This window comes from Pelagimonas sp. KU-00592-HH (assembly GCF_040369695.1).
In the GTDB taxonomy this organism is placed as follows: Bacteria; Pseudomonadota; Alphaproteobacteria; order Rhodobacterales; family Rhodobacteraceae; genus Shimia.
In genome coordinates this window covers 111,491-223,572 of sequence record NZ_BAABWM010000001.1, presented here as the reverse complement: position 1 = coordinate 223,572, position 112,082 = coordinate 111,491, and the positions used below count along the sequence as shown (strand labels likewise).

Genomic DNA, 112,082 nt, shown 5'->3' with positions numbered 1-112,082 from the left:
GGCAGTGTCGCCCTCCAGTTCCAGCGAAAAGGGCAGGTCGAGCGGCTGCGAGGCACCTTTTAGGGTCAGGGTGCCTGAGGCGACATAGCCGTTTTCCGCAGGCAGAAGATCGGCCTTGAAGGTGGCGGTCGGAAAGCCGGTGGCATCAAGGAAATCGCCGCCCAATGCCTGATCGGTGACCGAGCCCAGCGTGAGAGAGGTGATGGCGATGGTGGCTTCGACCTCACCGTGTTTGCCGTTGGTCGCGGTTTCATCGAAGGCGATGGCGGCGGTCCAGTCGGCAAAGCTGCCGGTGACGTCCGAGCCGAACTGAACAACCGAGATCGACACCTGGCCTTCCTGAACCACCCATTCAGAAGGGGCGGCGGCGAGTGCCGGGGCGTTTGACGCGCGATCGTGGCCTGCGCCGGTCGACAGGATGCCGGCTGCGCCACCGATGATCAGGGCAAGGGCCCAGGTGGTGACAGCGGCGATCTGCGGCAGGCGCGAGTGGGCTTCTGGGTCCGGAGTCGGGGCCGAATTGCGGCCGGGCAACATGCGTTGCAGGGTCTGGTCGCGGTCGATGACAAAGTGCTTCAGCGCACCGCCGACGTGGGCGAGGATCGACAGGACCAGAACGATGATGAAGATGAAGTGCAGGCCGGAGAAGAGTTCGGACAGGGCTTCGTTCTTGGGTACGAAAGGCAGGTTCTGACCGAAGGGCCAGAAGATCGGGGCAAAGCCGGTGGTGGCGGAATGGTGAATCCAGCCGGTCAGTGGCACCATCAGCATGGAGCCATAAAGCAGCCAGTGGGCGGTATGGGCGCCGAAGGCTTCGAGCCTGTTTTCGCTGTTGAGCAGGCCGGGGCGCGTCTGGGTCATGGCCCAGATGATCCGCAAGAGGGCCGTGAAGAACGCGGCGACGCCGACGGTTTTGTGCAGCGAAAACAGGAGCGCCTTGAAGGCAAGCTGTTCGCTGTCTGCGAAGGGCGCTTTTTCCGCGAAGAAGCCAAGAGGAATGGCTGTCAGGATGAGGAGGGCGGTCAGCCAGTGGAAGGTCTTGGCGACGCTGCCATATTGGCTGTGCGTGTTGGAGGCGGGCATGGGGAGCTCCTGTTGCGTGTCTTGTTCCTAGATAAATGTGGAGACGCGCTGCGGAAAGCTCTCTTGCCGCACATAAGTGGTGCAGGAATGCGCAAGGGCGTTGCGCCTGCGCGCGGCAAACGGTATTCCGGCTGAAACCACTAGATTTTGGGGGACTTCATGAGCCGAGCATTTGTATTTCCGGGACAGGGTGCACAGACCATTGGCATGGGCAAGGCGCTGGCGGATGCCTACCCGTCGGCCAAGGCCGTTTTCGACGAGGTCGACGAGGCCCTTGGGGAAAAGCTGAGCGCGCTGATCTGGGAAGGTGAGCAGGATCAGTTGACCCTGACGCAGAATGCCCAGCCCGCGCTGATGGCGACCTCGCTGGCGGCCATGGCGGCGCTGAAGTCGGAAGGCGTGCCGATCGAGGCCGCGTCTTATGTCGCGGGTCACAGCCTTGGTGAGTATTCCGCGCTGGCGGCGGCAGGTGCCCTGAGTATTGCCGACACGGCGCGCCTGCTGCGGACGCGTGGCGAGGCGATGCAGGCAGCGGTTCCGGTAGGTGTTGGCGCTATGGCGGCGCTGCTGGGGTTGGATTTCGAGACGGCACGCGAAGTGGCCTCGGAAGCGGCACAGGGCGAAATCTGCCAGGCGGCCAATGACAACGATCCGGGGCAGGTTGTGGTGTCAGGCCACAAGGGCGCGGTTGAACGTGCGGTGGAACTGGCCAAGGAGAAGGGGGCGAAACGTGCGGTTCTGCTGCCGGTGAGCGCACCTTTCCACTGTGCCCTGATGAAGCCGGCTGCCGAGGCAATGGCCGAAGCCCTGAGCCATGTTGACCTCGAGATGCCTGCGGTTCCGGTGGTGGCAAACGTGATTGCCGAGCCGGTAAAGGACGCCGCCACCATCCGTTCGCTGCTGGTCGATCAGGTGACCGGCTCAGTGCGCTGGCGCGAATCGGTTTCGTGGATGAGCCAGAACGGTGTCACCGAGGCCTGGGAAATCGGTGCCGGCAAGGCGCTGTCGGGCATGATCCGCCGTATCGACCGTGCGATTGCCTGCAAGGCGGTTGGCACTCCGGACGACGTAAAGGCCGCCGCAGCCAGCCTGGCGCAGGGCTGAGACAGAACAACTTCCGTCCTGTTCGGCGTCTTGGCGGGTGGGAGGATTGAGATGAATAAGGAACATTCAAATGTTTGATTTGACTGGAAAATGCGCACTGGTAACCGGTGCGTCGGGCGGTATTGGTGGCGAGATCGCCAAGGCCCTGCACGCGGCGGGCGCAACCGTGGGCCTGTCTGGCACCCGTGTTGAGCCGTTGGAGGCGCTGGCGGCGGAATTGGGCGAGCGCGCGCATGTGCTGCCGTGCAACCTGAGCGATGCCGAGGCCGTGGATGCCCTGCCGAAACAGGCCATCGAGGCCATGGGCAGCGTCGATATCCTGGTGAACAACGCCGGGATCACCCGCGATCAGATTTTCATGCGCATGTCGGATGACGAGTGGCAATCGGTTCTGGATGTGAACTTGACCTCGACCATGCGTCTGTGCCGTGGCGTGATGCGCCCGATGATGAAATCGCGCTGGGGCCGTATCATTAATATCTCGTCGATTGTTGGCGCAACCGGCAACCCCGGACAGGCGAACTATGCGGCCTCGAAGGCCGGTATGGTTGGTCTGAGCAAGTCGATTGCCTATGAAGTGGCCAGCCGTGGCATCACCGTGAACGCGGTTGCGCCGGGGTTCATTGCCACCGCGATGACCGACAAGCTTAACGATGACCAGAAGGGCAAGATCAACGCCCAGATCCCGGCTGCGCGTATGGGTTCGCCCGAAGAGATCGCGGCGGCGGTTCTGTATCTGGCCAGCAATGAAGCCGGTTATGTCACCGGTTCGACCTTGCATGTGAACGGTGGCATGGCCATGCTGTAAGCGGATTGCCCCCGATCAGGATGGTCGGGGGTTGTTCCGTTGGCAGGAGATGCCATATTGCGAAAGCGTTTGCCTTGGCATGAGGATGTGCTATAGGCGGCGCAGATTTATCGAGGGTGTGCTTGGGTTCACCCGTGAATTGCCGGTTCGCCGGTGAACAAGAGCCGCCCTTCGGGGCACAAACCAAACCCGCCATCGGGGCGGGCGATCACAGGGCCTCGGGCCCATGACGAATGAGGAATTGACATGAGCGACGTCGCAGACCGCGTGAAAAAGATCGTTGTAGAGCACCTGGGTGTTGAAGAAGACAAAGTTGTTGAGAACGCTTCGTTCATCGACGACCTGGGCGCAGACAGCCTTGACACCGTGGAACTCGTGATGGCTTTCGAAGAAGAGTTCGGCATCGAGATCCCGGACGACGCAGCCGAAACCATCCAGACCTTCGGCGACGCAGTGAAGTTCATCACTGAAGCTTCCTAAGTTCTGACGCCTTTCGAGGCGTAGAAGAGCCCCTGCCGAAAGGCGGGGGCTTTTTCGTTTTTGGGGCAGTTTTGCCCGCGTTGCCGGATTCGACTTCGATTTTGCCGATTTGGGAATATCACCCTGCGGTGTTAGGCTTTCATCCTGAGAGGGGCCGATGTGGAGAGGGCCATACATTTTCCGGGAGGAAACCATGATCGTATATCCAACAATCGAATTGAAAGGCGGCAAGTGCGTCTCGCTGTATCGCGGGCGTCCGGAGGAGCCGACAATCTGGCACGTGGATCCGGTGAAAACGGCGCAGTCCTTCGTGGAGAGCGGTGCCGAGTGGCTGCATGTGACCGACATGGACGCGTTGTTCGGGGACGGCAATAACGACGAGCTGATCGAAGACATCATCCGCACAGCCGGAGCATCTGTGCAGGTTGGCGGCGGTGTGCGGTCGCGTGAGCGGATCGAGAGCTGGATCGACAAGGGCGCGGGCCGCGTTGTGATCGGTACGCTGGCGGTGCAGGATTCGAACCTCGTGAAGGAGATGGCGAACCGCTATCCGGACCAGATTGTCGTGGCGATTGACGTCTTCGAAGGCAAGCTGATGACCGATGGCTGGCGCAACTCTGGCGCGCTTGAGCCGCAGGATGTGGTGAAGGCCTATGACGACGTTCCGCTGGCCGGTGTTCTGGTGACGGATATTGACGCTGATATTGGCGATCAGGACGGCCAGCTTGGTGTCATTTCGGGCATTTCCGCGGCGACGCGCCATCCGGTGATCGCCCGTGGCACCGTGCATGCGTCGGATGATGTGTCGCGTCTGAAATACGTGTCCAATATCTCGGGGACGCTGATCAGCAAGTCTTTGTTCACCAAGGATGTTGATCTTGGCGAGGCACTGGCGCTGGCCCAGCCCGAACCGGAAGCGCGAGCGGCGTTCCAGTAAGCAAAAGATGTGACCCAAGGTCACCTATGGCGCTGGCCCAAGCCGGGTTGGCGCTATTTCTTTGGGCGGAAGGCAACCGATTGACTTCGTGAGGCTTGCCCCCATGTGCAAAGGCGCGGTAAGAGCGTGCAAGCAATTGAGGAAAGGGCAACATCATGCGTCGTGTCGTCGTTACTGGTCTGGGTTTGGTTACACCGCTTGCAAGCGGGGTCGAGGAAACCTGGTCGCGTATTCTTGACGGTCAGTCCGGGGCAGGGCCCATCACCCGTTTCAATACGGAACGCGTGACGACCAAATATGCCTGCGAAGTGCCTTATGGCGACGGAACTGACGGCACCTTCAACCCTGATGACTGGATGGCGCCGAAAGAGCGCCGCAAGGTGGATGACTTTATCCTCTACGGTCTGGCCGCTGCCCAGCAGGCGGTGGAAGACTCGGGCTGGAAGCCGGAAGAGACCGAGGCGCGTGAACGCACCGGTGTGATGATCGGGTCGGGTATCGGCGGTTTGCAGTCGATCGAACAGACCACGCTTTTGATGGCCGAAAAAGGCCCGCGCCGGGTATCGCCGTTCTTTATTCCGGGTGCCCTGATCAACCTGATTTCCGGTCAGGTCGGCATTCAATACGGCTTCAAAGGCCCGAACCACGCGGTTGTGACCGCCTGTTCGACCGGTGCGCACGCGATTGGTGATGCAGCCCGTCTGATCATGTTCGGCGATGCGGATGTGATGGTTGCCGGTGGTGCAGAAGCGGCGATCTGTGAAATCGGCATCGCGGGCTTCAACGCCTGTAAGGCGCTGTCGACCTCGCGCACGGAAGACCCGACCATTGCCAGCCGTCCCTATGACGCGGACCGCGACGGTTTCGTGATGGGCGAAGGGGCCGGTGTCGTGGTTCTGGAAGAATACGAGCACGCGGTTGCCCGTGGTGCGAAAATCTATGCCGAGGTTCTGGGCTATGGCCTGTCGGGTGACGCCTATCACATCACTGCGCCGTCGGAAGATGGTGAAGGCGGTGAACGTTCGATGCGCGCAGCGCTGAAGAACGCAGGTCTTGAGCCGAAGGACATTGATTACATCAACGCGCACGGCACCTCGACGATGGCCGACGTGATCGAACTGGGCGCGGTTGAGCGCATGATGGGCGAGGCAGCGGGCAAGGTGACCATGTCTTCGACCAAGTCGATGACCGGCCACCTGCTGGGTGCGGCTGGCGCGATCGAAGCGATCTTCTCGATCCTCGCGATCCGCGACCAGGTTGCGCCGCCGACCATCAACCTTGATACGCCGGCGGTTGAGACGCCTGTTGACCTTGCTCCGAACAAGAAGGTCGAGCGCGAGATCAACGTGGCGCTGTCGAACTCGTTCGGTTTCGGCGGCACCAACGCATCGGTGATTTTCGGAAAGGTCGACTAAATGTGGCGACACATCGCGTCGAACGCGATAACGCTGCTGATCGTGGCAGTGTTCCTTTTGGGCGGCGTCGTGATCTGGGGGAAATCCCAGTATGAAGGCGCTGGCCCGCTGGGCGAGCCGATCTGTCTGCGTGTTGCGCCCGGATCGACCATGAGCTGGGTGTCGCGTGATCTCGAGACACGCGGCGCGGTCAGCAATGGCGCGATTTTCCGGATTGGTGCGGATTACACCGAGAAAGCCGACAAGCTGAAAGCGGGATCCTTCCTTGTACCTGCCGGTGCGTCGATGGAAGAGATCGCCGATATCGTCACCCGTGGCGGGGCAAGCACTTGTGGCACCGAGGTGGTGTATCGCATAGGTGTGACCCGTCAGGCGGTGCAGGTGCGCGAGCTTGATCCTCAGACCGGCAAGTTCGTGGAAGTTGCGGCGTTCAACCCTGTTGAGGGCGAGACACCGGATGCCTTTACCAAGGTGCGTGCGCAGGCGGATACCCGGTATCGCATTGCCATTGCCGAAGGCGTGACCAGCTGGCAGATCGTGGATGGCCTGAAGCGAGTGGATCTTTTGAACGGCGAGGTCGATGTGCCTGCCGAAGGATCGCTGGCGCCCGATAGCTATGAAGTGCGTGTAGGTGACAGCCGAGCCTCGGTGATCGAGCGGATGCAGGACGCACAGGACGTGCTTGTGGCCGCCGCCTGGGAGGCGCGTTCGCCGGATACACCGCTGAAATCACCGGAAGAAATGCTGGTTCTGGCCTCGATCATCGAGAAGGAAACCGGTGTGCCGGAAGAACGTCGTCAGGTGGCGAGCGTGTTTACCAACCGTCTCAAGCGGGGCATGAAGCTGCAAACCGACCCGACGGTGATCTATGGCATCACGCGTGGCGAAGGGGTGCTGGGCCGTGGCCTGCGCCAGAGCGAATTGCGCCGCGAGACACCGTGGAACACCTATGTGATCGAGGGCCTGCCGCCGACACCGATTGCCAACCCGGGCCGTGCGAGCCTTGAGGCGGCGGTTGATCCGGACGAGACCAATTTTATCTTCTTTGTTGCGGATGGGACCGGTGGTCACGCTTTTGCGCGGACGCTGGAAGAGCACAACCGCAACGTGGCCAAGTGGCGCCAGATCGAGGCGGAACGGGCCAACCAGTAAGGTTATCTAAATTTCAGTTGAGGGCGTCCGGATGGGCGCCCTTTTGCTTTGGTGTGCCCTCTGCCTGCGTGCGCTGCGTTAACCGGAAATCGGTGGCCTCTGCCTAGCGTGCCTTTGGCGGGACGGGGGTGTTGTCTCGCGGTCGGGGGAACGTGGGCAGTGTGAGGCAGCAGGCAACTTATGACGACATCGATACCGCCAACCGGAGGCCACGCGCTTGAGGGCGAGGTGACCCATGTCAGGGCGCTTTTGGCGGGGTTGGCTCGCACGATCCGGGGGCTTCAGCAACGCTTGCAGACGGGAGAGGCGCAGACCCTGGCCGAGGCGGGGGCGGCGATGGCCGAGCTGCGCGCGATGGTCCGTATTGCCATAGAGACGGAGAAACGGTTTGAAAAATGCCAGCAGCAAGAGACGGGACGCGGCGATGCACGACGGCTCGAACTTGAAACCGCAAGGGATACGATCGGGCGCCGTCTTGATCGCCTCAGAGCCGCACGAGATGCGGGAGAGGTTTCTGAATGACCTGAGCGAGGGAGAGCTGCTGGCTCTGCCCTACCTGTTCGAGTTCTGGGCGTTTGATCACCAGTTGCCACCCGAAGGGGACTGGACGACCTGGGTGATCCTGGGCGGTCGCGGGGCGGGCAAGACACGCGCCGGAGCGGAATGGGTCAGGGCACAGGTCGAGGGCAACGGGCCGGAAGATGCGGGGCCAGCCAGACGTGTGGCGCTGGTGGGCGAGACGGTGGATCAGGTGCGCGAGGTGATGGTTTTTGGGGATAGCGGCATCCTTGCCTGTTCCCCGCCTGACAGGATGCCGGTTTGGGAGGCAGGGCGCAGACGGCTTGTCTGGCCTAATGGCGCAGTGGCGCAGGTGTTTTCCGCGCATGATCCCGAGAGCCTGCGCGGGCCGCAGTTTGATGCGGCCTGGGTGGACGAGCTGGCGAAATGGAAAAAGGCCCAGGAGACGTGGGACATGTTGCAGTTCGGATTGCGTCTTGGGGCGCATCCGCGGGTCTGTGTGACCACGACGCCGCGCAATGTCGAGGTTCTGAAGGCGTTGTTGTCGCGCGAGGGAACCGTTGTCACACGGGCTGCGACCGAGGCCAACCGGGCGTTCCTTGCCGAGAGTTTTCTGGCGGAAGTGCGGGCGCGCTATGCAGGTACACGGCTGGGGCGGCAGGAGTTGGACGGGGTGCTTCTTGACGAGGAAGACGGCGCCTTGTGGTCGCTGGACATGCTGGACGGGTTGCGTGTGGAAGGCGTGCCGGACCTGGACCGCATCGTTGTCGCCGTTGATCCGCCCGTGACCGGGCATTCGGGGTCAGATGAATGTGGGATCATCGTGGCTGGTGTCGTGACGCGCGGGGATGTCGGGCATTGGCAGGCCTATGTGCTGGACGATGCCACGGTCAGTGCGGCGAGCCCTGCGGCCTGGGCGCAGGTGGCGGTTGCGGCGATGGAGAGCTGGCAGGCGGACAAGCTGGTGGCGGAGGTCAATCAGGGTGGTGACCTGGTGGCCGAGGTGGTGCGCCAGATCGATCCGATGGTGCCGTTCAAGGCGGTGCGGGCATCGCGCGGGAAGGTGGCGCGGGCCGAGCCTGTGGCGGCGCTTTATGAACAGGGGCGGGTGCATCATGTGGGTGCGCATTCGGCGCTTGAGGATCAGATGCGCCGCATGACGCAGGCCGGCTATCAGGGGCAGGGCAGCCCCGACCGTGTGGATGCGCTTGTCTGGGCCTTGCACGAGCTGATGGTGGAACCCGCGGCCAAGTGGCGGGCGCCCCGTATGCGCGGTCTCTGAGCACCGTACGGTGGCGAGGGCGCGAATTAACGAATTTCCCGCAGAGTGTGTCTTGTCCGGAGCGAAGAACACAGACCGGTCCAGAGCAGGAGCAACATAAAGATGCTATTCGATTTTTTTCGACACCATGAGGCAGAGGCTGCGCCGGAGCAGAAGGCAAGTGCGACCGGCCGTGTGGTGAGCTGGCACAGCGCAGGTCGTGTGGCCTGGAGCCCGCGTGACACTGTTTCCCTGACCCGGACCGGGTTTTCGGGCAATCCGGTGGGGTATCGCTGTGTAAAGTTGATTGCCGAAAGCGCGGCGGCCCTGCCTTTGGTCTTGCAGGACGGGGTGCACCGCTACGAAACGCACCCGTTGGTGTCCCTGTTGAAGGCGCCGAATCCGGCGCAGGGGCGGGCCGAGCTGTTCGAGGCGCTGTTTGGCCAGATGCTGTTGTCCGGTAATGGCTATGTCGAGGCCGTGGGCGGTGAAAGCGGCGTGCCGCTGGAACTGCACGTGCTGCGCTCGGACCGGATGAACGTGGTGCCGGGTGGGGATGGCTGGCCGGTGGCATATGAATACAGCGTCGGCAATCGCAAACACCGGTTTGACATGACCGCCGGTCAGCCGATCTGTCATTTGCGAAATTTCCATCCGCAGGATGACCATTACGGGTTTTCGCCGCTGCAGGCGGCGGCGATGGCGGTGGACGTCCACAATGCGGCGTCGCGGTGGTCAAAGGCGCTTTTGGACAATGCCGCGCGGCCTTCGGGGGCGATCGTCTACAAAGGTGCGGATGGTGCCGGCGGCCTGAGCGCGGATCAGTATGACCGTCTGGTCGGAGAGATGGAAACCCACCATCAGGGCGCGCGCAATGCCGGACGGCCGATGTTGCTGGAAGGTGGGCTGGACTGGAAGCCGATGGGATTTTCGCCGTCGGACATGGAGTTCCAGAAGACGAAAGAGGCCGCCGCGCGCGAGATTGCCCTCGCCTTTGGGGTGCCACCGATGCTGTTGGGTATCCAGGGGGACGCGACCTATTCCAATTATCAGGAGGCGAACCGCGCCTTTTATCGGCTGACGGTGCTGCCGCTGGCGACGCGGGTCGCACAAAGCGTCGGGGCGTGGCTGACCAAATTCTCAGGCGAGGATCTGACCTTGAAGCCCGACCTTGACCAGGTGCCCGCATTGGCCGCCGAGCGGGATGCGCAGTGGGCGCGGGTGCAGGCGGCGGATTTCCTGACACAGGCCGAAAAGCGCCGCCTGCTGGGCCTGCCGGTCGAGGCGGATGGGGCTGCGGATGAGTGATGGCAAGCGGTTTGGGTTCGAGGCTTTTGACTGTGCGCCGGCTTTGCGGCTGGAAGCGCACGAGCGGGTGGCCAAGTTGCAGTTCGACAGTCTGAACCGGCGTTTGGACAAGATCGAGGCGTTGATCGAGCGGCTGGAGAAACGGCTTTGGTTAACGGTTTACGGGGTGGTCGGGGTGATCCTGGCGCAGGCGCTTCAATCGCTTCTGACAGTCACCCCCTAGGGATACGAGAGGACGGAACATGCAGGTGGATACGGGGCTGGAGCATAAGTTCGCGCGCTTTGGGGCGGCGATTTCGATGCAGGACGACAACGTGATTGAAGGCTATGCCAGCCTGTTCGGCAAGGCCGATCAGGGCGGCGATGTAGTGGCGAAAGGGGCCTATGCGACCTCGCTCAAGACGCTGCTGGCCGAGGGGCGGGCGGTAAAGATGCTCTGGCAGCACGATCCGGCGCAGCCGATCGGCGTCTGGGAAGAGGTGCGCGAGGATGACAGGGGGTTGTGGGTCAAGGGGCGGCTTCTGCCGGATGTCGCCAAGGCCCGCGAGGCGGCCGCGCTGATCGGTGCGGGGGCGATTGACGGGCTGTCGATCGGCTATCGTACGCTGCGGGCAACAAAGAACACCAAGGGCGAACGGCTCTTGCAGGAACTGGAGCTTTGGGAGGTCTCTCTGGTGACCTTTCCGATGCTGCCCAGTGCGCGTGTGTCGGCCAAGGGGGAGAGCCCCGAGGCGCAGACACTGCGGGAGATGGCGGCGGCCTTCGAGGGCGCCCGCCGGGAGCTGAGGCGCGAGTCGCGTCCGGCGTAACTCAAGGTTCGAGGAAAAATGGATGGGTAAGACCGAGACGAAGGCTCGGGCCGGAGAAGGCGTGTCTCTGGCAGCCGAGGTGAAGTCCTCCGTGCAGGGTTTCATGTGCGATTTCAGTGACTTCAAAGATGATATTCACGCGCGACTTAAGAAACAGGAAGAGCAATTGACCATGCTTGATCGCAAATCTCAGACTATCGCACGGCCCGCGCTGGCGGCCGCAACCGATTTTGACGCACCGCATCAAAAGGCGTTCACCGCCTATCTGCGTTCGGGCGAGGACGACGCGCTGCGCGGCCTTGACCTTGAGGGCAAGTCGATGTCGACGGCTGTCAACAGTGACGGCGGATACCTGGTGGACCCGCAGACGGCGGACACCATCCGTTCGGTGCTGAACACCACGGCCTCGATCCGTTCGATTGCCAATGTGGTGAACGTCGAGGCCACGTCCTATGACGTGCTGATCGACACTTCGGATGCCGGCGCGGGCTGGGCGGATGAGACCACGAGCACCACCGAAACCGGCACGCCGAACATCGAGCGCATCACGATTGGCCTGCACGAGTTGTCGGCGCTTCCCAAGGCCTCGCAGCGTCTGCTGGATGACAGCGCCTTTGACATCGAAGGCTGGCTGGCTGGGCGTATCGCGGACAAGTTCGCCCGTGCCGAGGCCGCGGCCTTTGTGAACGGTGACGGCATCGACAAACCGACGGGTTTCATGTCGCACCCGATTGTGGCCGATGACAGCTGGAGCTGGGGCAACCTTGGCTATGTCGCGACGGGCATCGATGGCCAGTTCGCCGACGGTGATGCGCTGATCGACGTGATCTATGCGCTGGGGGCGGACTATCGCGCCAATGCGAGCTTTGTGATGAACTCCAAGACCGCCGGTGCGGTGCGCAAGCTGAAGGACAACGATGGTCGTTTCCTCTGGGCTGACAGCCTTGCTGCGGGCGAACCTGCACGTCTGCTGGGCTATCCGGTGATGATCGCCGAAGACATGCCGGACATCGCGGCAGGTGCCAATGCGATCGCCTTTGGTGATTTTGCGGCCGGCTACACGATTGCGGAACGTCCGGACCTGCGCGTCCTGCGTGATCCGTTCAGCGCCAAGCCGCATGTGCTGTTCTATGCGACCAAGCGCATTGGCGGCGACGTGAGCGATTTCGCGGCGATCAAGTTCGTGAAGTTCTCGTCAACTTGATGAGCGAGAGGCAGGGCGGTTCGGCCGCCTTGCCCGGGCGTGCGCCGCGTTTAGGCGTTGTCAGGCAGTCCCCTCGGCCGGATCGGTGCGAGTGGTGCGCGCCCGAATTGTCCGAGGGAAGTAAGTTTCCGGAGTTTTTCCATGATGTTAGTCGAAGAGACATCGGTGCCCCTGGCGGTGCTCCCGGTTGCACAGTTCAAGGCCCATCTGAGATTGGGCAGCGGGTTTTCCGAGGACAGCCTTCAGGACGGTGTTCTGGAAAGCTTCCTTCGGGCGGCCATGGCGGCTGTCGAGGCGCGGACCGGAAAGGTATTGATCGCGCGGTCGTTCCTGTGGACGCTGCAAGACTGGCGCAACGAACAAGGGCAGGGCTTGCCCGTGGCCCCGGTCAGCGCCGTGACTTCGGTGTCGCTCGTTGATGCGGCCGGCGATGATGCGGTTGTGGCGCCAAGCGCCTATCGCCTTATTGCTGACGGCCTGGCGCCCGAACTGCGCCCGGTGGGGGGATGCCTGCCATCGGTGCCGCACAACGGGCAGGTCGAAATCAGATTTGACGCCGGTTTTGGCGCGGCATGGGAGGATATTCCCGCTGATCTGCGGCAGGCAGTCTTCCTGCTGGCGGCGCACTACTATGAGTACCGCGATGAAACCGCGCTGTGTAGCGGCTGTATGCCCTTTGGCGTGAGCAGCCTGATCGAGCGGTACCGTCCGGTGCGTCTGGGGGGCACGCGATGAGCCGGGTGCATCTTTCCCGCCAGCTGACGCTGGAGGCGGTCGAACGGGTGGCCGATGGGGCCGGTGGCTATAACGAGACCTGGCAGACGCTGGGTTTGGTTTGGGCCGAGGTGACGGCACGCAGCGGTCGCGAGCGCGATGGTGGTGACGTCACGCTTTCCTCTACGCGCTATCGGATCATCCTGCGCGCGGCCCCCTTGGGACTTTCGTCGCGTCCGAAACCGGGGATGCGGTTTCGCGAAGGAAGCCGAGTTTTCACGGTCCTTGCTGTGGCCGAGCATGATGCGGCCGGCCGCTATCTGAGGTGTGAAACGGCAGAAGAGGTGGTGGTATGAGCTATGGTGTTTCTGTCGCGCTTCAATCGGCAATCTATGATTTTTTACAGTCGGATACGCTGCTTTCCTCACTTCTTGGTGGAGCGGTGTATGACGCACTTCCTGCGGGTGATTTGCCGGCGACCTATCTTGTCCTTGGTGCGGAAACCGCTTTGGATCGGTCTGATGGATCGGGTGCGGGCGCAGAGCATCGCCTGACCATTTCGGTGGTCTCGCAGGCGGCGGGTTTTGCCGAGGCCAAGGCCGTGGCGGCCGCGGTTTGCGATGCGCTGCAGGGGGCGGACCTCACGCTTTCGCGGGGACGGCTGGTGTTCCTGAATTTCCAACGCGCGGTGGCGAAACGGGTTGGTAGCGACAACCAGCGCAGGATCGACCTGCGGTTTCATGCGCGTGTCGAAGACGATTAACAACATATCGGAGTGACGAATATGGGTGCCCAGAATGGCAAGGATCTTCTGATCAAAGTGGACCTGACCGGAGATGGTCAGTTCGAGACAATCGCGGGGCTGCGGGCGACGCGGGTGAGTTTCAATGCCGAAAGCGTTGATGTCACCAGCCTCGAGAGCCAGGGAGGATGGCGTGAACTGCTGTCAGGCGCAGGGGTGAAATCGGCGGCGATTTCCGGTTCGGGCGTGTTCAAGGACGCCAATACAGACGAACGCGCGCGCCAGATTTTCTTTGACGGTGAAACCCCCGGTTTCCAGGTCATAATTCCCGATTTCGGCGTTGTCGAAGGGCCGTTCCAGATGACGGCGATCGAATACGCAGGCAGCCACAACGGCGAGGCGACCTACGAGATGTCGATGGCCTCTGCCGGGGCGCTGACCTTCGTGGCGTTGTGAGCATGGTGAACCCCTGGGCCGGCGAGGTGGCGCTGGAGATCGACGGCCAGCGGCATGTTCTCAAGCTGACGCTTGGGGCGCTGGCCGAGCTGGAGGCGGGTCTCGAGAGTGAAACCCTGATCGGCCTCGTGGAACGCTTTGAGAGAGGCCGGTTCCAGACGCGGGATGTTCTGGCGCTGATCGTGGCCGGATTGCGTGGTGGCGGTTGGCAGGGGACGGCACGGGATCTGTTGCAGGCCGAAATCGCTGGCGGGCCGATGCAGGCTGCGAAGGTGGCGGCCGATCTTTTGGCGCGGGCATTTGCAGTACCGGAAGGTTCGGATGGCGGGGCTTGATTGGCCGGGGCTGTTGCGGGTCGGCCTGCAGGGCTTGGGCCTGCGCCCTGCCGAGTTCTGGGTGCTTACGCCGGCAGAGTTGAATCTGATGCTTGGCACACGGGGCGCGGCGCAGACGATGGATCGTGCCGGGCTGGATGCCCTGCTTGCCGCTTATCCTGACAGGAGGGAAGGACAGGACAATGACTGAGAGCGATGGATTGGATGACTTCGCCGACCAGGTTGACGCGCTTGAGGCCAATTTGGCCCAGGTCACATCGGTTGCCGCGAGTTTCGATACGGAGTTGCGCACGATACGCCGTTCCCTGTCGGCGACTGGACAGGACGTGAAGACGCTGGAGCGTGGTCTGAGCCGTGGATTGCGCAAGGCCTTTGAGGGGCTGGTGTTTGATGGCGACAGCCTTTCGGAGACCTTGGACCGGATGGCGCGGACCATGATGAACACCGCCTATAACGCGGCGCTGCGCCCCGTGACGGACCATTTCGGCGGCATGATCGCAAACGGCATTGGCGGCCTTGTGCAGAACGTTCTGCCATTCGAACAGGGCGGCAGCTTTGTGCAGGGGCGCGTGATGCCCTTTGCCAAAGGCGGTGTCGTGACGGGCGCGACCACTTTTCCGATGCGGGGCGGTATCGGGTTGATGGGCGAGGCCGGACCGGAGGCCGTGATGCCGCTGGCGCGTGGTCCCGACGGGCGGCTTGGGGTGCAGGCGGCGGGAAGCGGGCGTGCCGTCAACGTTGTGATGAACATCCAGTCGCCGGATGCCGAGAGCTTCCGCCGCTCGTCGGGGCAAATCGCTGCTCAGATGGGGCGTGTTCTGGGGCGCGGGCAGCGCAACCTTTGATCGGAGGAATGTGACATGGGATTTCATGAGGTGCGGTTTCCGGCCAGCCTGAGTTTCGGGTCTGTTGGGGGGCCGGAGCGGCGCACGGATGTGGTGACGCTGGCCAATGGTTTCGAAGAACGCAACACGCCCTGGGCACATTCACGCCGCCGCTATGATGCGGGTGTGGGGATGCGCAGCCTGGATGATGTTGAGCAGCTGATCGCCTTTTTCGAAGCACGACGCGGGCAGCTTTACGGATTTCGCTGGAAAGACTGGTCGGATTTCAAATCCTGCCCTGCCTCGGGCGAGGTGGGATACCGGGATCAGACCATTGCCGTTGCGGATGGCGAGAGGGCCAGTTTCGCCCTTCAGAAAACCTATGTGTCGGGCGAGGGGCGCTATGACCGCCCGATCTGCAAGCCGGTCGCCGGTACGGTGCGCATGGGTATCGAGGGGGACGAGATGTTCGAGGGCGTGCACTATGAAGTGGATGTCGCCACGGGGGTCGTGACCTTCGACAAGATCCCCGACGAGGGGCGCGAGATCACCGCAGGGTTCGAATTTGATGTGCCGGTGCGGTTTGACACGGATCGCATCCAGACAAGCGTGGCGAGTTTCCAGGCGGGCGATGTGCCCAATGTGCCGGTTGTCGAGGTGCGGGTCTGATGGCGCTTCAGGAGGCATTGCAGGCGCATCTGCAAACGGGGTTGACCACGGTGTCTCGCTGTTGGGGTATTCGTCGGTCGGATGGTCTGCGATACGGGTTCACCGAGCATGATCGCGACCTCGCGTTCGAAGGGTTTGTTTTCAAGGCAGAGACCGGCTTGACGGCGCTGGCGATTGAACAGGCGACCGGGTTGTCGATCGACAACTCCGAGGCACTTGGCGCGCTGAGCGATGCGGGGATCACCGAGACCGATATCGAGGCCGGCCGTCTGGACGGGGCCGATGTGACCTGTTGGCTGGTGAACTGGGGGGACGTGACCGAGCGCAGCCTCGTGTTTCGTGGGCAGATCGGCGCTTTGACCCGTGCGGGCGGTGCCTTTCGCGCCGAGTTGCGGGGCCTGAGCGAGATGCTGAACCGTCCCATCGGGCGCGTTTACCAGAAACCTTGTACGGCTGTGTTGGGGGATGCCGCCTGTGGCTTTGATCTGGACGGGGCGGGTTATCATACGCTGCTGACCGTTGAAGAGGTGCAGGAGGGCCGTGTGTTTCGCTGGGCAAGCCTTGCGGGGTTTGAGGACGGTTGGTTCACCCGTGGGGCGCTTTCCTTGCATTCGGGAGAGGCCGCTGGTTTGCGGGGGATGATCAAACGGGATGCGTTTGAGGCGGATGGCAGGCGCGTTGTGGAACTGTGGGAGCCGATCCGGGCCAGTATCAACGCTGGGGACGAGGTGCGGTTGGATGCGGGCTGTGACAAGCGGTTTGAGACCTGTCGTCTGAAGTTCGCCAATCAGCTCAACTTTCGGGGGTTTCCCGACATTCCGGGCGAGGATTGGCAGATGAGCTATCCTAAGCAGAGCGGCGTCAACACCGGCGGGAGCCTGCGGGGATGACGGCGGTTGTGTCCCTGGCGCGGGAGTGGATTGGTACGCCCTATCGGCATCAGTGCGCCGTGAAGGGCGCGGGCTGCGACTGCCTTGGGCTGGTGCTTGGGGTTTGGCAGTCGCTGAACGGTTGCCTGCCCGAACCTGTGCCTGCCTACACGATGGACTGGTCCGAGCCGCAGGGCGATGAGGTTCTGTGGCAGGCTGCGGCGCGGTGGTTGGTTGCCAAACCGCTTGAGGATGAGGCCCCGGGCGATGTTCTGTTGTTTCGGATGCGGGCGGGCAGCGTTGCCAAGCATCTGGGGATTGCGGGGCGAACCGGCGCGAGGGCGAGTTTCATTCACGCCTATGCCGGACGGGTCGTGGCCGAAAGTGCGCTGAGCACACCGTGGCGCCGCCGGATTGTGGCGCGGTTTTCATTTCCATTGGAGGGTGTGTGATGGCGACACTTGTTCTTTCGGCTGCCGGTGCGGCGATTGGGGGCTCGATCGGGGGCAGTGTTGCGGGTCTGTCGGCGGTTGCGATTGGCCGTCTGGCAGGTGCGACGCTGGGCCGTGCCATTGACCAGCGCATTCTTGGCGATGGCACGCAGGCCGTCGAGACAGGCAAGATCGAACGGTTTCGCCTTAATCAGGCGTCCGAGGGGCGGCCCGTTTCGCAAGTCTATGGGCGGATGCGGATTGGCGGACAGGTGATCTGGGCAACGCGCTTTGCCGAAAGCGTTGCGGTCAGCGGGGGCGGCAAGGGCGCAGCGCCCCAGCCGGAGGTGCGCGACTATAGCTATACCGTTTCGCTTGCCATCGCGCTGTGTGAGGGCGAGATCAGCCATGTGGCGCGGGTCTGGGCGGATGGTGTCGAAGTCGCGGCCAGCGATCTGAACATGCGCGTCTACAAGGGGACGCAGACGCAACTGCCCGATCCGTTGATCGAGGTGGTTGAGGGAGAGGGGCTTGTGCCTGCCTATCGCGGCACGGCCTATGTGGTCATGGAAGACATGCCGCTTGCGCCCTTCGGGAACCGTGTGCCGCAGTTTTCTTTTGAAGTGTGCAGGCCCACCCCCAAGGAACAAAGCGCGGCGCAGGGCGATATTGCCCATGCGGTCGAGGCCGTCGCTCTGATGCCGGGCACCGGAGAGTATGCGCTGGCCACAACCCCTGTGTTCGTAAGTGGCGCGCCGGGCCAGTCGCAGAATGCCAACGTAAATTCCCCGTCGGGCCAGACGGATTTTGTGACATCCGTTGACGCGCTGGACAACGAATTGCCCAACTGCGGTGCGGTGTCGCTGATCGTGAGCTGGTTCGGGGATGACCTGCGCTGTGGTGACTGCGAGATCCGGCCCAAGGTCGAGCGCAAGGAAGCCGATGGCAGCAATATGCCATGGCAGGTGTGCGGTGAGACGCGGGCCGCGGCCGAGGAGATTGCCCGGATTGAGGACCGTCCGATCTATGGGGGGACGCCTGCGGATGCCGCGGTGATCGAAGCGATCCAGCACCTGAACGAGGCGGGTAAGGGCGTGATGTTCTATCCCTTCCTGTTGATGGAGCAGTTGGCGGGCAATGGCTTGGCCGATCCGTGGAGCGACAATGCCGATCAGCCGGTGCTGCCCTGGCGTGGGCGGATCACGACGTCGAAGGCGGCGAGTCAGGCGGGATCGCCGGATGGCACGTCGGCGGCAGAGGCAGAGGTGGCGGCCTTTTTCGGGAGTGCGGCGGCTTCGGATTTCATGGTAGGCGAGGGAACTGTGTCCTACAGCGGGCCACAGGAATGGCGCTACCGTCGGTTCATCCTGCATTGCGCCGCCCTTTGTGCTGCGGCTGGTGGGGTCGAGAGCTTTTGTATCGGGTCGGAAATGCGAGGGCTGACACAGATACGCGGGGCAGGGAACCAGTTTGTCGCCGTGCAGGCCTTGCGGGCGCTGGTGAGCGAGGTTCGCGCGCTTCTTGGACCAGAGGTGAAGCTGACCTATGCGGCCGACTGGAGCGAATACTTCGGCTACCACCCACAGGATGGATCGGGGGATGTGTTTTTCCACCTCGATCCGCTTTGGGCCGATCCCGAGATCGCCTTTGTGGGCATCGACAACTATATGCCGCTTTCGGACTGGCGTGAGAACGAAGACCACGCCGATGCGGATTGGGGATCGGTTTATAATCCCGACTACCTCAAGGCCAATATCGAAGGGGGCGAGGGGTACGAGTGGTTCTACCATTCGAGTGAGGCGCGCGCGGCGCAGATCCGCACGCCGATCACCGATGGCGCGCATGATGAGCCTTGGGTGTTCCGCTACAAGGACATTGCCAACTGGTGGGGGCAGGATCACCACGAGCGCATTGGCGGTGTGCGTCAGGAAGACCCGACGGACTGGGTGCCGCAATCCAAGCCCATTGTCTTTACCGAAATGGGCTGTGCAGCTGTAGACAAAGGCACGAACCAGCCCAACAAGTTTCTTGATCCCAAGTCGTCGGAAAGCAGCCTGCCGCGATATTCGGACGGACGCCGTGACGATCACATCCAGGCACAGTACCTGCGGGCGATGACCTCCTATTGGGGGGATAGTGAAAACAACCCGGTCTCGGAGATTTATGGCGCGCGGATGGTTGATGTGAGCCGCGCCCATGTCTGGGCCTGGGATGCGCGCCCGTTTCCGTTCTTTCCCAATAGCCGCGATCTCTGGAGTGACGGCGCAAGCTATGCGCGGGGCCACTGGATCAACGGGCGTAGCGCGACGCGGCCGCTGGCCTCGGTGGTGGCCGAGATTTGCCTGCGTTCGGACATGCCGCATTTCGATGTCTCGCAGCTGCACGGTGTCGTGCAGGGATACGTGGTGGGCGAGGTCAGCGATGCGCGGTCCGCTCTCCAGCCCCTGATGATGCAACACGGGTTTGATGCCGTGGAACGGGACGGGGTGATAGAGTTCATCATGCGCGCTGGGCAAGAGGTGCATGTGTTGGACACCGATCGCTTTGCCGTATCCGAGGATATAGACGGGACCGTTGACCGGCAGAGGGATGCCGAAGCCGAGACCACGGGGCGTGTTCGGGTTCAGTTTGTCGAAGCCGATGGCGACTTTGCCGCCCTTGCCGAGGAAGCGGTTCTTCCCGAAGACGCGACACACGGGATAACGGGGGCTGAGCTGCCGATCAGCATGGGACGCGCCGAAGGGCGCCAGATTGCAGAGCGTTGGTTGAGCGAGGCACGTGTGGCGCGTGAGCGGGCACGCTTTGCCCTGCCGCCGTCCGCTATGGATATTGGCGCGGGCGACGTGGTGAACCTGACGGGCGACGGTGGCCCGTTCCGTATCGAGCGTATCGAGCAGGGGCACTACCAGATCGCCGAGGCCGTGCAGATCGAAGCCTCGATCTACAAGCCAACCGGCTATGAGGATCAGGCGGCCAGCACCAGGCCCTTTGCCGCGCCGGTACCGGTTCTGCCGCTCTTCATGGACCTGCCGCTGCTGACTGGTGACGAAACGCCCCACGCGCCGCATCTGGCAGTCACGGCAACGCCCTGGCCGGAGAGTGTCGCCGTCTATGGCTCGGACAGGGATGCCAACTATGCGCTGACCCAACTCGCCACCAATCGCGCCACGATTGGTGTCACGGAAAGCGCCCTCTGGCGCGCGCCGACGGGGCTTTGGGACGAGGGGCCGGTGCTTCAAGTCAAAATCCTGTCCGGTGCCTTTGAAGGCGTCGATCAGGCTGCGCTGTTGGCAGGCGGCAATGCCGCGGTGATCGGGGATGGCACGCCGGGCAACTGGGAGGTGTTCCAGTTCCGCGATGCCGAACTTGTGGCGCAGGACACATGGTGGCTGCGGGGGCGGCTGCGGGGGCAGCTTGGGACGGACGCCTTCATGCCGGAGGTCTGGCCACAGGGCTCTTGGGTTGTGCTTCTGAACACGGCGGTCGAACAGCTTGACCTCGCGCCCTCGACGCGCGGGCGTCAGCGGCATTATCGCATTGGTCCGGCGCAGCGGGGGTATGATGATCCGTCCTATCTGCACCAGACACATGCCTTTGCGGGCGCTGGGCTGCGCCCCTACAGCCCGTGCCACCTGAGTGCGACAGAGCAAAGCTCGGGCGATCTTGCGGTGACCTGGGTGCGCCGGACGCGGTTTGATGGCGATGATTGGGAGGTGCCGGAGGTGCCTTTGAACGAGGAGCGGGAGGCCTATGCCCTTCGTGTTCTCAAAGACGGGGCCGTGGTGCGCGAAGAGGAGATCTCGCAACAGGCTTGGGATTACACGATGGCAGATCAGTCTGCGGACGGTATTGCGCCCCCCTATGAGATCCAGGTGGCGCAGGTTTCGGGGCGATTTGGACCGGGGCCATTTGCTTCGCTGACCATTTCCGCCTGAGATGCGGCGGGTCATGCACGGGGATGTGGTGGCGGTGGCGCGGGTTCTGCTTGCGCTGCCTAACGACAGCCGCAGGACCCGTTGTGAAAGCATGATCCGCCAGTCGCACGCGGCGCATCACTATTTCAAACGCTTCGGATACAGCCATCCGCGATGGGGGGACGGGTCTCTCATGTCGATCGCGCACAGATTTCCCATGCGGCCAGAGCCAAGCTTTTCCGACAGCGAATACTGCCGGTGCGTCAAGCAGGTTCTTGGCTGTCTGCTGGAGTGGCGCCTTAGCCGGAGGCGCAGCTGATACAGCGCAGCACGGCCGGATCGAACTCCAGACGCTTGCGGGCGATCTCTTCGCCGCAATCCTCGCAATATCCGAACTCGCCCTCGTCGATCCGCCGCAAGGCCGCGTGTAGCGCCAGCTCGGTCGCATCCCTGCGAACCTGGTTGGCCTTGGCCATCGCCTGGGATTGCAGGGCATCCATACGGCTCAGGCGGCCCACGGCCTGCTGGTCCAGCATGACGGTGGATTGCCCGTCCTGTCCCCTTTGGTTTTCACGTTCCAAAGCCGCAAGCCTGTCGTGGATCAGCGTTCGAAACCGGCTCAACTCTTTGTCATTCATGCGTGTGATGCCTTGGTTCAGGGTTTTGAATTTGCTGCGCGTAGACTATGTAGTGTAGTCTAAAGCCAACAAAGGATGGATTGCCATGGCTGAGACACGCGCGAAAATCACTGCGGTTGACCCGGTTTGGGCCCGTATCACTGCGGAAGCGGAAGAGGCGGTTCGCGACGAACCCCTGATGGGCGGCCTGGTCCATGCCTGTGTGCTGCACCACAAATCCATCGAGCGGGCGCTGAGCTATCGCTTTGCCGCCAAGCTGTCGTCGAACGAGATGTCGATGGTGGTTCTGCGTGAAATCGCTGACGAGGCATTTTCCGAAGACAAGGGGCTGATCGAAGCGGCCCGCGCCGACCTGATGGCGATTTTCGACCGTGATCCGGCCTGCCACCGCCTGTTGCAACCGATCCTCTACTTCAAGGGGTTCCAGGCGGTTCAGGCCTATCGCATCGGCAACTGGCTCTGGCGCGAAGGGCGCAAGGATCTGGCCTATTTCATCCAGATGCGCACCTCCGAGATTTTCGGCATCGACATTCACCCGGGCGCCCGTATCGGCAAGGGCATCATGATCGACCATGCGCATTCCATCGTGATCGGTGAAACCGCCGTGGTGGGCGACAACGTGTCGATGCTGCACTCGGTAACGCTCGGCGGGACCGGCAAGGAAGAAGAGGATCGCCATCCGAAAATCGGTGATGGGGTTCTGATCGGGGCTGGCGCGAAAGTGCTGGGCAACATCAAGGTTGGCCATTGCAGCCGCATCGCCGCCGGTTCGGTTGTCCTGCAGGAAGTCCCGCCCTGTTCGACCGTGGCTGGCGTTCCCGCCAAGATCGTCGGTGAAGCAGGGTGCGCCCAGCCGGCGGTCGAAATGGATCAGATCCTGCACAACGGTGCCAAGGGCTGAAGCATTGTTGATTTGTTGAGGGTGTAACCCTATATTTGACCCAGGAAAGGAGGTGCCGGATGGTTGAACTTATCAAGACTCACAAGGTCAATGCGATCTTCGCTCTGGCACCTGTCATGGGGGCCATCTTAGCTGTTGCCTTGGTGATCCTGTAACCTTTCCTTCGTCCATGCGAAATCTGTCTCCACGCCCTCCAAGATCTATGGCGGCGCCAACAGTCAAGCCAAGGTAGATATATCCCAACACCGCTTCGAAACCTGCCAGCAGGCGCAGGTCCGGGTGTGGTTGAAAATCGCCATATCCCAGGGTCGTGAAAGTCACGACCGAAAAATAGAGCCCCGAGAGAAAGCGGCTGTCCAAATTCGCCGTCGCGACGCTGCCGCTCGCGATGTCAAACTGCACGGCCTGCGTTCCAAGACAGATCGGTGAGGTGCACATGATGCCCGCCGCGCTGTGCAGCAGGGCGAAAAACAGGATCATCAACGCGCCGTTGGTAAAGATCGTGCCCCAGGCAAAGCGGTTGGACACATTCCTGCTAAAATGGGCAAGAAACACCGAGACCGCGCTTGCGCCCAGCAAAAGCGAAACGATCAGCGCGGCAAGTGGTTGCTCGGAAATCGGCTGGCCCCCGAAAAACGCTACGATTGTTCCGACAACAACGCCTGCTGTCGGAACAATGCAGAACAAAACCGTTTCACGGGTCATTCGGGCTTATACCAGCATGGTCATCGGGTTCTCGAGGTTGTCGACGATGGCCTTGAGGAACTCTGCCCCCAGCGCGCCGTCGATCACACGGTGATCCACGGACATGGTGACCGACATCACGGTTGCCACCGTCACTTCGCCATCAGCACCGACCACGGGTTTCTTCACACCTGTGCCCACGGCCAGGATCCCCGCATGCGGCGGGTTCACGATGGCGTCGAAATTGTCGATGCCGAACATGCCGAGGTTGGAGATCGCGAAACTGCCGCCCTGGTATTCATGCGGGGCCAGCTTGCGGTCCCGTGCGCGGCTGGCAAGGTCCTTCATCTCGGTCGATAGCGCCGAAAGGGTCTTGCTCTCCGCATCCTGAAGGACCGGGGTGAACAACCCGCCTTCGATGGCCACCGCAACCGCCACGTCCGAGGCTTTCATCTTCAGCACGCGATCACCGGCCCAGACGGCATTGGCATCGGGCACCTGTTGCAGGGCAAGGGCGCAGGCCTTGATGATGAAGTCGTTGACCGACAGTTTCACACCCCGGCCTTCCAACTGCTTGTTAAGCTCCGAGCGGAACTTCAGCAGCGCATCGAGCTTGATATCGCGGCGCAGATAGAAATGCGGGATGGTCTGTTTGGCTTCCGACAGGCGCGCGGCGATTGTCTTGCGCATCCCGTCGAGCGCGACTTCCTCGTAGGTACGGCCTTCGTACATGCGCGCAACCGTTGCAGCATCTGCACTTTGCGGCATCGGCACGGGGGCTGCTGCCGGAGCGGCAGGGGCCGGAGTCGTTTCCACCGCCGCAGGGGCAGTGGCAGCACCGGGCTGGGCGCTTTCCACGTCGGCCTTGACGATCCGGCCACGCGGACCCGAGCCCTGAATGGCCGCGAGGTTCAATCCCTTGTCGGCCGCGATCCGTCGTGCGAGGGGCGAGGCGAAGATGCGGCTGCCATCCGCTGCGGCGGGGGCAGGGGCGGCAGGGGCCGACGCCTGTGGCGCGGGTGCAGCGGCCGCCTGTGCGGGTGCCGCAGAAGCGGCAGGCGCGGCAGCGACGCTCACGTCATCCGCGCTTTCGCCTTCCTCTAGCAACACGGCAATGGCGGTGTTGACCTTGACGCCCTCGGTGCCCTCGGCCACGAGGATCGGGCCCATGATGCCCTCGTCCACGGCCTCGAACTCCATCGTCGCCTTGTCGGTTTCGATCTCGGCGATGATATCGCCGGATTGCACTTCGTCGCCTTCCTTGACCAGCCATTTGGCCAGCGTGCCTTCCTCCATCGTGGGGGACAGGGCAGGCATGAGGATTTCTGTTGGCATCTCTGATCCTCCTTACCGATAGGTCACTTCTTTGACCGCCGCGATCACCTCGTCGGTGGTCACAAGGGCCATCTTCTCGAGATTGGCCGCATAGGGCATCGGAACGTCCTTGCCGGTGCAGTTGATCACGGGGGCATCCAGATAGTCAAAGGCGCGCTGCATGATCGTGGCCGACAGGTGGTTGCCGATCGACCCGACGGGCCAGCCTTCTTCGACAGTGACACAGCGGTTGGTCTTCATCACCGAATTCAGCACCGTGTCATAGTCGATCGGGCGCAGGGTGCGCAGGTCGATGACTTCGGCGCTGATGCCGTCTTCGGCCAGCTTGTCCGCCGCTTCCAGCGCGTATTGCATCCCGATGCCGAAGCTGACGATGGTTACGTCCGTTCCCTCGCGCCAGATCTTGGCCTTGCCGAAGGGGATGGTGAAATCATCCATCACCGGCACGTCAAAAGACCGCCCGTAAAGGATTTCGTTCTCAAGGAAGATCACCGGGTTCGGGTCGCGGATGGCGGATTTCAGCAGGCCTTTGGCATCCGCCGCCGAATAGGGCATCACCACCTTGAGGCCAGGGATCTGCGCATACCATGCGGCATAGTCCTGACTGTGCTGAGCGCCAACCCGCGCAGCGGCACCGTTCGGGCCACGGAACACCATCGGCGCACCCATCTGACCGCCCGACATATAGAGGGTCTTAGCTGCGGAATTGATAATCTGATCAACGGCTTGCATGGCAAAGTTGAATGTCATGAATTCGACAATCGGTTTCAATCCGCCGAAGGCCGCGCCCACCGCGATGCCAGCAAAACCGTGCTCGGTGATCGGGGTGTCGATCACCCGCTTGGAGCCGAATTCGTCCAAAAGCCCCTGGGATACCTTGTAGGCCCCCTGGTACTCGGCAACCTCTTCGCCCATCAGGTAGACGTCTTCGTCCGAGCGCATCTCTTCGGCCATCGCATCGCGCAGGGCCTCGCGGACGGTCTGTTGCTTGAGCTTGGTGCCCTCGGGCCAGTCCGGGGTCTGTTCCACCGGTGCCACCTCGGGCGCGGCCGCAACCTGCGCCGCCGGGGCGGGCGCTGCTGCCGGGGCCGCCGCCGCGGCAGGTGCGGCGCCTGCTTCTTCGCCGTCTTCAAGCAAGGTGGCAATGGCCGTGTTGACCTTCACGTTCTCGGTGCCTTCCGGTACGAGGATGTGGCCAATCACACCGTCGTCCACCGCCTCGAATTCCATCGTGGCCTTGTCGGTTTCGATCTCGGCGATGATGTCACCGGATTGCACGGTGTCGCCTTCTTTCACCAGCCATTTCGCCAGCGTGCCTTCTTCCATCGTGGGCGACAGGGCGGGCATCAGGATTTCAGTAGCCATCTTTCAACTCTCCTCTGTCAGCTTACGCGTAGATATCCGTCCACAGCTCTTCGGCTGCGGGCAGGGGGCTTTCCTTGGCGAAATCGGCGCTCGCGTTGACCACGGCCTTGATTTCTTTGTCGATCGCCTTGAGGTCGTCTTCGGTCGCGTGTTTGCCGTCGATCAGAAGTTGGCGCACGTGGTCGATCGCGTCGCGTTCCTCGCGCATCTTTTGCACCTCTTCGCGGGTCCGGTACTTGGCCGGATCCGACATCGAGTGGCCACGGTAGCGGTAGGTCTTCACTTCGAGGATATAGGGGCCTTTGCCCTTGCGGCAGTGGGCCACGGCGCGTTCGCCGGCCTCTTTCACGGCCAGAACGTCCATGCCGTCAACCGCTTCGCCGGGGATGCCAAAGCTCTGGCCTCGGTTGTGGATGTCCGGCGTCGAGGTCGACCGCTGCTGTGCAGTGCCCATGGCGTACTGGTTGTTTTCAATGACAAAAATTACCGGGAGATCCCAGAGTGCGGCCATGTTGAAGGTCTCGTAAACCTGCCCCTGGTTGGCGGCGCCATCACCGAAATAGGTAAAGGTGACACGGCCGTTGCCCTTGTACTTGTCGGCAAAGGCCAGACCCGCGCCCAGAGGCACCTGTGCCCCCACGATGCCATGGCCGCCGTAGAAATGCTTCTCCTTCGAGAACATGTGCATCGAGCCGCCCTTGCCTTTGGAGTAACCGCCGGCACGTCCGGTCAGTTCGGCCATAACGCCATTCGGATCCATGCCGCAGGCCAGCATGTGGCCGTGGTCGCGGTACGAGGTGATGCGCTTGTCGCCTTCCTCCGCGGCGGCCTCCAGCCCAACCACAACCGCTTCCTGGCCGATATAAAGGTGGCAGAAGCCGCCGATCAGCCCCATGCCATACAGCTGTCCCGCCTTCTCTTCAAAGCGGCGGATCAGCAGCATTTCACGGTAATATTCCTTGAGTTCGTCGCCCGAGACATTCGTCTTCTTGGCCGGTTTTCTCGCAGCCATCTTGTCCTCCCAGCAGGCAAAAATAGTTTAACGTTAAACAAAATGATAGCCCAACAACCTGCGCGTTGGTAGAGGAAATATTCACAAAGTTGAGGAAGTGCCGCGTCTTAGCGGATCACGATTTCATCCGTGCGGATCAGGCCAAGAACATCGCGGGCCTGCTGATCCAGCAGATCAAGGTCGAGATAGTCGTCGGAGAGGCGTTGTGTCAGGTTTTCCATGCGCATGACTTCAGCCTGCAACTGGGCCAGTTCTGCATCCAGTTTGGCCTTTTCCGCTTCGACCTCGACCCGGCGGAACAGGCCATAGTCGCCCTGAACGGCAGCGAAAGTGAAAATCGACGACAGCACCATCGCCACTCCGAAAAACAGGAGCGCACCAAACGCGGGACGTGATTTTTGTGCTGTCATTTCTGCCTCTTACGCACCCTTTTTCGGGCGTCTGCACGCACTATGCCACAAGGCAGACTCCCTGTGAATCCCCAAAAATCACGGATGTCACCAAATCATGACGCAACGGCTTTCTGGCAACAGGTGCAACCACAAGGGTAGCGTCGGGATCGGAGGAGCACATCATGACACAGTCACAGGCAAGCCGCCATTTAGGCACACACGAGGTGATGAACCAGCCCGACGTCCGGGGAGGGCGTGATCTCTGGTCTGAAGACCTGCCGCTTCGCGAAGCAGCCGAAGCCGCGGGCGCCCGGTTGGATCACCTGGCGCAGGCAGGAAAAACCTATGGCGACGAAAACCTGCGTCAGGCGGCCGAGGATGCCCAGCGTGATCTGCCGCGTCTCAAGCTGTTTGACAGGGGCGGGCGGCGTCTGGACGAGGTGACATTCAATCCCGGCTACCACAAGGTTATGGAAACGGGGCTTGGTGCGGGATATGCCGCGACCGCATGGGATGGGAAACCCGGCGGTCACGCCACCCACGCGGCCCTTGTCTATTACCAGATGCAGGTCGAACCCGGTGCTGGGTGCCCGATGACCATGACCTATGCCGCCGTTCCGGCCCTGCGCAACGATGCGCAACTTTCCGAGATATGGGCACCCAAGCTGACGTCCGGCGTCTATGACCCGTCGATCCGGCCCATAGATCAAAAGGCGGGCGCGACCCTTGGCATGGCGATGACCGAAAAACAGGGTGGTTCCGATGTCCGCGCCAACAGCACGATTGCCACCCGCGATGGCGACCACTATCGCCTGCGCGGGCACAAGTGGTTCTGTTCGGCCCCGATGTGCGACGGTTTCCTGACCCTTGCGCAGGCAGAGGGCGGGCTGACCTGTTTCCTTGTGCCGCGCTGGCTCGAGGGCGAGCGCAATTCGATCCGACTGCAGCGGCTCAAGAACAAGCTGGGCAATCAGGCCAACGCCAGTTCCGAAATCGAATATCACGACACGCTGGCCTATCGTCTTGGCGACGAAGGGGCAGGGGTGCGTACCATCATCGAGATGGTCCACCACACGCGGCTTGATACCGCGATTGCGCCGGCCGCACTGATGCGGGCCGCCCTCTCCGAGGCGCACCACTGGGTGTCTCACCGCTCTGCCTTTCAGCGTCGCCTGATCGACCAGCCGTTGATGCGCTCGGTTTTGGCCGATCTCGCCCTTGATTGGGAAGGTGCGCTGTCGGTGTCTATGTTCCTCGCCCAGGCCTTTGACCGCGATGATGATGAGGCCCGCGCCCTGGCCCGGATCGGGGTCGCGCTGGCGAAGTACCTGTCAAACAAGCGGTGTATTTCCGTCGTGGCCGAGGCGATGGAGGTACTTGGCGGGATGGGCTACGTCGAGGACACGCCAATGCCGATGCTTTACAAGGAGGCACCGCTCAACTCGATCTGGGAGGGGTCGGGGAATGTGATCTGTCTCGACATCATGCGCACCCTGGCCCGTGAACCGCGTGCGGCAGAGGCCCTGAATGCCGTGCTCGATGGTGCGCGCGGGACGGATGCCCGCTATGACTCGGCCCTTCAGCAACACCGTGACCGCTGGCCGGCCCTGCCTGCCGAATACGAGGCCCGCTGGTTTGCCGAGAACCTGGCCTCGTTGCTGACGGCAGCGGCGCTGATGCGCACCGCGCCCAATGCGGTTGTCGATGGGTTCATCACCAGCCGCGTTGCCCAGCAGCGTGGCAGCGTGGCAGGTTCCGTGAGCGGGTTGGACACCGATGGTATTCTCTCGCGGCTGGCTTGACCCGAAGGCCCCGCCGGGCGCCCCCGGCGAGACCTTCAAAATTCAGTCGTCGAACCAGTCAAAGCTGCGCTTCTTGCGTTTGCGCGGCTTGATGGACAGGTGCTTGTCCCGCTTGCGCCGCCTGAAGCTGCCGCCGTCCGGCCCGTCATCATCCTCTCCAAGGGCTTCGACCAACTCGTCGATCTTGGAACTCTGCATGAGCCGCGAGGCGTTCAGGAAATTCAGAAACCCCATCACGCGGCTCCTTCCTGGTAGGCAGTGGCGCCTTTGCGGGCGAGCGAATGGCCAGCGAGAGGCTTGAGCGATGACATCAGACCTTCGTAGCGGGCCACCTGATCACGCAGGACAAGACGGCGCGCCTTGAGCCAGCGCAGCTTGCCATAGTCCGGTGCGGGGCGGTGCTGTTCCTCGAGGATCTGCCGGTCGAGTTTCCGGTGACGCGTCCTCAGCGCCGAAACATGTGCCGCCAAGGACTCAACGCGCTGTACGATTTTGCTGGTCATGCCAAGCCTCCCATCTGGTTTGCGAAAACGCAGGAGTTCCCTGCTGGTGATGAGATGGGCATTGCAATCATAGAAAGAATGCTAAGTTCCCACTTAGTAACTTAGGTTTTTCCTATATTAGGTGGCTGCCAATGCAAGATCCTCTGCCGACGCTAAAACAACTGCGTTATTTCGCCGTGCTGGCCCAGTGCGGCCAGTACCGACGCGCAGCCGAACAACTGGACCTCAGCCAGCCCTCGCTAAGCCAGCAGATCACCGCGCTCGAATCCACTCTGGAGGTCGCCCTCGTCGAACGCGGCCGACGTGGCGTTGTGCTGACACCTGCGGGGCGCGAGGTTCTGGGGCATTGCCAGGGCATTCTCGACGGTGTCGAGCAATTGATGGGGCTCTCCCGGTCCCTGCAAGAGGGCGTGTCCGGCACCCTGCGGCTTGCGGCGACCTCGACCATCGGCCCCTATGTCCTGCCGCAACTCCTGCGCCATCTGCATGCGGTACACCCTGATCTGAAACTGCTGGCGCGGGATGGCGCACCTGCAGAGCTGCTGGAAGAACTAAAGACCGGGCGACACGATCTTGTGCTGGCGCAACTGCCGGTGCGTTCCGACGATCTGGTCTCGGTGCCGCTTTACCGTGAACCCCTGTTGCTGGCCGTGGCGCGGGATCATCCGTTGGCGGGCAAGGCCCTAATCGAAAAGCAGGACCTTGAAGGCCTGGATATGCTGTCACTTGGAGCGACATATGCGCTGAAGACACAGATCGCCCGCCTGAGCGCCGACGCCGGGGCCAACCTGCGCGATGACTATGAAGGCACCAGCCTGGACGCCCTGCGCCAGATGGTTGCGATGAACATGGGGGTAACGTTGCTTCCGTCGCTCTATGTGCGGTCGGAGGTGCATGAGACAGACGGCGATGTGGTGGTGGTGCCGATGAAAGGCGGGCTGTTTCGAACGGTTGGCCTGTTGTGGCGCAAAACCTCGGGCAAACCCGCCCTCATGAGACGGTTCCGCGATGCCGCGGAAACCGTCGTGTCAGATGTGTTCAAAGACCGCGTAACGGCCCTGAGACCTTAGCCCGCAACAGATGCGTTGTAGATGCTGTCAATGGTGCCGGCGATGGTGCTGTTGAACGCTTCGTCCGACTGCTGTGCCGACAGACCTTCGGTCAGGGCACGCGAGAACGACGCGATGACACCGGTGTTGTTCGACAGGCGCTCGTTGGCTTCGTCACGGCTGTAACCGCCCGACAGGGCCACGACACGCATCACGCGCGGGTGGTCCACCAGCGGTTTGTAGTGGTTCGCGGTTTCTGGCAGGGTCAGCTTGAGCATGATCTGCTGGTCTTCCGGCAGGGCGTCCAGCTGTTTGGTGATCTCTGCCAGCAGGATGTCTTCTGCTTCTGCCTTGTCTGCAATCGAGATGGTCACTTCCGGCTCGATGATCGGCACAAGGCCGTGGCCAAGGATCTGTTTGCCAACTTCGAACTGCTGCGCGACGATGGCGGCGATGCCTTCGGCGTTTGCGGCGCTGATGACCGAGCGCATCTTTGTGCCGAAGATACCCGCCTTGACCGCACGTTCGCAAAGCGCGTCGAGTTCGGGCATCGGTTTCATCAGCTGAACGCCGTTTTCTTCGTCAGCCAGACCCTTGTCGACCTTCAGGAACGGCACGACGCCGCGCTCTTCCCACATGTAGGAGGCGGTGGATTTGCCGTCGATCTCGCGGTCCATGGTCATTTCGAACAGGATCGCGCCGATCACACGCTCGCCGGTAAAGGCCGGGGCCATCGCGATGCGCGCGCGCATGGCGTGGATCATGTCGAACATTTCGGCTTCCGAACCGTACTGGTCTTCTTCGACGCCATAGAGACGCAGAGCTTTCGGGGTCGAGCCACCGCTCTGGTCAAGGGCGGCAATGAAACCGGCGCCGGAGGTCATCTTTTCGATTTGTGCTTGGTTGGACATATCTGTTCCCGCCCTTGAAAAATTGCAATTTCCGCAGATGCATAATGAATGCGCCCCGCTCATAAGACAGCAGGGCGCGTCATGCAATCGTGGTGGCGCTAACGGGCTGCGGTTGATCCCGAAATTCGCGCCCCGCCTGATCTTATTGCTCGAGTGCCGCGACGCCGGGCAGAACCTTGCCTTCCATCCACTCGAGGAAGGCACCACCAGCGGTCGAGATATAGCTGAAGTCGCCCGCAGCGCCCGACGCGTTCAGCGCCGAAACGGTATCGCCACCGCCTGCAACCGAGACCAGCTGGCCCGAGCGGGTCAGGGCAGCTGCCTTGAGGGCGGCCGCGTTGGTGGCCGCGTCGAAGGGTTCGATTTCGAAGGCGCCCAGCGGGCCGTTCCAGATCAGGGTCTTGCTCTCGGACAGAACCGCGGCAATGGCTTCAACGCTCTTTGGGCCGGCATCAAGGATCATCGCGTCGGGGGGGCAGGCGTCCAGCGGCAGAATTTCGTGGTCGGCGTGGGCTTCGAACTTGCGGGCCACGACGATGTCGGTCGGCAATAGGATGTTGCAGCCGGTGCTTTCTGCCTTGGCCATGATCTCATTGGCGGTATCCACCATCAGGCGTTCGGCCAACGACACACCGATGTCATAGCCCTTGGCCGCAAGGAAGGTGTTGGCCATGCCGCCACCGATCACAAGATTGTCGACCTTCTCGATCAGGTTCGACAGCAGTTCCAGCTTGGTCGACACTTTCGCACCACCGACAACCGCAGTAACGGGGCGGTTCGGCTTGCCAAGCGCGCTTTCCAGCGCTTCGAGTTCGGCCTGCATCAGGCGGCCTGCGCAAGCGGGCAGGAGACGGGCCAGACCCTCGGTCGAGCTGTGCGCACGGTGCGCCGCCGAGAAGGCATCGTTGCAGTAAACATCGCCCAGCTTGGCCATGCCAGCGGCAAGGTCGGCGTCGTTCTTGGTTTCACCGGCATGGAAGCGGGTGTTCTCCAGCAGCAGCACCTGGCCCGGTTGCAAGGTTTCTGCCGCCAGTTCGGCCTCGGTGCCTACACAGTCGGCGGCAAAGACGACGGGCGCTTCGAAGGCGCGTTCCAGGGTCGAAACCAGCTGTTCCAGCGACAGGTTGGCACGGCGTTCGCCACCCGGGCGGCCAAAGTGTGCGAGCAAAACCGGACGGCCACCGGCCTCGAGGATATGCTTCACGGTGGGGGCGATACGCCGGATACGGGTCGCATCGGTAACAACCCCATCCACGATCGGCACATTGATATCCACGCGGGTCAGAACGCGCTTGCCGTTCAGGTCCATCTCGTCGAGTGTTTTCCAGCCCATCTTTGCAACTCCGAAAATGAAAACATTTGCCGCGTTCTCTATAGGAAACGCGGCTTAGGTCAATGGGGCGGCTTGGCTTTCGCGTGCGGCATGATTAACTAGCGCCCAAAGACATGACAGGAGGGCCCCATGGCCGAGATCAAAGATCCCGAAAACACCATCCTGATGGAGCTGAAAGACGGCACCGTCGTAATCGAGCTGCTGACCGACATCGCGCCGGGTCACTGCGAACGCATGAAAGAGCTGGCACGCTCGGGTCAGTATGACAACGTTGCCTTCCACCGCGTGATCGACGGTTTCATGGCCCAGACCGGCGATGTTGCCAACGGCAACATGGAAAACAACTTTGATCTGCGCCGCGCCGGCACCGGCGGTTCGGACCTGCCGAACCTCAAGGCCGAATTCTCGCGCATCCCGCATGATCGCGGCACCCTTGGCGCAGCCCGCAGCCAGATGCCCGACAGCGCGAACTCGCAGTTCTTCATCAACTTCAAGGACAACCACTTCCTGAACGGCCAATACACCGTTTACGGCCGTGTCATCGAAGGCATGGACCATGTCGACGCCATCGTACGCGGCGAGCCGCCGATGTATCCCGACCGCATGGTTTCGGTGAAGGTGGCGGCCGATGTGGACGCGTAACCTCAGCTTTGCAATGGCCCTCATGGCCGGCCCGGCGTTTGCCAGCGGTCTCGAAATCGAGATCGAGGGCGAGGCCAACGGCACCGTCACCATCGACCTGTTCGAAGACGTCGCGCCCAAGCACGTAGAGCAGATCACCGCGCTGGCCGCCGAAGGCGCCTATGACAACGTGGTGTTCCACCGTGTGATCGACGGCTTCATGGCTCAGACCGGTGACGTGCAATTCGGCAAGATTGGCAGTGACATGCGCATGGCGGGCCGTGGCGGCTCCTCGCGCCCTGATCTGCCTGCCGAGTTCTCGGATGTGCATTATGAACGCGGCATCGTCGGCATGGCGCGGTCGCAGAGCCCCGACTCGGCCAACTCGCAGTTCTTCATCATGTTTGCCGAAGGCGGCTTTCTGGACGGTCAGTACACCGTGGTTGGCAAGGTGACCGCGGGCATGGACGTTGTCGACGCCATCAAGCGCGGCAAGGGCCGCAACGGTGCCGTTCTGGGTCAGCCGGACATGATGAAAAAGGTGACCGTGACCGACTAGCCCGGTCAAAGGCATTCACACCATTGTGAGGGGGGCTATGCGGCCCCCCTTTTTCGTCGCACCCTTTCCGGCAAGCAGGGAAGGGAGAGCCCTCATGTTCATGAGACACGTCCTCGCCACCGCCTTGGCGATCGGGATTACGGGCAGCACAAGCGCCGATCCGTCATTCTGGAAACACGAATGGCCCAACACGGACTTCAGCAAGACAAGCGTGTCGAACTGGGTCGAGATCCTTTCGGGCGGGCCACCCAAGGACGGCATTCCGGCGATCACCGATCCGCAATTCATCTTCGTCAAGGATGAAGCCCGCATCAAGGGCACGGAACCTGTCATCACGGTCGAGCTTGAGGGATCGCTGCCACGGGCCTATCCGCTGCGGTATCTGACCTGGCATGAGATCGTGAATGACGAGATCGACGGAACGCCCGTTGCGGTAACCTTTTGCCCGCTGTGCAATTCCGCACTGTCGTATTACCGACGTAATACCGACGTGATACTGACCTTCGGTGTAAGTGGTAAATTGCGCAATTCCGACATGGTCATGTACGACCGCGAAACCGAAAGCTGGTGGCAGCAAGCGACCGGCACCGCCATCGTCGGGGAGTTGACGGGCAGGGTCTTGGAACCTCTGCCGTCATGGCTTGAAAGCTGGGACCAGTTCCGCACCCGCAACCCCGATGCGCTGGTGATGGCCGAGCCACCCTTCAACCGCCGCTACGGCCGCAATCCATACGAAAGGTACGACAGCTCCTACCGTCCGTTCCTTTACAGCGGTGAGTTGCCACCACATGACATTCCCGCGCTGGCTCGGGTCATTCGGGTGGGGGATCGGGCTTGGCCGATGGAACGGCTGCGCAAGGTCAAGACCCTGCGCGAAGCGGGTGTTGTGATCAGCTGGACCCCCGGGCAGGCATCCGCGCTGGACACCGCGGACATTGCCAGCGGGCGGGACGTCGGATCAATCCGGGTGCGCGACGGGCAGGGCAGGGACCTGCCGCATGATGTGATGTTCGCCTTTGCCTACCATGTGTTCTGGCCCGATGGGCAATGGATGCTGGGGCCGTAAGCAAAGAAATGGAACAACGAAAAACGCCGCCTCGAAGGGCGGCGTTTTCGTGTGATTTTGCAATCACTTATGCGTCTGCGGCAGGCGCTGCCTTCTTGGCGGGTGCTGCGGCTTTCTTGGTCAGCGGATCGTCCTGACGCTGTACCGAACCTTCGAAATGCGCACCGCTTTCGATCGCGATGGTCTTGTGGATGATGTCGCCTTCGACACGCGCGGTCGAGGTCAGGCGCACCTTGAGGCCACGTACGCGGCCCACGATGCGGCCATTCACAACCACATCGTCTGCAACCACTTCACCTTTGATGGTGGCAGTCTCACCAACCGTCAGCAGGTGGGCGCGGATGTCGCCTTCGACAGTGCCTTCGACCTGGATGTCACCGGTGGTCTTGAGGTTACCGGTGATGTGCAGGTCCGAGGACAGAACCGATGCCGGGGGCTTGGCCTTGGGGGCCGCCGGGGCAGGGCTTGCCTTGAAGTCGGCTGCCGGTTTCGGCGCAGGTGCGGCCTCGGGGGCAGCAGGCTTGGCCGGGTCGGCAGATTTCGGTGCGGGTTCGTTGATCTTGCTCTTAGAAAACATCTCTTCCAGCCTTGATAAATTTCATCGGGTTCACGGCCCGGCCATTGACCCGGATCTCGTAGTGAAGGTGTGTTCCGGTGGAACGTCCAGAGTTGCCCATATCACCAATAAGGTCTCCGCGCGAGACCCTTTGGCCTTTCTTTACACGGATTTTGGAGAGGTGGGCGTAACGTGTTTCGATACCAAACTCATGTTGGATCTTGATCAGGCGGCCATAGGCCGACTGCCAATCGGCGTGGATGACCACGCCGTCTGCGGTGGCATAGATCGGCGTGCCGTGACGGGCCGCGAAATCCGTGCCTTTGTGCATCCGTCCCCAGCGCATGCCAAATCCGCTGGTGTAGCGGAACGCGCCGCGTAGGGGTTCCGTGAACGGGGCGGTTTCCGCCGCGATACGGTAGATGTTCAGGCGATCCATCTTGTCCAGCAGATTGTTGGCGCGGATGGTTTCCTCGGTCAGTTCGCCGCCCTTCGTGGAGAACGACAGAGGCAGCATCGGGCCGCCCTGACCATCATATCCACGGCGCACTTCTTCCAGCAACGACTTGGTGTCGAGACCGGCGGATTGGAACATCTTTTCAAGAGGTTCCACAGATACGGTCATGGCGTCTTCCAGCTGGCGGAAGATCTGATCGTTCTTTTCTTCCATCAGGGCCAGTTCCAGACGCATTTCTTCGGCAAGGTCTAGCGCTGCGCGGGCGTCACTGATCACCTTGTCACGCTCCGCAGCGGTCTCTTGCAACGCATCAGAAAGCGCGGTGACCATCTCATTCCCAAGCGGCGAGCCAGCGGCCAGCGCAGAAACATCGCCTGAAGCATCGTCTTTGAGTTCTGTCGCTTCCAGTCGGGCCAGATCACGCTCGCTCATGGTGCGGCGCAGGGTGGCCTGGATCACTTCGATACCGGTCTCAAGTTCACGACGACGCGTTTCCGAGGCCAGGAGTTCCGATTGCATGGCCGAAATCTGGGTCAGGGCAGAGTTGAATCGTTCCTGGGCCGCGAGGGCTTCTTCTGTGCGGGCGTCGCGCTCGTCCGAGAGATCGTTCAAACGCTGTTCATAGGTCTGCTGGTCACGGCGTGCCTGTTCACGGAAATTGCCAGCGCCAATCGAGTCCATAAGCAGGATCGCGGTGGCAATGATCGTCCATGCGACAAAGAAGGTTCCGCCCAGAAAGCCGACCAATTGGGTGCTGGGGCGCAGGCGAATAAAACGCGTGTCATCTTCGGAGCGCAGAAACAGGCGACGTTCGGGGAAGTACCGTTCCAGAAAGGCGTGTGTTCGAATTGCCAGACGCGTGCGCACTTTGTTTTCCTTAGTCCCTTGCCCCATCTCCAGGCTCTTGGTTGGCCCGGTCGCGGATGTCTTAACGATTTGGGCGTAACCGGGCAAGTTTTTTGCCCAGTTCCGGGGATTTCTCAATGAGGCGCATGGGCGCGGTTGGCAATCTTCTGCCGATCAGCGCGCGTAGGGCGGCGGCAATTCATCGGCAAGCGGCCAGTAGAAGTCAGGCGGCAATCCCGCTTCGGCGCGTTTTTCCTCGTTGAAAGGAGGCTTGAGGGCCGAGTGGAAGTACCTTTGAACAAGCGCGTGGAACTCGGCCTTGGGATCAAGGTTGTCCCTGCCGCAGAGAAAGTTGAACCATTTGGACCCGTATGCCACGTGGCCGACTTCTTCGGCGTAGATCACGTTCAGGGCTTCGATGGTCTGGGTTTCCTTGGCCTTCTTGAAGATCTCGATCATGCCGGGCGTCACATCAAGGCCACGGGCCTCGAGTACCATTGGAACCACTGCCAGCCGCCCGAGGAAATCCTCTGCCGTGTCTTCTGCGGCGCGCCACATGCCAGCATGCGCGGGAAGCGCCCCATAGAAGCTGCCCATTTCTTCAAGGCAATCGCATACCATGTTGAAATGTTTCGATTCTTCATTGGCCGACTTGACCCAATCATCATAGAAACCAAGCGGCATCGGAGTATCAGTGAACCGCGCGACGATGTCCCAGTGCAAATCCACAGCGTTCAGTTCGATATGGGCAACGGCATGCAAAAGGGCGATGCGTCCCTGCGGGCTGCCGGGGCGGCGTTTGGGGACATCGCGCGGCGAGAGGAGTTCGGGCTTTTCGGGACGCGACGGGCGGTCGGGCGGCATTGCGTCCCCGATGGCCAGTGGTGCTTCGGCCTTGCGCGACGCAAACCATTCCGCAGCGTATTTGTGCGACAGGGCGGTTTTGGCGCGGCCGTCGGCAGTGGTCAGCACTTCGACGGCCATTTGAGATAGAGATTTGGTCGTCACAGGGCTTTTGCCGCCTCCAGGACTTCGGCGACGTGTCCGTCGACCTTGACCTTGCGCCACATCGCGGCGACCCGGCCCTCTGCGTCAATCAGAAACGTCGACCGTTCGATGCCCATGAAGGTTTTGCCGTACATCTTTTTCTCTTTCCAGACACCGTAGCGTTCGCAGGCGTCGCCTTCGGCGTCGGACACCAGCGGCATTCCCAGTTCCTTCTTGGCCACGAACTTCTCGTGTGACGCCATATCGTCTTTCGAGATGCCGATGATTTTCACGCCGAGCGCGTCAAACTCTGCAAGCGCCTCGGTAAAGCCGATGGCTTCCTTAGTGCAGCCCGGGGTGTTGTCGCGCGGATAGAAGAAGAGCACGACAGGGGAAGGGCGCATGTCAGAGAGCGTGATAGTTGCATCGCCGGTTGCCGGAAGTGTGAAGTCCGGAGCGGGGTCAAGCAGTTCAAACATCTTGAGATTCCTTGGGTCTGGTGGCCATAACGTATATGATGAGATAGGGCGGGCAAGTCCAAAGCAAACCGAAAGAGAAAACCTCTGAACGAGACCCCAAATAGCGCGCCTGAAGAACGTCCGCGGCCACGCCGCAGGCGTCGCATAGGCCTTTGGGTGTTGATTAGCCTTGCCGGTTTGGCCCTGTTTGTGGCGGTTGGAATCTTTGCTGTTGTCGGGCGTCCTATCACGCTGCCGGATTGGGCCAAGGACCGTATCGAACACGAGCTGGTCGAGCGCTTCCCTCAATTGGAGACGACAATCGGCGATATTTTGCTGGTGGTTGATGAGGGGTGGGTACCCCGGATTCAAGCCCGCGGGATCACTCTGAGTGACCCGGATACCGGCGGTGTTGTGGAAGTCGAGGAAATCGAAACGGCGCTATCGGCCGGGGCCTTGGGGGACATGCAGATTGCCCCAAGTTCAATACGGATTTCCGGAATCTACCTGATCGTGCGCCGGCTTCGGGATGGGGCCATCGACGTGGCAATCGGCGGTGCGGGGCAGTCGGTTGATCCAATCAACCGGCAAACGCAAGTTCCGGATATCGGGCGTCAGATCAAAGCCGTTCTGTCGCGTGACGGCCTGCGTTCTTTGGACAGTGTTCAATTGGACTCCGTCACCCTGCGATATGAGGACGTACGGGCTGGAAAGGCATGGACAATCGATGGTGGGCAGGCACGTCTGAAACGGGACGGGGATGACGTTTCGTTGTCGGCTAACCTCGTGGCTGTCGGAGCGCGGGCCTATGTGTCTTCGCTTGAGGTGACGTATTCCACGCGGTTTGGCTCTGACGTCGCAGATTTCGGGGTGACCTTCGAGGATATGCCGTCGGAAGACATCGCGTCGCAGACACCTGCGCTTGCCTGGCTCGACATTCTGAGGGCGCCGATTTCCGGGTCTTTGCGGGCTTCGACCGACGAAAATGGTGCCCTGGGTCAGACCAGCATCGCACTTCAGATCGGCGAAGGGGTCGTTCAACCCAACGATACCGTGCGTCCGGTGCCCTTCGAGCAGGCCCACACCTATCTGTCGTATCACCCGGATACAAATTCTCTGATTCTGGATGAATTGTCTATTCAAGCCAATTGGTTGCGGGCAATTGCTCATGGAACCGCCCACCTGCGTGACCTCACGCAGGGGGTGCCCGAAGAGATGGTGGTTCAGCTTCAGCTGGACCAGCTTGAAGTCAATCCGATGCTCTTGGAGGAAACACCGGTTTCGCTGGATCAGTCATTTGCTGACTTCAGATTGCAACTTGATCCCTTTGAACTCTCACTCGGACAAATGGTGTTGCGGCAGGGGGGGCAGATGCTGCTTCTGGACGGGCAGCTCTCGACCGGAGAAGACAATTGGGAGTACGCCCTGAATGGTCACATGACCGCCACGCATCCGGAGGCTGTCCTGAACCTATGGCCGGAACAAGTGAAACCCAAGCTGCGCACCTGGATTTCAGAGAATGTGCACCAAATGAACATGCGTGACATCAATCTGGCCGTGAGATCCCGTGTCGCGCAACCTCCGTCGATTTATGCGGATTTTCAATTTGATGATCTGACGCTGCGCTTCATGAAGGCCCTTCCGGTCATTAAGGGTGGTGCCGGTTACGCGATGTTCAAGGACAATCAGTTCCGTGTCGGTGCGGAGCGAGGGATTGTCACGGCGGACGAAGGCGGAGACGTGGATGTCACGGGGACGGGGTTCACGATCCTCGACACCCGGCAGAAGATTGCACCGGCCCATGTTCAGGCCAAGGCGCAGGGCGATATCACCGCGGCTTTGTCGCTGTTAAACCGGCCTCCGCTTTCGATCATGGACAAGGTCAAACTTCCGGTTGGCCTGGCCAAAGGGCACGTGAAAGCAGAAGGCGACATTAAGCTTCGCCTCAAGAAGAAGGTGCCAATTGAAGAGGTTCACTTTGTCGCCAAGGCCACGAGCAGCGACATTCGAACCTCACATTTTATCAAGGACAAGGAAATCCGCGGGCAGGTTGAGAGTGTCATTACGAACGATTTGCTGACGATTTCGGGAACAGGCGTGGTGGGCGCGCTTCCGGTGTCCGCCACCTTCAAAACCGGGATCGGGCGGGGAAAAGGGGCCACGAGCGAGCTCGTTGGCATCAGCGAACTTAGCAAACGTGCGATTGACGAATTCAACATCGGCTTGCCAGAGGGGGCCTTGACGGGGCAGGGAACAGCAGATTTTCGCATTGATTTCGCAAGGGGAACGCCCCCCAAGCTCTCTTTGTCCTCGGATGTCTCCGGGGTGCGTCTGGCGCTTGCACCAATCGGCTGGAGCAAGCCGAAGGAGAAATCAGGTGAACTTGAGGTGGATGTGACCTTGACGACACCGGCCAAGGTGGATCGTCTTTCCTTCTCGGCCTCCGGACTGGATGCGAAGGGGAGCGTGACCCTCAGTGACGCTGGCGGATTGCAGCTGGCCAGTTTCGAAGAGCTTTCGATTGGCAACTGGTTTCAGGGACAGGCCGAGTTGCGCGGGCGTGGGAAGGGCAAGTCTCCGGAGGTGGTGATTACCGGAGGTGTCGCCGATGTTCGGGGCTTGCCGACGGGTGGTGGTCGCTCAAGCGGAGGGCAGGCCGCGGGCCCGATTTCTGCGCGTCTTGACCGCGTGCAGGTCAGCGAAAACCTGTTTCTTTCCGGCGTGCGGGCCGAGTTTGTGCAATCGGGCGGTCTTCGAGGCGCATTTTCCGGAAACCTGAACGGGATTGCCCCCGTCAATGGCCAGGTACTTCCCCACGAAAACGGGCGCAGCGCCTTTCGCATTTTTTCAGAGCGGGCAGGTCAGGTGATCGATGCACTTGGGTTTGCCAAGGCCGCCCCGCAGGGCACGATGGATGTCTCGCTTGTTCCTCATGAACGCAAGGGCACCTACGATGGCACCGTTGCTGCGAATGGCGTGAAAGTGCAGGGCGCACCGGCGCTTGCCGAATTGATCAACGCGATCAGTATTGTCGGTCTCTTGGATCAGCTGAATGGACCAGGTATCACTTTTTCCGAACTGTCCGGGCAGTTCCGTCTAACGCCACGGCAGATAATCGTGACACAGAGTAGCGCGGTCGGACCTTCAATGGGGGTCTCGATGGATGGGGCCTATGACATGACGACCAAGCAGATGGACTTTCAGGGTGCGATCTCGCCGATCTACTTCGTGAATGCCATTGGTCGGGTGATCTCCAAGAAAGGAGAGGGCTTGATTGCCTTCAACTATCGTTTGCAAGGGCAGCCGGATGCACTTCGAGTATCCGTCAATCCGCTATCGGCCTTGACGCCGGGCTTCTTTCGAGAGATTTTCCGCCGCCCGCCACCCAAGCTAAAAGACTGAGCTTCATGCAGCTTTCCGATTTCGACTTCGACCTTCCCGAAGACCTCATTGCGACGCGTCCCGCGTCTCCTCGCAGTTCTGCCCGCCTTCTGGTGGCGAATGGGGACGAAATATTGGATCAAGTTGTGACCGACCTTGTCGACTGGCTGCAGCCGGGTGATCGGCTTGTTCTCAACGACACCAAGGTGATCCCTGCGCGGTTGACGGGATTTCGGGCGCGCAGCGGGCCGGAAGGGGAAACCCGCGCCAAGATCGAAGTGACCCTGCTTGAGCCGCAGGCCTCGGGCACGTGGATGGGATTGTTGAAACCATTGAAGAAAATCCGCGAAGGCGAAGTGATCGTTTTCTCGGATGCCTTGTCTGCCACGCTTGAACACAAGGCGGACGGGCAGGGGGAACTGCGGTTCAATCTTGCCGGAGATGATTTCGATCAGGCGCTGGCAGATGTCGGGTCAATGCCCTTGCCGCCCTATATTGCGGCCAAACGCGCGGCGGACGAGCAGGACAAGGATGACTATCAAACCGTCTTTGCCCGCAACACCGGAGCGGTGGCGGCACCGACCGCATCCTTGCATTTTGACGAGCCACTTTTGGAGAGGCTTGCCGCGAAGGGTGTCGGCTTTACCTATGTCACCCTGCACGTGGGGGCGGGGACTTTCCTGCCCGTCAAGGTCGACGACGTGACCAAACACAAGATGCACTCTGAATGGGGGCAGGTCAACGAGATCGCTGCGCAGGAAATTGCGGAGACCAAGGCTGGCGGTGGGCGGGTTATTCCGGTGGGCACCACGGCGCTTCGTCTGATCGAAAGCGCGGGACGTGGCGGACAGATTGCACCCTGGACAGGCGCAACTGACATTTTCATCTACCCCGGTTTCACTTTTCACGTGGCCGATGCCTTGATGACCAATTTCCACCTGCCGAAGTCCACGCTGATGATGCTTGTTTCGGCACTCATGGGGCAGGACCGGATGAGCAGGGCGTATGATCATGCGATTTCAGAGCGCTACAGATTTTTCTCCTATGGCGATGCGTCTTTGCTGATACCGTAAGAGTCGTATTCTGCCGGGTTTGACACTTCGAAGTCGCAGATAAGGTTTATCTGCGACTCGCAACCGCGTTATCTCGCAGTGGATTCGAGTAAGGAGACCGCGATGTTCATGTTCCTTTCAAATGCTTGGGCGCTGCTGCTGGGCATGATGCTTCTGATGGTCGGCAACGGTCTTCAGTCAACGCTTTTGGGTATTCGCGGTGAAATCGAGGGCTTCTCGACGCTTGAGATGTCGATTGTCATGTCGGCCTACTTCCTTGGCTTCCTTGGTGGGTCGCGCATGGCACCCGAGATGATCCGCCGGGTTGGCCACGTGCGTGTCTTTGCGGCGCTTGCTTCGTTCATTTCGGCTGTTCTGATCCTCTTTCCGACCTTCGCGCATCCCTGGGTGTGGATCGTCGGGCGTGTGATCATCGGTTTCTGCTTTTCCGGCGTGTACGTGACCGCGGAAAGCTGGCTCAACAACGCAGCAACCAACGAGACCCGTGGCAAGGCCCTCTCGCTGTATCTGATCGTTCAGATGATCGGTATCGTTGCCGCGCAGGCGCTTCTGGTGACGGCAGACCCTTCGGGGTACGTCTTGTTCATCATCCCGTCGGTGCTGGTTTCGATCTCCTTCGCCCCCATTCTTCTCAGCATTTCTCCGACGCCGGCATTCGATGCCACCAAACCGATGAGCCTCAGGGAGCTTGCCAAGAACTCGCCTTTGGGCGCTGTCGGTATGTTCCTGCTTGGGGGCGTGTTCTCGGCGCAGTTTGGCATGTCGGCGGTATACGGAGCCTCGATTGGCCTGTCCGTTGGGGAAATCTCGATCTTTGTAGGGGCCTTCTATGTCGGCGCGACGATTGTTCAATATCCGCTGGGATGGATGTCTGACCGAATGGACCGTCGTGTCCTCATCATGGTTGCCGCTCTCGTTGGTGGTGTCGGCGCATTGATCGGCATGGCATCGGGCAGCAGCTTCTGGATGCTGCTTGTGGCGGCAACGCTGGTAGGGGGCATGTCCAACCCGCTGTATTCGCTGCTGATCGCCCACACCAACGACTTTCTTGATGTCGAAGACATGGCCGCAGCTTCTGGCGGGATGGTTTTCATCAACGGCGTTGGGGCAATTGCCGGCCCGGTTTTGACTGGCTGGATCATGGGGGCCATCGGCGCGCAGGGGTTCTTCCTGTTCATCGCGGCCTTGCTTCTAGTGATGGGGGGCTATGCCGCGTACCGGATGACACGCCGTGCAACAGTTGCAGAAACAGGGGCTTACGCGCCTGTCTTGCCCACTTCGTCACCAGTTGCGGTTGAAGTTGCGCAGGAATTTGCCATCGAAACGGCCCAGGAAGAGGAAGAAAGCGCGACGGCGACATAATATGTCGTCATTGACGCAAATTGTTACTGTTAAACCTGCCAACATCCTGTGTAACGTTTTTATGTCACTTGGGTGGTGATGAAGGTGAGGAGACAGGGCAATGAGCAGCCCCGAAGAGATTTTGAGTTTCTGGCTCGATGAAACCGGGCCAGAGGGTTGGTACGCTGTGTCCGAAGAGCTTGATCAGAAGATCAGAGACAAGTTCATGGACACGTGGAAAAAGGCTCAGGAAGGCAACTTCGCCCAGTGGCTGACCTATCCAAGCGGTGTCCTGGCCTACGTGATCCTGAACGATCAGTTCCCACGCAACATGTTCCGCGGCACATCCCGCGCCTTCGCGTCTGATCGGGTTGCACTGGCTGCGGCCAAAGCGGCCGTGGACAAAAAGTGGGACCTTCGGATCGACGAACCGGCAAGGCAGTTCTTCTACCTGCCAATGATGCACTCCGAAAACCTCTGCGACCAGGAACGCTGTGTGCGCCTGATGAAAGAGCGGATGCCCGAAGGTGGAGATGACAACATCCTACACGCCCGGGCCCATCGAGAGATCATCCGGCTTTTCGGTCGGTTTCCGTATCGCAACGATGCTTTGGACCGCACCTTTACGGGTGCCGAGAAAGCCTATGTCGACAGCGGTGGATATGGACGCACTGTCGAGGATCTGCGCGCCGCAAGCTAGGCGGTTTCCTTCTAGTCGAAATCTGAGCTGCCCGTACCGATTGGTGCGGGCAGTTCGTTGATGTCTCAGGGAATCTCCTCTAGGCTTTTTCAAAAGAGATTGGGAGGTCCGGATGAGCGACAAAAGCTTCGACATGATTGTGATTGGTGCAGGGCCGGGGGGCTATGTGGCAGCTATCCGAGGTGCTCAGCTTGGTCTCAAGGTCGCCATAGTCGAACGCGAGCATATGGGCGGCATCTGTCTCAATTGGGGATGTATTCCAACCAAGGCGCTGTTGCGGTCGTCCGAGGTGTTTCATCTCATGGAACGTGCGGCGGAATTCGGTCTGAGTGCAGACAAGATCGGCTTTGATCTTGATGCTGTCGTGAAACGGTCCCGTGGGGTTGCAAAGCAACTGAACTCCGGCATCGGCCACTTGATGAAAAAGAACAAAGTGGCCGTGTTCATGGGCGAGGCGAGTTTGCCAGCCAAGGGCAAAGTCAGCGTCAATGGGGAGAAGGGCACCGAGACCCTTGCCGCCCCGAATATCGTTCTGGCGACAGGTGCGCGTGCGCGGGAATTGCCCGGCCTTGAAGCAGACGGCGATCTGGTCTGGACCTACAAACACGCTCTGACCCCGCCGCGGATGCCCAAGAAACTGCTGGTGATTGGGTCGGGCGCAATCGGTATCGAATTCGCGAGTTTCTATAATACGCTGGGCTCAGACACGACGGTGGTTGAAGTCATGGACCGGGTTCTGCCCGTGGAAGACGCCGAGATTTCGGCCTTCGCCAAGAAGGCCTTCCAGAAACAGGGTATGAAGATCATGGAGAAATCCATGGTCAAGCAGTTGGATCGCGCCAAGGGCAAGGTCACTGCGCATATTGAAACCGGCGGCAAGGTCGAGAAGCTGGAGTTCGACACGGTCATCTCGGCGGTCGGGATCGTCGGCAACGTCGAAGGGCTTGGGCTTGAGGCATTGGGTGTGAAGGTTGATCGCACCCATGTTGTGACCGATCCCTATTGCCGGACGGGTGTTGACGGCCTTTTTGCCATTGGTGACATCGCAGGAGCGCCATGGCTTGCCCACAAGGCGAGCCACGAGGGTGTCATGGTAGCCGAATTGATTGCAGGTCAGAAACCGCACCCCGTCAAACCCGAAAGCATCGCAGGCTGCACCTATTGCCACCCGCAAGTGGCCTCGGTTGGCTATACCGAAGCCAAGGCCAAGGAATTGGGATACGACGTCAAGGTTGGTCGCTTCCCCTTCATAGGCAACGGCAAGGCCATCGCGCTGGGGGAGCCGGAAGGGATGGTCAAGACCGTCTTTGATGCCAAGACCGGTGAACTCTTGGGGGCGCATATGGTCGGGGCCGAGGTGACCGAGATGATCCAGGGCTATGTCATTGGCCGCAAGCTGGAGACCACGGAAGAAGACCTGATGGAAACCGTCTTCCCGCACCCAACCCTTTCCGAGATGATGCACGAAAGCGTTTTGGATGCCTTTGGGCGCGTCATTCACATGTAAGTATTTGTTTGTGTTCATTTTCGGGGAGAGAGCGTGCCGAGTCTCAACCGTATTGTGATGGCCAAGTCGAGCCGGAAGATGATCCGGTCTCTTGGTCCGGAAAAGCTGGATGTTGCGGAGATTTCCGGGAATTGGGGCGAGATGTTCAAGTTCCGCTCGTACCGGAAATTTCGCTATCCGGCCTACGATATTTGCGCCGGACCGTACCTGACCGAGGAAGGCAAGCCGCGCAAATTCGACCTGATCATTGCCAATCAGGTCTGGGAGCATCTTGACCGGCCCTATGCCGCGACCAAGAACGTGCGTCGGATGCTCAAGAAAGGCGGGCACTTCTGGGTTGCCGTGCCGTTCTTCATCCCGTTCCACGCCGCGCCAATGGACAATTCCCGCTGGTCGGCGCGTGGTCTCAAGAACCTATTGATCGAATGCGGGTTTGACGAGGACGAGGTTCATTCCGAACAGTGGGGTAATCGCAACGCCGCCAAGCGCAACCTCGAAGACGTCTGGCCGCCGATGTACGATGAAAAGATCGATAGCCTCGAGAATGATCCCAAGATGCCGATCTGTGCCTGGGCTCTGGCGCGTAAAACCTGATCAGGCGGTGGAAACCGCGCCACCTGCACGCACCCAGTGCGCAAGACCGCCGATGTTGTGAACGTCGTTGTAGCCTAATTGGGACAGGATCGACTTGGCCGAGTGCGAGCGGGCACCGGAAGCACAGTAGACCGCGATCTTGTCTGATGTTTTGAGAGACGGGTGGTAATCCGGATGGCGGGGGTCTGCCATGTCACGAAGGCGCATGAGCGGGATGTGGACCGCGCCGTTGGCGATACCGGTTTGGTTGACTTCCCCCAGGTCGCGCACATCGAGAATGGTCACAGTTCCTTCTTCCGCACCGGCCACAGCATCCTGTGCGCTCATTCCCGATTTTGCGGCTGAAAGAAATCCGAACATGTTGTCCCTCTCCGTCGTGGTTGGCCCGTTAGTGCTGAATATAACATTCCAAAATTAGAATACAAATGGAAAACCGCAGGTTCACACTTTGTTCACTTTTTCCTGTTGGAGACTCGCGCCATCTGCCCTATCTCTAGGCTACGTTTACTGGGGGCTTTGATGGCTGAGTTGAAGAACATCGAGGTGCGGGGCGCGCGCGAACACAATCTCAAGGGTATCGACGTCGATATTCCGCGCGACCAGCTTGTTGTGATTACAGGACTTTCCGGTTCGGGAAAGTCATCGCTGGCGTTCGATACGATCTATGCGGAAGGCCAGCGCCGCTATGTCGAATCCCTGTCGGCCTATGCGCGCCAGTTTCTCGATATGATGGAAAAACCGGATGTCGACCACATCAGCGGCCTATCACCGGCGATTTCCATCGAGCAAAAGACCACCTCCAAGAACCCGCGTTCGACCGTTGGCACGGTTACGGAAATCTACGATTACCTGCGCCTTCTGTTCGCGCGCGCAGGTACGCCCTTCAGCCCGGCAACCGGCCTGCCGATCGAAGCCCAGCAGGTTCAGGATATGGTCGACCGGATCATGGGACTGGAAGAGGGGACCCGTGGCTATCTGCTTGCCCCCATCGTGCGGGACCGCAAGGGCGAGTATCGCAAAGAGTTTCTGGAACTGCGCAAGCAGGGGTTCCAGCGAGTGAAGGTGGATGGCGAGTTCTATGAACTGGACGAGCCGCCCACGCTGGACAAGAAATACCGCCATGACATTGATGTTGTCGTGGACCGTCTTGTCGTTCGCGAGGGCATGGAAACCCGCCTCGCAGACAGCCTGCGCACCGCGCTTGATCTGGCGGATGGCATCGCGATCCTTGAAACCGCGCCGCGTGAAGGCGACGCCGAGCGCATTACGTTTTCCGAGAACTTTGCCTGTCCGGTGAGTGGGTTCACCATCCCCGAAATCGAACCTCGACTGTTTTCGTTCAACGCGCCATTTGGGGCCTGTCCGGATTGTGACGGACTTGGTGCAGAGCTGTTCTTCGATGAACGTCTTGTCGTGCCTGATGCCACGCTGAAGGTGTACGACGGTGCCCTGGCCCCGTGGCGAAAGGGAAAGTCGCCCTATTTCTTGCAGACCATCGAGGCGATCGCCAATCACTATGAGTTCGACAAGAACACCCCGTGGAAAAACCTGCCCAAGCATGTTCAGCAGGTGTTCCTCTATGGTTCGGGCGACGAGGAAATTCCGTTCCGATACGACGAAGGGGGCCGTGTTTACCAGGTCACCCGCGTGTTCGAAGGTGTCATTCCCAACATGGAGCGGCGGTACCGCGAGACGGATTCGAACTGGATTCGTGAGGAATTCGAACGCTATCAGAACAATCGTCCCTGCGGCTCCTGTGGTGGCTATCGCCTGCGGGAAGAAGCCCTTGCCGTGAAGATTGCCGGCCTGCACGTGGGGCAGGTTGTTCAGATGTCGATCCGGGAGGCTCTTGCGTGGATCGAAGATGTTCCCAATCATCTGACCGCGCAAAAACAGGAAATCGCGCGGGCCATCGTGAAGGAAATTCGCGAGCGCCTCGGATTTCTCAACAACGTTGGTCTGGAGTACCTGTCGTTGTCGCGCTCGAGCGGCACCCTGAGCGGCGGTGAAAGCCAACGTATCCGTCTTGCCTCGCAAATCGGATCGGGCCTGACGGGGGTTCTCTATGTGCTCGATGAACCTTCCATCGGTCTGCACCAGCGCGACAATGATCGCCTGCTTGGCACGTTGAAGAACCTGCGGGATCAGGGAAACACCGTGATCGTAGTCGAACATGATGAAGAGGCGATCCGGGAAGCAGACTATGTCTTTGACATCGGCCCGGGGGCAGGTGTTCACGGCGGGCAGGTGGTGAGCCACGGAACGCCCGAGACCATCAAGGCTGATGCCGCTTCGCTGACGGGTCAGTACCTGAGCGGCCAGCGTGAGATTGCGGTCCCGACGGAACGCCGCAAGGGCAATGGCAAGTCTATCAAAGTTGTAAAGGCCACGGGCAACAACCTTCAGAACGTGACGGCCGAATTCCCGCTGGGCAAATTTGTCTGTGTCACCGGTGTCTCCGGTGGTGGCAAGTCGACCCTGACCATTGAGACCCTGTTCAAGACGGCCTCCATGCGCCTCAATGGCGCCCGGCAAACCCCTGCGCCCTGCGAAAGCATCAAGGGGCTGGAACACCTCGACAAGGTCATCGACATTGACCAGCGGCCCATCGGGCGTACGCCACGGTCAAACCCGGCAACCTATACCGGCGCTTTCACTCCGATCCGTGACTGGTTTGCCGGTCTGCCCGAAGCAAAGGCACGTGGCTACAAGCCGGGCCGTTTCAGCTTTAACGTCAAGGGCGGGCGCTGCGAAGCCTGTCAGGGCGACGGTGTCATCAAGATCGAGATGCACTTTTTGCCCGACGTCTACGTGACCTGCGAAACCTGTGGCGGTGCGCGGTACAACCGCGAAACGCTGGAGATCAAGTTCAAGGGCAAGAGCATTGCCGACGTTCTGGATATGACGGTCGAGGACGCCAAGGAATTCTTCAAGGCGGTGCCGTCGATCCGGGACAAGATGGAAGCCCTGAGCCGCGTGGGCCTTGACTATATCAAGGTTGGACAGCAGGCGACCACGCTTTCGGGCGGCGAGGCACAGCGCGTGAAACTGTCGAAGGAGCTGGCCAAGAGATCAACAGGCAAGACGCTCTATATCCTCGACGAGCCGACAACAGGTCTGCATTTCGAAGATGTACGTAAGTTGTTGGAAGTGCTGCATGAACTGGTGGATCAGGGCAACACGGTTGTGGTGATTGAACACAATCTCGACGTTGTCAAAACCGCCGATTGGATCATCGACATCGGCCCCGAGGGGGGCGATGGTGGTGGTGAAATCGTTGCCGTTGGCACGCCGGAAGACGTGGCCAAGGTCGAGCGGAGCCACACAGGCCACTATCTCAAGGAAATGCTGGAGCCAAAGAAGGTCGCCGCTGAATAACGGCGACCTCGCTAAGGTTTAGCTGCTTGTCTTTGCAGTGCTGAAGCCAATCAGCGAATACAGGAAGCAGGTCGAAAAGATACCTGTTGCAGCGATCGGTACACCGATCAGAAGCAGCGGGTTACCCGACACGAAGAACCCGGCGGTCAGGGTTGCGCCGCCGATGATACGAAGCCAGCGGTCGCTGCCGCCGACGTTCTTGGCAAAAATCTTGGAAGCCATGTTTCTCTCCAAACTCTCGATACCTTTCTATGTGGTGTCTGGTACCGGTTTGTCGAGAGGCGAGACGCGCGGTTGGCGCATCTCGCATGTTCTTTGGGACGATCAGCCGCGTCCGCGCTTTTCGAAACGCGGCAGCATGGCGGAGAAATCCATCCCCAGGCCGTCTTCGGATTCAACGAACTGTTCGTAAAGCGCTGTTGCGATCTGGCCCATAGGGGTATCGGCATCGGCGCTTTCCGCGGCCTGTTGCGAGAGGCGCAGGTCCTTGAGCATCAGTTCGGATGCAAAACCGGGCTTGTAGTCGTTGTCGGACGGCGATTGCGGACCAACACCCGGGGCAGGGCAATAGGCGTTCATCGTCCAGCTATAGCCGGAAGACGTCGAGACGACGTCGAACATCTTTTGACGGTCAAGTCCGAGCTTGTCTGCGAGGGCAAAGGCCTCGCAGGTGGCAATCATAGTCACGCCAAGGATCATGTTGTTGCAGATCTTGGCGGCCTGGCCTGCGCCGGCTTCGCCGCAATGCACGGCTTTTTGGCCCATGATGTCAAACAGCGGTTCGGCCTTGGCAAAGGCCTCGGCGGATCCGCCTGCCATGAAGGTCAGCGTGCCGCCGGCCGCGCCACCAACACCGCCGGATACCGGTGCATCCACCGACAGAAGGCCCGCTTCGGCGGCCTGTTCGGCCACGGCGCGGGCGCTGTCGACGTCAACGGTCGAGCAATCCACAAGGGCTGCACCTTTTTCCATCGCAGGGATGATGTCGCCCGCAACGGCGCGCAGGATCTGGCCGTTGGGTAGCATGGTGATCACCACATCCGCGCCTTTGGCGGCCTCAGTTCCGGATGCGGCCATGGTGACGCCGTCAATGGCGACCTCAGCCATATCAAAGCCGGTGACCTCGTGGCCTGCTTTCGCAAGGTTGGCCGCCATCGGGCCACCCATGTTGCCCAATCCGATAAATCCGATCTTCATGGCTCATTCTCCCTTTTCAAAACTCAGTTTCGCATCCCCAAGCGGCATGAGCATCTGGCTCACGGCGACGGCGGGCAACGTTTCCAAACTGTGCTGCCATTGCGGGTTGCGGTCCTTGTCGATGATCTGTGCGCGGATACCTTCGATAAAATCACCGTGCTCCATCGCGCGATAGGTAAAGCGATACTCCTGCTCAAGCGCGGCGCGAATGTCCTTGGTGCTGCGGACACGGTGGATGATCTCAAGGGCACATCCCATCGCGAGAGGGGAGTTGCGCGACAGTTTCTTTAGCGCGTCCTGCGCGAATGCGCTGTCTTGCGCCTTGAGCGCATTCACGATGTCGACAAGGCTCTCGCCGCCAAAGGTCGCGTTGATTTCCTCGAGCATCGGGCCAACTTGACCTTCAGGTGCGTCTGTTGCCGCAGCATCGATCAAGGTCCAGTCACCGGACTCTTCCAGATTGTCTATCAGGGCAGGCCACTTGCTTTCGGGGATATAGTAGTCCGCAAAGCCAGCGGTAATTGCGTCGCCGGCATTGAGGCGCGCGGCCGTAAGGCCCAGATACTCGCCCATCCGCCCAGGTGCATGTGCAAGGATGTATGATCCACCGACGTCTGGCACCAGCCCGATTCCGCATTCCGGCATGGCGATCTGGCTGCTTTCTCCGACAACGCGGTGGCTGCCGTGACACCCTACACCCACGCCGCCACCCATCGTGAAGCCCTGCATAAAGCTTGCGACGGGCTTGCCGAATTCGAACATTTTGGCGTTCATTCGATATTCATCAGCCCAGAATTTTTGACCATAAGCGTAATCTTTGGATTTTCCGGTATTGTAGAGGTCCGCGATGTCGCCGCCTGCGCAAAAGGCCTTTTCGCCCTCGGCGTCGATCACGATCATCGTGACGTCATTGTCATTTTCCCAGGCATCCAATGCGTCTTCGATGGCGATGCACATCTCGTAGCTCATCGCGTTGAGCGCTTTTGGACGGGTGAAGGTGATGCGGCCGGTCTTACCTGCCTTGCGGATGGAAATGTCGCTCATGACGTAGGCGAGTCCCCGTGATTTCAATCTTGCGGGTTGCGGGAAAAACGCCCGGATTTCGCCGGGCGCTTGAGTGTGTGTGATCAGGCCGCGTCTGCGATCATCTGGCGTGACACGATCAGGCGCATGATCTCGTTGGTGCCTTCCAGGATCTGGTGAACCCGCAGGTCACGTACGATCTTTTCGATACCATAGTCCGCCAGATAGCCATAACCGCCATGCAGTTGCAGACAGCCGTTTGCGACTTCAAAGGCTACGTCGGTTACCATCAGTTTCGCCATTGCGCAGAACTTGGTCGCGTCATGCGCGCCGGTGTCGAGCTTCCAAGCCGCCTGGCGCAGGAAGGTGCGGGCTGCTTGTAGTTTGGTTTCGTACTCTGCCAGACGGAATTGAAGTGCCTGGAACTGGTTGATCGGCTTCCCGAAGGCCTTGCGCTCGGACATGTACTGCATCGTCAGGTCAAGCGCGTTCTGCGCGCCGCCGAGGGCACCAGCCGAAATGTTCAGGCGACCGCCGTCAAGCCCTGCCATGGCGTAGGAGAACCCTTTGCCTTCCTCACCCATCAGGTTTTCGTGCGGGACCATGCAGTCGTCGAACTGAACCTGGCTGGTAGGCTGGGCTTTCCAGCCCATCTTGTTTTCATTGGCGCCATAGCTGAGACCGGGAGTGCCGTTTTCCACGATCATCGTCGAGATCCCCTTGGGGCCATCTTCGCCGGTGCGGCACATCGTGACATAGACGTCCGAATAGTTGCCGCCCGAGATGAAGGCTTTGGTGCCGTTCATCTTGTAGCCTTCATTGGTCTTTTCGGCGCGGGTGCGCAGCGCGGAGGCGTCGGAACCGGACCCAGGTTCGGTCAGGCAATAGGAGAAGACCTTTTCCATCGAGCAGAGGGCAGGGAGCCAGGCCTGCTTGGTTTCCTCGCTGCCGAACTTGTCGATCATGCCGCCGCACATGTTGTGGATCGACAGGAAGGAGCCAACGGCGGGGCAGGACATGGCCAGTGCTTCGAAAACCAGCGTGGCATCGAGGCGCGACAGGCCCGAGCCGCCGTATTCTTCGGAAACGTAAAGGCCGCCAAAACCAAGTTCGGCGAGTTGCGGCCAGAGTTCCTTGGGGATGCTGCCTTCAGCCTCCCACTTCTGGGCGTTGGGAGCGATATGCTCTTCGCCAAAGCCCTTGGCCATATCAAAGATCAGGGTTTGTTCTTCGGTGAGTGCGAAATCCATCGGTTCCTCCCAAAACGCGCAATTGAACAGTCGTTAAATTATACAATTCTTGCAGCAGTGTGTCAGCGCGCAAAATTGCAAAACAAACCCGCAAATTTGTGCTTCCGTATTTCTACCCATGCCTAGAGGTCGGTATGGAATTCCTCGATCAGGTGGCGCACGACGGCGCGCAGGGCGTCATCGTGGGAATAGTCGGCCTGGATCGCATCGTTGTAGACCGCTCGTTGCTGATCGGCGCTGTTGCCGGTCGCGATGATTGCCAGCGTGTTTTCCACCTCTCGCAGCGAAGACAACGCGGCCGCGTCTTCTTCGATCAGTTCGACGATTTCATGTGCGAGTTCCGAGAATGGCACGATTTCCCTGAGTCCCCAATCGATCAAACCTTCCGAGATTCCATAGCGTTGCGCGCGCCACCGGTTCTCTGCGACAAGGAAGTTGTCATAGAGCCGCCAACGCTGGTTCTTGGTGGCCAGACGCCAGAGCATCCGGCAGAGCGCTTGGTTCAGTGCGGCCAGCGTCAGCGTGTTTTCGAGGCGCGGAGAGACATCGCAGATGCGGCTTTCGATGGTCGGAAAACGCGATGAGGGGCGCAGGTCCCACCAGATTTTCGAGGCATCCTCGATCACCCCGATGTCGGTCATGGCGGCCACGGAACGTTCGAATTCCCCCCAGCCTTCCATGCGGGGCGGCAGGCCGGTGCGGGGCAGGTTGTCGAAAACGGTCAGGCGATAACAGCTGAGACCGGTGTCTTCGCCCTGCCAGAATGGCGAGGAACAGCTCAGTGCCAGCAGGTGCGGCAGGAAATACTTAAGCTGGTTCATCAGGTCGACGCGCTGGTCCTTGTTCTCGATGCCGACGTGCACGTGCATCCCGCAGATCAGCATCCGCCGCACGACGCCCGCGAGGTCATCGCGAAGCGCATTGTAGCGTTCCTTGTCGGTGTGGTGTTGCTTGCGCCAGTCTGAGAAGGGATGGCAGGAGGCCGCGATGGGGGCAAGGTTATGCTTGTCCGCAACACGCGCCACCGTGGCACGCAGGCGCTTTAGTTCATCGCGCGCGTCACCGACAGTTTGGCACACGGTGGTGCCAATTTCGATCTGGCAACTCAAGAATTCTGGGCTGACTTGCCCCTCAAGTTCGCTCATGCACTCTTGCATCAGGGCTTCTGGGGCAGGGGCCAGATCGAAGCTGTCCTTGTCGACGAGAAGGTATTCCTCTTCTACGCCAAGGGTAAAAGCGGGTTCTTTCAAAGACATGGCCGTCCTCCCTGCCAGTTGGGTACCAGTTCAACAGGAAAGCAAGGTGATTTCAAGCTTGCGGCGGAAGGGCTGCGTCAGAATAACCCTCCAGCGCAGTAATGTTCTGACTTTAATATGTATTGAATTTGGAATATTTGTGGCCGAGAAACGCGCTGAAGACTGGAGATGTCTATGAAAATGATTTTGAAACGGTTGGTTCTGGCGGTTGCCTTGGTTCTAAGCCCGATGCTCGCGGTCGCGGAGGATGTCAAGCCGCGCCTGTTTGTGAACCTGACCACCGATGACACCTGGGCCGCGGCCAAAGCGATCATGTTTGCCCATCAAAAGGCGCAGAAGCAGGGGCATGATGCGGCGATCTGGATGAACGTACGGGCCGTTTACCTTGCCGACAAGAAACGCCCGAGCCATGTTCACGGCCTGATGGCGGACAAGGGGACCTCGGTTCAGGACATGCTCAAGGCCTTCATCGCGGACGGCGGTACCGTGATCATGTGTGGTGCCTGTTCGAAAGCCGCGGGCCTCTCCAAAGCCGACTATATCGACGGGATCACCATGGGAAGTACCGATCTCGTTGCCGGTTGGTTGTTTGATCCCAATACCAAAACGCTTGCCTGGTAAAGCATGACAATCGCAGGAATTGGTAAAGCCCCGGTAAATCGCCGGGGCTTTGTGCTTTTAGTCAGGCCGCTGTGGTCAGCAGCTGGGAAATCGAGGTTTCGGCGAGACCAAGAACCGACAGGGCCTGTGCTTCATCTTCCATGACCAGCGCGACAACCGAGTCAAAAGGTTCCCACGAGCGGACGATCATGTTGCACATTTTGCGGCTCAGGGCATTCGGGGCATAGTAGACGATGATCGTCTGCGCGCCCTCGGACATGAAGACATCGGCCTTGGCCGCCTGCAGCTTCATGAGTTCGGCGAAATTTTCTTCGATCCCGGTCACATCGGAAAGATCGACAAGCTGTTTCTGGCCGGGGCGGCAATCGGGGTGCTGCGCGTATTCGCCAAAGGTGCGCATGGTGTCTTCGAGGCGGGCAAATCCCTCGTAGCGCACGTAAACAAGGCCATGAGATTTGAGAATTTTGAAACTTACAGACAAGAGGCTACCGAAAATAACGAAAGGGCCGGAGATACTCCGGCCCTTTTAAGATCAGATTTGACGATCGGGATCAATCCATAGGTTTGAAATTGAACTCGCCGCCTTCCTTGATGCCCGAGGGCCAGCGCGAGGTCACGGTCTTGGTGCGGGTGTAGAATTTGAACGCATCCGGGCCGTGCTGGTTCAGGTCGCCAAAGGCCGATTTCTTCCAGCCACCAAAGGTGTGGTAGGCGAGCGGAACCGGGATCGGAACGTTGATGCCGACCATGCCGATGTTGATCCGGTTGGCAAAGTCACGCGCGGTGTCACCATCGCGGGTGTAGATCGCGGTGCCGTTGCCGTATTCGTGGCTGATCGCCAGGTTGATCGCTTCCTCATAGGAACCGGCACGAACCGTCGACAGAACCGGGCCAAAGATCTCTTTCTTGTAGATGTCCATGTCGGGGGTGACACGGTCAAAGAGGTGCGGGCCGACAAAGAAGCCGTCTTCATAGCCTTGCAGGCTGAAGTCGCGGCCGTCGACGACCAGTTCAGCGCCTTGCTCGACACCGCTTTCCACCAGGTTCAGGATGTTCTGCTTGGCGGCTGCGGTGACAACCGGACCATAGTCAACATCGTCGCCAGCGGTGTAGGGGCCGACTTTCAGGCTTTCGATACGCGGGATCAGTTTCTCGATCAGGGCGTCAGCGGTTTCTTCACCAACCGGAACCGCAACCGAAATCGCCATGCAGCGTTCGCCAGCCGCGCCATAACCTGCGCCGATCAGCGCGTCGGCGGCCTGGTCGAGGTCCGCGTCGGGCATGATGATCATGTGGTTTTTCGCGCCGCCAAAGCACTGAACGCGCTTACCTTGCGAGCAACCGGTGCCGTAGATGTATTCGGCGATCGGGGTCGAGCCCACAAAGCCGATCGACTGAACAGTGTCGTTGTAGAGCATCGCGTCAACGGCTTCCTTGTCGCCGTTTACGACTTGCAGGATGCCCTCGGGCAGACCGGCTTCTTCCATCAGTTCGGCCAGCATCAGCGGAACGGAAGGATCACGCTCGGACGGTTTGAGAATGAAGGCGTTGCCGCATGCGATGGCCGGGGCAAACATCCACATCGGGATCATGGCAGGGAAGTTGAACGGGGTGATACCGCCGGTGACGCCAAGAGCCTGACGCATGGAGTACATATCGATGCCGGGGCCGGCGCTGTCGGTGAACTCACCTTTCAGCATCTGCGGCGCGCCGATGCAGTATTCGACAACTTCCAGGCCGCGTTGAACGTCGCCCTTGGCATCGGGGAAGGTCTTGCCGTGCTCGCGCGACAGGGCTTCTGCCAGCTTGTCCATGTCGCGGTTCAGCAGGTCGACGAATTTCATCATGACGCGTGCGCGGCGCTGCGGGTTCACGGCTTCCCAAGCGGGCTGGGCTGCGGCGGCGATTTCGACGGCCGCGTCGAATTCTTCCTTGCTGGCCAGCGGTACCTTGGCCTGCACTTCACCGGTTGCGGGGTTGAAGACATCTGCGAAACGGCCGGACGTGCCTTTGACGTGTTCGCCGTTGATGTAGTGGGTCAGCTCTTGCATCGGGACTCCTCCTCAAATGGTCTGACCGCAGATTAAGCTTGCAGAAATCACCGGAAAAGAGGCAAGATTTCAAAACAGCTTTGCAAAAATTCAGAGGTGATGATGGAGCCGCATTGGGATGATCTTCGTATTTTCCTTGCCGTTGCGCGGGAAGAAAGCCTGTCGGCAGCCGGAAGGCGGCTCAAGGTGGATCCCGCGACTGTCGGGCGGCGGGTCGGGCGGCTTGAGGCGGCGCTTGAGACGCCGTTGTTCGTGAAGTCGCCCACGGGCTATGCCCTGACAGATGCGGGGCAGCGCCTGATGGGTCATGCGGCGCGGGTCGAGCAGGCCTTGCAGATGGCCTCGGAAGAACTTGGTGGCGAGACTGGGGGGCTTTCGGGGCAGATCCGGATTGGGGCGCCGGATGGGTCCGCGAACTATCTCTTGCCGCAGGTCTGTTCAAAGATCGCGGACGAAAATCCCGATCTGGAAATCCAGATCGTTGCCTTGCCGCGCGTTTTTAGCTTGTCAAAGCGCGAAGCCGATTTGGTCGTTGCGGTCAGCCCGCCAACTGCGGGGCGGCTGATGGTGCAAAAGATCACCGATTACAAACTGCACCTTGCGGCGGCGCGCTGGTATCTCAAATCGCATCCGCCAATCAATACCCTCGATGATCTCAAAGACCACAAGATTATCGGCTACATTCCCGACATGATCTTTGACAAGGAGCTTGATTACCTCAGCGAGATCGGTGTCGAGAAACCCTCGATCGGATCAAACTCCGTTTCCGTGCAGATCAACTGTGTCCGGATCGGCGGCGGTGTGGGAATCGTCCATGACTTTTCGCTACCCTTTCACAAAGGGGTTAAGAAAATCCTGACGGACCAGTTCAGCCTGACGCGCGGATTCTACTTGGTGCGCCACGAGGATGACAAGCGCCTTGAGCGGCTCAACCGGTTTTCTGAGGCATTGTGTAACGGCATCCGTGAAGAAGTGGCGCGGTTGGAAGGGGGAACTTGACATTCCCGATTCTTGCGACGACGCTTGGGTTTAAGCAATATTCTTAATACGGGAGGATCGAATATGCTGGTTCATCAGATTCTGAAATCCAAAGGGGATCAAGGGGTTGTCACCGTCAAGCCCGGTACCTCGGTATCTGATGCGGCAAAGATCCTTGCGGAGAAGCGCATCGGTACCGTGGTGGTGTCGGAAAGCGGCAAGACGGCTGACGGCATCCTGTCTGAGCGCGATATTGTCCGCGAGCTGGCTGCGCGCGGTGCGGGGTGCATGTCGGACAAGGTGGACGACTACATGACCACCGAACTTGTGACCTGCGCGATGGGCGACGATGCGACGTCGGTGCTTCAGAAGATGACCGAAGGCCGGTTCCGCCACATGCCTGTCCTGGAAGGCAAGGAGATGGTGGGGCTGATCACCCTTGGCGACGCGGTCAAGGCGCGCCTGAGCGAATTGAAGATGGAAAAAGATGCCCTTGAAGGCATGATCATGGGGCACTGACCCCAGGTTTCTTCCCCCGTCTCATCCGTAAGACTACGGGTGAGACATTCCGGCCCTTGCATTTCCCCGCGCAATAATGTTGCGTACGCGCGAGCGACAAATTGTGGAGTGTTTCCATGCGTGTAGGCCTGTATCCCGGAACTTTCGATCCGATAACCCTTGGTCATATCGACATTATTCGCCGTGCTTGTGCGCTGGTGGACAAGCTGGTCATCGGGGTGGCCATCAACCGCGACAAGGGGCCATTGTTCACGTTGGAAGAGCGTGTGGCGATGGTGGAGGCGGAATGCGCCAAGCTTTCGGCCGAGACAGGAACCGAGATTGTCGCGCATCCTTTCGAGAACCTTCTGATCGACTGCGCCCATGACGTCGGGGCCCAGATCATCGTCCGCGGCTTGCGTGCGGTGACGGATTTTGAGTATGAATATCAAATGGTTGGCATGAACCGTGCGCTGGACGACAGTGTCGAGACCGTGTTCCTGATGGCCGACCTCCAGCACCAGGCGATTGCCTCGAAACTGGTGAAAGAGATTGCCCGTCTGGGCGGCGACATTTCCAAGTTCGTGACCCCGCCCGTGAAAGATGCGTTGTTGGAGCGGTTCGGCTGAAACCCTCTTTGAGCAATGCAAAACCTGACAAACCCCGCCGGTTCGAGCGGGGTTTTTCGTTTCTGGCGACTCGGAATATGAACGTGTTCCAGATGTGAAAATCAACGTCGGTGCCACGTCGGTATTACGTCGGTATTGCGACGGTGCGGTATCGGAAAACCCACCCGTTGCCCCATCGTGCGCAAGTGGCAACGGTTAAGGCAAAATGAACCGCCGGACGCTTGCCCAATCGGGCGGATCGGCTAGGGTGCCTGCAAATCCAATTTCGGGAGATGCGGTATGAGTGGTTTGTTGGCGCTGTTGGATGACGTGGCAAGCATTGCCAAGGTGGCGGCAGCCTCGATCGACGACGTGGCGGCAGGGGCGGCCAAGGCCAGCGCCAAGGCTGCGGGGGCCGTGATCGACGACGCTGCGGTGACGCCGAAGTATGTGCAGGGGTTCGAAGCCAAGCGCGAATTGCCGATCATCTGGAAGATTGCCAGGGGATCGATCAAGAACAAGCTGCTGATCCTGCTTCCGGCGGCGTTGATACTGGCGAACTTTGCGCCCTGGCTGATTGCGCCACTGTTGATGCTGGGCGGGGCCTACCTGTGTTTCGAAGGCGCGGAAAAGATCGCCCATGCGCTGTTTCACAGCGACGCGGGCCATCATGTCTTTGAGGAAGATGATCTGGAAGGCGATCCTGCGCACCTTGAGGAGCAAAAGGCGGCTGGGGCCATCAAGACCGACTTTATCCTCTCGGCAGAGATCATGACGATCATCCTGTCGGCCATCCCGGCGAGCAATTTCTGGATGGAAGCGGCGACGCTGGCGGTTGCGGGTGTCGGGATCACGGTTGTGGTTTATGGCTCGGTGGCGCTCATCGTGAAGATGGATGACTTTGGTCTGTGGGTCTATGCCAATGGCAAACTGTCGATGACGCGGACGCTGGGGCGCTGGCTGGTGCGGGGGATGCCCTATTTCATGAAGCTTTTGACCATTGTCGGCACGGCAGCGATGCTGTGGGTTGGTGGGTCCATCGTGGTGCATGGGCTGGAGGAGCTGGGCTTTGGCTGGCTTGGTCATCACATCCACGACTGGGCCTATGCGGCGGGCCACATGGTGCCGGCCTCCTGGGAAGGGTTTGTCGAGTGGACCTCGAAAGCGGCAATGGACGGAGTGTTTGGTCTGGCGCTTGGGCTGGTGCTGATCCCAGTGGCCACCAAGGTAATCGTGCCCGTTTGGAGCGCGGTGTTCGGCAAGGCGGACAAGGCGCACTGAGCCTTACCTGTCCGACTGAACAGGGAAAGGGCAAGGCAATGGAAGTTTCCGGCAGGTGCCACTGCGGCGCGGTTTCGGTGGTGGCGGAAGGCGATCCATCGCGGGTCGGGATCTGCCATTGCCGCGATTGCCAACGACATCACGGTGCGCTGTTTTACGCGGCGGCGATATTTCCGAAAGACGCCGTGCAGGTGCGGGGAAAGACGGGTGCTTACAAGGGGCGGCACTTCTGCCGGGTTTGCGGGTCTTCGGTATTTGCACAAAGCGGCGACGAGATCGAAGTACATCTCGGCATCCTGGAGGATGCCGATCACTTTGTGCCAAGCTATGAATGCTGGACGATGCGCCGCGCGGCCTGGCTGCCGGAGTTTTCCGGTATGATCGGGTACGACAGGGACCGCGACGGCGACGGGTAGGGCTCAGCCGAGGATGGTGCGCCGGTGGACGGGGACAAGCCGTTTCGAAACGGCTTGGCAAGGCCTTTGCAAAGGCCTTGCGACCACGAGGGATCAGCCGAGGACGGCGGGCCAGTTGGCGTGTCCCTTGGTGATGTTGCCGGGGATGTCCTGAAGCCAGAGTTCACGGGCGCGCAGGTTGGCGTTGAGGTAGAGCTTGCCTTCGTAGACCGTCCAGGCTTCGGGTTTGGTCGGGGCGAGATAGCCCTTGGAGGCGGCATAGGCGCAGTAGCCGCCAAAGACCGGGGCATAGGTTTCAGGGGCTGCTTTGAAGGTCTTGGCGTTCTCCGCGCTGGCGAAATGCCAGTCGGCGCCGTTCCAGTTGACCTTGTGCGCCGAGTTGCCTTTCACGGGTTTGCCGTCGGTGAAATAGGCAACCGGATCATATCCGTTGATGGCGTTGGGGTTCTGGAAGACCTCGGGCTCGCGGGCCAGGACTGCTTGGGGGGCAAGGGTCAGTGCCGCGGGGAGGGCGGCAAAAAGGCCAAGGGCGGCGCGGCGTGTCAGCATGGTGTTTCTCCTCTCGTTTGAAAGAAAGATACGATGATGCGGCGGCGCTGTAAGCCCGGCTGACCGTTGTGTGATGGCGGCGTGAGGTGATGTGAGGCGATTGTAACAATCGGGGGCCGGTGCGGTGGCCGATGAAAAAAGGCGCCCTGGAGGGCGCCTTTTGAAAGCGTGTTGATCCGGGCGATCAGGCCAGCAGCGCCTTGACCTTTTCGGCCACGTTGGCGGCGGTGATGCCGAACTTTTCGAAGAGTTCGCCAGCCGGGGCCGAAGCACCGAAACGGTCCATGCCGACAAAGTCGGATTTACCCGGCTTGGCGCGTTCACCCAATAGCCATTGATCCCAGCCCTGGCGCACGGCGGCCTCGATGCCGACGCGTACGGCGGCACCGGCAGGCAGAACCTTGCGGCGATAGCCTTCGGGCTGCTCGGCGAAGAGTTCCATGCAGGGCATGGAGACCACGCGGGTGCCGATGCCTTCTGCTTCGAGCAGGGCCTTGGCTTCCATCGCGATCGACACTTCGGAACCGGTGGCGATCAGGATCGCCTGACGTTTGCCTTCGGCTTCGGCGAGGACATAGGCGCCCTTGGCGGTGAGGTTGACGTTCTTGGCCTCGGTGCGCACGGTCGGCAGGTTCTGACGGGTCAGGGCAAGAACCGAGGGAGTCTCTTTCGAGGTCAGGGCGATTTCCCAAGCTTCCGCGGTTTCGGCGGTGTCGGCCGGACGGAAGACATAGGTGTTGGGGGTCGCACGGCAGATGGCCAGGTGTTCCACCGGTTGGTGGGTCGGGCCGTCTTCGCCAACGCCGATCGAGTCGTGGGTCATGACAAAGACCGTCGGGATCTTCATCAGGGCCGCGAGGCGCATCGAGGGGCGGGCATAGTCGGTGAAGCAGAAGAAGGTGCCACCGTAGGGGCGGACACCACCGTGCAGCGCCATGCCGTTCATCGCGGCGGCCATGCCGTGTTCACGAATGCCCCAGTAGACGTAACGGCCCTTGCGGTTGTCGGTGTCGAATACGCCGAGACCTTCGGTCTTGGTGTTGTTCGAACCGGTCAGGTCCGCAGACCCGCCCACGGTTTCGGGCATGATCGGGTTGACCGCGGCCAGAACCATTTCCGAGGATTTGCGGGTCGCGACCTTGGGTTGCTCCTCGGCCACGGTTTTCTTGAGGGCCTTGATGACCGACGAGAGCTTTTTCGGGGCCTCAAGGGCCAGTGCGCGGTTGAAACGTTTTTGTTTCTGTTCCGAGATTTCCGCGAAGCGGGCTTCCCATGCGGCGCGTTCTTCACCGCCGCGGGCGCCGATGGCTTCCCATTGTGCCTTGATGTCAGAGGGGATTTCGAACGCGCCGTAGGTCCAGCCGTAGGCTTCCTTGGCGGCTTTCATCTGGTCTGCGTCGGTCAGTGCGCCGTGGCCCTTGGAGGTGTCCTGTGCAGCGTGACCCAGCGCGATGTGGGTCTTGCAGGCGATCATCGAAGGTTTCTTCGATTTCTTGGCTGCTTCGATGGCGGCGTCGATGGCCTCGGGGTCGTGGCCGTCGATATCCTGAACGTGCCAGCCCGACGCACGGAAACGCTGCAACTGGTTGGTGCGGTCGCTGAGTTCGACGGTGCCGTCGATGGTAATGTTGTTGTTGTCCCAGAAGACAACCAGCTTGCGCAGGGCCTGACGGCCGGCAAGGGTGATGGCTTCCTGGCTGATGCCTTCCATGAGACAGCCGTCACCGGCGATCACGTAGGTGAAGTGATCAACGACTTTCTTGCCGAACCGGGCGCGCTGCATTTCTTCGGCCATGGCGAAGCCAACGGCATTGGCGATGCCCTGACCCAGCGGGCCGGTGGTGGTTTCAACACCGTCCAGCAGGAAGTTTTCCGGGTGGCCCGCTGTGAGGGCACCCATCTGGCGGAAGTTCTTGATCTGGTCGAGGGTCACCTGCGCGTCGCCGACAAGGTGCAGCAGCGAGTAGATCAGCATCGAGCCGTGACCTGCCGACAGGATGAAGCGGTCGCGGTCGGGCCAGTTCGGGGCCGAGGCGTCGAACTTGAGGTGCTTTTCAAACAGCACGGTTGCAACGTCGGCCATGCCCATCGGCATACCGGAGTGACCAGAGTTGGCGGCGGCCACGGCGTCCAGTGTCAGGGCGCGGATGGCGGCGGCTTTCATCCAGTGTTCAGGGTTCTTTTCGCGAAGTGCGGCGATATCCACGGCGGTCGTTCCTTTGAAAAGTCGCTCAGTTTGATTGCTCAATACCAGCCTTGGGGCCAAGATCAAGCTTGCTCACACTCTGTTTCCCGCCGAAGGGGGCGCAATTTGCGATTCCTTTGGATAGAATTGGCAAAACACAGTCATATGGCGATTCGTGTGGCGTTTGGTGGTGGTTCGTGACATTGAGCGAAACACCCAAGAACGGCGAGACCGCACAGAACGGTCCGCAAGGAAAGGATGAGGCTCATGAGTGAGATCAGCGATCTGGAAAGCAGGATCAGCGCCGCGATGGACCGGATCGGTCGCGGGCTTGAGGCCCTTTCGGTAGCGCCCGATCCGATGCCTGAGGTCGATGACCGCAGCGCGGAAGTCGAGGCGCTTCAGAAATCTCTCGAAGACGAGAAAACCGCGAATGCCCAGCTGGAAGAACGGCTGTTGGCGTTGACGTCCCGGCAGGACGAGTTGGAAGCCGAGCTGGAAAAGGCAAAGGCGGATACCTCGGCGGCGGAGATTGCGGCACAGGTGGCCGAAGGGGCCGCTTCGGAGGCGCGCGAGGCGCTGGAGGCGGCAAATGCCAAGACCGAGGAGGCCGAAGCCGCGGCCGAGAAGGCAGCGGAAGAGGCCAAGGCGGCAGCGCCGACGGTGGATCTGGAAGCGGATGGCAAGTTGCTGGAGCAGCTGGCCGGACGCCTGCGCCGTCTGCGTCAGACCAGCCGGATGCTGCGCGCCAGCAACCAGGAGCTGCGTGATGCGGCGCAGAAGGCAGCGCCCGAGGCGTTGATCAGCCTGATCAACGAGTCCCTGAAGGCGGAACTGGCAGACCTCAAGGCGATGCGCTCTGCGGAACTGATCGAGATGGACGTGATCGCCGGGACCCTGCGCCCGATGCTTGAACAACCGGCCGACGTGGCCAAGGCCGAAGGAGACGCGTGATGCCTGAAGTCGAAATTCATATCGGTGGCCGGACGTTCGAAGTGGCCTGTCAGGAAGGCGAGCAGCACTTTCTGCAATCGGCGGCGAAGATGCTGGATGACGAGGCACAGGTGTTGACCACCCAGATCGGCCGTATTCCGGAAGCGCGGATGCTGTTGATGGCGGGGCTGATGCTGGCGGACAAGACCGCGGGCCTTGAAGATCGGCTGCGGGATCTGCAATCGAAGATGGATGCGCAGACGGCAGAACTGGAAGCGATGAAGAGCGCCGGACCTGAAAAGGTTGAGGTGGCGGTCATTCCGCGCGAGGTGAATGATACGCTGGCCGAACTTGCCGCGCGGGCCGAGGCGCTGGCGGAAACAGTTGAAGAGAAAGTCGCGGGCTAGGGCCAAGCGACTGTTCTGAAAAGAAAAAGCCGGACCTGATGGTCCGGCTTTTGTTGTTTGGTTTGATCCTTGGGATCAGGCGTTGGCCGCGCGGATCTGATCGGCGGCTTCCTTGTTGTAGGCCACGCCGTTTTCATCGAACATGCCATCCAGTTCACCCGAGAGGGTCATCTCGGTGATGATGTCGCAACCGCCGACGAATTCGCCTTTGACGTAAAGCTGCGGAATGGTCGGCCAGTCGGAATAGTCCTTGATGCCCTGACGGATTTCCTCGTCGGCGAGCACGTTCACGTCGGTGTATTCCACACCCATGAAGTTCAGCACACCGGCCACGCGGCTGGAGAAGCCACATTGCGGCATTTCCTTGGTGCCTTTCATGTACAGCACTACGTCGTTGCTTTTGACGGTTTCGTCGATGCGGGTCTTGGCGTCGCTCATGTTGCGTTTCCTTCGTATGTCCTTGGGCACGGGGCCCATCGCGTTTTCAGCGGGTTTGCGCAGGACCCGCTTTGACTTTGGTCAACCGATCAGGGTTTGTCGCGCTGATCGGCGGCTTTGCTTCCCAGATAGGCCGTAACCCCGGCGGCGACAACCACCAAGAGGATCACGAGGCCCGCACCGAGAAGCAGGCCATCCATCAGTCGGGGGCCTTGGTGGTCAGGGCCAGCGCGTGCAGGGCGCCACTGTCGATGGCGGATTTCACGGTGGCGTTAACGGCGCGTTGCTGGGCAACGCGGCTCATGCCGCGAAAGCTCTCGTCGATGACTTCGGCTGAAAAATGCGCTCCGTCGTCACCCATCACGGTGATCTGGGCGTTCGGGAAGCCCTCGCGGATCATTGCTTCGATATCAGAGGCAAGCATGGCCATGAAATTCTCCTAATGGTCTTGTCCCTAGATGTAGGGCTGTGCGGGGGAACGTGCAAGCGTGATCAGCCCTGCCATTCGTCGCGCAGCATGCCATAGAGATGCAGGTCGGTGATGACGCCGTCGGGGCGTTTCCAGGTGGCGCGAATACGGCCTTCGTGCTGAAACCCTGCGCGTTCATAGGTGCGGATGGCGCGGGTGTTTTCCGGGGCGACATCAAGCCAGACGCGGTTCTTGCCAAGGGTCGAGAAACCGAAGGCCTTGAGATCGGAGAGGAAGGCCTGTCCCAGCCCGCGATCGGTGTGCAAAAGCGCGAGGCGGCGCAGTTCGGTCTTTTCGGACGGGTTGGTGAGTTGGCAGAACAGCGCAAAGCCCGCTGCCGTGCCGTCGGCCTGCCAGATCAGGAGGGCGCTGTCGGGGCTGTCGATGTGGGCTTGCAGCTCGGCGTCGGTTTCATCGGCGATGAAGGCCTGATTGGCGGGATCGCCCGCGATGTGGTGGATCAGCGGAAAATCTTGCGGTGTCGCGGGGCGCAGGGTGGTGTGCATCAGAGGCTTTCGGGAAGGGGGACGGAGAGATAGACGCCGAATTCCTGACCGATGTCGGCGCTGACGCGGGCGTGGACGGCGCCCTGACGATCGAGGAACCGCTGTTGGTCGTGGACCGGAAAGATGCCCTCGTGCCAGATATTGGCGTGGATGTAGAGCCCTTTGGAGCCATCACACCAGAAGGCCACCACCTTGTCCGGCGTCAGGTCATCACCGGGCAGGGCCAGCGGGACGACAAAGGGTTTGCGTTCAAGCGGAAAAAACATCTGGCCGCCGTCGGGGTGGTAGTTCATGTGCCACAGAAGGATGCTGTCACGCGGCCCGGTCTGGGTGTCGGTGCGCGCCTGTTGCGGGTCGGCGGACCAGCCCAGAACGTATTCGCCGTTCACCGCTTCGTTTTCGCCGTAGAGGACATCGCCTTTCCAGTCGCAGCGGAAGGTGCCTTCGACCCAGCCGCCTTCGTCGCCGGTGCCTTCGTCAACGGGGCGCCAGCCCTGTGCCGGCCAGCGGGTGATCTCGATTTCGAACCCTTCGGGGTCATCCACGAGGTAGCCATAGCCCTTGAGGGCCTCGTCGGTGGCTTGGACAATCGGGACGGTGTGCAGGGGCAGGGAGGGTTTTTCGGATGCGTCGAACATATAGACGGGGGTGTTCATCGCGTGGCTCCGTTCGCGGTTGCTGGTGTCGTGTGAGCCTAGGGGGGCTGCGTGACAAAACAAAGACAAAGTGGTCTGGCCTTGGAATTCTCTTTTCCAGACAGAAAATAACGGGGTGTAGCGCTGGCGCAAAGAAAAAGGGCGCACCGGATTGGATGCGCCCTTTGAAACGTGATCTGGCGGGTTTGCCTTAGGCGATGGCCTCGGCGAAGGCACCGCGGAAGGTAGCGGCCAGTTCGGCCAGAGGTGCCGAAGCGCTGCCGAAGGAGACGCTGTCGCCCGAGAATTTGCCGACGCTGGACACCGGTACACCGGCCTGACCGGCGGCGATCATCAGTGCCTCGGCCTGATCGAAGTTGCAGGCCACGAGGTAGCGGGCCTGATCTTCGCCGAACAGGGTGGCGGTGTCGTCGCTGTCGATCTGGACGCCGACGCCAGCCGCTTCGGCCATTTCGAAGGCGGCGAGGGCAAGGCCGCCATCGCCAAGGTCGGTGCAGGCCTTGATCATGTCACGGTTGGCGCGGATGAATTCGCCGTGCTTGCGCTCGGTTTCAAGATCCACGGCAGGGGCGTCGCCTTCCTCGCGGTTGAAGACCTCGGCAAGAAGCGCCGACTGGCCAAGGTGGCCCGTGGTTTCGCCAATCAGGAGCGCAACGTGGCCTTCGCGGGCTTCGCCGTTGATCGGCTCTTCGTCAGCGGCGATCAGGCCAACCGCGCCGATGGTCGGGGTCGGCAGGATGGCCGAGCCGTCGGTCTCGTTATAAAGCGAGACGTTGCCCGACACGATGGGCATGTCGAGCGCGCCCACGGCTTCGCCGATGCCTTTGATGGCGCCGACGAACTGGCCCATGATCTCGGGCTTTTCGGGGTTGCCGAAGTTCAGGTTGTCGGTGGTGGCCAGCGGCTTGGCACCAACGGCCGAGAGGTTGCGGAAGGCTTCGGCCACGGCCTGTTTACCGCCTTCAACCGGGTTTGCCTTGACGTAGCGCGGGGTCACGTCGGAGGTGAAGGCCAGCTTCTTGTCGGTGCCGTGGACGCGGATGATGCCCGCGCCCTGACCCGGCAGGCGGGCGCTGTCGGCCATGACCATGGTGTCATACTGTTCGTAGACCCACTGTTTGCCGGCATAGTTCGGCGAACTGATCAGGGCCTTGAGGCCGTCGATGGCGTCGATGGAGGGCACATCGCCCAGCTCTTCTGCGGCCGGGGTTTCGACCCACGGACGATCGTATTCGGGGGCGCGACCGGACAGCGGCGACAGCGGCAGGTCGGCTTTGACTTCGCCGTTGTGCATGATCAGGAAGCGGTCTTCGGCGATGGTTTCACCGACGATGGCAAAGTCGAGGTCCCACTTTTCAAAGACGGCGCGGGCTTCGGCCTCAAGCTCGGGCTTGAGAACCATGAGCATCCGCTCCTGGCTTTCCGACAGCATCATTTCATAGGCTGTCATGTTGTCTTCGCGCTGCGGCACGTCTTCGAGGTTCAGCTTGACGCCGAGTTTGCCCTTGTCGCCCATTTCCACGGCCGAGCAGGTCAGGCCTGCGGCGCCCATGTCCTGGATCGAGATCACCGCGCCGGTCTGCATCAGTTCCAGCGTGGCTTCCATCAGGCGTTTTTCGGTGAAGGGGTCACCCACCTGAACGGTGGGGCGCTTTTCTTCGATGGTGTCATCGAATTCCGCCGAGGCCATGGTTGCGCCACCAACACCGTCACGACCGGTTTTCGCGCCGAGGTACACCACGGGCATGCCGACGCCGGAGGCCGCCGAGTAGAAGATGCCATCGGTCTTGGCGATGCCTGCCGCGAAGGCGTTGACCAGGCAGTTGCCGTTGTAGGCAGGGTGGAAACGGACTTCACCGCCGACGGTGGGAACGCCAAAGCAGTTGCCGTAGCCGCCGACACCCTCAACCACACCGTTCACCAGCTGGCGGGTTTTGGGGTGTGCGGTTTCACCAAACGACAGCGAGTTCATCGCCGCGATCGGGCGGGCGCCCATGGTAAAGACATCGCGCAGGATGCCGCCAACACCGGTGGCCGCGCCCTGATAGGGTTCGATGTAGGAGGGGTGGTTGTGGCTTTCCATCTTGAACACCACGGCGTCGCCGTCGCCGATGTCGACGATGCCCGCGTTCTCGCCGGGGCCGCAGATGACTTGCGGGCCGTCGGTGGGCAGGGTGCGCAGCCATTTCTTGGAAGACTTGTACGAGCAGTGCTCGTTCCACATGGCCGAGAAGATGCCGAGCTCGGTAAAGGTGGGCTCGCGGCCGATGATCTCGAGGATCAGTTCGTATTCATCGGGCTTCAGGCCGTGAGCTTCGATGAGATCGGTGGTGATGGCCGGTTCCTGCATGTCGCGTAGATTCCCCAAGAAAACTTTGGGCGTCTCTTAAGGGAAAAGGTCAAGCGGGGAAAGGGGGCGCGTGTGGGCTGCGGCATGTTATGCAGGCGGATGGGCGTGCGGCACATCAGCCTTTCACCCTGCGGGCAAAAAAAAGGCCGAGCAATAAGCTCGGCCGAAGTCCAACAGGGAGGTATGAAGATGATGCGCAAATGTGCAATCACCGTCTTCGAGAGATGAAATAGGCGGCGGTTTGGAATCATTCAAGAAAAACAATGTCGCACCTGCAGCATGGCCGCTATGCAGCCAGTGCATGACTTAGAGTTTTCCCTGATCTCTCAATTGCTTGCGATGTGCAATGATCTCTTCCTGGACGAAGTCGCGGAAGGCCGCGATGCGCTTGGATTGGCGCAATTCCTCGGGATAGGCAAGAAACACAGGGATATCGCCAGATTCAACCTCGGGCATGACGCGCACAAGATTCGGGAAATCGTGGGTCACATAGTCGGGCAGAACACCAATGCCGAGGTCGTGCAGAACCGCCTGCAGCACGCCGAAGTAGTTGTTCACATAAAGAACCGACGGAATGTCGTGGCTGAGCAGGTTGCGTACGAAGTTGGAGCCGGAGCTGACCTGCGCGGAATTCTGGTTCTGGCAGATCAGGCGGTGATTGGTCAGATCCGAGAGCTGTTCGGGGGCAGGCCGGCCCGCAAGGTATTCGGGCGTCGCATAAAGGCGCATGTGCACGCTCATGAGGCGTTTGCGAATGAGGTCGGCCTGCGACGGTTCTTTCATGCGGATCGCCACGTCGGCCTCGCGCATGGGCAGGTCGAGCACCTTTTCCTCGAGCATCAGGTCGATGTTGAGGTCGGGATACTTTTCATAGAGGTGCGGCAGGCGGGGAGCGAGCCAGAGCGTGCCGAAGCCGATGGTGGTGGTCACGCGCAATTCGCCGAAGACTTCTTCCTCGGAGTCGCGAATGCGGGCGGCGGCGGCATCCAGGCGTTTGATCATCGCGCTGGTGGCGTCGAACAGGAGTTCGCCCTGTTCGGTGAGAATCAGTCCGCGGGCATGGCGGTGAAACAGGGTGGTGTTCAGGCTTTCTTCAAGCGCGCGAACCTGCCGCGAGACGGCAGATTGCGACAGATGCAGCGTGTCACCCGCATGAGTCAGGCTGCCCGCATCGGCAACCGCATGAAAGATTCTGAGTTTGTCCCAATCCATATCCGCAACTTTCGCTTCCCTGAATCCTATCTAGGCGAAACCATCGAAAAACGAAACCGGAAGTCAGGAAAATGGTGTTGGAGTGATGTAAAAATTCCTTGTTAGGTAAGAAATGATGACCTAATATTGACCTATATTGAAAGTAAGAGAAAGTCTGGCGAGGGGAGGCGCGTGATGAGTATCCAGCACGTATCACTGAATGACCGGTTTGACCTGGAGAAGTCCCAGGTTCTGTTGAATGGCACCCAGGCGCTTGTGCGTCTGATGCTGATGCAAAAGGCGCGAGATGGCGCGGCGGGGTTGAATACCGCGGGATATGTCACGGGCTATCGCGGATCGCCGCTTGGCGCGGTCGACAGCCAGATGATGCGGGCCGAGAAGGAACTCAAGGCGGCCGACGTCCTGTTCCAGTCGGGGTTGAACGAAGACCTCGCGGCAACGGCGCTCTGGGGCTCGCAGCAGGCAGAGTTGCGCGGCGAAGGTAAATTCGACGGTGTTTTCGGGCTTTGGTACGGCAAGGGGCCGGGCGTTGATCGCACCGGTGACGTGATGCGCCACGCCAATATGGCGGGCACCGCAGCCAATGGTGGTGTGCTGATGGCGATGGGCGATGACCACACCGGCGAAAGCTCGACCGTGCTGCACCAGTCGGAATGGGCGCTGGTGGATGCCTATATGCCGGTGGTGTCGCCGGCCGGTGTTCAGGAAATTCTGGATTACGGTCTTTACGGGATCGCGCTGTCGCGGTTTGCCGGAGTCTGGGTGGGCCTCAAGACCATGAAAGACACCATCGAGGCGACCTCGGTGGTGAATGGCGATCCGCACCGCCTGTCTTTCGTGACGCCGGAATTCGACATGCCGGACGGGGGATTGAACATCCGTCTGGCCGATACGCCACATGCGCAAGAAACGCGGATGATCGATTACAAGCGGTTCGCGGCTGAGGCGTTTAGCCATGCCAACAAGATGGACAAGCGCGTCTGGGGGAAACCGGGGGCCAAGATCGGATTTGTGGCGGCGGGCAAGAACTGGCTCGATCTGGTACATGCGCTGTCGCTTCTGGGGATTGATGAAGACGAGGCAGAGCGCCTTGGCATCACGACCTACAAGATCGGTCAGACCTTCCCGCTGGATATGAGGGGCTTCAACGATTGGGCGGAAGGCCTTGATTTGATTGTGATTGTTGAAGAAAAGCGCAAGCTGATCGAGGTCCAGATGAAAGAGGCGATCTTTGATGATCGCCGTGGCCGCCGGATTTATGGCTGGTACAAGGGCGGCGCGGGCCTGATGGGGCGGGAAGAGCTTTTCCCGACGCGCGCGGCGCTTGATCCGATCATGATTGCCGAGAAGCTGGGCGAAATCCTGATCGAGGAAGGGCGCGGGACGGATGCGGTGAAGGCGGGCCTTGCCACGATCACCGAGGCCAAGCGTGCCGACAATGCCGAGGAAATCGCGACGCGTATTCCGCATTTCTGTTCGGGCTGTCCGCACAATTCGTCGACCAAACTGCCGGACGGTAGCCGCGCCTACGCCGGGATCGGCTGTCACTACATGGTGCAGTGGATGGATCGCGAGACCACCGGTTTCACCCATATGGGCGGTGAAGGGGCGAACTGGATTGGCGAGGCGCCGTTCTCGAACCGCGATCACGTGTTCCAGAACCTTGGCGATGGCACCTACAACCACTCGGGCGTCCAGGCGATCCGCGCGGCGCTCGCTGCTGGCACCAACATCACCTACAAGATCCTGTTCAACGACGCGGTTGCGATGACCGGCGGCCAGCAGAATGATGGCGATCTTTCGCCCCAGCGCATTGCCGATGAAGTGCGTGCGATGGGTGTGCAACACGTCGCCGTGGTTTACGACGAGAAAGAAGACATCGACCAGTCGGCCTTTCCGGCGGGAATGGAGTTCCACGAGCGTTCCGAATTGATGAATGTTCAGAAGAAATATCGTGAAATCAAAGGTGTGTCGGTCATTGTTTACGTCCAGACCTGCGCCAATGAAAAGCGTCGCCGCCGCAAGCGCGGTGCCTTTCCCGACCCCGATCGCCGCGTGTTCATCAATACGGATGTCTGCGAAGGCTGTGGCGATTGTGGTGTTCAGTCGAACTGTATCTCGATCGAACCGGTTGAAACTGAACTGGGCCGCAAGCGCAGCATCAACCAGTCGTCGTGCAACAAGGACTTCAGCTGTCTGAACGGGTTCTGCCCGTCCTTTATCACGGTGGAAGGGGCGAAGATCCGCAAGGAAGCCACCGCAAGTCTGGAGATTGCGGACTTGCCGGAGCCGAGCATCGGCAAGATCGACGGCACGCATAATGTGGTGATCACCGGCGTTGGCGGCACCGGCGTGGTGACCATCGGGGCGGTGCTGGCGCAGGCGGCGCAGATTGATGGCAAGGCCGCGGGCATGATGGAGATGGCCGGTCTGGCCCAGAAGGGCGGCGCGGTGCATATCCACTGCCGCCTGGCCGAAACGCCGGAAGACATCAGCGCGATCCGTGTTGCCACGGGTGAATGTGATGCGCTGATCGGCGGCGACCTTGTGGTGAGCGCAGGTGCCAAGACGCTTGGCCTGACTTCGACCGGGCGCACCGGTGCGGTAGTGAACAGCCACGAGATCATCACGGGCGAGTTCACGCGCGATACGGAATTCAAGTTGCCTACCAGCCGCTTGGAGGTCTCTCTTGAAGCGCGTATCCGCGACGGTCTGACCATGTTCGATGCCTCCGAATTGGCGCGGGTTGTGATGGGAGATTCCATTTTCTCGAACATGATGATCTTTGGCGCGGCCTGGCAGAAGGGCCTCTTGCCCCTCAGCCTAGAGGCCATTCGCGCCGCGATCGAGTTGAACGGGGCGGCGGTGGAACGCAACCTGCGGGCCTTTGAGGTTGGTCGTTGGGCGGTGGAACATCCGCAGGAGGCCGCCAAGATGGTGGTGCCGAATGTGGTGGCGATGCCGAAGAGCCTTGAAGAGAAGATCGCCTTCCGCGCCGATCATCTTGTCAAATACCAGGGCAAGGGGTTGGCCAAGAAGTACCGCAAGCTGGTGGACAGCATCGAGGATGCACGTCTGAAAGAGGCGGTGGCCTTGGGCTATCACAAGCTGCTGGCCTACAAGGACGAATACGAGGTGGCGCGTTTGCATCTGGAAAGCCGTGCCAAGGCCGAAGAGGTGTTCGAGGGCGATTTCAAGATGAAATACCACCTTGCGCCGCCGCTCATGTCGAAGATGGGGCCGAATGGCCGTCCGCTGAAGACTGAATATGGCGCGGGCATGGAGCGCTGGTTCCGGATGCTGGCCAAGATGAAACGTCTTCGCGGCACGCCGCTGGATGTGTTCGGACGCACCGAGGAACGCCGGATGGAACGCGCGCTGATCAAGCAGTACGAGGACGACATCAAGGCGGTGATCCGGGATCACGGCGCGAGTGCATCGGATGCGGCTGTGGCTCTGGCGGAACTTCCGCGCCAGATCCGGGGCTTTGGTCCGGTGAAGGCCGCGAATGAGGCCAAGGCGGCAAAACGTCGTGAAGAGCTGTTGATTGCTCTCAAGACAGGCGAAGACTTGCCCAAGGCGGCGGAATAAGGCGCACCCGGCAGCAAACTGTTGCTGCCGGGTAATATGTTTGTCGCATTCGTGTCATACTGACTGGTCAGAGGCCCTGAACCTTCTTAAGACACCGGCAAACCGGAGAATGCCGCCATGAGCCGCCAAAAAGAGCAAAAACACGTCGCCCGCGAAATCAGCTATGCCCATTCCGCCAGCACCAAGAGCGGGCGGGCGATGATCCGCGTGATGGAGAACGCCACGGGCCGTATCGGGCTGATCAAACGCGCGAAGGGCTATGAGGAAGAGGTGGCCGCTGGGCGTGATTTCTGGGCGGTGATGAAGGAACGCTATGGGCTTGAGCTGGACGTGGTGGGCGGCTCTCTCGACAATATTCCCAAAGACGGCCCGCTGATCGTGATCGCCAACCATCCCTATGGCATTCTCGACGGGTTGATGCTCGGCCATATCCTGAGCGAGACGCGGGGCGATTTCCGCATTCTGGCGCACCAGGTGTTCCGCAAGGCCGAAGACCTGAACCGCATCATCCTGCCGATCTCGTTTGACGAGACCAAGGAAGCGGTGAAGCTCAATCTCAACACGCGCAAGGTCTCGCTCGACTATCTCAAGGCGGGGGGCGCGATCGGGATTTTTCCGGGCGGCACGGTGTCGACGGCAGAGAAACCCTTTGGCAAGCCGCTTGATCCGGGCTGGCGCGGGTTCACGGCGCGGATGGTGGCGAAATCGGACGCCACGGTTGTGCCGATCTTCTTTGACGGCACCACCAGTCGCCTGTTCCAGGTGGCCAGCCATCTGCATTACACGCTGCGCATGGGCTTTTTGATCCGCGAGTTCAAGAAACGTGTCGATACGCCGGTGCGGGTGGTGATCGGAAACCCGATCGAGCAGGATCTGATCCGTGTAAAGGCCAAGGACACCAAGGCGTTGATGGATTTCCTGCGGATGCAGACCTATGCGCTGTCGCCGACGCCGATCCCGGCCAATGGCTATGGGTTCGAGTTCGAAGACAAGTACCGCGCCTGACAGCTGAGTGCTTCGAGTTCCGCAGGTAAAATCGCCCAGTTCGTCGGAAACGGGGGATTTGCTGTCGGGGGTGAAAGGCCTTATGGACTTCCAGAAGCGGCAAATCTATCTTCGGGCCAAGGAACCGGCCCTGACTTCGCGGGTGAGTCCGCAGGACGGCAAGGGCTGGTACAGCATCGAGGCGGCAAGACAATGGCAGTAGGGATTTTCGACAGTGGCCTTGGCGGGCTGACGGTTCTGGACGCGGTGACCAAGCGGTTGCCGGATGTGCCCTTTGTCTATTTCGGTGACAATTCGCACGCGCCTTATGGCGTGCGGGATGCCGATGATGTCTATAACCTGACCACCGCCGCGGTAGAGCGGATGTGGGAGGCGGGCTGTGATCTCGTGATCCTTGCCTGTAACACCGCCAGCGCGGCGGCGTTGCGGCGGATGCAGGAGAGCTGGATTCCCAGCGACAAGCGGGTTCTGGGGGTTTTTGTGCCGCTGATCGAGGCGCTGACCGAACGCAGCTGGGGCGACAACTCGCCGCCGCGCGAGGTCGAGGTCAAGCATGTGGCGCTTTTTGCAACCCCCGCCACCGTGGCAAGCCGTGCCTTCCAGCGCGAGCTGGCGTTCCGCGCGATTGGTGTGGATGTCGAGGCGCAGGCCTGTGGCGGGGTGGTGGATGCCATCGAGGATGGCGACATGATCCTGGCCGAGGCGCTGGTGCGCAGCCATGTGGACGCCTTGCAGCGCAAGATGCCTGATCCGCAGGCGGCGATCCTTGGCTGCACCCATTATCCGCTGATGCACGACACCTTCCAGGACGCGCTGGGGCAGGATGTGAAGGTCTATAGCCAGGCCAATCTGGTGGCAGAGTCGCTTGCCGATTACCTGCAGCGCCATCCCAAGATGATTGGGGAGGGGACGGAATCTATGTTCCTGACAACCGGTGATCCGGCCAAGGTGTCGAACCGGGCAACTCAGTTTCTCCGACGAAAAATCACCTTCCAGAAGGCGTGACAAAACGCGCCTCTCGCAATTCCTACATCCAAGAACTACATTTCGCCCCGAAGAGGGGCTGCGCGCACATGAGCGTGCCTGAGAAAGGAAGAGGTCCGAAATGACCCATAAGATCGCTATTCTGGGAGCCAGCGGATACACCGGTGCCGAGCTGGTACGGCTGATTGCCACCCATCCGAACATGGATATCGTTGCCCTGTCGGCCGACCGTAAGGCCGGCATGGAGATGGCGGCCGTGTTCCCGCATCTGCGTCACCTTGATCTGCCAACCCTTTGCAAGATCGACGAAATCGACTTTGATGCGGTGGACCTATGTTTCTGCGCTTTGCCACATGCCACCAGCCAGAAGGTCATCAAGGCGCTGCCCGGCAACGTCAAGGTTATCGATCTGTCGGCGGACTTCCGGATCCGTGATCCGGAGGAATACGCCAAGTGGTATGGCGGTGAACATGATGCCATTGAATTGCAGAAAGAGGCGGTCTATGGCTTGACCGAATTCTACCGTGACGAGATTAAGAATGCGCGTCTGGTGGCGGGCACGGGCTGTAACGCGGCGACCGGGCAGTACATTCTACGGCCGCTGATTTCGGCCGGAGTAATTGACTTTGATCATATCATCCTCGACCTCAAGTGTGGTGTATCGGGCGCGGGCCGGTCGTTGAAGGAGAACCTGCTGCACGCCGAGTTGAGCGAGGGCTACCATGCCTATGCCATTGGCGGGACGCATCGTCACCTTGGCGAATTCGACCAGGAGTTCAGCCTGCTGGCTGGTCGGGATGTGCGGATTCAGTTCACGCCGCACCTTGTTCCGGCGAACCGCGGTATTCTGGCGACGGCCTATGTGCATGGGGATGCGCAGGCAGTTCACGACACCCTGGCCGCGGCCTATGCCGACGAGCCCTTTGTCGAAGTCTTGCCGCTGGGTGAAGCCCCGAGCACGAAACATGTGCGGGCCTCGAACTTCTGCCATCTTGGCGTTGTCGCGGACCGGATCGAAGGGCGCGCGATTGTGGTCGCGGCGCTGGACAACCTGACCAAAGGCTCGAGCGGGCAGGCCTTGCAAAACGCGAACCTGATGCTCGGCGAAGAGGAGACAACGGGCCTGATGCTGGCACCGGTCTTCCCGTAAGGAAACGGACCCGAAAGGGATTGAAAATGAAGAACCTGAAGAAGAAACGTCGTGTCCAGGTGATCCTGGTGGCTTTCCTGGCCCTGGCGATATCGACTGCGCTGATCGGCTATGCGATGCGCGACGGGATCAACTTTTTCCGCTCGCCCAGCCAGGTGGCGGAAGAGCCGCCGCAACCGAACGAGGTGTTCCGCATTGGCGGGCTGGTCGAAGATGGCACGCTGGTGCGTGGCGAAGGCGAGACCGTGCGTTTCAGCGTGACCGATGGTGGCGCGTCGATCCCGGTTGAGTACACGGGCGTGTTGCCTGACCTGTTCGAAGAGAACCAGGGGATGGTGGGCACCGGCAGCTATGTCAACGGGGTGTTCGTGGCCAAGGAAATCCTTGCCAAACACGACGAGACCTACATGCCGAAAGAAGTTGTGGACGCGCTGAAAGAGCAGGGCGTTTACCAAGAGCCCGAGAGCTAAGCCTTTCGCATCGCTTTGAAATTCTGCACCCCGTGGCGCCAGGCTGCGGGGTGTTTTCGTTGTGGCGTACGGTGGGGTGAGACGGCGTTAGGGCCTGCGTGGCAGCCTTTTGGCTTGGAGGTGGGCCATGTTGGATGTGACGGCGATAGCGCGTGAGATTCTTGAGCGGGAAGGCGGGTATGTGAATGATCCCGATGATCCGGGCGGGGCCACGAAATACGGGGTGACGGTGCATACGATGCGTCGGCTTGGGCTGGATCTGGATGGGGACGGCGATGTCGATGCGCGCGATGTGCAGCGCCTGAGCGTGGAGCAGGCAGAGGATATTTTCCTTGAGCATTATTTTCACGGTCCGGGCATCGCGAAACTTCCTCCGGTGCTTTGGGCCGGGGTGTTTGACATGTATGTGAACGCGGGCAGCAATGCGGTGAAGATTTTGCAGCGGCTGTTGGGCGAGATGGGCTGGCCCGTGTCTGTGGACGGCGTGATCGGGCCGATGACGCTGCGGGCGGCGGCAGAGGCGGCAGCGGCGGCGCCGGATCACATCGCCGATGCCTATGCGGTGGTGCGGCGTAGTTACTATTTCCGGCTGGCAGATCGTCGACCTGCCTCACGCAAATACGCGCGAACGCGGGCTGGCGGAAAGGGCGGGTGGATCAAACGCGCCGAGGATTTCATGGCACAGCGGTACCGGATGAGTGACGCGGCCTTTCAGAAGAGGGTGGCGGCATGGGATTGATCGCGCGGATTTTCGGGGTGTTGTTCGGCGGGGATCGCAACGTGGTGCGCGAGACGGTCGAGGTGTTTCGTGAAAATGCCGAGGCGGGGGCCGAGCGTGGCGTGCATGTGCAACTGGCGGCGATGGCGGCACAAAGCGCCGAGTTTCGCCAGACCGGCCGGTCGCGGTTTGACCGGATCATGGATGCGGTGAACCGCCTGCCGCGCCCGATGATGGCGCTTGGCTGTCTGGGGCTTCTGGGGGCGGCGATGGTCGACCCGGTCTGGTTCAGCGCGCGGATGGCGGGAATCGCCCTCGTGCCCGAGCCGCTTTGGTGGCTTTTGGGGGTGATCGTCAGCTTCTATTTCGGGGCGCGACATCAGGCCAAGGGGCAGGCGTTCCAGGCGTCGATTGTCGAGACCATCGCACGGGTGCCGGGCGTGGTGGAAAATATCAAACATATTAAGACATTGGACGAAGAGTCTGTGCCAGATGACGGGAACCCGGTGCTTGAGGACTGGCGGAAAAATCAGCGCCGCTAGCGCAGAAAAGTGAAGAGGTATTTGACTTAAAGCATTTGCCCCCGCGTGCGCGCGAACTATACATCAGCGCATGATTACAGAGCTTGGCCACTTCGCCCTTATCCTCGCCGCCCTCACCGCACTGGTGCAGGCGGTGGTTCCGTTGATTGGTGCCTATAAACGCTGGCCCGGCTGGATGGCCGTCGCCGAGCCGGCCGCAGGCATGCAATTCCTTCTCACGGCTTTCTCGTTTCTCGCGCTGACCTATGCCTTCGTGGTCTCGGACTTCTCGGTGCAGCTTGTGGTGAACAACTCGCACTCGCTCAAGCCGATGCTTTACAAGGTGTCGGGCGTCTGGGGGAACCACGAGGGATCAATGCTGTTGTGGGTGCTGATCCTGACGATCTTTGGCGCGACGCTGGCCTGGCGCGGGGGCAACCTACCGCCGACGCTTCGGGCGCGGGCGCTGGCGGTTCAGAGCTGGGTGGCGCTGGCGTTCTTCGCCTTCATCCTGTTCACCTCGAACCCGTTCCTGCGCATCGGGATGCCGCCCTGGGATGGGCGTGACCTGAACCCGCTGCTGCAAGACCCCGGTCTCGCCTTCCACCCGCCGTTCCTGTACCTCGGCTATGTGGGCCTTTCGATGGCCTTCAGCTTTGCCGTTGCGGCCCTGATGGAAGGGCGCGTGGATGCGGCTTGGGGCCGTTGGGTACGCCCCTGGACGCTGGCGGCATGGGTGTTCCTGACCATCGGGATCGCGCTGGGATCGTGGTGGGCCTATTACGAGCTGGGCTGGGGCGGTTTCTGGTTCTGGGATCCGGTTGAGAACGCGTCTTTCATGCCGTGGCTGCTGGCGGCGGCGCTGCTGCACTCGGCGATCGTGGTGGAAAAGCGCGAGGCGCTGAAAAGCTGGACCATCCTGCTGGCGATCCTGGCCTTCGGCTTCTCGCTGATCGGGACGTTCATCGTGCGTTCGGGCGTGATCACCTCTGTGCACGCCTTTGCCAATGACCCCGAGCGCGGTGTTTTCATCCTTGCCATTCTTGCGGTGTTCATGGGCGGGGCGCTGACCCTGTTCGCGGCCCGGGCAAGCGCGATGGAAGCCAAGGGTATTTTCGGCATGGTCAGCCGCGAAAGCGTGCTGGTGCTGAACAACGTGCTGCTGGCGGTGGCCTGTTTCGTGGTCTTCATCGGCACGATCTGGCCGCTGGTGTCCGAAATGTTCTTTGCCCGCAAACTTTCGGTTGGGGCGCCGTTCTTCAACATGGCCTTTACGCCCTTCATGGTGGCGCTTGGGATCATCCTGCCCGTGGGCGCGATGCTGCCGTGGAAGCGGGCCAACGTGGTGCGCGCGGCGAAACCGCTGGTTCCGGCGTTCATCCTTGCCGTGGCGATTGCCGGTCTTGCCTGGTCGATGCAAACGGAAAAGTCGCTTCTGGGGCCGGTTGGCCTGTTCCTTGGGGCCTGGCTTGTGTTCGGCGCCTTGGTGGATGTCTATTCGCGCACCGGGCGCGGGGGCTTTGGTCAGCGCCTTGGCCGCCTGAGCCGCCTGCCGCGTGCCGATTGGGGCAAGACGATTGCGCATGGCGGTCTTGGCATCACCATGCTGGGCATTGCCGGTCTGATGGCCTGGGAGATCGAGGACATTCGCGTGGCTTACAAAGGGCAATCCTTTGAGGTTGGTGCCTACGAGTTCACGCTGGACGACGTGCGCGAGGTGGCGGGGCCGAACTATACCTCGACCATGGGGGATGTGACGGTGCGCCGTGACGGCGAGTTTGTGGCGCTGGTGAACCCCGAGAAGCGGGTCTATCCGGTGCAGGCGATGCCGACCACCGAAGCGGCCATCGACTATCGCATCCTGCGTGACGTCTATGTGGTGATCGGGGATGCGCAGAACGATGGCGGCTATACCATGCGCGTCTATATCAAGCCGCTGACCAACTGGATCTGGATGGGCTGTTTCCTGATGTCGCTTGGTGGCGTGGTCAGCCTGTCTGACCGCCGCTATCGTGTGGCCGCAGGCGCGCGCAAGGCCCCGAATGCAGGAGTACCGGCAGAATGAAACGTCTTCTGATGATCCTGATGCTGGTTGCGGCGCCTGTCTGGGCGGTGCAGCCGGATGAGATCCTTGATGATCCGGCGCTGGAATCGCGGGCTCGGGAACTGTCGAAAGACCTGCGCTGTCTTGTGTGCCGCAACGAGAGCATTGATGACTCGAACGCCGAACTGGCCCGTGACCTGCGGTTGCTGGTGCGGGAGCGCCTTGTGGCGGGCGACAGTGACGACGAAGCGATCAGCTTTATCGTGGACCGTTATGGCGAATACGTGTTGCTGAACCCCAAGACCAGCGGCTCGAACCTTGTTCTGTGGCTGGCGGGGCCGGCGATGCTGCTGATCTCGCTGGGCGTGGCGCTGGTCTACCTGAGGCGGCGGTCTGCCGCGCCGAAGGTGGCGGATGCCGGCCTCAGCGCGGAAGAGGAAGCGCGGCTCAAGGAAATCCTGAAGGATTGAGCAGGGGCTTTAGACGAAAGAGAAAACCCGGCGGAGACGCCGGGTTTTTTGTTTGGATTGGAGTGAAACTGACCCTTGCCATCTGGATGCCGCGGCAGGGGAAGAATATTTGTGACGTGGGGTTTGCCTTTCCCCGCGTCATGCATAGGTTAAGCTGCGTCGCAGCAGAGGATGGAGACAAACGCCATGGACTATCAAACCCTTACCTATGACGTAACGGATGGGATCGCTGTCGTGACGTTGAACCGTCCTGACGTGATGAATGCCTTTTCCAGCCAGATGCGGGCCGAGGTGGCACATGCGGTGATCGAAGCGGGCAAGGCTGCGCGGGTGGTTGTTCTGACCGGGGCCGGGCGGGCGTTTTGCTCGGGGCAGGATCTTGGCGACGGTGCCAGCGCCGAGAGCCTGGATCTGGAACGGACGCTGCGCGATGAATATGCGCCGATGCTGCGTGCCATCCGCGATTGTCCGGTGCCGGTGATCGCGGCAGTGAACGGCGCGGCGGCAGGGGCTGGGGCGAACCTTGCGTTGGCGGCGGACGTGGTGATCGCGGCCGAGAGTGCCTATTTCCTTCAGGCGTTTTCGCGGATCGGCCTGATCCCGGATGCCGGTGGCACCTATGTATTGCCGCGGCTCGTGGGCAATGCGCGCGCGATGGGGGCGTCCCTGTTTGCCGACAAGATCACCGCGCGGCAGGCGGAAAGCTGGGGCATGATCTGGGAAGTGGCCCCGGACGCAGAGTTCGAGGCCACCTGGAAGGCGCGGGCGGCGCATCTGGCCAAGGGGCCGACGCAGGCCTATCGCCATATCAAGGCAGCGCTTCAGGCCTCGCCGGAAAACGATTTCGAAGAGCAGATCGCGCTGGAAGCCCGGTTGCAGGGCAAATGCGGCAAGACCCGCGATTTCAAGGAAGGCGTCGTGGCCTTCCTTGACAAGCGACCGGCAAGCTACGAAGGGCGTTAACCCGCCGAACGGGCTTTCAGCCTTTGAAACAGGGCCAATGCCTCGGGCGTTGGCCTTTGTTCTATGCGGCGATAGACCCGGCCGTCGATCGTGCGTTCTGCCAGCTTGTGATCGATGAGAGAGCGGCGCAAAAGCACGTGGTCGTCAAAGGCCATGCCCTCTTGCAGGATGGCGTTGACTTCTTTCTCGGTCAGGTCGCGATGTGCCGGCAAGCGCGCCCAGAAGGGCCAGAGGCACAAACCTTGCACCTTGGTCTGCTTGGGCCACCGGGCCATGTGTCCGTTCCCGTCGAAAACCCGCATCGCCCGTTTGAGGGCAAGTTCATCAAGCTGCGATGGTGTTTCGGCCTTGAGGTGCTGGTGGTTGCGATAGCCCGCGGCCTTGGCAATCAGGGCCAGCATCGCGGCCTGACCGGGGGTGGCGGGCTGATCGTCAAGCGACTTGCGCAGGGATTTGGAGAAGGCCGAGACATCGGCAATGAACAGGGGTGTCAGCTGTTGTGACATGGAACCATCCTCTGAGTGTTCCGTGCATCCCGGATCGGGGTCGATGGCCGCCCTTGTCGACGGCACGGTCAGAACATGCTGTCGGTCTTGATACTGGCAGGTTTAGCGAAGTCTTGCGACCGGCGGCGCCTGGGTGAACTGCGGACCCTGCGCATGAGCTAGCGCGATTCGGGCGGGCAGTACCAGTGCCAAGAAAAACGCGCCCGCAATCGAGAGGGGCGCGTTGCTTTTCTGTTTCAATGGAACGCGGATCAGACCGCGCTGGCCACCGAGACGTTTGCCAGAACCTTGGTCGCGTCGGCGTTTTCGACTCGCAGCACGGTTTTGCCATCCAGCAGCACGTTGGTGTGATCGCCATCCTGAGCGGTCGTGACAACGGGGGCAGGGCCCTGGTACAGAACCACGATTTCTTCGCCCGCGTCCTCGTCATAGTCGGTGATGGTGCCCACATCGGAGCCATCGAAGTGATCGTCGTAGATGGTGAAGAGGTCTTCACCTTCGCCACCGGATGCTACGTCACCCATACCCAGCAGCAGAAGGTCTTCGCCTTCGCCACCTTCCATCGTGTCCGCACCGCTGCTGTCTTCGGACAGGTCAAGGATCAGGTCACCGATGGTGTTGATGTCGCCGGTTTCAAAGAGCTGGATCAGGTCGTCGACGTTGATGTCGCGGTTCAGGAAGTCGGCGCCAAGCAGAACATCGTCACCTTCACCGCCCTGCATGAGGTCGGAGCCGCCTTCGCCGATCAGTTCGTCATCGCCAAGGCCGCCAATCAGGGTGTCGTCGCCGTCGCCGCCTGCAAGGCCGTCGATGCCGTCACCGCCGTCCATGCTGTCGTCGCCCGCGCCACCAGCCAGGGCGTCGGAATCTTCGCCGCCAAGCAGGGTATCGTTGCCGCCTTTTCCGGAGAGGGCGTCGTTGCCCGCGCCACCGGAAAGCAGGTCACTGCCGGAGTTGCCCACCAGGAAGTCGCTGTCAGCGCCGCCTTCCAGAGTGTCATCGCCCTTACCGCCGGTGAGATAGTCGGCGCCTTCATCACCTTGAACGAGGTCGTCACCGTCCTGGCCAAAGAGCCAGTCAACACCAACGCCACCAGAGAGGGTATCGTCGCCCGCGCCGCCAAGGCCAGTGTCATCGCCAAAGCCGCCACTGAGGATGTCATTGCCGTCGCCACCATCCATCAGATCCTGGCCGGACCAGCCACGCAGGTCATCGTCGCCAGCGCCGCCGCCAAGAACATCATCGCCGCCGGCACCGATCAGAAGATCAAGGCCGTCATCGCCGGTCAGTTCGTCGTCGTCGTCGCCACCCTTCTGGACGTTGTATTCGGGATCATCGTCCTCGTCGGAGGGATTGGAGTCATCATCATCACCAATCTCGGTGATGGCCCAGCCAAGGACCGCAATCCCAAGAAGGGAAGCAAGAATGAGCATGACACGTACTCCCGAAACCACAATATTGCCTCAATTTCTCCTTGAATCAGGAAAAAGTCAAATAATTCAGTGTATTGTGTGAGATTGGAAAACAGTTAACGGCGAAACCTCGGTACCGTTTCCGAAATGGTTAACAATAAATGAAAAACGCGCCCGCGGCGTGGCCGGGGCGCGTTTTGCAAGGTTTGAGAGAATCGCCTTTAGCGGGTCTCGATGTCCGTGTAGTCGCGCAGGGTGTCGCCAAGGTAAAGCTGACGCGGACGGCCGATCTTGTGCGCCGGATCCGACAGCTGTTCCTTCCACTGCGAAATCCAGCCGACGGTGCGCGACAGGGCGAAGATCGGGGTAAACATCGAGGTCGGGAAACCCATCGCTTCGAGAATGATGCCCGAGTAGAAGTCGACGTTCGGGAACAGTTTCTTCTCGGCAAAGTAGGGATCAGCCAGTGCCTGTTTTTCCAGTTCCTTGGCGGTTGCCAGGATCGGGTTGTTTTCCACGCCCAGAAGATCAAGCACTTCGTCGGCCGACTGTTTCATCACGGTCGCGCGCGGATCGAAGTTCTTGTAGACGCGGTGGCCAAAGCCCATCAGGCGGAACGGATCGTTCTTGTCCTTGGCGCGGGCGATGAACTCCGGAATGCGATCCGGCGAGCCGATTTCCTTGAGCATCTCGAGGCATGCCTGGTTTGCACCACCGTGGGCCGGACCCCAGAGACAAGCGATGCCGGCAGCGATACAGGCGAACGGGTTGGCGCCCGAGGACGAGGCGAGACGCACGGTCGAGGTCGAGGCGTTCTGTTCGTGGTCAGCGTGCAGGGTGAAGATGCGGTCCATGGCGCGGGCCAGGATCGGGTTCACCTGGTATTCTTCGGCCGGAACCGAGAAGCACATGTGCAGGAAGTTCGACGCGTAGTCGAGATCGTTGCGCGGGTACACGAAGGGCTGGCCGATCGAGTACTTGTAGGCCATCGCGGCGATTGTCGGCATCTTCGCGATCAGACGGTGCGATGCGATTTCACGCTGGGTCGGATCCGAGATGTCGGTCGAGTCGTGATAGAAGGCCGACATCGCACCGATCACGCCCACCATGGTGGCCATCGGGTGCGCGTCACGACGGAAGCCACGGAAGAAGTTGTGCATCTGCTCGTGGATCATGGTGTGACGGGTGATGGTGGTCTCGAACTCTTCGAGCTCGGATGCCGACGGCAGGTAACCGTAAAGCAGCAGGAAGCAGACTTCGAGGTAGTGCGATTTGCCAGCCAACTGATCAATCGGGTAACCGCGGTGCAGCAGTTCGCCCTTGTCACCGTCAATATAGGTGATGGTCGAGTCGCAGGATGCGGTCGAGGTGAAGCCGGGGTCATAGGTGAAGACGCCCGCTTGGCCGTAAAGCTTGCGGATGTCCAGAACGTCCGGACCCGCCGTCGGCGAATAGATCGGCAATTCGTAGGTCTTGTCGTCAATCGTCAGTGTTGCGGTCTTTTGGGTATCAGACATTCGTGGTCCCTTCCTCATCGTTTCTGCAGGGCAGGTCCCCGCAGGCGTTTAAACAGTCGGTTTGGCGCAGGTTCTCAGGCGTCCTGTGCCTCCGGCTCAAATTCTGCTGCTTCCTCCAGGCGAGCGATGGTTTCATCGCGTCCCAGAACAAGCATCATATCGAATACGCTGGGTGTCACCGCGCGCCCCGCAAGCGCAGCCCGGAGGGGGCCAGCCATCTTGCCGAACTTGATTTCCTTCGCTTCCGCGTAAGAGTTGGTGACAGCCTCCAATCCGTCTCGGGTCCAGCTAACATTTTGCAACTGCGGCGTCAATTCTTTCAGTATACCACGGGATACAATATCAAGGTTCTTTTGTGCCTTGGCATCCGGCTGCAAGGGGCGGTCTGCCAAAACAAAGTAAGCCTTTTCAATGAGTTCGGGGAAAGTTTTGGCGCGATCTTTCAGGCAATACATTGCCCGCGACATACCGTCCTTTTTACTTTCCGTGAGGGCAGGCGCCTCGGCGGCGGCGAGGTAACCCTCAAGTTCTTGCAGCAGCGCAGCGTCATCGCTAACAGCGATGTGCTGTCCGCAGAGATTTTCCAGCTTCTTGGTATCGAAACGGGCCGGGCTTTTGCCGATTCCGCCAAAGTCGAACCACTCCTGGGCCTGGGCATCGGTAAAGAATTCGTCGTCCCCGTGGCTCCAGCCCAGACGGGCAAGGTAATTGCGCATCCCGGCTGCCGGATAGCCCATCGCCTGGTATTCCTGTGCTCCCAATGCGCCGTGGCGTTTCGAGAGCTTCTTGCCGTCCGCACCGTGGATCAGCGGGATGTGGGCCCAGACCGGAACATCCCAGCCCATGGCCTCGTAGATCATCATCTGGCGGGCGGCGTTGTTGAGGTGATCGTCACCGCGGATCACGTGGGTCACGCCCATATCGTGATCGTCCACGACAACGGCCAACATATAGACCGGCGTGCCATCCGAGCGCAGCAGGATCATATCGTCGAGCTGATCGTTGCGGATGGTCACGTCGCCCTGAACCTGATCGCGGATCACGGTTTCGCCGTCTTGCGGGGCCTTGATGCGGATCACGTAGGGCGCATCGGGATGGCTGGCGGCATCGGCATCACGCCAGGGGCTGCGATAGAGGGTTGATTTGCCTTCGGCGCGGGCGGCGTCACGGAAGGCAGCGATTTCGTCCTGGGTGGCGAAACACTTGTAGGCCTTGCCTTCGGCCAGAAGCTGCAGCGCCACTTCGGCGTGGCGGGCGGCGCCTTCGAACTGGCTGACCACCTCGCCGTCGTGGTCAAGGCCAAGCCATTCCATGCCTTGCAGGATGGCGGCGGTCGCTTCGGGGGTCGAGCGTTCGCGATCGGTATCTTCGATACGCAGCAGGAACTTGCCGCCGCGGCCACGGGCAAACAGCCAGTTGAACAGCGCCGTGCGGGCGCCACCGATGTGAAGGAAGCCGGTGGGCGAAGGGGCGAAGCGGGTGACGACCTGGCCTGACATGGGGGATTTAACCTTTCGGTAACGAAGAGTGAATTAGCGTTGGGGCCTGTCTAGCGACCTGCCCGAGAGAGGACAAGGCTTGCGCATATTCACGGGGATCGGTTTGGCCCTTCAGGGCCAGCGGGGATTTCTGTTTCCCTGGGTTCCGGTGCTGATTGCGATAGGCATCGGCGGTTACTTTTCGGTGAAACAGGAACCCTCGGTCGTGATGCTGGCCTGTTTCGGGGCAGGGGGGCTGTTGGCTCTGGTCTGCGGGGTGGTGCTGCCGGAAGCGGCGCGCCCCGTGGCTGTTGCCATTGGTCTGTGCTGTCTCGGGTTTGCGGTCGCGGGTGCGCGGGCGCATCGGGTGAGCGGGCCGGTGATCGACTGGCGGTTCTATGGCGCGATCGAGGGGCGCGTTGTGGGCATGGACCGTTCGGTCAGCGACCGCGTGCGCCTGACACTGGATCAGGTGGTTCTTGAGCGGGTTGCGCCGGACAAGATGCCGCGGCGGGTACGCGTGTCGTTGCACGGGGATCAGTTGGGGTTTCGCCCTGCACCACATATGCGGGTCATTCTTACGGGGCATCTGGCGCCACCTTCGGGGCCGGTTGAACCTGGGGGCTTTGATTTCCAGAGACATGCCTGGTTTCAGGGGATTGGCGCGGTGGGGTATACCCGCACGCCGGTTCTTGTGCTGGAGCCGCCGCCTGCGGGTGTTTCGGTTCTGGGGCTGCGCATGGGCCTGTCCGAACATATCCGCGCCACCCTTGGCGGCGAGGCTGGCGGGTTTGCGGCGGCGGTGACAACCGGAGATCGCAGTGGCGTTTCGAAACAGACGCTTGAGGCCTTGCGGGCCTCGAACCTTGCGCATTTGTTGGCGATTTCGGGGTTGCACATGGGGCTGTTGGTGGGGTTTGTCTTTGCGGCCCTGCGCTATGGGATGGCGCTGTTCCCCTCGGTGGCCTTGCGGTTGCCGACCAAGAAGCTGGCGGCGGTGTTCGCGATGGGGGTGGCGGGGGCCTACCTGATGTTGTCGGGGGGCAATGTGGCCACCGAACGGGCCTTCGTGATGGCGGCGGTGGCGCTGGCCGCGGTGGTGTTTGACCGTCGGGCGATCAGCCTGCGGGCGGTGGCGATTGCAGCGGTCGTGATCCTTTTGGTGCAGCCCGAAGCGATGTTAGGGCCGGGGTTCCAGATGTCCTTTGCGGCGACCACGGCGCTGGTTGCGGTGTTCGAGATGCTTCAGAAACACGGACCGCTTGAGATGCCGCGCTGGGTGCGACCGGCCTTTGCCCTGTGCGTCTCGTCCTTTGTTGCCGGTGCGGCCACGGCGCCGTTCGGGGCGGCGCATTTCAATGCGGTGGCGGCCTATGGTCTGCCCGCGAACCTGATGGCTGTGCCGATCATGGGGGTGGTTGTCGTGCCCTTTGCCGTGGTGGCGGCCTGCCTTGCGCCTTTCGGGTTGGAGGTTGTCGGGTTGGTGCCGATGGGCTGGGGCTTGGAGGCCATCCTGTGGGTGGCGCATTTCTTTGCAGGGCTAGAGGGCGCGCGGCTGCATGTGCCAAGCCCGACGGCGTTCGTGTTGCCGATGTTTGCGCTTGGGGCGCTGTTCCTGGTGATCTGGCAGGGGCGGTTGCGGGTGGCCGGCATCCTGCCGGTGATCCTTGCCGGTGGGGTGTGGGGGCTGGCGGAGCGTCCCGATGTCCTGATTGCGGATAGTGGTGGGCTGGTTGGGGTGTTGCAGGATGGGCGGCGGGCGCTGAGCAAGGAGCGCGGACAGGGATTCGTGGCGCAGAACTGGCTTGAGAATGACGGCGACGGCGCGACGCAGGCCGAGGCGGCGCTGCGATGGCAGGTGGCCTATGCCTTAGGGGGACGCAGCATTCGCCATCTGTCCGGCAAGCGGCAGGTGGCGGGATTTGACGGGTGCAAGGCCGGCGAGATCGTGGTTCTGAGCCATGCGCCCGTGCAGGAGGTTCTTGGCTGCGATGTGCTGCATCCGGAGATATTGAAGGATACGGGATCTGTCGCGCTGCGCTGGCGGGGCGGCGTATTACAAAAGAAAACCGCCCGCGAGATCAGCGGGCAGCGTCTTTGGAATACTAGGGATTTGCGTCAGTAGGTGCGGATCAGGCCGACGAGGGTGCCCTGAACCTTGACCTTGTCTTCGGGGAAGACACGGGTTTCATAGGCAGGGTTCGCCGCCTCAAGCGCGATAGACGTGCCGTTGTGGTGGAAGCGTTTCAGCGTGGCTTCCTGATCCTCGACCAGCGCGACGACGATTTCGCCGTTATCGGCCACTTCGGTTTCACGGATGATCACGACGTCGCCGTCGTTGATGCCCGCGTCGATCATCGAGTCGCCCTTGACCTCAAGCGCATAGTGGCTGCCGGCGGTGCGCAGCATCTGGCCGGGGACGGCGACGTGATGATGGACGTGGCTGATCGCCTCGATCGGGACACCGGCGGCGATCTTGCCCATGACGGGCAGTTCGCGGGCGTGCAGCACGACCTCTTCCGGGGTGATGTTGGCGGGTTGGGTAGGCGAGGGGTGCGGGCCTTCGATGACCTTGGGTTTGAAGCCCCCGGTGCTTGGCTCACCGCCCATGGATTCGGGCAGCTTCACGATTTCGATGGCACGGGCGCGGTGGGCGAGGCGGCGGATAAAGCCCCGTTCCTCAAGCGCGGTGATCAAGCGGTGGATGCCGGACTTGGAGCGCAGGTCGAGCGCATCTTTCATCTCGTCAAAGCTGGGCGGGACGCCATCGCGTTGCAGACGTTTGTGGATGAACTCAAGCAGGTCGAGTTGTTTCTTGGTCAGCATGGGCTTGCCTCCCCTGTCTTCCCGTGGTGATTTTCTTTTGTTCTACCGTTGTTCCCCTTTTGTGTCAACAATTTCGGAACATAGCGGAAACAAAAGCCCCCGAAGCGGTGCTGCGGGGGCTTTGGGAAGCTCCGGATCGGGGTCAGATCGGCAGGTAGGCCATGGTTTCGCCCGCCTCGCGTGCGCCATCAGAGGGCGGGCGGATCAAGAGCGCATTGGCCGCGGCCAGAACGGTCAGCAGCGAGCTGTCCTGATTTTCGAAGGCGGTGATCTGCCCGTCTTCGATGCGGGCGCGCATGTAGTGTTGGCGCGGGCCGTTGGGCGTAAGCGGTGCGGCCAGAGTTGCGTGGCGTGCCTGAACCGCCTCTTGGCCAAGGCCCAGTATGGCGCGGATCACCGGCGTGACAAAGACGTGACCGCAGACCATGGCGGACACCGGATTGCCCGGAAGGCCAATCATCATCGCGCCAGACGAAAGGCGACCGGCCATCAGCGGTTTGCCGGGGCGCATGGCGATCTTGTAGAAGCTGCGCTCCATGCCAAGATCGACGGCGACTTCGCCAACAAGATCGTGGTCGCCCACCGAAGCGCCGCCGATGGTGATCAGGAGATCGGCGTCATCGGCCAGCGAAAAGGCCGTTTCCAGAGAGGCACGGGTGTCGCGGGCGATGGGCAGAAGGCGGGCTTCGGCGCCAAGATCGCGCAACATGGCCTGAAGGCCAAAGCTGTTGGAGGCAATGATCTGGTCGGGGCCGGGGTTTTCACCGGGCATGACAAGTTCGTCGCCGGTGGACAGGATCGCAACGCGCGGGCGGCGGGTGACGGGCACTTCCGCAATGTTCATCGCAGCCAAAAGCGCGATGTCGGACGGGCCAAGCAGGCGGGGCGCGGTCACGTCGCTGCCGTCGGCGAAATCCGCGCCCTTGGGGCGGATGTGGGTGCCCTGATCAAGATTGTCACGCAGGGTGATGGTGTCGCCCTCGCGGATCACGTCTTCCTGGATAACAACGCGCGATGCGCCTTGTGGCACCGGGGCACCGGTGAAAATGCGCACGGCCTGGCCCTTGGCGACCGCGCCGTCGAAACCGTGGCCAGCGGCCGCTTCGCCAATCACGGTGAAGGTGGCACCGGGCTGCACCTCATCGCCGATGACGGCATAACCATCCATCGCCGATCCCGCAAAAGGCGGCTGGTCGCGACGGGCCTGAACGGGGGCGGCAAGCACGCGGCCATTGGCCTGCGAGAGGGGCACGGTTTCGGTGTCCAGCGGACCGGCAAGGGCGAAGAGGTGGTCGAGGGCCTCGGAGACGGAGATCATTTTGCTTCGTACCGTCCGGATTTGCCGCCGTCTTTCAGGATCACGCGGATGCCGCCGATTTCCATGGCCTTGTCGACGGCTTTGGACATGTCATAGACGGTGAGGGCGGCGACGTTCACGGCGGTGAGGGCCTCCATTTCAACGCCGGTCTGGCCGGTGGTTTTCACGGTGGCCTCGATGCGGACGCCGGGCAGGGTCTCATCGGGGGTGAGTTCGACCGACACCTTGGTGATGGGCAGCGGGTGACACAGCGGGATGAGGGTCGAGCACTGTTTCGCGCCCATGATCCCGGCAAGGCGGGCCACGCCCAGCACATCGCCTTTCTTTGCGCGGTTGTCGCGGATAATCTCGTAGGTTTCGCGGGCCATCTTGACCCAGCCCTCGGCGGTGGCGATGCGCGAGGTTACGGCCTTGTCGGAAACATCGACCATGTGGGCATCGCCCTTGCCGTCAAAATGGGTGAGGCCGGACATTCACAGACCTCCCGAACGCAGGGGATTTGCCAGCAGTTCGCGGGTGGCGGCGGTGACGTCCTCCTTGCGCATCAGGCTTTCGCCGATCAGGAAGCAGCGCGCGCCGTAGCGGGCCATGTCGGCCAGGTCTTGCGCGGTGTTGAGGCCGCTTTCTGACACCAGCATACGGTCAGCCGGCACCAGTTTCGACAGCTGGCGGGTGGTGTCGAGGGTGGTCTCGAAGGTCTTGAGGTTGCGGTTGTTGATGCCGATCAGCGGGGATTTCAGCAGGGTGGCGCGCTCAAGTTCCTCGGCGTCGTGGACTTCGATCAGAACGTCCATGCCCCAGGCGAAGGCCGCATCTTCGAGTTCCTGCGCCTGCGCGTCCGAGACCGAGGCCATGATGATCAGGATACAGTCGGCGTTGAGCGCGCGGGCCTCGGCCACCTGGTAGGTGTCATACATGAAGTCCTTGCGCAGCGCGGGCAGGTTGGTGGCGGCGCGGGCCTCGACCAAGAATTCCTTTGCGCCCTGGAACGAGGGGGTGTCGGTCAATACCGAAAGGCAGGTTGCGCCGCCGTCTTCATAGGCCTTGGCAAGCACCGGCGGGTTGAAGTCTTCGCGGATCAGGCCCTTGGAGGGAGAGGCTTTCTTGACCTCGGAAATCAGACCATAGCCTTCGCGGGCGGCAAGTCGCAGGGCCTCGGCAAAGCCACGGGTGGGCGAGGCGTCGCGGGCTTCGGCCTCGACCTCGGCAAGCGGTTTGGCAGCCCTGTCGGCGGCAACCTCTTCGAGTTTGTAGGCCTTGATCTTGTCGAGAACGGTGGCGGTCATGCGTTGGTCCAGTTTATTTCGGGCCGGCCTTGGGCGGCGAGCCAGGTGTTGATCCGTGAAAACGGGCGCGAGCCGAAGAAACCGCGACGGGCCGAGAGCGGCGAAGGATGTGCGGATTCGATCAGCAGATGGTTGGCGCCATTTTTAGGCGATGAAATGTGGCGTGCAAGGGCCTGTGCCTGTTTGCCCCAGAGCACAAAGGCGGTTGGCTGTTGGCTGACCTCGTGCAGCACCTGTTCGGCAAGGCGCTGCCAGCCAAGTTTGGCATGTCCGTTGGCCTCGCCCGACGGGACGCTGAGGACGGTGTTCAGAAGCAGGACGCCCTGTTTTGCCCAGGCGCGGAGATCGCCGTTCAAGGGGGCAGTGCCAAGGTCTTCGACCATTTCCTTGTAGATATTGTTCAGGGACCGCGGCAACGGGCGCACGTCTGGTTCGACCGAGAAGGAAAGCCCGTGCGCGTGGCCTGGGGTCGGGTAGGGGTCTTGCCCGAGGATCACCACATTGACCTCGTCCGGAGTGCAGGCATCGAGGGCCGCAAAGCGTTGGTGATCCGGCGGCAGGATCTCGCGTTTTTCGGCAGTGAGGGCCGAGGCGATGGTCGGGAAATCCGTTGTGAAAAAGGGCAGGTGGGCCCATTTCGCGGGCGGGATCATACCGGGACGCGTTGCGCCCCGGCTGGTGTCTTGCAGGTCAGTTGTCACGCTGCCGAGGTGATCCGTGCCAGGGCCTCGACCTTGTCGCGGGCCTTGCCGCTGTCGATGCTTTCGCGGGCTTTTTCGACGCCGTCGCGCAGATCGCTGGCCGCGTCGGCCACAACCAGGGCCGCCGCCGAATTCAGCAGAACCGCGTCACGGTAGGCGCTGGCCTCGCCATTGAGGAGCGCGCGGAAGGCATTGGCGTTGTCTTCGGGCGTGCCGCCAACGATGGCCTCGAAGGGGTGAACCGGCAGGCCTGCGTCTTCGGGGTGCAGTTCGACATCCTTTACGCTGCCATCCGACTCGAGCGCCGAGACCCAGCTGACGCCGGTGATGGTAAGTTCATCGGTGCCGTCCGATCCGTGCACCAGCCATGCGCGTTCGCTGCCCAGACGACCAAGGGTTTCCGCCATCGGGCGGATCAGGTCGCGGGTGAAGGCGCCGGTCAGCTGGCGTTTCACGCCGGCGGGGTTGGTCAGCGGGCCGAGGATGTTGAAGATGGTCCGGGTGCCAAGTTCCTGACGGGTCGGCATGACGTGGGCAATCGCCGGGTGGTGCATCGGCGCCATCATGAAGGCGATGCCGCATTCCGCCAGCGCCTTTTCCACCACGTCGGGGCCAACCATGACGTTGATGCCCATCTGCGATTGCACGTCGGCGGTGCCGGATTTCGAGCTGAGGTTCTTGTTGCCGTGTTTGGCGACGGTGACCCCTGCGCCAGCCGTGACAAAGGCGGTGGCGGTCGAGATGTTCAGCGTGTGTTTGCCGTCGCCGCCGGTGCCGACGATGTCCATGGCCCCTTCGGGGGCTTTGACGGCGTTGCACTTGGCCCGCATCACGGCGGCGGCCGCGGCGTATTCATCCACGGTTTCGCCGCGTGTGCGCAGGGCCATCAGCAGACCGCCGATCTGGCTTGGCGTGGCTTCGCCGTCAAACAGAATCTGGAAGGCGGCCTCGGCCTCTTCGCGGGTCAGGGGGCGGTCGGCGGCAGCGCCGATCAGGGGTTTGATCGCGTCGCTCATGCCGGCACCTTCATCATGTCGATAAAGTTCTGGAGCATTGCGTGGCCGTGTTCCGAGGCAATGGATTCGGGGTGGAACTGAACGCCCTGGATCGGCAGTTCGCGGTGTTGCAGCCCCATGATGGTGCCATCCTCGAGTTCTGCGGTGATTTCGAGACAGTCCGGGAAAGTCTCGCGATCCACGACCAGCGAATGATAGCGGGTGGCTTCAAACGGAGTTGGCAGGCCCTTGAACACGCCCTTGTCGGTGTGGTGCATGGTGCCCATCTTGCCGTGCACGATCTCGTGGCAGCGCACGACCTTGCCGCCAAAGGCCTGGCCGATGGTCTGGTGGCCAAGGCAGACCCCCATCAGCGGGGTCTTGGTTTCGGCGGCGGCTTCGGTCAGGGCAAGGCAGATGCCGGCCTGATCGGGATCGCAGGGGCCGGGCGACAAGAGAATGCCTGCCGGGTTCATGCCCATCGCGTCCTGAACGGTGATGGCGTCGTTGCGGTGCACCTGCACGTCGGCCCCCAACTCGCCCAGATAATGCACGAGGTTGTAGGTAAAGCTGTCGTAGTTGTCGATCAGAAGCAGCATATTCGTGTTTCTTCGTCCAAAGTTGCGAAACGGGGTAGAGACCCCGGGGCTGGTCGCGGTATACATGCTCAGGCTTGGCGCAGAGGGTCAAGGGGGCGCAGGCAGTATCGGCCCCTTGAGGCGGCTATTCCGGGGCAAATCCGGAAGATCGCAACCCGATGGCGCGAAAAAGCAAGGACTAGGGGGCAAGCAGATGTTGCGTGGGTTACTTTCGGGTGTTTTCTGGGGGCTGATGGCCGTTCTGGTTGTCGCCGGCGTCGGGTCATTGCTTGCGCCACTTCCTGCGACTGTGGTGCCGCAGACCTCGGCGGTGGATGCGACCTCTGGGGCGCGTGACGAAAATGGCGGTGGCGTCGGGACGCCAAGCCAGGCGGATCAGGCTGTTGAAGAGAACGTCAGCGCGCCGGTGGATGCACCGAAAGAAGAGGACGCGTCGCCGCTGGCCGACACCGCGTCCGCGCCCAAGCCGGATGTTGCCGAACCGGAAGCCGATCTGCAGGCCCCCGCGGCGGCAGAGGAAAGCGGTGTTTCGGTGGATGCGGACACGCCCGTGGCACCGGCCCCTGCCGATGCGCCGGAACTAAGCGCGCCGGAAGCGCCGGAGATTGATCCGGAGGCGGCGGAAGAGGCCGAACTGTCGATCACGACAAATCCCGAACAGCCGGTTGCGCCCGAAGTGCCGCTTGTGGGCAGTGCCTTTGAAACACCGCCCGCGGTTGAGCCTGTTGCGCCAGAGGCACCGTCGGAAGATGCGAGCCCTGCGCCTGAGGCAGAAGAGCCCGAAGCCCCTGTTGTGGTAGAGGGCGGGGAACAGACCTCGATGCTGAAACCGGCGGGTGATCTCAAGGACAGTTTCCCGCAGCACAATTCTTCGCGCCTGCCGAGGGTTGGCGAGGAAGAGGTGGAAGAGATTGTCATCAAGCCCATCGACCAGAACGCCGAGGCCTTTGCCGACGAGGCGGGGCGGCCGCTGATGTCGATCCTGCTGATTGATGATGGCAGCGCGCCGGTTGATCTTGCTGGGCTGAGCAGCTTTCCTTATCCGCTGAGCTTTGCGGTTAGCACCCTTGCCAAGGACGTCTCCGAACGGGTCACGACCTACCGCGAAAACGGTTTTGAGGTTCTAGCATTGATCGACATTCCCGCCGCGGCCGCGCCTGCCGACGTGGAAGTGGCGATGGCCGCGCACCTTGCGGCGATGCCCGAGGCGGTTGGCGTTCTCGAAGGCGGCGGCGACGGTCTTCAGGGATCAAAGAGCGTGTCGGATCAGGTGACGGATGTGCTTCTGGCCTCGGGGCATGGGCTGGTGATGCTGCCCAAAGGCCTTAATACCGCGCAAAAACTGGCCAGCCGTGAAGGCGTGCCGTCAGCAACCGTGTTCCGTGATTTTGACGGCAAGGGGCAGAGCGCCTCGGTCATTCGCCGCTTCCTTGATCAGGCGGCGTTCAAGGCGGGGCAGGAAGGCGGGGTCATCATGCTTGGGCGGGTGCGCGAAGAGACGATTGCCGCGCTTCTGGTCTGGGGCTTGCAGGACCGCGCCAGCAGCGTCGCGGTGGCGCCGGTATCGGCGGTTCTGAAATTGGGCCAGTAGAAAAGCGAAAGGGCAAAATCTTCTGAAAGATTTTGCCCCTGCACATTTTTCGAGAAAATGTTGATGCGTCAGGAGTTGCCGTTGCCTGTAAACCGCGCCGCGTCGGCGGCCGCGCGCCGGATCGCGTTCGATTTATGCACGGTTTCCATGTACTCGGCTTCGGGGTCGCTGTCGTAGACGACGCCACCGCCAGCCTGGATATAGAGCTTCTGGTCTTTCACGATCGCGGTGCGCAGGGCGATGCAGATGTCCATGTCGCCGCCCGAGCTGAAATAGCCCACGCCGCCGCCATAAATGCCGCGTTTTTCCGGCTCGAGCTCGTCGATGATTTCCATCGCCCGCACCTTGGGCGCGCCGGACACCGTGCCTGCGGGCATACCGGCAAAGAAGGCGTCAAGCGCGTCTTTGTCTTCTGCCAGTTCGCCCACCACGTTCGAAACGATGTGCATCACGTGGCTATAGCGTTCGATGATGAACTTCTCGGTCGGGCGCACGGTGCCGATCTTGGAAACGCGGCCGGTATCGTTGCGGCCCAGATCCAGAAGCATCAGGTGTTCGGCCAGTTCCTTCTTGTCGGCCAGCAGATCCTCTTCGAGGGCCTTGTCTTCTTCCGGGGTCGCGCCACGCGGGCGGGTGCCGGCAATCGGACGAATGGTGACTTCGTCGCCGAAGACACGCACCAGGATCTCGGGGCTTGCGCCCACGACCTGGAAACCGCCGAAGTTGAAATAGAACATGAAGGGAGACGGATTGGTCCGGCGCAGCGAGCGGTAGAGCGCGAAAGGCGGCTGGCGGAATTCCTGGGTCCAACGCTGGGCGGGGACAACCTGGAAGATGTCACCGGCGCGGATGTATTCCTTGGCCTTTTCAACGGCCTGCATGTAGCCGTCCTTGGTGAAGTTCGAGACCGGAGGAGCAATCTCGTGGGCGTCGCCAAGATCGCGGGCGGCCTGTGGCATGGCGCGTTCGAGATCGCGAACCGCATCCATCACGCGTTCCGCAGCCTGCGCATAGGCGGCCTTGGCCGACATGCCGTCGCTGATCCATGCCGGGCTGACCACGGTGACTTCGCCTTTGACACCGTCGAGCACGGCAACCACCGAGGGGCGCATCATGCAGGCATCGGGCAGGCCAAGCGGATCGGGATTGACGTTGGGCAGGTGTTCGACCAGCCGGATCATGTCATAGCCGAGGTAGCCAAAAAGGCCCGCCGAGGCCTGCGGCAGGTCGTCGGGAAGGTCGATGCGGCTTTCCTCGATCAGGGCGCGCAGGCCGGCCAGCGGCTCCATGCCCTGCGGCTCAAACCCTTCGGGATCAAAGCGCGCATTGCGGTTGATGCGTGCCTCGGCATCGTGGCACTGCCAGATCAGATCGGGCTTCATGCCGATGATCGAATAGCGGCCACGCACCTCGCCACCGGTGACCGACTCGAGCATGAAAGCGTCTTTCTGGGCGCCGGTCAGCTTGAGCATCAGCGACACGGGCGTGTCGAGGTCTGCAGCAAGGCGAGTGTAGACAACCTGGTTCTGGCCCTTGTCATAGGCCGAGGCGAAGTCTTCGAAGGAGGGGGTCAGTTCCACGTTTGGCCTCTTGAACCGGAGTTACTGGAATTGCGCGTGCACGGCGTTGACAGCCTGCTGGTTGATCTGCACTTCGTGAATCGATTGCAGTTCAAGCGCGTAGGCTTCGAACACGTCGTTCGACAGGCCACTGGCTGCCTCTTGCAGGATCAGGTTGCGCAGCTGGATGACCTCGGGGTTGGACAGGTCCGGGGCCTGAACCGCATCAAGGCGCACGATCAGCAGGCTGTTGTCATGCGCAATCGCAATCACGTCGCCCGTGTTCATGTCGAACACCTGCGGGATGAAATCGGCCGGAACGTCCGCGACAAAGCCGTTGCGGATGATGTCGACCTCGGTGCGGGGCGTCAGGGCGAAGGCGCTCCAGTCCGCGGCCCCCTTGAGTGCGGGCAACATGCCGTCGGCCATGGATTGCAGGCGATCAACGGTGGCCTGGGTCTTCCAGGCTTCGGCCACGGCGTCCTTGACCTCGTCGAACGGGGCCGGTGCCGCAGGGGTTTCACCGTCAAGGCGCAGGGCGAACACGCCGCCGTCTTCGAGGTTCTCGATCTGCGGGAAGTCGCTTTCGGTGACGGTTTGCGCAATCGCGCGGAAGCTTTCGTATCCGGCGATCGAGCCGTAGATGTCGGCGTGGAAGCCGATGTTGCCAAGCTGCATGTCGGTTTCGGCAGCCAGTTCCTCAAGCGTCGCACCGGCGGCCAGAAGGTCGTCGATGTCGTTGATCTGGGCGTCGATCACGCGGCGTCCGCGTTCTGCGGCCAGCTCTTCGCGCAGCTGCGGCAGCGCGTCTTCAAAGCTGGTCGAACGTGCGGGCAGGACACCGTTGACGCGGAACAGGGCCGGGCCGAGGCTCGACGGGGCAGGGCCTGCGATCAGGCCTGGGCCGGTTGCGAATACGGCGTCCGCAGCCGCGCCCAGTTCGGCGGCCGAGACATCGCCCATGTCGGTGTCGGACAGTTCAAGGCCGCGCTCGGCCACGAGACCCTCGAAGGTGGTTTCGCCAAGGTTGAGGCGTTTGAACGCGTCCTGCGCTGCGGCATCGTCGGCAAAGGCGAGGCGTTCCACAAGGCGGCGCTCGGGCTGGTTGAACTCGGCGTCACGTTCTTCGTAAAGCGCCTTCAGCGCCTCTTCGTCGATCTCGACGCTGTCGATCAGCATGGCGGGCGTCAGCCAGGCATAGGTGATGTCGCGGGTGGCCGGACGGGTGAAGCGATCGATGTTTGCGTCATAAAAGGCGCGCAGATCGGCATCACTCGGCGAGGCAACCGGATAGGCAAGGTCGCCTTCCTCAATGCGGGCCAGCGTGACATTGCGCTGTTCGCCAAGGAAGTTCAAAAGCGTCGTGGCATAGGCTTCCGGCATGGCAACACCGGAAACGATGGCGGCCTGAAGCAGGCCACGGGCGCTGTCTTCGCGGATGCTGTCCTCGAAATCGGATTCGTTGAGGCCCGTCTGGTCCAGCGCATAGCTATAGGCTTCGCGATCAAAAGACCCGTCGGGACGCTGGAAGGCGGAGATGTTCACAAGCTCCCTGCGCAGGCGTTCATCACCGATCGACACACCCATCCGTTCGGTCTCGGCGTCCATCGCGCGCGACACCACAAGGCGGGCCAGCACGAGACGATCCAAGCCTGCGGCCTGTGCTTCGGCAAAGGCGATCTGGCGACCGGCCTGTGCTTCCAGCGCGCGCAACTCTTCCTGCATGGCGCGGACATATTCGTTGATGTCCAGATCCTTGCTGCCGACAGACCCAACGCTCTGGACCGATCCGCCAAGGTTGGTGATGCCAAATCCACCCAGCCCGAAAATGAGCATGGCCATGAGGATCCAGACCAGCGACTTCGACACGTTACCCTTGGACATGAGCTTTCCCTGCTTGCGGCATTCTATTTCAGTTGCGGTTGTCTACGACGGGCGGGCAGGAGGAGCAAGTGGCGACGCCCGCCGCATCTTCACAATTCTACGGCTGCCAGCCGCTCAAACAGCGTGCGGATGCCGGAACGGTCGACATTGGCAAAGGCAATGCGCAACTGCCGAGCCCCGGCGGGATCGGTTTCGGGCATGAACATCGTGCCGGGCAGGGTGAGGACATGGGCCTCTTTCACCAGCGCGGGCGCAAGTTCGTTCGAGGGCAGATCGAAAGGATGGCGCATGTAGGCGAAATAGGCCCCGACGCCCATCAACTCCCAGCCCTTGTCGGCCACCAGTGGCAGGTGGTCCGAGATCGCGGCGCGCCGATCGAGGATCTCTGCCCGCTCCCCGGCAAGCCATTGGGCCAGGTTCTGCATCCCCCACAGCGCGCCGTGCTGGCCAAGCTGGTTGGGGCAGATGGTCACCGTGTCGAGGAACTTCTCGACCTCTGCCAGAAGCGGAGCACTTGTCACCATGGCGCCGACGCGGTGGCCGGTCAGGCGGTAGGCCTTGGAAAAGGAATAAAGCTGGATCAGCGTATCGTGCCAGTCGGGATCCTTGAAAAGATCATGCGGCGCGCCCGTGCGGGAATCGAAGTCGCGATAGGTTTCATCGACGATCAGGCGCAGGCCACGGCGGCGGGCCAGATCAAAGAAGGCCTGAACAAGGTCGGCAGGATATTCGACACCGCCGGGGTTGTTGGGCGTGACCAGTACGATGGCCCGGGTGCGATCGTTAATCAGGGCTTCGGCGGCCTCCGGATCAGGTAGCAGATCCCCCTGCGTGGCCAGCGGCACCGTCCTGACGCCCATCATATCAAGCCACATTTTATGGTTGAAATACCAAGGCGTTGGCAGGATGACCTCGTCTCCTTCCCCGGCAATCGCGGTGATCGCGGCACAGAAGGCCTGGTTGCAGCCCGAGGTGATTGCGACCTGCGCGGCCGCGATGTCACCGCCATAGGCCGCGCCGAACTGGCAGGCGACTTCCGCCCGCAGCTCTGGCAGGCCCAGAACCGGCCCGTAAAGATGCGCATCGGCCACATTGAGCGCGGTTTCCGCGATATGGCGGCGCAAGCCCTCGGGCGGGGGATCAACCGGTGCCGCCTGGCTGACGTTGATCAGCGGGAAGTCCTCGCTAAAGCTCACCCCGTCCAGCCAGCGCCGCGCCTCCATCACGGGAGGGGCAAATGTGGTGGCGGTGCGGGGTAGGGTCATGGGGCGCTCCAGGGAATCCAAAACAACAAAAGCGACCCTAGAGGCCGCTTTCGCATTGGGCAATCCGCCCTGTCTTCAATGCACCAAAAATACTCCCGCCGGAGGCGTCCGCGCTTTCGGCGCGAGAGCGGATCAATCGGTGCCGCGGTAGGGTTCGACGTATTGCAGCGCCATGTCCCAGGGGAAGAAGATCCAGGTGTCCTGGCTGACTTCGGTGATGAAGGTATCCACCATCGGACGGCCTTTCGGCTTGGCATAGACGGTTGCGAAATGCGCCTTGGGGTACATTGCCCGCACCAGTTCGAGGGTTTTACCCGAGTCCACCAGATCGTCGATGATCAGCACGCCTTCGCCATCTTCCCCCATGAGGGCGGCGTCCGGGGATTTCAGCACTTCGGCTTCACCCTGCGCCTGGTGGTGGTAGGATTTCACGCTGATGGTGTCGACGGTGCGGATGTCCAGCTCGCGGCTGACGATCATCGCCGGGGCCATGCCGCCACGGGTGATGGCCACCACGGCGCGCCATGCGCCATCGTCGGGGCCCTGTCCGTCCAGACGCCACGCCAGCGCGCGGCTGTCGCGGTGGATCTGGTCCCAGCTGATGTGGAAGCCCTTTTCGTGTGGCAGACGGTCGGTCATGGCTTGTCCCTCGCTCGTGTCGTCGTCAGGTGGCTGCGATCTTGACACCCAGCGCGGCAAGGAGGCCGCCAAAGGCGCGGTCGATCAGGTGTTTCAGGTTGATATAGCCGCGGCGGGTCTTCTCAAAGGAAAAGATGCGCGCGACGATGGCGTTCCATGTCATTTCACCGATGAAGATGCAAGCCAGCAAAGCCATGAGAACCCACATGGACGCGGTTTCCGGCACGGTTCCGACAAAGACCGCGCCAAAGAAGACGGCGGGTTTGGGGTTGGCCAGTTGCGTGAAGAGGCCCAGCTTGAACGCCGAAGCAAGGCTGCGCGGGGCTGCGGGTTCTTCGGTGTCTTCTAGGGGCGCGTCGGCGCTGCGCCAGATTTTGAGGGCCATATAGACAAGATAGGCCGCGCCGCCGAATTTCAGCGCCAGCAAGAGGGTCGGGGCGTATTCGAACAGGAGCGACAGACCAAACATGGCCGCGGTGGCCCAGGTGACCGCGCCGGCACCGATGCCCGCGGCCAGGGCCACGCCGGTGCGCAGACCTTCACGCAGGCCGATGCGGGCGGCCATGAGAACCGCAGGGCCGGGGCTGATCGCCGCCATCAGGCACAGCAGCCAGGCCGCAAGAAAGGCTGTCAGGCTCATTTGCGACCGACAACCGCGTCGATGTCGGGGGCGTCGACCGCCTTCATGCCGACCACGTGGTAGCCTGCATCAACGTGCAGGTTTTCACCGGTCACGCCCGAGCCGAGATCGGACAGGAGATAGAGGGCCGAGTTGCCGACGTCTTCGGTGGTCACGTTGCGCCGCAGCGGCGAGTTCAACTCGTTCCACTTCATGATGTAGCGGAAATCGCCGATGCCCGAGGCTGCAAGTGTCTTGATCGGACCGGCGGAGATCGCGTTCACACGGATGCCATCTTTGCCAAGGTCTTCGGCAAGGTATTTGACCGAGGCCTCAAGTGCCGCCTTGGCGACGCCCATCACGTTGTAATGCGGCATGACCTGTTCGGCACCATAGTAGGTGAGGGTCAGGGCAGAGCCGCCATCCTTCATCAGCTTCTCTGCGCGCTGCATGACGGCGGTGAAGGAATAGACCGAAATGTCCATTGTCATCAGGAAGTTGTCTTTCGACGTGTCGACATAGCGGCCGCGCAACTCGGTCTTGTCGGAAAAGCCGATGGCATGCACGATGAAGTCCAGCTTGCCCCATTTTGCTTCGATCTCGGCAAAGGCGGCGTCGATCGAGGCAGGATCGGACACGTCGCAGTCGATGAGCGTGTCGACGTTCAACTGTTCGGCCAGAGGGGCCACGCGTTTCTTGAAAGCCTCGCCCATATAGGAAAAGGCCAGCTCGGCCCCGGCATCGGCGCAGGCCTTTGCAATGCCCCAGGCAATCGACTTGTCATTGGCAAGCCCCATGATCAGGCCGCGTTTTCCCGCCATCAGATTGTTTGACATCCGTCCCACTCCGTCCCAATTCTCAGTCAAAGGACGTTTAGGCGATCCGTAACATCGCATCAAGTGCGGCTAACCAGCGAAACGAGAGACCGAACCATGGCTGACAGAACCGGAATTTTTGCAGGCGACGATCCATTTGAGATTGCCCGGCAGTGGTTGGCAGACGCAGAGAAGACCGAAGTGAATGACCCCAATGCGATTGCCCTGTCGACGGTCGATGCGGACGGATTGCCCAACGCGCGTATGGTGCTGTTGAAGGACATCGAGGATGACGCCTTTGTGTTCTATACCAACTATGGCAGCGCCAAGGCGCGCGAGATTGAACAGGCGGGCAAGGCGGCCTTCGTGATGCACTGGAAAAGCCTGCGTCGGCAAGTGCGGGTGCGTGGCATCGTGAGCCGCGAAGAAGGCGAGCAGGCCGATGCCTATTATGCCTCACGTTCCCTCAAGAGCCGTCTCGGAGCGTGGGCATCGCGCCAGTCGGAACCGCTGAGCTCGCGCGGGCACCTGATGGCCGAGGTTGCAAAGGTGACCGCAAGCCACGGTCCGTCCCCGTCGCGCCCGCCATTCTGGGGTGGATTTCGGATACAACCGGTCGAGATTGAATTCTGGGCCGATGGGGCCTTCCGGCTACACGATCGCTTTGTCTGGCGGCGTGCAGGCATCGGAAATCCTTGGGAAATTACCCGTCTCAACCCGTGACATTCACGTTACGTAAGCTGCAAGTGGTTGAAAATTCGTTAACTTTTGCTTGCTGCCGAAGGCGATTTCACGCAAGATCGCCTGCGTGTATGGGAAAATCGCTTACGTAAGGTTAAGGTGTTGAGCGACAATGAAAAACAGGCGACTCGAGTCGTCGGAGAAGTGAAGTGGTTTGACCCGGTTAAGGGATTCGGCTTCGTCGTGAGCGACGAAGGCGGGCCGGACATCCTGCTTCATGCTAATGTTTTACGCAATTTCGGTCAGAGTTCGGTGGTGGATTCCGCCCGGATCGAGATTGACGTGCAGGAGACAGACCGAGGCGTTCAGGCCATCGAGGTTCTGCGGATTGATCCCCCGATTGCAACGGCGGCCAACACTCTGGCCGACTTTGCCGATCTGGCGGAAGAAGATATCCGGAGTGCCCCTTTGGAGCCTGCGCGCGTCAAATGGTTCGACAAGGGCAAGGGCTTTGGTTTTGCCAATGTCTTTGGCCGGCCGGAAGACGTCTTTGTGCATATAGAGGTTCTGCGCCGTTCCGGTCTTGCCGATCTGCAACCCGGTGAAGCGCTGGCGCTGCGGGTGATCGACGGCAAGCGTGGGCGCATGGCCACAGAGGTCTGCGCATGGGAAAATGCGCTCGGGAAGGGCCTTATCTGATGCGGCTGTGGCTGTCGGCGCTTTTGATGGTGATCGGCAGCATGGCCATGGCGGCGGAGGCCGCCTGTCGCGCGGATCGCATAGAGCTGCGTGGAGATTTTGGCTTGGCTGCATTCCGGATCGAAGTGGCGCAGACGCCTGATGAACGGGCACGCGGTTTGATGTTTCGCGAATACATGGCGCCGGGCGCGGGCATGTTGTTTGTGTTTGAGCGCACCGGGCCGGTTGCCTTCTGGATGGAGAACACGCTGATCCCGCTCGACATGATCTTTGTCGATGAGGCTGGCACGGTTTCCCACATACATCACAATGCCATCCCGCATGACAGAACCCCGATTCCGGGCGGCGACGCGGTGCGGTATGTGCTCGAAATCAATGGCGGAATGGCGCGTGCGTTGGGTATCGATGTCGGGGCCGAACTGCGTCATCCAGCAATTTTGCAAAAAGCTGCGGTTTGGCCTTGTTAGCGTCGACACAAGCGGCTAAACCGCGTCCACGGTCCGGGGCGTAGCGCAGTCTGGTAGCGCACCTGTTTTGGGTACAGGGGGTCGCAAGTTCGAATCTTGCCGTCCCGACCACTTCCACAAGTAAGTATAACTTTCCCTATGGGAGCACGGCGGCACAGGCGTCTTTGCCTCGTGGCGACGCCCGCTTGTGGTAGCGAGAGGGAAGGCTGATGGCTGGAAGCGAGGGCTCACTATATATTGGGGCTCTGTTGGGGTTGGTCCACAACCTGCGGGCGCGTGGCGTGCTGTGATTTGGGAGAGCTTGCCGTGTCGCACATCGGTTCATATTCGGATGACGTCGGGGTAATTCGAGGCGGATCTCATCCCCGAGCGACAAAAATGAGCGATTTCTCTCGGGGTAACTCTCCTTAACGTTGAGTTAACCTCTGTTAATCCGCATCTTTTGCAAGGCAGTCTCGAACACCGGCAGCCACCAGCAATTTCTATAGAGAAAATAACGGCTTCTCTTGGCTACCTGATTTCAGGCCCAATGAAACAAGGTGGTTAACGATCTGGTCAGGAATCGGGCAAGCCGTTTGACCCGCCAAACCGGCCATGTCGGTCAACAGCAAAAATCGACAAAAATCTCAAATAAATCGTTTGACCCCCTATGGGCAAATACGTCAAATTGTGTGGGAGGATCGAAATTGCCACAACATATAGTGGTAAAGAGCTTCGAGCGGGGACAGTAACCAAACAGATGCTCCGGGGGCCACCCTGGACACCTGCGGCGCCGATTTGGCCGCTGCACGGGGGGAGTTTGTCTGCTTCTTGAGGCGTGATCTGGAACACCGCGACAAGCGGGATTGGGACGGAACAGCTGGTACTAAGAGGCAGCGCATGAAAATCGAACGCACTTTCACCAAGCCAGGGCAGGACGCTTACGCAGAACTGGACTTTCTGACCACCGAGTCCGAAATCCGCAATCCCGACGGAACCATCGTGTTCCGTCTTGATGCTTTGGAGGTACCGTCGTCCTGGAGCCAGGTTGCAAGCGATGTGATTGCGCAGAAGTACTTCCGCAAGGCGGGTGTCCCTTCCAAACTCAAGCGGGTCAAGGAAAAGGGTGTTCCCGAATTCCTGTGGCGCTCGGTTCCGGCAGAGGGTGCTGAGTTTGGTGGCGAGACCTCGGCGAAACAGGTGTTTGACCGCCTCGCAGGGGCCTGGACCTACTGGGGCTGGAAGGGCGGCTATTTCTCGACCGAGGAAGACGCGCGCGCCTATTTCGACGAGATGCGCTATATGCTGGCCACCCAGCGGGCCGCGCCGAACTCGCCGCAATGGTTCAACACCGGTCTGCACTGGGCCTATGGCATTGATGGTCCCGCGCAGGGCCACCACTATGTCGACTACAAGACCGGCAAGCTGACCAAGTCGAAGTCGTCTTATGAACATCCCCAGCCGCACGCCTGCTTTATCCAGTCGGTCAGCGATGACCTGGTGAACGAAGGCGGCATCATGGACCTCTGGGTGCGCGAGGCGCGTCTGTTCAAATACGGCTCGGGCACCGGCACCAACTTTTCCAGCCTGCGGGCCGAAGGCGAAGCGCTTTCGGGGGGCGGCAAGTCCTCGGGCCTGATGGGCTTTCTCAAGATCGGTGACCGCGCCGCGGGTGCGATCAAGTCTGGTGGCACCACCCGTCGCGCCGCCAAGATGGTGATTGTCGATGCCGATCACCCGGATATCGAGGAATACATCAACTGGAAGGTCAAGGAAGAGCAGAAGGTTGCCTCGATCGTGGCCGGCTCGAAGATGCACGAGCAGAAGCTGAATGCTATCTTTGCAGCGATCCGCGCCTGGGATGGCGCCGAGGCGGAAGCCTATGATCCCAAGGTCAACGACGCCCTGAAGGCGGCCGTGCGCGATGCGAAAAAGGTCGCGATCCCAGAGACTTATATCAAGCGGGTGCTGGATTACGCCAAGCAGGGATATGACAGCATCGAGTTCCCGACCTACGACACCGACTGGGACTCGGAGGCCTATGCCAGCGTATCGGGGCAGAACTCGAACAACTCGATCCGTGTGACCGACGCCTTCCTGAAGGCAGTTGAGGAAGACAGCGACTGGAACCTGATCAACCGCACCAACGGCGAGGTGGCCAAGACCATCAAGGCGCGTGCGCTGTGGGAGGATGTGGGCCACGCCGCATGGGCCTGTGCCGATCCGGGTATCCAGTTCCATGACACCGTGAACGCCTGGCACACCTGCCCGGAAGACGGCGAGATCCGTGGCTCGAACCCCTGTTCCGAGTACATGTTCCTCGACGACACCGCCTGTAACCTGGCGTCGATGAACCTGCTGACCTTCTACAAGGACGGCAAGTTCCAGGCCGAAGACTATATGCACGCGACCCGCCTGTGGACCGTGACGCTGGAAATCTCGGTGATGATGGCGCAGTTCCCGTCTAAGGAAATCGCGCAGCTGTCTTATGACTTCCGCACGCTGGGACTTGGCTATGCCAACATCGGCGGCCTGCTGATGAACATGGGCTATGGCTATGACAGTGACGAGGGCCGGGCGCTGACCGGTGCGCTGACCGCGATCATGACCGGTGTGGCCTATGCGACCTCGGCCGAGATGGCATCGGAACTGGGCGCCTTCAGCGGCTATGAGCGCAATGCCAACCACATGCTGCGCGTGATGCGCAACCACCGTCGCGCGGCCTATGGCGAGGCGGACGGCTACGAAGGGCTGGCGGTCAAGCCGGTGGCGCTTGATCACGGCAACTGTCCGGACCAAACCCTTGTCGCGCTTGCAAAATCCGCTTGGGATGAGGCGCTGGAACTGGGCGAGAAACACGGCTATCGCAATGCGCAGACCTCGGTGATTGCACCGACCGGCACCATCGGTCTGGTGATGGATTGCGACACCACCGGGATCGAGCCGGACTTTGCGTTGGTGAAGTTCAAGAAGCTGGCCGGTGGCGGCTATTTCAAGATCATCAACCGCTCTGTACCGGCGGCGCTTGAGAACCTTGGGTATTCCCCGGCCGAGATCGAAGAGATCGTGTCCTACGCGGTGGGCCACGGCAGCATCGGCAATGCGCCGGGCATCAACACCACCTCGCTGGTGGGGCATGGCTTTGGTCAGGCCGAGATCGACAAGATCGAAGCGGCGCTCGCCTCGGCTTTTGATATCCGGTTTGTCTTCAACCAGTGGACGCTGGGCGAAGATTTCCTGACCAAGCAACTGGGCATTCCGGCGGCCAAGCTGGTGGATCCGAGCTTTGACCTGCTGCGCCACCTTGGCTTTACCCGCGCAGACATCGAAGCGGCCAATGACCACGTTTGCGGCACCATGACCCTTGAGGGTGCGCCGCACCTGAAGGAAGAGCACTATGCGATCTTCGATTGCGCCAACCCCTGCGGCAAGAAGGGCAAGCGTTATCTGTCGGTCGACAGCCACATCACCATGATGGCGGCGGCGCAGTCCTTCATTTCGGGCGCGATTTCGAAAACCATCAACATGCCGAACGATGCCACCATCGAAGACTGCCAGAAGGCCTATGAGCTGTCTTGGTCGCTGGGGGTGAAGGCCAACGCGCTTTATCGTGACGGATCGAAACTGTCGCAACCGCTGGCGGCGGCGCTGGTTGAAGATGACGACGAGGCGGCAGAGGTCCTTGAAAGCGGAACCCCGCAGCAAAAGGCGGAAACGCTGGCCGAGAAAATCATCGAGAAGGTGGTCATCAAGGAAGTTGTGAAATCCCACCGCGAGAAGATGCCCGAGCGCCGCAAGGGTTATACCCAGAAGGCGAATGTGGGTGGCCACAAGGTCTATCTGCGGACGGGTGAATATTCGGACGGTTCCCTTGGCGAGATCTTCATCGACATGCACAAGGAAGGCGCTGGCTTCCGGGCGATGATGAACAACTTTGCCATCGCTGTCTCGGTTGGCCTGCAATACGGCGTGCCGCTGGAAGAGTTCGTGGATGCGTTTACCTTTACCAAGTTCGAACCGGCGGGCATGGTGCAGGGCAACGACTCTATCAAAAATGCAACATCTATCCTCGATTATATCTTCCGTGAACTGGCTGTTTCTTATCTAGATCGAACAGACCTGGCACATGTGAAGCCCGAAGGCGCGAGCTTTGACGACCTTGGTCGCGGCGAGGAAGAGGGCGTTTCCAACGTCAAGGAACTGAGCGAGAGCGCGGCGTCGAAATCGCTTGAGGTGCTCAAGCAGATTTCCTCGACCGGCTATCTGCGCAAACGTCTGCCGCAGGAACTGGTGGTGCTGAACGGTGGCCAGACGGGTGGTGTCGCGCTTGGCGGCAACGATCCGGTGGCGACGCTTCAGACGCTGGTTCCGGAAACGGCGACCGGAGATGCGGCGGCGATGGTGGCAACCTCGACAACGACAATCGCCAGCGGTGCGGTCAGCATGGACGCGCGCGCCAAGGCCAAGATGCAGGGCTATGAGGGTGATCCTTGCGGCGACTGCGGAAACTATACGCTGGTGCGCAACGGCACCTGCATGAAATGCAACACCTGCGGCGCGACCAGCGGGTGCAGCTAATCCCGGGGGGACCTGGGTAGGGGGCCCTCGTGCCCCCGACGAAACACCGGAGCGAGTGCGCTTGCTCCGCCACGACGCTCAGGCCGCAGGCAAATAAACCGGGCGGTACTAATGAGTGAGCCTGAGCGGCGAAACTGGGGGGCCTCGTGCCCCCCAATTTTCTTGCTGCCTGGTGCGGAATCCTAAAAACCATTGCCAACTCGGCCTTTGGCGGTCAGTCTGTTTCTCGGATTTGCGGTTAAAGGAGACAGGTCATGGCAATTAATTTCACGTTCCCGAAGACGTCGAGCTACACGTTTGAGAACATCGCCGACGTGGTAGATTTTGCGGCCATTGACGCGACGATCAACCTGGCGAGCGTCTCTGCGAGCGGGTTTACCGGCAGTGGACTTTTTAACGGACAGTCGGCCTCGTTGGTCGTGACGGGGACAAACCTTGTTTACGGCCTGATTGGTGGCGAAAACTATATCACCGGCGGCACGCTGGATACGGTGACCGTGACCGTGGGGGGCGACGTGATCACCATGACGAACCTCGACATCGACATGGCGACCTTCTCCCTGATTGTCTTTAATGATGAAAACGGCACCGCGCCTCTGGGTATGGAAAACTACCTGATGAGCCGGACGTGGAATATCGAACTGTCGAACGCGAATGACATTGCGCCGTTCAATGCCCAAATCGGTGATGGCGCTGATTTCAACCTGACGGGCAACGACACGATCAAGGCCTTTGGTGGCAAAGACTTTATTTTCAGCGGCGATGGCAACGACCTTGTGCTTGGCGGTCTGGGCAATGACACGCTGCTAGGCGGCAACGGGGCCGATACGCTGAAGGGCGGCAATGGCGCGGACGTGCTGCAAGGCGGTGGTTTCAAGGATCTGCTTGAAGGCGGTGGCGGTAATGACACCCTGCAAGGGCAAGCCGGTAACGACACGATGAAAGGTGGCGGTGGCAAGGACTTCCTTGTCGGTGGCGCCGGTGCTGACAAGGTTGATGGCGGGGCTGGAAATGACTCGATCCAGGGCAATGACGGCAATGACAACCTGTCTGGCGGCAACCTGAACGACCGGATCTCGGGCGGCAAGGGTTTCGACAAGCTCTTTGGTGGCAACGGTGATGACGAGCTTATAGGCGATAAGGGCAATGACAGCCTTTATGGCGGCAACGGGAGTGACACCCTTAATGGCGGTCAGGGCAACGACAAGATCTGGTTCGGCGGCGGCGTTTTTGATCAGGCAAACGGCGGTGCCGGTGCGGATACGTTCTTTTTCGCAGATGTGTCGGGTGGCAGGGGTATTTCTGACTTCGACTCTGCCGAGGGCGATAAGCTCAACTTCCAGGGCGTGAGCAGCATCAATGCGTTTAGCGACCTTATCGATGGT

110 protein-coding genes and 1 tRNA gene (2 of these 111 running past the window's edge) are annotated in these 112,082 nt (G+C 60.9%); 63 read left to right on the top strand and 48 right to left on the bottom strand.

Going from position 1 to position 112,082, the window contains the following annotated elements; genetic code table 11:
* Positions 1-1,083: the 5' portion of a cytochrome b/b6 domain-containing protein gene (locus ABWV42_RS01125; RefSeq protein ID WP_353338528.1), read on the bottom strand. It extends 123 nt beyond the left edge of the window; the window shows 1,083 of its 1,206 coding nt (coding positions 1-1,083); the start codon lies at positions 1,081-1,083; its stop codon lies beyond the left edge, outside the window.
* Positions 1,084-1,242: 159 nt separating this feature from the next.
* On the opposite strand from ABWV42_RS01125, the gene fabD reads away from it, so the two are divergent.
* From fabD to ABWV42_RS19675, 24 genes are all read left to right on the top strand, one after another.
* On the top strand, positions 1,243-2,187 hold the full coding sequence (gene fabD / locus ABWV42_RS01120; protein ID WP_353338527.1) for an ACP S-malonyltransferase: 945 nt from the start codon (positions 1,243-1,245) through the stop codon (positions 2,185-2,187).
* 70 nt (positions 2,188-2,257) lie between these two features.
* On the top strand, positions 2,258-2,995 hold the full coding sequence (gene fabG, locus ABWV42_RS01115; RefSeq protein ID WP_255108308.1) for a 3-oxoacyl-[acyl-carrier-protein] reductase: 738 nt from the start codon (positions 2,258-2,260) through the stop codon (positions 2,993-2,995).
* Positions 2,996-3,241: 246 nt separating this feature from the next.
* Positions 3,242-3,475 carry an acyl carrier protein gene (locus ABWV42_RS01110; RefSeq protein WP_073249626.1) on the top strand — a complete coding sequence of 78 codons (234 nt, stop codon included), beginning with the start codon at positions 3,242-3,244 and terminating at the stop codon, positions 3,473-3,475.
* A gap of 193 nt (positions 3,476-3,668) precedes the next feature.
* Positions 3,669-4,412: a 1-(5-phosphoribosyl)-5-[(5-phosphoribosylamino)methylideneamino] imidazole-4-carboxamide isomerase gene (locus ABWV42_RS01105; protein WP_255108306.1), complete on the top strand. Its 744-nt coding sequence runs from the start codon at positions 3,669-3,671 to the stop codon at positions 4,410-4,412.
* 155 nt (positions 4,413-4,567) lie between these two features.
* On the top strand, positions 4,568-5,827 hold the full coding sequence (gene fabF / locus ABWV42_RS01100) for a beta-ketoacyl-ACP synthase II (RefSeq protein ID WP_255108304.1): 1,260 nt from the start codon (positions 4,568-4,570) through the stop codon (positions 5,825-5,827).
* On the top strand, positions 5,828-6,979 hold the full coding sequence (gene mltG, locus ABWV42_RS01095; RefSeq protein ID WP_353338526.1) for an endolytic transglycosylase MltG: 1,152 nt from the start codon (positions 5,828-5,830) through the stop codon (positions 6,977-6,979). It begins immediately after the preceding gene.
* 180 nt (positions 6,980-7,159) lie between these two features.
* Positions 7,160-7,501 carry a hypothetical protein gene (locus tag ABWV42_RS01090; protein ID WP_353338525.1) on the top strand — a complete coding sequence of 114 codons (342 nt, stop codon included), beginning with the start codon at positions 7,160-7,162 and terminating at the stop codon, positions 7,499-7,501.
* Entirely contained in the window at positions 7,479-8,780 is a 1,302-nt protein-coding gene (locus ABWV42_RS01085) for a DNA-packaging protein (protein WP_353338524.1), read from the top strand. The genes ABWV42_RS01090 and ABWV42_RS01085 overlap by 23 nt, the downstream gene beginning before the upstream one ends.
* Positions 8,781-8,882: 102 nt before the next feature.
* On the top strand, positions 8,883-10,067 hold the full coding sequence (locus ABWV42_RS01080; RefSeq protein WP_353338523.1) for a phage portal protein: 1,185 nt from the start codon (positions 8,883-8,885) through the stop codon (positions 10,065-10,067).
* Positions 10,060-10,290: a GTA head formation protein, RCAP_rcc01685 family gene (locus ABWV42_RS01075; RefSeq protein WP_255108292.1), complete on the top strand. Its 231-nt coding sequence runs from the start codon at positions 10,060-10,062 to the stop codon at positions 10,288-10,290. Before ABWV42_RS01080 ends, ABWV42_RS01075 begins: the two co-directional genes overlap by 8 nt.
* 19 nt (positions 10,291-10,309) lie before the next feature.
* Positions 10,310-10,876 carry an HK97 family phage prohead protease gene (locus ABWV42_RS01070; RefSeq protein ID WP_353338522.1) on the top strand — a complete coding sequence of 189 codons (567 nt, stop codon included), beginning with the start codon at positions 10,310-10,312 and terminating at the stop codon, positions 10,874-10,876.
* 22 nt (positions 10,877-10,898) lie between these two features.
* Complete coding sequence (locus ABWV42_RS01065) at positions 10,899-12,080, top strand: phage major capsid protein (protein ID WP_353338521.1); 1,182 nt, start codon at positions 10,899-10,901, stop codon at positions 12,078-12,080.
* Between the two features lie 141 nt (positions 12,081-12,221).
* Entirely contained in the window at positions 12,222-12,815 is a 594-nt protein-coding gene (locus tag ABWV42_RS01060) for a head-tail connector protein (protein ID WP_353338520.1), read from the top strand.
* On the top strand, positions 12,812-13,150 hold the full coding sequence (locus ABWV42_RS01055; protein ID WP_353338519.1) for a head-tail adaptor protein: 339 nt from the start codon (positions 12,812-12,814) through the stop codon (positions 13,148-13,150). Before ABWV42_RS01060 ends, ABWV42_RS01055 begins: the two co-directional genes overlap by 4 nt.
* The gene (locus tag ABWV42_RS01050; RefSeq protein WP_353338518.1) at positions 13,147-13,557 is read left to right on the top strand and encodes a DUF3168 domain-containing protein; all 411 of its coding nucleotides are present in this window, start codon (positions 13,147-13,149) and stop codon (positions 13,555-13,557) included. Before ABWV42_RS01055 ends, ABWV42_RS01050 begins: the two co-directional genes overlap by 4 nt.
* A gap of 21 nt (positions 13,558-13,578) precedes the next feature.
* Positions 13,579-13,992, top strand: a complete 414-nt coding sequence (locus ABWV42_RS01045; RefSeq protein ID WP_353338517.1) for a phage major tail protein, TP901-1 family — start codon at positions 13,579-13,581, stop codon at positions 13,990-13,992.
* 2 nt (positions 13,993-13,994) lie between these two features.
* Positions 13,995-14,327 (top strand): gene transfer agent family protein, encoded by a 333-nt coding sequence (locus tag ABWV42_RS01040; RefSeq protein WP_353338516.1) that lies wholly within the window; start codon positions 13,995-13,997, stop codon positions 14,325-14,327.
* Positions 14,314-14,517: a rcc01693 family protein gene (locus ABWV42_RS01035; RefSeq protein WP_353338515.1), complete on the top strand. Its 204-nt coding sequence runs from the start codon at positions 14,314-14,316 to the stop codon at positions 14,515-14,517. Before ABWV42_RS01040 ends, ABWV42_RS01035 begins: the two co-directional genes overlap by 14 nt.
* Complete coding sequence (locus ABWV42_RS01030; RefSeq protein ID WP_353338514.1) at positions 14,510-15,172, top strand: RcGTA-type gene transfer agent tail tape measure protein; 663 nt, start codon at positions 14,510-14,512, stop codon at positions 15,170-15,172. Before ABWV42_RS01035 ends, ABWV42_RS01030 begins: the two co-directional genes overlap by 8 nt.
* A 15-nt stretch (positions 15,173-15,187) precedes the next feature.
* Positions 15,188-15,820 carry a DUF2460 domain-containing protein gene (locus ABWV42_RS01025; RefSeq protein WP_255108273.1) on the top strand — a complete coding sequence of 211 codons (633 nt, stop codon included), beginning with the start codon at positions 15,188-15,190 and terminating at the stop codon, positions 15,818-15,820.
* Positions 15,817-16,710 (top strand): phage/gene transfer agent baseplate hub protein, encoded by an 894-nt coding sequence (locus tag ABWV42_RS01020; RefSeq protein ID WP_502930944.1) that lies wholly within the window; start codon positions 15,817-15,819, stop codon positions 16,708-16,710. Before ABWV42_RS01025 ends, ABWV42_RS01020 begins: the two co-directional genes overlap by 4 nt.
* The gene (locus tag ABWV42_RS01015; RefSeq protein ID WP_353338512.1) at positions 16,707-17,141 is read left to right on the top strand and encodes a C40 family peptidase; all 435 of its coding nucleotides are present in this window, start codon (positions 16,707-16,709) and stop codon (positions 17,139-17,141) included. The genes ABWV42_RS01020 and ABWV42_RS01015 overlap by 4 nt, the downstream gene beginning before the upstream one ends.
* On the top strand, positions 17,141-21,055 hold the full coding sequence (locus ABWV42_RS01010; RefSeq protein WP_353338511.1) for a baseplate multidomain protein megatron: 3,915 nt from the start codon (positions 17,141-17,143) through the stop codon (positions 21,053-21,055). The genes ABWV42_RS01015 and ABWV42_RS01010 overlap by 1 nt, the downstream gene beginning before the upstream one ends.
* Position 21,056: 1 nt before the next feature.
* Positions 21,057-21,353 (top strand): DUF7742 family protein, encoded by a 297-nt coding sequence (locus tag ABWV42_RS19675; protein WP_502930931.1) that lies wholly within the window; start codon positions 21,057-21,059, stop codon positions 21,351-21,353.
* Here the strand turns inward: ABWV42_RS19675 and ABWV42_RS01005 are convergent.
* On the bottom strand, positions 21,334-21,672 hold the full coding sequence (locus ABWV42_RS01005; RefSeq protein ID WP_255108263.1) for a TraR/DksA family transcriptional regulator: 339 nt from the start codon (positions 21,670-21,672) through the stop codon (positions 21,334-21,336). The genes ABWV42_RS19675 and ABWV42_RS01005 overlap by 20 nt on opposite strands.
* A gap of 85 nt (positions 21,673-21,757) precedes the next feature.
* On the opposite strand from ABWV42_RS01005, the gene cysE reads away from it, so the two are divergent.
* Positions 21,758-22,573: a serine O-acetyltransferase gene (gene cysE / locus ABWV42_RS01000; protein WP_353338510.1), complete on the top strand. Its 816-nt coding sequence runs from the start codon at positions 21,758-21,760 to the stop codon at positions 22,571-22,573.
* A 114-nt stretch (positions 22,574-22,687) separates the two neighbouring features.
* Here the strand turns inward: cysE and ABWV42_RS00995 are convergent, their stop codons facing one another.
* The 5 genes from ABWV42_RS00995 to ABWV42_RS00975 all read right to left on the bottom strand — a co-directional run bounded on the left by ABWV42_RS00995 (position 22,688) and on the right by ABWV42_RS00975 (position 27,379).
* Positions 22,688-23,278, bottom strand: a complete 591-nt coding sequence (locus ABWV42_RS00995) for a potassium channel family protein (protein WP_353338509.1) — start codon at positions 23,276-23,278, stop codon at positions 22,688-22,690.
* A 6-nt stretch (positions 23,279-23,284) separates the two neighbouring features.
* Positions 23,285-24,592 (bottom strand): pyruvate dehydrogenase complex dihydrolipoamide acetyltransferase, encoded by a 1,308-nt coding sequence (locus ABWV42_RS00990; protein ID WP_353338508.1) that lies wholly within the window; start codon positions 24,590-24,592, stop codon positions 23,285-23,287.
* Between the two features lie 12 nt (positions 24,593-24,604).
* Positions 24,605-25,957, bottom strand: coding sequence for a pyruvate dehydrogenase complex E1 component subunit beta (locus tag ABWV42_RS00985; protein WP_353338507.1), 1,353 nt, complete (start codon positions 25,955-25,957; stop codon positions 24,605-24,607).
* A gap of 22 nt (positions 25,958-25,979) precedes the next feature.
* Positions 25,980-26,969 (bottom strand): pyruvate dehydrogenase (acetyl-transferring) E1 component subunit alpha, encoded by a 990-nt coding sequence (pdhA, locus tag ABWV42_RS00980; protein WP_353338506.1) that lies wholly within the window; start codon positions 26,967-26,969, stop codon positions 25,980-25,982.
* A gap of 107 nt (positions 26,970-27,076) precedes the next feature.
* On the bottom strand, positions 27,077-27,379 hold the full coding sequence (locus tag ABWV42_RS00975) for an FtsB family cell division protein (protein ID WP_353338505.1): 303 nt from the start codon (positions 27,377-27,379) through the stop codon (positions 27,077-27,079).
* 164 nt (positions 27,380-27,543) lie between these two features.
* Here ABWV42_RS00975 and ABWV42_RS00970 point away from each other — a divergent pair, with 164 nt between their 5' ends.
* The gene (locus tag ABWV42_RS00970) at positions 27,544-29,163 is read left to right on the top strand and encodes an acyl-CoA dehydrogenase family protein (RefSeq protein ID WP_353338504.1); all 1,620 of its coding nucleotides are present in this window, start codon (positions 27,544-27,546) and stop codon (positions 29,161-29,163) included.
* 42 nt (positions 29,164-29,205) lie between these two features.
* On the opposite strand, the gene ABWV42_RS00965 is transcribed toward ABWV42_RS00970, so the two are convergent.
* Together ABWV42_RS00965 and ABWV42_RS00960 are read right to left on the bottom strand one after the other, a co-directional pair.
* Entirely contained in the window at positions 29,206-29,397 is a 192-nt protein-coding gene (locus ABWV42_RS00965; RefSeq protein WP_255108240.1) for a hypothetical protein, read from the bottom strand.
* Positions 29,397-29,666, bottom strand: coding sequence for an HP1242/YdcH family protein (locus tag ABWV42_RS00960; protein ID WP_353338503.1), 270 nt, complete (start codon positions 29,664-29,666; stop codon positions 29,397-29,399). The genes ABWV42_RS00965 and ABWV42_RS00960 overlap by 1 nt, the downstream gene beginning before the upstream one ends.
* Before the next feature lie 131 nt (positions 29,667-29,797).
* Between ABWV42_RS00960 and ABWV42_RS00955 the strand changes: the two genes are divergently transcribed.
* Complete coding sequence (locus ABWV42_RS00955) at positions 29,798-30,736, top strand: hydrogen peroxide-inducible genes activator (RefSeq protein WP_353338502.1); 939 nt, start codon at positions 29,798-29,800, stop codon at positions 30,734-30,736.
* On the opposite strand, the gene ABWV42_RS00950 is transcribed toward ABWV42_RS00955, so the two are convergent.
* A complete protein-coding gene (locus ABWV42_RS00950) occupies positions 30,733-31,626 on the bottom strand; it encodes a fructose bisphosphate aldolase (RefSeq protein ID WP_353338501.1) in 894 nt (297 codons plus the stop codon). The genes ABWV42_RS00955 and ABWV42_RS00950 overlap by 4 nt on opposite strands.
* Positions 31,627-31,768: 142 nt before the next feature.
* Positions 31,769-32,959, bottom strand: a complete 1,191-nt coding sequence (locus tag ABWV42_RS00945; protein WP_353338500.1) for a phosphoglycerate kinase — start codon at positions 32,957-32,959, stop codon at positions 31,769-31,771.
* A 129-nt stretch (positions 32,960-33,088) separates the two neighbouring features.
* On the opposite strand from ABWV42_RS00945, the gene ABWV42_RS00940 reads away from it, so the two are divergent.
* The 3 genes from ABWV42_RS00940 (at position 33,089) to ABWV42_RS00930 (ending at position 35,205) form a co-directional block, all read left to right on the top strand.
* Complete coding sequence (locus ABWV42_RS00940; RefSeq protein ID WP_255108227.1) at positions 33,089-33,601, top strand: peptidylprolyl isomerase; 513 nt, start codon at positions 33,089-33,091, stop codon at positions 33,599-33,601.
* The gene (locus ABWV42_RS00935; RefSeq protein ID WP_353338499.1) at positions 33,588-34,139 is read left to right on the top strand and encodes a peptidylprolyl isomerase; all 552 of its coding nucleotides are present in this window, start codon (positions 33,588-33,590) and stop codon (positions 34,137-34,139) included. Before ABWV42_RS00940 ends, ABWV42_RS00935 begins: the two co-directional genes overlap by 14 nt.
* A 94-nt stretch (positions 34,140-34,233) precedes the next feature.
* Positions 34,234-35,205 carry a DUF3179 domain-containing protein gene (locus ABWV42_RS00930; protein ID WP_353338498.1) on the top strand — a complete coding sequence of 324 codons (972 nt, stop codon included), beginning with the start codon at positions 34,234-34,236 and terminating at the stop codon, positions 35,203-35,205.
* A gap of 67 nt (positions 35,206-35,272) precedes the next feature.
* On the opposite strand, the gene ABWV42_RS00925 is transcribed toward ABWV42_RS00930, so the two are convergent.
* The 4 genes from ABWV42_RS00925 to ABWV42_RS00910 all read right to left on the bottom strand — a co-directional run bounded on the left by ABWV42_RS00925 (position 35,273) and on the right by ABWV42_RS00910 (position 38,530).
* Positions 35,273-35,782: a bactofilin family protein gene (locus tag ABWV42_RS00925; protein ID WP_255108219.1), complete on the bottom strand. Its 510-nt coding sequence runs from the start codon at positions 35,780-35,782 to the stop codon at positions 35,273-35,275.
* Positions 35,772-37,085, bottom strand: coding sequence for a DUF5930 domain-containing protein (locus ABWV42_RS00920; RefSeq protein ID WP_255108217.1), 1,314 nt, complete (start codon positions 37,083-37,085; stop codon positions 35,772-35,774). Before ABWV42_RS00920 ends, ABWV42_RS00925 begins: the two co-directional genes overlap by 11 nt.
* 153 nt (positions 37,086-37,238) lie before the next feature.
* A complete protein-coding gene (locus tag ABWV42_RS00915; protein ID WP_353338497.1) occupies positions 37,239-38,048 on the bottom strand; it encodes a ferritin-like domain-containing protein in 810 nt (269 codons plus the stop codon).
* A 20-nt stretch (positions 38,049-38,068) separates the two neighbouring features.
* Positions 38,069-38,530 carry a peroxiredoxin gene (locus ABWV42_RS00910; protein WP_353338496.1) on the bottom strand — a complete coding sequence of 154 codons (462 nt, stop codon included), beginning with the start codon at positions 38,528-38,530 and terminating at the stop codon, positions 38,069-38,071.
* A gap of 189 nt (positions 38,531-38,719) precedes the next feature.
* On the opposite strand from ABWV42_RS00910, the gene ABWV42_RS00905 reads away from it, so the two are divergent.
* The 6 genes from ABWV42_RS00905 (at position 38,720) to ABWV42_RS00880 (ending at position 47,105) form a co-directional block, all read left to right on the top strand.
* Positions 38,720-41,911, top strand: coding sequence for a YhdP family protein (locus ABWV42_RS00905; protein ID WP_353338495.1), 3,192 nt, complete (start codon positions 38,720-38,722; stop codon positions 41,909-41,911).
* 5 nt (positions 41,912-41,916) lie between these two features.
* On the top strand, positions 41,917-42,963 hold the full coding sequence (gene queA, locus ABWV42_RS00900) for a tRNA preQ1(34) S-adenosylmethionine ribosyltransferase-isomerase QueA (protein ID WP_353338494.1): 1,047 nt from the start codon (positions 41,917-41,919) through the stop codon (positions 42,961-42,963).
* A gap of 102 nt (positions 42,964-43,065) precedes the next feature.
* Positions 43,066-44,325: an MFS transporter gene (locus ABWV42_RS00895; RefSeq protein WP_255108210.1), complete on the top strand. Its 1,260-nt coding sequence runs from the start codon at positions 43,066-43,068 to the stop codon at positions 44,323-44,325.
* Positions 44,326-44,425: 100 nt separating this feature from the next.
* Positions 44,426-45,004, top strand: a complete 579-nt coding sequence (locus tag ABWV42_RS00890; RefSeq protein WP_353338493.1) for a DUF924 family protein — start codon at positions 44,426-44,428, stop codon at positions 45,002-45,004.
* 112 nt (positions 45,005-45,116) lie between these two features.
* Positions 45,117-46,511 (top strand): dihydrolipoyl dehydrogenase, encoded by a 1,395-nt coding sequence (gene lpdA, locus ABWV42_RS00885; protein WP_353338492.1) that lies wholly within the window; start codon positions 45,117-45,119, stop codon positions 46,509-46,511.
* Between the two features lie 33 nt (positions 46,512-46,544).
* Positions 46,545-47,105 carry a class I SAM-dependent methyltransferase gene (locus ABWV42_RS00880; protein ID WP_353338491.1) on the top strand — a complete coding sequence of 187 codons (561 nt, stop codon included), beginning with the start codon at positions 46,545-46,547 and terminating at the stop codon, positions 47,103-47,105.
* On the opposite strand, the gene ABWV42_RS00875 is transcribed toward ABWV42_RS00880, so the two are convergent.
* Positions 47,106-47,465, bottom strand: coding sequence for a rhodanese-like domain-containing protein (locus ABWV42_RS00875; protein WP_353338490.1), 360 nt, complete (start codon positions 47,463-47,465; stop codon positions 47,106-47,108).
* Between the two features lie 159 nt (positions 47,466-47,624).
* On the opposite strand from ABWV42_RS00875, the gene uvrA reads away from it, so the two are divergent.
* Positions 47,625-50,483 carry an excinuclease ABC subunit UvrA gene (uvrA, locus tag ABWV42_RS00870; protein ID WP_353338489.1) on the top strand — a complete coding sequence of 953 codons (2,859 nt, stop codon included), beginning with the start codon at positions 47,625-47,627 and terminating at the stop codon, positions 50,481-50,483.
* A gap of 18 nt (positions 50,484-50,501) precedes the next feature.
* On the opposite strand, the gene ABWV42_RS00865 is transcribed toward uvrA, so the two are convergent.
* The 5 genes from ABWV42_RS00865 to ABWV42_RS00845 all read right to left on the bottom strand — a co-directional run bounded on the left by ABWV42_RS00865 (position 50,502) and on the right by ABWV42_RS00845 (position 55,209).
* Positions 50,502-50,705 (bottom strand): YgaP family membrane protein, encoded by a 204-nt coding sequence (locus ABWV42_RS00865; RefSeq protein WP_303623754.1) that lies wholly within the window; start codon positions 50,703-50,705, stop codon positions 50,502-50,504.
* Between the two features lie 102 nt (positions 50,706-50,807).
* Positions 50,808-51,680, bottom strand: a complete 873-nt coding sequence (gene mmsB / locus ABWV42_RS00860; RefSeq protein WP_353338488.1) for a 3-hydroxyisobutyrate dehydrogenase — start codon at positions 51,678-51,680, stop codon at positions 50,808-50,810.
* A gap of 3 nt (positions 51,681-51,683) precedes the next feature.
* Positions 51,684-52,724, bottom strand: a complete 1,041-nt coding sequence (locus ABWV42_RS00855) for an enoyl-CoA hydratase/isomerase family protein (RefSeq protein WP_353338487.1) — start codon at positions 52,722-52,724, stop codon at positions 51,684-51,686.
* Positions 52,725-52,807: 83 nt separating this feature from the next.
* Positions 52,808-53,953 (bottom strand): acyl-CoA dehydrogenase family protein, encoded by a 1,146-nt coding sequence (locus ABWV42_RS00850; RefSeq protein WP_353338486.1) that lies wholly within the window; start codon positions 53,951-53,953, stop codon positions 52,808-52,810.
* Between the two features lie 122 nt (positions 53,954-54,075).
* Positions 54,076-55,209 carry a carboxylate-amine ligase gene (locus ABWV42_RS00845; RefSeq protein ID WP_353338485.1) on the bottom strand — a complete coding sequence of 378 codons (1,134 nt, stop codon included), beginning with the start codon at positions 55,207-55,209 and terminating at the stop codon, positions 54,076-54,078.
* 174 nt (positions 55,210-55,383) lie between these two features.
* On the opposite strand from ABWV42_RS00845, the gene ABWV42_RS00840 reads away from it, so the two are divergent.
* On the top strand, positions 55,384-55,830 hold the full coding sequence (locus tag ABWV42_RS00840; protein WP_353338484.1) for a DsrE family protein: 447 nt from the start codon (positions 55,384-55,386) through the stop codon (positions 55,828-55,830).
* Positions 55,831-55,891: 61 nt separating this feature from the next.
* Here the strand turns inward: ABWV42_RS00840 and ABWV42_RS00835 are convergent, their stop codons facing one another.
* Together ABWV42_RS00835 and ABWV42_RS00830 are read right to left on the bottom strand one after the other, a co-directional pair.
* Entirely contained in the window at positions 55,892-56,266 is a 375-nt protein-coding gene (locus ABWV42_RS00835) for a hypothetical protein (RefSeq protein ID WP_353338483.1), read from the bottom strand.
* Between the two features lie 115 nt (positions 56,267-56,381).
* On the bottom strand, positions 56,382-57,881 hold the full coding sequence (locus ABWV42_RS00830) for a CoA-acylating methylmalonate-semialdehyde dehydrogenase (RefSeq protein ID WP_353338482.1): 1,500 nt from the start codon (positions 57,879-57,881) through the stop codon (positions 56,382-56,384).
* Between the two features lie 102 nt (positions 57,882-57,983).
* Here ABWV42_RS00830 and ABWV42_RS00825 point away from each other — a divergent pair, with 102 nt between their 5' ends.
* The 5 genes from ABWV42_RS00825 to ABWV42_RS00805 all read left to right on the top strand — a co-directional run bounded on the left by ABWV42_RS00825 (position 57,984) and on the right by ABWV42_RS00805 (position 61,662).
* The gene (locus ABWV42_RS00825) at positions 57,984-58,880 is read left to right on the top strand and encodes a LysR family transcriptional regulator (protein WP_353339500.1); all 897 of its coding nucleotides are present in this window, start codon (positions 57,984-57,986) and stop codon (positions 58,878-58,880) included.
* A gap of 63 nt (positions 58,881-58,943) precedes the next feature.
* The gene (locus ABWV42_RS00820; RefSeq protein WP_353338481.1) at positions 58,944-59,378 is read left to right on the top strand and encodes a CBS domain-containing protein; all 435 of its coding nucleotides are present in this window, start codon (positions 58,944-58,946) and stop codon (positions 59,376-59,378) included.
* A gap of 116 nt (positions 59,379-59,494) precedes the next feature.
* Positions 59,495-59,986 (top strand): pantetheine-phosphate adenylyltransferase, encoded by a 492-nt coding sequence (gene coaD / locus ABWV42_RS00815; protein WP_255108175.1) that lies wholly within the window; start codon positions 59,495-59,497, stop codon positions 59,984-59,986.
* A gap of 279 nt (positions 59,987-60,265) precedes the next feature.
* On the top strand, positions 60,266-61,246 hold the full coding sequence (locus tag ABWV42_RS00810) for a DUF808 domain-containing protein (RefSeq protein WP_353338480.1): 981 nt from the start codon (positions 60,266-60,268) through the stop codon (positions 61,244-61,246).
* Positions 61,247-61,284: 38 nt separating this feature from the next.
* A complete protein-coding gene (locus ABWV42_RS00805; protein WP_353338479.1) occupies positions 61,285-61,662 on the top strand; it encodes a GFA family protein in 378 nt (125 codons plus the stop codon).
* 93 nt (positions 61,663-61,755) lie between these two features.
* Here ABWV42_RS00805 and ABWV42_RS00800 read toward each other — a convergent pair whose 3' ends face one another.
* On the bottom strand, positions 61,756-62,211 hold the full coding sequence (locus ABWV42_RS00800; protein WP_353338478.1) for a YHS domain-containing (seleno)protein: 456 nt from the start codon (positions 62,209-62,211) through the stop codon (positions 61,756-61,758).
* 184 nt (positions 62,212-62,395) lie between these two features.
* Positions 62,396-64,417, bottom strand: a complete 2,022-nt coding sequence (gene tkt / locus ABWV42_RS00795; protein WP_255108167.1) for a transketolase — start codon at positions 64,415-64,417, stop codon at positions 62,396-62,398.
* A gap of 246 nt (positions 64,418-64,663) precedes the next feature.
* On the opposite strand from tkt, the gene ABWV42_RS00790 reads away from it, so the two are divergent.
* Together ABWV42_RS00790 and ABWV42_RS00785 are read left to right on the top strand one after the other, a co-directional pair.
* Positions 64,664-65,350 (top strand): hypothetical protein, encoded by a 687-nt coding sequence (locus ABWV42_RS00790; protein ID WP_353338477.1) that lies wholly within the window; start codon positions 64,664-64,666, stop codon positions 65,348-65,350.
* Entirely contained in the window at positions 65,350-65,736 is a 387-nt protein-coding gene (locus ABWV42_RS00785) for a cell division protein ZapA (RefSeq protein WP_353338476.1), read from the top strand. Before ABWV42_RS00790 ends, ABWV42_RS00785 begins: the two co-directional genes overlap by 1 nt.
* Positions 65,737-65,811: 75 nt before the next feature.
* Here ABWV42_RS00785 and grxD read toward each other — a convergent pair whose 3' ends face one another.
* The 6 genes from grxD to ABWV42_RS00755 all read right to left on the bottom strand — a co-directional run bounded on the left by grxD (position 65,812) and on the right by ABWV42_RS00755 (position 71,367).
* A complete protein-coding gene (grxD, locus tag ABWV42_RS00780; protein WP_255108161.1) occupies positions 65,812-66,174 on the bottom strand; it encodes a Grx4 family monothiol glutaredoxin in 363 nt (120 codons plus the stop codon).
* Between the two features lie 199 nt (positions 66,175-66,373).
* Complete coding sequence (locus ABWV42_RS00775; RefSeq protein WP_255108158.1) at positions 66,374-66,604, bottom strand: BolA family protein; 231 nt, start codon at positions 66,602-66,604, stop codon at positions 66,374-66,376.
* 62 nt (positions 66,605-66,666) lie between these two features.
* Complete coding sequence (locus ABWV42_RS00770; protein WP_353338475.1) at positions 66,667-67,149, bottom strand: GNAT family N-acetyltransferase; 483 nt, start codon at positions 67,147-67,149, stop codon at positions 66,667-66,669.
* Positions 67,149-67,805: an ureidoglycolate lyase gene (locus tag ABWV42_RS00765; RefSeq protein ID WP_353338474.1), complete on the bottom strand. Its 657-nt coding sequence runs from the start codon at positions 67,803-67,805 to the stop codon at positions 67,149-67,151. The genes ABWV42_RS00770 and ABWV42_RS00765 overlap by 1 nt, the downstream gene beginning before the upstream one ends.
* Positions 67,806-67,995: 190 nt before the next feature.
* The gene (gene purL, locus ABWV42_RS00760) at positions 67,996-70,155 is read right to left on the bottom strand and encodes a phosphoribosylformylglycinamidine synthase subunit PurL (RefSeq protein ID WP_353339499.1); all 2,160 of its coding nucleotides are present in this window, start codon (positions 70,153-70,155) and stop codon (positions 67,996-67,998) included.
* 306 nt (positions 70,156-70,461) lie between these two features.
* Complete coding sequence (locus tag ABWV42_RS00755) at positions 70,462-71,367, bottom strand: LysR family transcriptional regulator (RefSeq protein WP_255108150.1); 906 nt, start codon at positions 71,365-71,367, stop codon at positions 70,462-70,464.
* 174 nt (positions 71,368-71,541) lie between these two features.
* On the opposite strand from ABWV42_RS00755, the gene ABWV42_RS00750 reads away from it, so the two are divergent.
* The 10 genes from ABWV42_RS00750 (at position 71,542) to ABWV42_RS00705 (ending at position 83,283) form a co-directional block, all read left to right on the top strand.
* A complete protein-coding gene (locus tag ABWV42_RS00750) occupies positions 71,542-74,958 on the top strand; it encodes an indolepyruvate ferredoxin oxidoreductase family protein (protein ID WP_353338473.1) in 3,417 nt (1,138 codons plus the stop codon).
* Positions 74,959-75,075: 117 nt separating this feature from the next.
* Complete coding sequence (locus tag ABWV42_RS00745; protein ID WP_353338472.1) at positions 75,076-75,963, top strand: lysophospholipid acyltransferase family protein; 888 nt, start codon at positions 75,076-75,078, stop codon at positions 75,961-75,963.
* Between the two features lie 192 nt (positions 75,964-76,155).
* Complete coding sequence (murI, locus tag ABWV42_RS00740) at positions 76,156-76,968, top strand: glutamate racemase (protein WP_353338471.1); 813 nt, start codon at positions 76,156-76,158, stop codon at positions 76,966-76,968.
* Between the two features lie 100 nt (positions 76,969-77,068).
* Positions 77,069-78,097, top strand: a complete 1,029-nt coding sequence (gene argC / locus ABWV42_RS00735; RefSeq protein WP_353338470.1) for an N-acetyl-gamma-glutamyl-phosphate reductase — start codon at positions 77,069-77,071, stop codon at positions 78,095-78,097.
* Between the two features lie 26 nt (positions 78,098-78,123).
* On the top strand, positions 78,124-78,567 hold the full coding sequence (gene ccmE / locus ABWV42_RS00730; protein ID WP_255108137.1) for a cytochrome c maturation protein CcmE: 444 nt from the start codon (positions 78,124-78,126) through the stop codon (positions 78,565-78,567).
* Positions 78,568-78,694: 127 nt separating this feature from the next.
* Positions 78,695-79,306: a holin-associated N-acetylmuramidase gene (locus tag ABWV42_RS00725; RefSeq protein ID WP_353338469.1), complete on the top strand. Its 612-nt coding sequence runs from the start codon at positions 78,695-78,697 to the stop codon at positions 79,304-79,306.
* The gene (locus ABWV42_RS00720) at positions 79,297-79,827 is read left to right on the top strand and encodes a holin family protein (protein ID WP_353338468.1); all 531 of its coding nucleotides are present in this window, start codon (positions 79,297-79,299) and stop codon (positions 79,825-79,827) included. Before ABWV42_RS00725 ends, ABWV42_RS00720 begins: the two co-directional genes overlap by 10 nt.
* 70 nt (positions 79,828-79,897) lie before the next feature.
* Positions 79,898-81,871 (top strand): heme lyase CcmF/NrfE family subunit, encoded by a 1,974-nt coding sequence (locus tag ABWV42_RS00715; protein ID WP_353338467.1) that lies wholly within the window; start codon positions 79,898-79,900, stop codon positions 81,869-81,871.
* Positions 81,868-82,320 carry a cytochrome c-type biogenesis protein gene (locus ABWV42_RS00710; RefSeq protein ID WP_353338466.1) on the top strand — a complete coding sequence of 151 codons (453 nt, stop codon included), beginning with the start codon at positions 81,868-81,870 and terminating at the stop codon, positions 82,318-82,320. The genes ABWV42_RS00715 and ABWV42_RS00710 overlap by 4 nt, the downstream gene beginning before the upstream one ends.
* A 186-nt stretch (positions 82,321-82,506) precedes the next feature.
* Positions 82,507-83,283 carry an enoyl-CoA hydratase-related protein gene (locus tag ABWV42_RS00705; protein ID WP_353338465.1) on the top strand — a complete coding sequence of 259 codons (777 nt, stop codon included), beginning with the start codon at positions 82,507-82,509 and terminating at the stop codon, positions 83,281-83,283.
* Here the strand turns inward: ABWV42_RS00705 and ABWV42_RS00700 are convergent.
* The 4 genes from ABWV42_RS00700 to gltX all read right to left on the bottom strand — a co-directional run bounded on the left by ABWV42_RS00700 (position 83,280) and on the right by gltX (position 88,217).
* Positions 83,280-83,789: a DUF2087 domain-containing protein gene (locus ABWV42_RS00700; RefSeq protein ID WP_353338464.1), complete on the bottom strand. Its 510-nt coding sequence runs from the start codon at positions 83,787-83,789 to the stop codon at positions 83,280-83,282. The two genes, ABWV42_RS00705 and ABWV42_RS00700, sit on opposite strands and share 4 nt — an antisense overlap.
* A gap of 251 nt (positions 83,790-84,040) precedes the next feature.
* Positions 84,041-85,222, bottom strand: coding sequence for a calcium-binding protein (locus ABWV42_RS00695; RefSeq protein WP_255108123.1), 1,182 nt, complete (start codon positions 85,220-85,222; stop codon positions 84,041-84,043).
* A 200-nt stretch (positions 85,223-85,422) separates the two neighbouring features.
* Positions 85,423-86,718, bottom strand: a complete 1,296-nt coding sequence (gltA, locus tag ABWV42_RS00690) for a citrate synthase (protein WP_255108121.1) — start codon at positions 86,716-86,718, stop codon at positions 85,423-85,425.
* Positions 86,719-86,792: 74 nt separating this feature from the next.
* Positions 86,793-88,217, bottom strand: a complete 1,425-nt coding sequence (gene gltX / locus ABWV42_RS00685; protein WP_353338463.1) for a glutamate--tRNA ligase — start codon at positions 88,215-88,217, stop codon at positions 86,793-86,795.
* A gap of 79 nt (positions 88,218-88,296) precedes the next feature.
* Between gltX and ABWV42_RS00680 the strand changes: the two genes are divergently transcribed.
* Positions 88,297-90,321 (top strand): ComEC/Rec2 family competence protein, encoded by a 2,025-nt coding sequence (locus ABWV42_RS00680; protein ID WP_353338462.1) that lies wholly within the window; start codon positions 88,297-88,299, stop codon positions 90,319-90,321.
* On the opposite strand, the gene lexA is transcribed toward ABWV42_RS00680, so the two are convergent.
* The 7 genes from lexA to ABWV42_RS00645 all read right to left on the bottom strand — a co-directional run bounded on the left by lexA (position 90,315) and on the right by ABWV42_RS00645 (position 95,921).
* A complete protein-coding gene (gene lexA / locus ABWV42_RS00675; protein ID WP_255108114.1) occupies positions 90,315-91,022 on the bottom strand; it encodes a transcriptional repressor LexA in 708 nt (235 codons plus the stop codon). The two genes, ABWV42_RS00680 and lexA, sit on opposite strands and share 7 nt — an antisense overlap.
* Positions 91,023-91,164: 142 nt before the next feature.
* Positions 91,165-92,340, bottom strand: a complete 1,176-nt coding sequence (locus ABWV42_RS00670; RefSeq protein ID WP_353338461.1) for a molybdopterin molybdotransferase MoeA — start codon at positions 92,338-92,340, stop codon at positions 91,165-91,167.
* Positions 92,337-92,813 carry a cyclic pyranopterin monophosphate synthase MoaC gene (gene moaC / locus ABWV42_RS00665; protein ID WP_353338460.1) on the bottom strand — a complete coding sequence of 159 codons (477 nt, stop codon included), beginning with the start codon at positions 92,811-92,813 and terminating at the stop codon, positions 92,337-92,339. Before moaC ends, ABWV42_RS00670 begins: the two co-directional genes overlap by 4 nt.
* A complete protein-coding gene (gene trpC, locus ABWV42_RS00660) occupies positions 92,814-93,626 on the bottom strand; it encodes an indole-3-glycerol phosphate synthase TrpC (protein ID WP_353338459.1) in 813 nt (270 codons plus the stop codon). It lies immediately after the preceding gene.
* Entirely contained in the window at positions 93,623-94,279 is a 657-nt protein-coding gene (locus tag ABWV42_RS00655) for a uracil-DNA glycosylase (RefSeq protein WP_353338458.1), read from the bottom strand. The genes trpC and ABWV42_RS00655 overlap by 4 nt, the downstream gene beginning before the upstream one ends.
* A 44-nt stretch (positions 94,280-94,323) precedes the next feature.
* Entirely contained in the window at positions 94,324-95,343 is a 1,020-nt protein-coding gene (trpD, locus tag ABWV42_RS00650) for an anthranilate phosphoribosyltransferase (RefSeq protein ID WP_353338457.1), read from the bottom strand.
* Positions 95,340-95,921: an anthranilate synthase component II gene (locus ABWV42_RS00645; protein ID WP_353338456.1), complete on the bottom strand. Its 582-nt coding sequence runs from the start codon at positions 95,919-95,921 to the stop codon at positions 95,340-95,342. Before ABWV42_RS00645 ends, trpD begins: the two co-directional genes overlap by 4 nt.
* Before the next feature lie 193 nt (positions 95,922-96,114).
* Between ABWV42_RS00645 and ABWV42_RS00640 the strand changes: the two genes are divergently transcribed.
* Positions 96,115-97,512, top strand: coding sequence for a divergent polysaccharide deacetylase family protein (locus ABWV42_RS00640; protein ID WP_353338455.1), 1,398 nt, complete (start codon positions 96,115-96,117; stop codon positions 97,510-97,512).
* Positions 97,513-97,580: 68 nt separating this feature from the next.
* Here the strand turns inward: ABWV42_RS00640 and trpE are convergent, their stop codons facing one another.
* The 6 genes from trpE to fabI form a co-directional block, all read right to left on the bottom strand.
* Positions 97,581-99,092 carry an anthranilate synthase component I gene (trpE, locus tag ABWV42_RS00635; RefSeq protein WP_255108100.1) on the bottom strand — a complete coding sequence of 504 codons (1,512 nt, stop codon included), beginning with the start codon at positions 99,090-99,092 and terminating at the stop codon, positions 97,581-97,583.
* Positions 99,093-99,113: 21 nt separating this feature from the next.
* Positions 99,114-100,955, bottom strand: coding sequence for a peptidylprolyl isomerase (locus ABWV42_RS00630; protein ID WP_353338454.1), 1,842 nt, complete (start codon positions 100,953-100,955; stop codon positions 99,114-99,116).
* Positions 100,956-101,044: 89 nt separating this feature from the next.
* Complete coding sequence (locus tag ABWV42_RS00625; RefSeq protein WP_353338453.1) at positions 101,045-102,220, bottom strand: aminotransferase; 1,176 nt, start codon at positions 102,218-102,220, stop codon at positions 101,045-101,047.
* A gap of 132 nt (positions 102,221-102,352) precedes the next feature.
* Positions 102,353-102,859, bottom strand: coding sequence for a xanthine phosphoribosyltransferase (gene gpt, locus ABWV42_RS00620; RefSeq protein WP_353338452.1), 507 nt, complete (start codon positions 102,857-102,859; stop codon positions 102,353-102,355).
* A 25-nt stretch (positions 102,860-102,884) separates the two neighbouring features.
* On the bottom strand, positions 102,885-103,499 hold the full coding sequence (locus ABWV42_RS00615; RefSeq protein WP_353338451.1) for a LysE family translocator: 615 nt from the start codon (positions 103,497-103,499) through the stop codon (positions 102,885-102,887).
* Positions 103,496-104,314: an enoyl-ACP reductase FabI gene (gene fabI / locus ABWV42_RS00610; RefSeq protein ID WP_255108091.1), complete on the bottom strand. Its 819-nt coding sequence runs from the start codon at positions 104,312-104,314 to the stop codon at positions 103,496-103,498. Before fabI ends, ABWV42_RS00615 begins: the two co-directional genes overlap by 4 nt.
* Positions 104,315-104,410: 96 nt before the next feature.
* Here fabI and pdxH point away from each other — a divergent pair, with 96 nt between their 5' ends.
* From pdxH to ABWV42_RS00580, 6 genes are all read left to right on the top strand, one after another.
* Positions 104,411-105,016: a pyridoxamine 5'-phosphate oxidase gene (pdxH, locus tag ABWV42_RS00605; protein WP_353338450.1), complete on the top strand. Its 606-nt coding sequence runs from the start codon at positions 104,411-104,413 to the stop codon at positions 105,014-105,016.
* Positions 105,017-105,136: 120 nt separating this feature from the next.
* Positions 105,137-105,673 carry a cold-shock protein gene (locus tag ABWV42_RS00600; protein WP_353338449.1) on the top strand — a complete coding sequence of 179 codons (537 nt, stop codon included), beginning with the start codon at positions 105,137-105,139 and terminating at the stop codon, positions 105,671-105,673.
* A complete protein-coding gene (locus ABWV42_RS00595) occupies positions 105,673-106,140 on the top strand; it encodes a DUF192 domain-containing protein (protein WP_353338448.1) in 468 nt (155 codons plus the stop codon). The genes ABWV42_RS00600 and ABWV42_RS00595 overlap by 1 nt, the downstream gene beginning before the upstream one ends.
* 34 nt (positions 106,141-106,174) lie before the next feature.
* A tRNA-Pro gene (locus ABWV42_RS00590) sits at positions 106,175-106,251 on the top strand.
* A gap of 768 nt (positions 106,252-107,019) precedes the next feature.
* Positions 107,020-110,697 (top strand): vitamin B12-dependent ribonucleotide reductase, encoded by a 3,678-nt coding sequence (locus ABWV42_RS00585; protein WP_353338447.1) that lies wholly within the window; start codon positions 107,020-107,022, stop codon positions 110,695-110,697.
* Positions 110,698-110,951: 254 nt separating this feature from the next.
* On the top strand, positions 110,952-112,082 hold the 5' portion of the coding sequence (locus ABWV42_RS00580) for a calcium-binding protein (protein WP_353338446.1). The gene runs 111 nt beyond the window's last position; only the first 1,131 of its 1,242 coding nucleotides appear in the window; the start codon lies at positions 110,952-110,954; its stop codon lies off the right edge, out of view.

Coding starts and splice junctions, on each gene's coding strand:
- ABWV42_RS00700 (WP_353338464.1), bottom strand. CDS start 83,789: ATGTCACAACAGCTGACACCCCTGTTCATTGCCGATGTCTCGGCCTTC.
- ABWV42_RS00695 (WP_255108123.1), bottom strand. CDS start 85,222: ATGCTCATTCTTGCTTCCCTTCTTGGGATTGCGGTCCTTGGCTGGGCC.
- ABWV42_RS00995 (WP_353338509.1), bottom strand. CDS start 23,278: ATGACCCGTGAAACGGTTTTGTTCTGCATTGTTCCGACAGCAGGCGTT.
- ABWV42_RS00955 (WP_353338502.1), top strand. CDS start 29,798: ATGCAAGATCCTCTGCCGACGCTAAAACAACTGCGTTATTTCGCCGTG.
- ABWV42_RS00940 (WP_255108227.1), top strand. CDS start 33,089: ATGGCCGAGATCAAAGATCCCGAAAACACCATCCTGATGGAGCTGAAA.
- ABWV42_RS00630 (WP_353338454.1), bottom strand. CDS start 100,955: ATGTCCAAGGGTAACGTGTCGAAGTCGCTGGTCTGGATCCTCATGGCC.
- ABWV42_RS01025 (WP_255108273.1), top strand. CDS start 15,188: ATGGGATTTCATGAGGTGCGGTTTCCGGCCAGCCTGAGTTTCGGGTCT.
- ABWV42_RS01065 (WP_353338521.1), top strand. CDS start 10,899: ATGGGTAAGACCGAGACGAAGGCTCGGGCCGGAGAAGGCGTGTCTCTG.
- ABWV42_RS00965 (WP_255108240.1), bottom strand. CDS start 29,397: ATGGGGTTTCTGAATTTCCTGAACGCCTCGCGGCTCATGCAGAGTTCC.
- ABWV42_RS00755 (WP_255108150.1), bottom strand. CDS start 71,367: ATGGATTGGGACAAACTCAGAATCTTTCATGCGGTTGCCGATGCGGGC.
- ABWV42_RS00640 (WP_353338455.1), top strand. CDS start 96,115: ATGTTGCGTGGGTTACTTTCGGGTGTTTTCTGGGGGCTGATGGCCGTT.
- ABWV42_RS00670 (WP_353338461.1), bottom strand. CDS start 92,340: ATGATCTCCGTCTCCGAGGCCCTCGACCACCTCTTCGCCCTTGCCGGT.
- pdhA (WP_353338506.1), bottom strand. CDS start 26,969: ATGGCTGCGAGAAAACCGGCCAAGAAGACGAATGTCTCGGGCGACGAA.
- murI (WP_353338471.1), top strand. CDS start 76,156: ATGGCAGTAGGGATTTTCGACAGTGGCCTTGGCGGGCTGACGGTTCTG.
- ABWV42_RS00855 (WP_353338487.1), bottom strand. CDS start 52,724: ATGAGCGACATTTCCATCCGCAAGGCAGGTAAGACCGGCCGCATCACC.
- ABWV42_RS00830 (WP_353338482.1), bottom strand. CDS start 57,881: ATGCAAGAGCTGACCCACTACATCAACGGCGAACACGTCAAAGGCACG.
- ABWV42_RS00745 (WP_353338472.1), top strand. CDS start 75,076: ATGAGCCGCCAAAAAGAGCAAAAACACGTCGCCCGCGAAATCAGCTAT.
- pdxH (WP_353338450.1), top strand. CDS start 104,411: ATGGCTGACAGAACCGGAATTTTTGCAGGCGACGATCCATTTGAGATT.
- gltA (WP_255108121.1), bottom strand. CDS start 86,718: ATGTCTGATACCCAAAAGACCGCAACACTGACGATTGACGACAAGACC.
- ABWV42_RS01080 (WP_353338523.1), top strand. CDS start 8,883: ATGCTATTCGATTTTTTTCGACACCATGAGGCAGAGGCTGCGCCGGAG.
- ABWV42_RS00655 (WP_353338458.1), bottom strand. CDS start 94,279: ATGATCCCGCCCGCGAAATGGGCCCACCTGCCCTTTTTCACAACGGAT.
- coaD (WP_255108175.1), top strand. CDS start 59,495: ATGCGTGTAGGCCTGTATCCCGGAACTTTCGATCCGATAACCCTTGGT.
- ABWV42_RS01085 (WP_353338524.1), top strand. CDS start 7,479: ATGCGGGAGAGGTTTCTGAATGACCTGAGCGAGGGAGAGCTGCTGGCT.
- ABWV42_RS00805 (WP_353338479.1), top strand. CDS start 61,285: ATGGAAGTTTCCGGCAGGTGCCACTGCGGCGCGGTTTCGGTGGTGGCG.
- fabF (WP_255108304.1), top strand. CDS start 4,568: ATGCGTCGTGTCGTCGTTACTGGTCTGGGTTTGGTTACACCGCTTGCA.
- ABWV42_RS00645 (WP_353338456.1), bottom strand. CDS start 95,921: ATGCTGCTTCTGATCGACAACTACGACAGCTTTACCTACAACCTCGTG.
- ABWV42_RS01090 (WP_353338525.1), top strand. CDS start 7,160: ATGACGACATCGATACCGCCAACCGGAGGCCACGCGCTTGAGGGCGAG.
- ABWV42_RS01105 (WP_255108306.1), top strand. CDS start 3,669: ATGATCGTATATCCAACAATCGAATTGAAAGGCGGCAAGTGCGTCTCG.
- ABWV42_RS00585 (WP_353338447.1), top strand. CDS start 107,020: ATGAAAATCGAACGCACTTTCACCAAGCCAGGGCAGGACGCTTACGCA.
- ABWV42_RS00960 (WP_353338503.1), bottom strand. CDS start 29,666: ATGACCAGCAAAATCGTACAGCGCGTTGAGTCCTTGGCGGCACATGTT.
- ABWV42_RS00840 (WP_353338484.1), top strand. CDS start 55,384: ATGAAAATGATTTTGAAACGGTTGGTTCTGGCGGTTGCCTTGGTTCTA.
- ABWV42_RS00775 (WP_255108158.1), bottom strand. CDS start 66,604: ATGGCCATGCTTGCCTCTGATATCGAAGCAATGATCCGCGAGGGCTTC.
- ABWV42_RS01050 (WP_353338518.1), top strand. CDS start 13,147: ATGAGCTATGGTGTTTCTGTCGCGCTTCAATCGGCAATCTATGATTTT.
- mmsB (WP_353338488.1), bottom strand. CDS start 51,680: ATGAAGATCGGATTTATCGGATTGGGCAACATGGGTGGCCCGATGGCG.
- ABWV42_RS01035 (WP_353338515.1), top strand. CDS start 14,314: ATGGCGGGGCTTGATTGGCCGGGGCTGTTGCGGGTCGGCCTGCAGGGC.
- ABWV42_RS00930 (WP_353338498.1), top strand. CDS start 34,234: ATGTTCATGAGACACGTCCTCGCCACCGCCTTGGCGATCGGGATTACG.
- ABWV42_RS01030 (WP_353338514.1), top strand. CDS start 14,510: ATGACTGAGAGCGATGGATTGGATGACTTCGCCGACCAGGTTGACGCG.
- ABWV42_RS00990 (WP_353338508.1), bottom strand. CDS start 24,592: ATGCCAACAGAAATCCTCATGCCTGCCCTGTCCCCCACGATGGAGGAA.
- ABWV42_RS00895 (WP_255108210.1), top strand. CDS start 43,066: ATGTTCATGTTCCTTTCAAATGCTTGGGCGCTGCTGCTGGGCATGATG.
- purL (WP_353339499.1), bottom strand. CDS start 70,155: ATGCAGGAACCGGCCATCACCACCGATCTCATCGAAGCTCACGGCCTG.
- ABWV42_RS00725 (WP_353338469.1), top strand. CDS start 78,695: ATGTTGGATGTGACGGCGATAGCGCGTGAGATTCTTGAGCGGGAAGGC.
- lpdA (WP_353338492.1), top strand. CDS start 45,117: ATGAGCGACAAAAGCTTCGACATGATTGTGATTGGTGCAGGGCCGGGG.
- gpt (WP_353338452.1), bottom strand. CDS start 102,859: ATGACCGACCGTCTGCCACACGAAAAGGGCTTCCACATCAGCTGGGAC.
- ABWV42_RS19675 (WP_502930931.1), top strand. CDS start 21,057: ATGCGGCGGGTCATGCACGGGGATGTGGTGGCGGTGGCGCGGGTTCTG.
- ABWV42_RS00715 (WP_353338467.1), top strand. CDS start 79,898: ATGATTACAGAGCTTGGCCACTTCGCCCTTATCCTCGCCGCCCTCACC.
- ABWV42_RS00710 (WP_353338466.1), top strand. CDS start 81,868: ATGAAACGTCTTCTGATGATCCTGATGCTGGTTGCGGCGCCTGTCTGG.
- ABWV42_RS00790 (WP_353338477.1), top strand. CDS start 64,664: ATGAGTGAGATCAGCGATCTGGAAAGCAGGATCAGCGCCGCGATGGAC.
- fabD (WP_353338527.1), top strand. CDS start 1,243: ATGAGCCGAGCATTTGTATTTCCGGGACAGGGTGCACAGACCATTGGC.
- ABWV42_RS00850 (WP_353338486.1), bottom strand. CDS start 53,953: ATGGATTTCGCACTCACCGAAGAACAAACCCTGATCTTTGATATGGCC.
- uvrA (WP_353338489.1), top strand. CDS start 47,625: ATGGCTGAGTTGAAGAACATCGAGGTGCGGGGCGCGCGCGAACACAAT.
- ABWV42_RS00910 (WP_353338496.1), bottom strand. CDS start 38,530: ATGTTTGAACTGCTTGACCCCGCTCCGGACTTCACACTTCCGGCAACC.
- ABWV42_RS00785 (WP_353338476.1), top strand. CDS start 65,350: ATGCCTGAAGTCGAAATTCATATCGGTGGCCGGACGTTCGAAGTGGCC.
- ABWV42_RS00770 (WP_353338475.1), bottom strand. CDS start 67,149: ATGCACACCACCCTGCGCCCCGCGACACCGCAAGATTTTCCGCTGATC.
- argC (WP_353338470.1), top strand. CDS start 77,069: ATGACCCATAAGATCGCTATTCTGGGAGCCAGCGGATACACCGGTGCC.
- ABWV42_RS00705 (WP_353338465.1), top strand. CDS start 82,507: ATGGACTATCAAACCCTTACCTATGACGTAACGGATGGGATCGCTGTC.
- ABWV42_RS00825 (WP_353339500.1), top strand. CDS start 57,984: ATGGAGCCGCATTGGGATGATCTTCGTATTTTCCTTGCCGTTGCGCGG.
- ABWV42_RS00625 (WP_353338453.1), bottom strand. CDS start 102,220: ATGACCCTACCCCGCACCGCCACCACATTTGCCCCTCCCGTGATGGAG.
- ABWV42_RS00945 (WP_353338500.1), bottom strand. CDS start 32,959: ATGGGCTGGAAAACACTCGACGAGATGGACCTGAACGGCAAGCGCGTT.
- trpC (WP_353338459.1), bottom strand. CDS start 93,626: ATGACCGCCACCGTTCTCGACAAGATCAAGGCCTACAAACTCGAAGAG.
- ccmE (WP_255108137.1), top strand. CDS start 78,124: ATGAAGAACCTGAAGAAGAAACGTCGTGTCCAGGTGATCCTGGTGGCT.
- ABWV42_RS00915 (WP_353338497.1), bottom strand. CDS start 38,048: ATGGCCGTCGAAGTGCTGACCACTGCCGACGGCCGCGCCAAAACCGCC.
- ABWV42_RS00820 (WP_353338481.1), top strand. CDS start 58,944: ATGCTGGTTCATCAGATTCTGAAATCCAAAGGGGATCAAGGGGTTGTC.
- lexA (WP_255108114.1), bottom strand. CDS start 91,022: ATGCTGACCAAGAAACAACTCGACCTGCTTGAGTTCATCCACAAACGT.
- ABWV42_RS00810 (WP_353338480.1), top strand. CDS start 60,266: ATGAGTGGTTTGTTGGCGCTGTTGGATGACGTGGCAAGCATTGCCAAG.
- ABWV42_RS00975 (WP_353338505.1), bottom strand. CDS start 27,379: ATGACAGCACAAAAATCACGTCCCGCGTTTGGTGCGCTCCTGTTTTTC.
- ABWV42_RS00720 (WP_353338468.1), top strand. CDS start 79,297: ATGGGATTGATCGCGCGGATTTTCGGGGTGTTGTTCGGCGGGGATCGC.
- ABWV42_RS00615 (WP_353338451.1), bottom strand. CDS start 103,499: ATGAGCCTGACAGCCTTTCTTGCGGCCTGGCTGCTGTGCCTGATGGCG.
- ABWV42_RS00925 (WP_255108219.1), bottom strand. CDS start 35,782: ATGTTTTCTAAGAGCAAGATCAACGAACCCGCACCGAAATCTGCCGAC.
- ABWV42_RS01075 (WP_255108292.1), top strand. CDS start 10,060: ATGAGTGATGGCAAGCGGTTTGGGTTCGAGGCTTTTGACTGTGCGCCG.
- ABWV42_RS00875 (WP_353338490.1), bottom strand. CDS start 47,465: ATGTTCGGATTTCTTTCAGCCGCAAAATCGGGAATGAGCGCACAGGAT.
- fabG (WP_255108308.1), top strand. CDS start 2,258: ATGTTTGATTTGACTGGAAAATGCGCACTGGTAACCGGTGCGTCGGGC.
- ABWV42_RS01040 (WP_353338516.1), top strand. CDS start 13,995: ATGGTGAACCCCTGGGCCGGCGAGGTGGCGCTGGAGATCGACGGCCAG.
- ABWV42_RS01015 (WP_353338512.1), top strand. CDS start 16,707: ATGACGGCGGTTGTGTCCCTGGCGCGGGAGTGGATTGGTACGCCCTAT.
- moaC (WP_353338460.1), bottom strand. CDS start 92,813: ATGTCCGGCCTCACCCATTTTGACGGCAAGGGCGATGCCCACATGGTC.
- ABWV42_RS00765 (WP_353338474.1), bottom strand. CDS start 67,805: ATGAACACCCCCGTCTATATGTTCGACGCATCCGAAAAACCCTCCCTG.
- ABWV42_RS01060 (WP_353338520.1), top strand. CDS start 12,222: ATGATGTTAGTCGAAGAGACATCGGTGCCCCTGGCGGTGCTCCCGGTT.
- ABWV42_RS00845 (WP_353338485.1), bottom strand. CDS start 55,209: ATGTCTTTGAAAGAACCCGCTTTTACCCTTGGCGTAGAAGAGGAATAC.
- ABWV42_RS01010 (WP_353338511.1), top strand. CDS start 17,141: ATGGCGACACTTGTTCTTTCGGCTGCCGGTGCGGCGATTGGGGGCTCG.
- ABWV42_RS00985 (WP_353338507.1), bottom strand. CDS start 25,957: ATGGCTACTGAAATCCTGATGCCCGCCCTGTCGCCCACGATGGAAGAA.
- ABWV42_RS00800 (WP_353338478.1), bottom strand. CDS start 62,211: ATGCTGACACGCCGCGCCGCCCTTGGCCTTTTTGCCGCCCTCCCCGCG.
- ABWV42_RS00935 (WP_353338499.1), top strand. CDS start 33,588: ATGTGGACGCGTAACCTCAGCTTTGCAATGGCCCTCATGGCCGGCCCG.
- ABWV42_RS00750 (WP_353338473.1), top strand. CDS start 71,542: ATGAGTATCCAGCACGTATCACTGAATGACCGGTTTGACCTGGAGAAG.
- ABWV42_RS00890 (WP_353338493.1), top strand. CDS start 44,426: ATGAGCAGCCCCGAAGAGATTTTGAGTTTCTGGCTCGATGAAACCGGG.
- ABWV42_RS01070 (WP_353338522.1), top strand. CDS start 10,310: ATGCAGGTGGATACGGGGCTGGAGCATAAGTTCGCGCGCTTTGGGGCG.
- mltG (WP_353338526.1), top strand. CDS start 5,828: ATGTGGCGACACATCGCGTCGAACGCGATAACGCTGCTGATCGTGGCA.
- ABWV42_RS01045 (WP_353338517.1), top strand. CDS start 13,579: ATGGGTGCCCAGAATGGCAAGGATCTTCTGATCAAAGTGGACCTGACC.
- ABWV42_RS00595 (WP_353338448.1), top strand. CDS start 105,673: ATGCGGCTGTGGCTGTCGGCGCTTTTGATGGTGATCGGCAGCATGGCC.
- grxD (WP_255108161.1), bottom strand. CDS start 66,174: ATGAGCGACGCCAAGACCCGCATCGACGAAACCGTCAAAAGCAACGAC.
- queA (WP_353338494.1), top strand. CDS start 41,917: ATGCAGCTTTCCGATTTCGACTTCGACCTTCCCGAAGACCTCATTGCG.
- ABWV42_RS01005 (WP_255108263.1), bottom strand. CDS start 21,672: ATGAATGACAAAGAGTTGAGCCGGTTTCGAACGCTGATCCACGACAGG.
- ABWV42_RS01110 (WP_073249626.1), top strand. CDS start 3,242: ATGAGCGACGTCGCAGACCGCGTGAAAAAGATCGTTGTAGAGCACCTG.
- fabI (WP_255108091.1), bottom strand. CDS start 104,314: ATGTCAAACAATCTGATGGCGGGAAAACGCGGCCTGATCATGGGGCTT.
- ABWV42_RS00865 (WP_303623754.1), bottom strand. CDS start 50,705: ATGGCTTCCAAGATTTTTGCCAAGAACGTCGGCGGCAGCGACCGCTGG.
- gltX (WP_353338463.1), bottom strand. CDS start 88,217: ATGTCAGGCCAGGTCGTCACCCGCTTCGCCCCTTCGCCCACCGGCTTC.
- ABWV42_RS00970 (WP_353338504.1), top strand. CDS start 27,544: ATGACACAGTCACAGGCAAGCCGCCATTTAGGCACACACGAGGTGATG.
- ABWV42_RS00950 (WP_353338501.1), bottom strand. CDS start 31,626: ATGTCCAACCAAGCACAAATCGAAAAGATGACCTCCGGCGCCGGTTTC.
- ABWV42_RS01055 (WP_353338519.1), top strand. CDS start 12,812: ATGAGCCGGGTGCATCTTTCCCGCCAGCTGACGCTGGAGGCGGTCGAA.
- cysE (WP_353338510.1), top strand. CDS start 21,758: ATGGCTGAGACACGCGCGAAAATCACTGCGGTTGACCCGGTTTGGGCC.
- trpD (WP_353338457.1), bottom strand. CDS start 95,343: ATGAGCGACGCGATCAAACCCCTGATCGGCGCTGCCGCCGACCGCCCC.